112 protein-coding genes and 1 tRNA gene are annotated in these 112136 nt (G+C 53.3%); 74 read left to right on the top strand and 39 right to left on the bottom strand.

Annotated features, from left to right (window positions below; all coding sequences use genetic code 11):
• Window positions 1-114 precede the first annotated feature (114 nt).
• Together ACT3R7_RS07250 and ACT3R7_RS07245 are read left to right on the top strand one after the other, a co-directional pair.
• Window positions 115-576, top strand: a complete 462-nt coding sequence (locus ACT3R7_RS07250; protein WP_192538557.1) for a flavodoxin domain-containing protein — start codon at window positions 115-117, stop codon at window positions 574-576.
• Between the two features lie 2 nt (window positions 577-578).
• Window positions 579-956 carry a hypothetical protein gene (locus tag ACT3R7_RS07245; protein ID WP_226940207.1) on the top strand — a complete coding sequence of 126 codons (378 nt, stop codon included), beginning with the start codon at window positions 579-581 and terminating at the stop codon, window positions 954-956.
• A 116-nt stretch (window positions 957-1072) separates the two neighbouring features.
• Here the strand turns inward: ACT3R7_RS07245 and ACT3R7_RS07240 are convergent, their stop codons facing one another.
• Window positions 1073-3571, bottom strand: coding sequence for an EAL domain-containing protein (locus ACT3R7_RS07240; protein WP_441675344.1), 2499 nt, complete (start codon window positions 3569-3571; stop codon window positions 1073-1075).
• A gap of 241 nt (window positions 3572-3812) precedes the next feature.
• Here ACT3R7_RS07240 and tig point away from each other — a divergent pair, with 241 nt between their 5' ends.
• From tig to ACT3R7_RS07210, 6 genes are all read left to right on the top strand, one after another.
• Window positions 3813-5165: a trigger factor gene (gene tig, locus ACT3R7_RS07235; protein ID WP_496198955.1), complete on the top strand. Its 1353-nt coding sequence runs from the start codon at window positions 3813-3815 to the stop codon at window positions 5163-5165.
• Window positions 5166-5234: 69 nt separating this feature from the next.
• Entirely contained in the window at window positions 5235-5852 is a 618-nt protein-coding gene (gene clpP, locus ACT3R7_RS07230; protein WP_192538559.1) for an ATP-dependent Clp endopeptidase proteolytic subunit ClpP, read from the top strand.
• Window positions 5853-5926: 74 nt separating this feature from the next.
• Window positions 5927-7207, top strand: a complete 1281-nt coding sequence (clpX, locus tag ACT3R7_RS07225) for an ATP-dependent Clp protease ATP-binding subunit ClpX (RefSeq protein WP_193092217.1) — start codon at window positions 5927-5929, stop codon at window positions 7205-7207.
• A 190-nt stretch (window positions 7208-7397) separates the two neighbouring features.
• Window positions 7398-9800 (top strand): endopeptidase La, encoded by a 2403-nt coding sequence (lon, locus tag ACT3R7_RS07220; RefSeq protein ID WP_441675339.1) that lies wholly within the window; start codon window positions 7398-7400, stop codon window positions 9798-9800.
• Between the two features lie 191 nt (window positions 9801-9991).
• On the top strand, window positions 9992-10264 hold the full coding sequence (locus ACT3R7_RS07215; RefSeq protein ID WP_018916250.1) for an HU family DNA-binding protein: 273 nt from the start codon (window positions 9992-9994) through the stop codon (window positions 10262-10264).
• Window positions 10265-10412: 148 nt separating this feature from the next.
• The gene (locus ACT3R7_RS07210; RefSeq protein WP_193092215.1) at window positions 10413-12230 is read left to right on the top strand and encodes a SurA N-terminal domain-containing protein; all 1818 of its coding nucleotides are present in this window, start codon (window positions 10413-10415) and stop codon (window positions 12228-12230) included.
• 91 nt (window positions 12231-12321) lie between these two features.
• Here ACT3R7_RS07210 and ACT3R7_RS07205 read toward each other — a convergent pair whose 3' ends face one another.
• Complete coding sequence (locus ACT3R7_RS07205; protein ID WP_193092214.1) at window positions 12322-13095, bottom strand: UDP-2,3-diacylglucosamine diphosphatase; 774 nt, start codon at window positions 13093-13095, stop codon at window positions 12322-12324.
• A gap of 15 nt (window positions 13096-13110) precedes the next feature.
• Window positions 13111-13611, bottom strand: coding sequence for a peptidylprolyl isomerase (locus ACT3R7_RS07200; protein WP_018916247.1), 501 nt, complete (start codon window positions 13609-13611; stop codon window positions 13111-13113).
• 156 nt (window positions 13612-13767) lie between these two features.
• Here ACT3R7_RS07200 and ACT3R7_RS07195 point away from each other — a divergent pair, with 156 nt between their 5' ends.
• The 10 genes from ACT3R7_RS07195 (at window position 13768) to ACT3R7_RS07150 (ending at window position 26593) form a co-directional block, all read left to right on the top strand.
• Window positions 13768-15447: a glutamine--tRNA ligase/YqeY domain fusion protein gene (locus ACT3R7_RS07195; protein ID WP_193092213.1), complete on the top strand. Its 1680-nt coding sequence runs from the start codon at window positions 13768-13770 to the stop codon at window positions 15445-15447.
• A gap of 11 nt (window positions 15448-15458) precedes the next feature.
• Window positions 15459-16862 (top strand): cysteine--tRNA ligase, encoded by a 1404-nt coding sequence (cysS, locus tag ACT3R7_RS07190; RefSeq protein ID WP_496198954.1) that lies wholly within the window; start codon window positions 15459-15461, stop codon window positions 16860-16862.
• A gap of 261 nt (window positions 16863-17123) precedes the next feature.
• A complete protein-coding gene (gene osmF, locus ACT3R7_RS07185) occupies window positions 17124-18035 on the top strand; it encodes a glycine betaine ABC transporter substrate-binding protein OsmF (RefSeq protein WP_193092211.1) in 912 nt (303 codons plus the stop codon).
• 3 nt (window positions 18036-18038) lie between these two features.
• Window positions 18039-19235, top strand: a complete 1197-nt coding sequence (locus ACT3R7_RS07180) for an ABC transporter permease (protein ID WP_193092210.1) — start codon at window positions 18039-18041, stop codon at window positions 19233-19235.
• Window positions 19232-20197, top strand: a complete 966-nt coding sequence (locus tag ACT3R7_RS07175) for an ABC transporter ATP-binding protein (RefSeq protein ID WP_193092209.1) — start codon at window positions 19232-19234, stop codon at window positions 20195-20197. Before ACT3R7_RS07180 ends, ACT3R7_RS07175 begins: the two co-directional genes overlap by 4 nt.
• On the top strand, window positions 20187-21002 hold the full coding sequence (locus ACT3R7_RS07170; RefSeq protein WP_193092208.1) for an ABC transporter permease: 816 nt from the start codon (window positions 20187-20189) through the stop codon (window positions 21000-21002). The genes ACT3R7_RS07175 and ACT3R7_RS07170 overlap by 11 nt, the downstream gene beginning before the upstream one ends.
• A gap of 195 nt (window positions 21003-21197) precedes the next feature.
• Window positions 21198-22400, top strand: coding sequence for a thiamine pyrophosphate-dependent dehydrogenase E1 component subunit alpha (locus ACT3R7_RS07165; RefSeq protein WP_192538569.1), 1203 nt, complete (start codon window positions 21198-21200; stop codon window positions 22398-22400).
• A gap of 1 nt (window position 22401) precedes the next feature.
• On the top strand, window positions 22402-23379 hold the full coding sequence (locus ACT3R7_RS07160) for an alpha-ketoacid dehydrogenase subunit beta (RefSeq protein ID WP_193092207.1): 978 nt from the start codon (window positions 22402-22404) through the stop codon (window positions 23377-23379).
• A 38-nt stretch (window positions 23380-23417) separates the two neighbouring features.
• Window positions 23418-24725, top strand: a complete 1308-nt coding sequence (locus tag ACT3R7_RS07155) for a 2-oxo acid dehydrogenase subunit E2 (RefSeq protein WP_193092206.1) — start codon at window positions 23418-23420, stop codon at window positions 24723-24725.
• A 23-nt stretch (window positions 24726-24748) separates the two neighbouring features.
• Entirely contained in the window at window positions 24749-26593 is a 1845-nt protein-coding gene (locus tag ACT3R7_RS07150; protein WP_193092205.1) for a protein kinase domain-containing protein, read from the top strand.
• A 21-nt stretch (window positions 26594-26614) separates the two neighbouring features.
• Here the strand turns inward: ACT3R7_RS07150 and ACT3R7_RS07145 are convergent, their stop codons facing one another.
• From ACT3R7_RS07145 to ACT3R7_RS07115, 7 genes are all read right to left on the bottom strand, one after another.
• Entirely contained in the window at window positions 26615-27250 is a 636-nt protein-coding gene (locus ACT3R7_RS07145; RefSeq protein ID WP_192538573.1) for an ABC-type transport auxiliary lipoprotein family protein, read from the bottom strand.
• Window positions 27247-28188 carry an MlaD family protein gene (locus tag ACT3R7_RS07140; RefSeq protein ID WP_192538574.1) on the bottom strand — a complete coding sequence of 314 codons (942 nt, stop codon included), beginning with the start codon at window positions 28186-28188 and terminating at the stop codon, window positions 27247-27249. The genes ACT3R7_RS07145 and ACT3R7_RS07140 overlap by 4 nt, the downstream gene beginning before the upstream one ends.
• 7 nt (window positions 28189-28195) lie before the next feature.
• Window positions 28196-28972 carry an ABC transporter ATP-binding protein gene (locus ACT3R7_RS07135; protein WP_040460104.1) on the bottom strand — a complete coding sequence of 259 codons (777 nt, stop codon included), beginning with the start codon at window positions 28970-28972 and terminating at the stop codon, window positions 28196-28198.
• 83 nt (window positions 28973-29055) lie between these two features.
• On the bottom strand, window positions 29056-30171 hold the full coding sequence (locus tag ACT3R7_RS07130; protein ID WP_441675204.1) for an ABC transporter permease: 1116 nt from the start codon (window positions 30169-30171) through the stop codon (window positions 29056-29058).
• An 82-nt stretch (window positions 30172-30253) separates the two neighbouring features.
• A complete protein-coding gene (locus ACT3R7_RS07125) occupies window positions 30254-31075 on the bottom strand; it encodes an IclR family transcriptional regulator (RefSeq protein ID WP_193092203.1) in 822 nt (273 codons plus the stop codon).
• A 120-nt stretch (window positions 31076-31195) separates the two neighbouring features.
• The gene (locus tag ACT3R7_RS07120; RefSeq protein ID WP_193092202.1) at window positions 31196-32404 is read right to left on the bottom strand and encodes a 3-oxoadipyl-CoA thiolase; all 1209 of its coding nucleotides are present in this window, start codon (window positions 32402-32404) and stop codon (window positions 31196-31198) included.
• A 76-nt stretch (window positions 32405-32480) separates the two neighbouring features.
• Window positions 32481-34004 (bottom strand): 3-hydroxyacyl-CoA dehydrogenase, encoded by a 1524-nt coding sequence (locus ACT3R7_RS07115; protein ID WP_193092201.1) that lies wholly within the window; start codon window positions 34002-34004, stop codon window positions 32481-32483.
• 197 nt (window positions 34005-34201) lie between these two features.
• Between ACT3R7_RS07115 and ACT3R7_RS07110 the strand changes: the two genes are divergently transcribed.
• From ACT3R7_RS07110 to ACT3R7_RS07080, 7 genes are all read left to right on the top strand, one after another.
• On the top strand, window positions 34202-35353 hold the full coding sequence (locus ACT3R7_RS07110; protein WP_018916229.1) for an acyl-CoA dehydrogenase family protein: 1152 nt from the start codon (window positions 34202-34204) through the stop codon (window positions 35351-35353).
• Window positions 35353-36990 (top strand): class I adenylate-forming enzyme family protein, encoded by a 1638-nt coding sequence (locus tag ACT3R7_RS07105; RefSeq protein ID WP_193092200.1) that lies wholly within the window; start codon window positions 35353-35355, stop codon window positions 36988-36990. The genes ACT3R7_RS07110 and ACT3R7_RS07105 overlap by 1 nt, the downstream gene beginning before the upstream one ends.
• Complete coding sequence (locus ACT3R7_RS07100) at window positions 36987-37466, top strand: PaaI family thioesterase (protein ID WP_193092199.1); 480 nt, start codon at window positions 36987-36989, stop codon at window positions 37464-37466. The genes ACT3R7_RS07105 and ACT3R7_RS07100 overlap by 4 nt, the downstream gene beginning before the upstream one ends.
• On the top strand, window positions 37463-38851 hold the full coding sequence (locus ACT3R7_RS07095) for a hypothetical protein (protein ID WP_193092198.1): 1389 nt from the start codon (window positions 37463-37465) through the stop codon (window positions 38849-38851). Before ACT3R7_RS07100 ends, ACT3R7_RS07095 begins: the two co-directional genes overlap by 4 nt.
• A gap of 179 nt (window positions 38852-39030) precedes the next feature.
• Window positions 39031-39780, top strand: coding sequence for an electron transfer flavoprotein subunit beta/FixA family protein (locus ACT3R7_RS07090; RefSeq protein ID WP_018916225.1), 750 nt, complete (start codon window positions 39031-39033; stop codon window positions 39778-39780).
• Window positions 39781-39794: 14 nt separating this feature from the next.
• A complete protein-coding gene (locus ACT3R7_RS07085; RefSeq protein ID WP_441675209.1) occupies window positions 39795-40721 on the top strand; it encodes an electron transfer flavoprotein subunit alpha/FixB family protein in 927 nt (308 codons plus the stop codon).
• Between the two features lie 73 nt (window positions 40722-40794).
• Window positions 40795-41754, top strand: coding sequence for an NAD(P)H-dependent flavin oxidoreductase (locus ACT3R7_RS07080; protein WP_192539081.1), 960 nt, complete (start codon window positions 40795-40797; stop codon window positions 41752-41754).
• Here ACT3R7_RS07080 and ACT3R7_RS07075 read toward each other — a convergent pair.
• The 7 genes from ACT3R7_RS07075 to ACT3R7_RS07045 form a co-directional block, all read right to left on the bottom strand.
• Complete coding sequence (locus ACT3R7_RS07075; protein WP_193092380.1) at window positions 41736-42515, bottom strand: enoyl-CoA hydratase/isomerase family protein; 780 nt, start codon at window positions 42513-42515, stop codon at window positions 41736-41738. The genes ACT3R7_RS07080 and ACT3R7_RS07075 overlap by 19 nt on opposite strands.
• A gap of 10 nt (window positions 42516-42525) precedes the next feature.
• On the bottom strand, window positions 42526-43644 hold the full coding sequence (locus tag ACT3R7_RS07070; protein ID WP_193092379.1) for an acyl-CoA dehydrogenase family protein: 1119 nt from the start codon (window positions 43642-43644) through the stop codon (window positions 42526-42528).
• 10 nt (window positions 43645-43654) lie between these two features.
• The gene (locus ACT3R7_RS07065; RefSeq protein WP_441675212.1) at window positions 43655-44848 is read right to left on the bottom strand and encodes an acyl-CoA dehydrogenase family protein; all 1194 of its coding nucleotides are present in this window, start codon (window positions 44846-44848) and stop codon (window positions 43655-43657) included.
• A gap of 3 nt (window positions 44849-44851) precedes the next feature.
• On the bottom strand, window positions 44852-46267 hold the full coding sequence (locus ACT3R7_RS07060) for an enoyl-CoA hydratase/isomerase family protein (protein WP_496198953.1): 1416 nt from the start codon (window positions 46265-46267) through the stop codon (window positions 44852-44854).
• A gap of 95 nt (window positions 46268-46362) precedes the next feature.
• A complete protein-coding gene (locus ACT3R7_RS07055; protein WP_496198952.1) occupies window positions 46363-48378 on the bottom strand; it encodes a TRAP transporter permease in 2016 nt (671 codons plus the stop codon).
• 102 nt (window positions 48379-48480) lie between these two features.
• Window positions 48481-49641 (bottom strand): TAXI family TRAP transporter solute-binding subunit, encoded by a 1161-nt coding sequence (locus tag ACT3R7_RS07050; protein ID WP_496198951.1) that lies wholly within the window; start codon window positions 49639-49641, stop codon window positions 48481-48483.
• A 211-nt stretch (window positions 49642-49852) separates the two neighbouring features.
• Window positions 49853-51553, bottom strand: a complete 1701-nt coding sequence (locus tag ACT3R7_RS07045; RefSeq protein ID WP_496198950.1) for a SulP family inorganic anion transporter — start codon at window positions 51551-51553, stop codon at window positions 49853-49855.
• Between the two features lie 284 nt (window positions 51554-51837).
• Here ACT3R7_RS07045 and ACT3R7_RS07040 point away from each other — a divergent pair, with 284 nt between their 5' ends.
• A complete protein-coding gene (locus tag ACT3R7_RS07040; protein WP_496198949.1) occupies window positions 51838-53496 on the top strand; it encodes a methyl-accepting chemotaxis protein in 1659 nt (552 codons plus the stop codon).
• Here the strand turns inward: ACT3R7_RS07040 and rarD are convergent.
• The gene (rarD, locus tag ACT3R7_RS07035) at window positions 53467-54375 is read right to left on the bottom strand and encodes an EamA family transporter RarD (protein ID WP_444491713.1); all 909 of its coding nucleotides are present in this window, start codon (window positions 54373-54375) and stop codon (window positions 53467-53469) included. The two genes, ACT3R7_RS07040 and rarD, sit on opposite strands and share 30 nt — an antisense overlap.
• Before the next feature lie 73 nt (window positions 54376-54448).
• Here rarD and ACT3R7_RS07030 point away from each other — a divergent pair, with 73 nt between their 5' ends.
• Window positions 54449-55264 (top strand): amidohydrolase, encoded by an 816-nt coding sequence (locus tag ACT3R7_RS07030; protein WP_496198948.1) that lies wholly within the window; start codon window positions 54449-54451, stop codon window positions 55262-55264.
• Window positions 55264-55968 carry a pseudouridine synthase gene (locus ACT3R7_RS07025; RefSeq protein WP_192539073.1) on the top strand — a complete coding sequence of 235 codons (705 nt, stop codon included), beginning with the start codon at window positions 55264-55266 and terminating at the stop codon, window positions 55966-55968. The genes ACT3R7_RS07030 and ACT3R7_RS07025 overlap by 1 nt, the downstream gene beginning before the upstream one ends.
• 125 nt (window positions 55969-56093) lie before the next feature.
• Here ACT3R7_RS07025 and ACT3R7_RS07020 read toward each other — a convergent pair whose 3' ends face one another.
• From ACT3R7_RS07020 to gloB, 6 genes are all read right to left on the bottom strand, one after another.
• Entirely contained in the window at window positions 56094-57686 is a 1593-nt protein-coding gene (locus ACT3R7_RS07020) for an ABC transporter ATP-binding protein (RefSeq protein WP_496198947.1), read from the bottom strand.
• Window positions 57679-58749, bottom strand: coding sequence for an ABC transporter permease (locus ACT3R7_RS07015; RefSeq protein WP_496198946.1), 1071 nt, complete (start codon window positions 58747-58749; stop codon window positions 57679-57681). Before ACT3R7_RS07015 ends, ACT3R7_RS07020 begins: the two co-directional genes overlap by 8 nt.
• 2 nt (window positions 58750-58751) lie before the next feature.
• Window positions 58752-59825, bottom strand: coding sequence for a microcin C ABC transporter permease YejB (locus ACT3R7_RS07010; RefSeq protein WP_018916209.1), 1074 nt, complete (start codon window positions 59823-59825; stop codon window positions 58752-58754).
• Window positions 59826-59889: 64 nt separating this feature from the next.
• Complete coding sequence (locus tag ACT3R7_RS07005) at window positions 59890-61701, bottom strand: extracellular solute-binding protein (protein ID WP_496198956.1); 1812 nt, start codon at window positions 61699-61701, stop codon at window positions 59890-59892.
• A 142-nt stretch (window positions 61702-61843) separates the two neighbouring features.
• Window positions 61844-63055 carry a transglycosylase SLT domain-containing protein gene (locus ACT3R7_RS07000; protein ID WP_496198945.1) on the bottom strand — a complete coding sequence of 404 codons (1212 nt, stop codon included), beginning with the start codon at window positions 63053-63055 and terminating at the stop codon, window positions 61844-61846.
• 30 nt (window positions 63056-63085) lie between these two features.
• Window positions 63086-63853 carry a hydroxyacylglutathione hydrolase gene (gloB, locus tag ACT3R7_RS06995; protein WP_018916206.1) on the bottom strand — a complete coding sequence of 256 codons (768 nt, stop codon included), beginning with the start codon at window positions 63851-63853 and terminating at the stop codon, window positions 63086-63088.
• Between the two features lie 99 nt (window positions 63854-63952).
• On the opposite strand from gloB, the gene ACT3R7_RS06990 reads away from it, so the two are divergent.
• Genes ACT3R7_RS06990 through nudC form a run of 4 tightly spaced genes read left to right on the top strand, consistent with a single transcriptional unit; the run spans window position 63953 to window position 66737 of the window.
• On the top strand, window positions 63953-64756 hold the full coding sequence (locus tag ACT3R7_RS06990) for a class I SAM-dependent methyltransferase (protein WP_496198944.1): 804 nt from the start codon (window positions 63953-63955) through the stop codon (window positions 64754-64756).
• 1 nt (window position 64757) lies between these two features.
• Window positions 64758-65228, top strand: coding sequence for a ribonuclease HI (gene rnhA, locus ACT3R7_RS06985; RefSeq protein WP_018916204.1), 471 nt, complete (start codon window positions 64758-64760; stop codon window positions 65226-65228).
• Window positions 65228-65965, top strand: a complete 738-nt coding sequence (gene dnaQ, locus ACT3R7_RS06980) for a DNA polymerase III subunit epsilon (RefSeq protein ID WP_496198943.1) — start codon at window positions 65228-65230, stop codon at window positions 65963-65965. Before rnhA ends, dnaQ begins: the two co-directional genes overlap by 1 nt.
• Window positions 65958-66737, top strand: a complete 780-nt coding sequence (nudC, locus tag ACT3R7_RS06975; protein ID WP_444491706.1) for an NAD(+) diphosphatase — start codon at window positions 65958-65960, stop codon at window positions 66735-66737. Before dnaQ ends, nudC begins: the two co-directional genes overlap by 8 nt.
• Before the next feature lie 18 nt (window positions 66738-66755).
• Here nudC and ACT3R7_RS06970 read toward each other — a convergent pair whose 3' ends face one another.
• On the bottom strand, window positions 66756-67064 hold the full coding sequence (locus ACT3R7_RS06970) for an SCP2 sterol-binding domain-containing protein (protein ID WP_018916201.1): 309 nt from the start codon (window positions 67062-67064) through the stop codon (window positions 66756-66758).
• 148 nt (window positions 67065-67212) lie between these two features.
• Between ACT3R7_RS06970 and sohB the strand changes: the two genes are divergently transcribed.
• The gene (gene sohB / locus ACT3R7_RS06965; protein ID WP_496198942.1) at window positions 67213-68256 is read left to right on the top strand and encodes a protease SohB; all 1044 of its coding nucleotides are present in this window, start codon (window positions 67213-67215) and stop codon (window positions 68254-68256) included.
• A gap of 16 nt (window positions 68257-68272) precedes the next feature.
• Here sohB and ACT3R7_RS06960 read toward each other — a convergent pair whose 3' ends face one another.
• A complete protein-coding gene (locus ACT3R7_RS06960) occupies window positions 68273-68590 on the bottom strand; it encodes an ArsR/SmtB family transcription factor (protein WP_018916199.1) in 318 nt (105 codons plus the stop codon).
• A gap of 483 nt (window positions 68591-69073) precedes the next feature.
• Between ACT3R7_RS06960 and ACT3R7_RS06955 the strand changes: the two genes are divergently transcribed.
• The 3 genes from ACT3R7_RS06955 (at window position 69074) to ACT3R7_RS06945 (ending at window position 72679) form a co-directional block, all read left to right on the top strand.
• Entirely contained in the window at window positions 69074-70987 is a 1914-nt protein-coding gene (locus tag ACT3R7_RS06955; RefSeq protein WP_496198941.1) for a propionyl-CoA synthetase, read from the top strand.
• 139 nt (window positions 70988-71126) lie between these two features.
• Window positions 71127-71795, top strand: a complete 669-nt coding sequence (locus tag ACT3R7_RS06950; protein WP_193092362.1) for a 7-cyano-7-deazaguanine/7-aminomethyl-7-deazaguanine transporter — start codon at window positions 71127-71129, stop codon at window positions 71793-71795.
• Window positions 71796-71872: 77 nt separating this feature from the next.
• The gene (locus ACT3R7_RS06945; protein ID WP_496198940.1) at window positions 71873-72679 is read left to right on the top strand and encodes an alpha/beta fold hydrolase; all 807 of its coding nucleotides are present in this window, start codon (window positions 71873-71875) and stop codon (window positions 72677-72679) included.
• Window positions 72680-72720: 41 nt separating this feature from the next.
• Here ACT3R7_RS06945 and ACT3R7_RS06940 read toward each other — a convergent pair whose 3' ends face one another.
• Window positions 72721-74124 (bottom strand): exonuclease domain-containing protein, encoded by a 1404-nt coding sequence (locus tag ACT3R7_RS06940; protein ID WP_496198939.1) that lies wholly within the window; start codon window positions 74122-74124, stop codon window positions 72721-72723.
• Between the two features lie 12 nt (window positions 74125-74136).
• Window positions 74137-75267 (bottom strand): ABC transporter substrate-binding protein, encoded by a 1131-nt coding sequence (locus ACT3R7_RS06935; protein ID WP_496198938.1) that lies wholly within the window; start codon window positions 75265-75267, stop codon window positions 74137-74139.
• 151 nt (window positions 75268-75418) lie between these two features.
• On the opposite strand from ACT3R7_RS06935, the gene ACT3R7_RS06930 reads away from it, so the two are divergent.
• The 25 genes from ACT3R7_RS06930 to ACT3R7_RS06810 all read left to right on the top strand — a co-directional run bounded on the left by ACT3R7_RS06930 (window position 75419) and on the right by ACT3R7_RS06810 (window position 93941).
• A complete protein-coding gene (locus ACT3R7_RS06930) occupies window positions 75419-77125 on the top strand; it encodes a potassium/proton antiporter (protein WP_193092359.1) in 1707 nt (568 codons plus the stop codon).
• Window positions 77126-77183: 58 nt separating this feature from the next.
• Window positions 77184-77274 (top strand) — tRNA-Ser (locus ACT3R7_RS06925).
• Between the two features lie 162 nt (window positions 77275-77436).
• The gene (locus tag ACT3R7_RS06920) at window positions 77437-78663 is read left to right on the top strand and encodes a tyrosine-type recombinase/integrase (protein WP_496198937.1); all 1227 of its coding nucleotides are present in this window, start codon (window positions 77437-77439) and stop codon (window positions 78661-78663) included.
• A complete protein-coding gene (locus ACT3R7_RS06915; RefSeq protein ID WP_496198936.1) occupies window positions 78660-79313 on the top strand; it encodes a hypothetical protein in 654 nt (217 codons plus the stop codon). Before ACT3R7_RS06920 ends, ACT3R7_RS06915 begins: the two co-directional genes overlap by 4 nt.
• Before the next feature lie 95 nt (window positions 79314-79408).
• Window positions 79409-79624 carry a helix-turn-helix transcriptional regulator gene (locus tag ACT3R7_RS06910; RefSeq protein WP_496198935.1) on the top strand — a complete coding sequence of 72 codons (216 nt, stop codon included), beginning with the start codon at window positions 79409-79411 and terminating at the stop codon, window positions 79622-79624.
• A 272-nt stretch (window positions 79625-79896) separates the two neighbouring features.
• Window positions 79897-80106: a hypothetical protein gene (locus ACT3R7_RS06905; protein WP_496198934.1), complete on the top strand. Its 210-nt coding sequence runs from the start codon at window positions 79897-79899 to the stop codon at window positions 80104-80106.
• The gene (locus ACT3R7_RS06900) at window positions 80103-80339 is read left to right on the top strand and encodes a hypothetical protein (protein WP_496198933.1); all 237 of its coding nucleotides are present in this window, start codon (window positions 80103-80105) and stop codon (window positions 80337-80339) included. The genes ACT3R7_RS06905 and ACT3R7_RS06900 overlap by 4 nt, the downstream gene beginning before the upstream one ends.
• Complete coding sequence (locus ACT3R7_RS06895; protein WP_496198932.1) at window positions 80336-80641, top strand: hypothetical protein; 306 nt, start codon at window positions 80336-80338, stop codon at window positions 80639-80641. Before ACT3R7_RS06900 ends, ACT3R7_RS06895 begins: the two co-directional genes overlap by 4 nt.
• A complete protein-coding gene (locus ACT3R7_RS06890) occupies window positions 80631-81050 on the top strand; it encodes a hypothetical protein (protein WP_496198931.1) in 420 nt (139 codons plus the stop codon). Before ACT3R7_RS06895 ends, ACT3R7_RS06890 begins: the two co-directional genes overlap by 11 nt.
• Before the next feature lie 4 nt (window positions 81051-81054).
• Window positions 81055-81345: a helix-turn-helix domain-containing protein gene (locus ACT3R7_RS06885; protein WP_496198930.1), complete on the top strand. Its 291-nt coding sequence runs from the start codon at window positions 81055-81057 to the stop codon at window positions 81343-81345.
• Between the two features lie 44 nt (window positions 81346-81389).
• A complete protein-coding gene (locus tag ACT3R7_RS06880; RefSeq protein ID WP_496198929.1) occupies window positions 81390-81791 on the top strand; it encodes a hypothetical protein in 402 nt (133 codons plus the stop codon).
• A 402-nt stretch (window positions 81792-82193) separates the two neighbouring features.
• Window positions 82194-83411, top strand: a complete 1218-nt coding sequence (locus ACT3R7_RS06875; protein WP_496198928.1) for a phage major capsid protein — start codon at window positions 82194-82196, stop codon at window positions 83409-83411.
• 2 nt (window positions 83412-83413) lie between these two features.
• The gene (locus tag ACT3R7_RS06870) at window positions 83414-83935 is read left to right on the top strand and encodes an HK97 family phage prohead protease (RefSeq protein ID WP_496198927.1); all 522 of its coding nucleotides are present in this window, start codon (window positions 83414-83416) and stop codon (window positions 83933-83935) included.
• Entirely contained in the window at window positions 83932-85095 is a 1164-nt protein-coding gene (locus tag ACT3R7_RS06865; RefSeq protein WP_496198926.1) for a phage portal protein, read from the top strand. Before ACT3R7_RS06870 ends, ACT3R7_RS06865 begins: the two co-directional genes overlap by 4 nt.
• Window positions 85067-85378, top strand: a complete 312-nt coding sequence (locus ACT3R7_RS06860; RefSeq protein ID WP_496198925.1) for an HNH endonuclease — start codon at window positions 85067-85069, stop codon at window positions 85376-85378. Before ACT3R7_RS06865 ends, ACT3R7_RS06860 begins: the two co-directional genes overlap by 29 nt.
• A 63-nt stretch (window positions 85379-85441) precedes the next feature.
• The gene (locus ACT3R7_RS06855) at window positions 85442-85903 is read left to right on the top strand and encodes a hypothetical protein (RefSeq protein ID WP_496198924.1); all 462 of its coding nucleotides are present in this window, start codon (window positions 85442-85444) and stop codon (window positions 85901-85903) included.
• The gene (locus tag ACT3R7_RS06850; RefSeq protein WP_496198923.1) at window positions 85900-87396 is read left to right on the top strand and encodes a terminase large subunit; all 1497 of its coding nucleotides are present in this window, start codon (window positions 85900-85902) and stop codon (window positions 87394-87396) included. The genes ACT3R7_RS06855 and ACT3R7_RS06850 overlap by 4 nt, the downstream gene beginning before the upstream one ends.
• Entirely contained in the window at window positions 87393-87686 is a 294-nt protein-coding gene (locus ACT3R7_RS06845) for a head-tail connector protein (RefSeq protein ID WP_496198922.1), read from the top strand. The genes ACT3R7_RS06850 and ACT3R7_RS06845 overlap by 4 nt, the downstream gene beginning before the upstream one ends.
• Window positions 87686-87928: a hypothetical protein gene (locus tag ACT3R7_RS06840; RefSeq protein WP_496198921.1), complete on the top strand. Its 243-nt coding sequence runs from the start codon at window positions 87686-87688 to the stop codon at window positions 87926-87928. Before ACT3R7_RS06845 ends, ACT3R7_RS06840 begins: the two co-directional genes overlap by 1 nt.
• A 638-nt stretch (window positions 87929-88566) precedes the next feature.
• Complete coding sequence (locus ACT3R7_RS06835; protein WP_192539611.1) at window positions 88567-88908, top strand: type II toxin-antitoxin system RelE/ParE family toxin; 342 nt, start codon at window positions 88567-88569, stop codon at window positions 88906-88908.
• Complete coding sequence (locus ACT3R7_RS06830; RefSeq protein ID WP_018916179.1) at window positions 88895-89206, top strand: addiction module antidote protein; 312 nt, start codon at window positions 88895-88897, stop codon at window positions 89204-89206. Before ACT3R7_RS06835 ends, ACT3R7_RS06830 begins: the two co-directional genes overlap by 14 nt.
• Window positions 89207-89873: 667 nt before the next feature.
• On the top strand, window positions 89874-90920 hold the full coding sequence (locus ACT3R7_RS06825; protein ID WP_417419943.1) for a type III polyketide synthase: 1047 nt from the start codon (window positions 89874-89876) through the stop codon (window positions 90918-90920).
• Window positions 90921-90933: 13 nt separating this feature from the next.
• Window positions 90934-91653: a methyltransferase domain-containing protein gene (locus tag ACT3R7_RS06820; protein WP_192539613.1), complete on the top strand. Its 720-nt coding sequence runs from the start codon at window positions 90934-90936 to the stop codon at window positions 91651-91653.
• Window positions 91650-92795 carry an NAD(P)/FAD-dependent oxidoreductase gene (locus tag ACT3R7_RS06815; protein WP_192539614.1) on the top strand — a complete coding sequence of 382 codons (1146 nt, stop codon included), beginning with the start codon at window positions 91650-91652 and terminating at the stop codon, window positions 92793-92795. Before ACT3R7_RS06820 ends, ACT3R7_RS06815 begins: the two co-directional genes overlap by 4 nt.
• A gap of 24 nt (window positions 92796-92819) precedes the next feature.
• Window positions 92820-93941 carry a mechanosensitive ion channel family protein gene (locus ACT3R7_RS06810; RefSeq protein ID WP_192539615.1) on the top strand — a complete coding sequence of 374 codons (1122 nt, stop codon included), beginning with the start codon at window positions 92820-92822 and terminating at the stop codon, window positions 93939-93941.
• A 3-nt stretch (window positions 93942-93944) separates the two neighbouring features.
• Here the strand turns inward: ACT3R7_RS06810 and ACT3R7_RS06805 are convergent, their stop codons facing one another.
• Both ACT3R7_RS06805 and ACT3R7_RS06800 read right to left on the bottom strand, forming a co-directional pair.
• Window positions 93945-94127 (bottom strand): hypothetical protein, encoded by a 183-nt coding sequence (locus tag ACT3R7_RS06805; protein WP_192539616.1) that lies wholly within the window; start codon window positions 94125-94127, stop codon window positions 93945-93947.
• Between the two features lie 230 nt (window positions 94128-94357).
• A complete protein-coding gene (locus ACT3R7_RS06800) occupies window positions 94358-94567 on the bottom strand; it encodes a hypothetical protein (protein WP_192539617.1) in 210 nt (69 codons plus the stop codon).
• A 253-nt stretch (window positions 94568-94820) separates the two neighbouring features.
• Between ACT3R7_RS06800 and ACT3R7_RS06795 the strand changes: the two genes are divergently transcribed.
• Window positions 94821-95039 carry a hypothetical protein gene (locus ACT3R7_RS06795; RefSeq protein ID WP_192539949.1) on the top strand — a complete coding sequence of 73 codons (219 nt, stop codon included), beginning with the start codon at window positions 94821-94823 and terminating at the stop codon, window positions 95037-95039.
• Between the two features lie 375 nt (window positions 95040-95414).
• On the opposite strand, the gene ACT3R7_RS06790 is transcribed toward ACT3R7_RS06795, so the two are convergent.
• Window positions 95415-96152: a Crp/Fnr family transcriptional regulator gene (locus tag ACT3R7_RS06790; protein WP_193092441.1), complete on the bottom strand. Its 738-nt coding sequence runs from the start codon at window positions 96150-96152 to the stop codon at window positions 95415-95417.
• A 328-nt stretch (window positions 96153-96480) separates the two neighbouring features.
• Between ACT3R7_RS06790 and ACT3R7_RS06785 the strand changes: the two genes are divergently transcribed.
• From ACT3R7_RS06785 to ACT3R7_RS06775, 3 genes are all read left to right on the top strand, one after another.
• A complete protein-coding gene (locus ACT3R7_RS06785) occupies window positions 96481-98280 on the top strand; it encodes a thiamine pyrophosphate-requiring protein (protein ID WP_193092442.1) in 1800 nt (599 codons plus the stop codon).
• A 97-nt stretch (window positions 98281-98377) separates the two neighbouring features.
• Complete coding sequence (locus ACT3R7_RS06780; protein WP_193092443.1) at window positions 98378-98989, top strand: flavodoxin family protein; 612 nt, start codon at window positions 98378-98380, stop codon at window positions 98987-98989.
• A 244-nt stretch (window positions 98990-99233) separates the two neighbouring features.
• Window positions 99234-99440 (top strand): hypothetical protein, encoded by a 207-nt coding sequence (locus ACT3R7_RS06775; RefSeq protein ID WP_192539890.1) that lies wholly within the window; start codon window positions 99234-99236, stop codon window positions 99438-99440.
• Window positions 99441-99588: 148 nt separating this feature from the next.
• On the opposite strand, the gene ACT3R7_RS06770 is transcribed toward ACT3R7_RS06775, so the two are convergent.
• On the bottom strand, window positions 99589-99774 hold the full coding sequence (locus tag ACT3R7_RS06770) for a hypothetical protein (RefSeq protein ID WP_192539889.1): 186 nt from the start codon (window positions 99772-99774) through the stop codon (window positions 99589-99591).
• Between the two features lie 220 nt (window positions 99775-99994).
• Here ACT3R7_RS06770 and ACT3R7_RS06765 point away from each other — a divergent pair, with 220 nt between their 5' ends.
• From ACT3R7_RS06765 to ACT3R7_RS06755, 3 genes are all read left to right on the top strand, one after another.
• The gene (locus ACT3R7_RS06765) at window positions 99995-100576 is read left to right on the top strand and encodes a hemerythrin domain-containing protein (RefSeq protein WP_193092444.1); all 582 of its coding nucleotides are present in this window, start codon (window positions 99995-99997) and stop codon (window positions 100574-100576) included.
• A gap of 177 nt (window positions 100577-100753) precedes the next feature.
• Window positions 100754-101758: an aldo/keto reductase gene (locus ACT3R7_RS06760; protein ID WP_192539442.1), complete on the top strand. Its 1005-nt coding sequence runs from the start codon at window positions 100754-100756 to the stop codon at window positions 101756-101758.
• A 124-nt stretch (window positions 101759-101882) separates the two neighbouring features.
• A complete protein-coding gene (locus ACT3R7_RS06755; protein ID WP_192539441.1) occupies window positions 101883-102041 on the top strand; it encodes a hypothetical protein in 159 nt (52 codons plus the stop codon).
• A gap of 58 nt (window positions 102042-102099) precedes the next feature.
• Here ACT3R7_RS06755 and ACT3R7_RS06750 read toward each other — a convergent pair whose 3' ends face one another.
• On the bottom strand, window positions 102100-102894 hold the full coding sequence (locus tag ACT3R7_RS06750; protein WP_193092445.1) for a dienelactone hydrolase family protein: 795 nt from the start codon (window positions 102892-102894) through the stop codon (window positions 102100-102102).
• Window positions 102895-103021: 127 nt separating this feature from the next.
• Here ACT3R7_RS06750 and ACT3R7_RS06745 point away from each other — a divergent pair, with 127 nt between their 5' ends.
• The 5 genes from ACT3R7_RS06745 (at window position 103022) to ACT3R7_RS06725 (ending at window position 105201) form a co-directional block, all read left to right on the top strand.
• Window positions 103022-103702 carry a Bax inhibitor-1/YccA family protein gene (locus tag ACT3R7_RS06745; protein ID WP_192539439.1) on the top strand — a complete coding sequence of 227 codons (681 nt, stop codon included), beginning with the start codon at window positions 103022-103024 and terminating at the stop codon, window positions 103700-103702.
• A gap of 81 nt (window positions 103703-103783) precedes the next feature.
• Complete coding sequence (tusD, locus tag ACT3R7_RS06740; RefSeq protein ID WP_018916161.1) at window positions 103784-104173, top strand: sulfurtransferase complex subunit TusD; 390 nt, start codon at window positions 103784-103786, stop codon at window positions 104171-104173.
• 9 nt (window positions 104174-104182) lie between these two features.
• Window positions 104183-104548, top strand: a complete 366-nt coding sequence (gene tusC / locus ACT3R7_RS06735) for a sulfurtransferase complex subunit TusC (protein WP_193092446.1) — start codon at window positions 104183-104185, stop codon at window positions 104546-104548.
• Window positions 104549-104561: 13 nt separating this feature from the next.
• Complete coding sequence (gene tusB / locus ACT3R7_RS06730; protein WP_192539436.1) at window positions 104562-104849, top strand: sulfurtransferase complex subunit TusB; 288 nt, start codon at window positions 104562-104564, stop codon at window positions 104847-104849.
• A 1-nt stretch (window position 104850) separates the two neighbouring features.
• Window positions 104851-105201 carry a TusE/DsrC/DsvC family sulfur relay protein gene (locus tag ACT3R7_RS06725; RefSeq protein WP_193092447.1) on the top strand — a complete coding sequence of 117 codons (351 nt, stop codon included), beginning with the start codon at window positions 104851-104853 and terminating at the stop codon, window positions 105199-105201.
• Here the strand turns inward: ACT3R7_RS06725 and ACT3R7_RS06720 are convergent.
• Both ACT3R7_RS06720 and ACT3R7_RS06715 read right to left on the bottom strand, forming a co-directional pair.
• On the bottom strand, window positions 105198-105830 hold the full coding sequence (locus tag ACT3R7_RS06720) for a helix-turn-helix domain-containing protein (protein WP_192539434.1): 633 nt from the start codon (window positions 105828-105830) through the stop codon (window positions 105198-105200). The genes ACT3R7_RS06725 and ACT3R7_RS06720 overlap by 4 nt on opposite strands.
• 75 nt (window positions 105831-105905) lie before the next feature.
• Entirely contained in the window at window positions 105906-106847 is a 942-nt protein-coding gene (locus ACT3R7_RS06715; RefSeq protein WP_192539433.1) for a histone deacetylase family protein, read from the bottom strand.
• A 105-nt stretch (window positions 106848-106952) separates the two neighbouring features.
• Here ACT3R7_RS06715 and ACT3R7_RS06710 point away from each other — a divergent pair, with 105 nt between their 5' ends.
• On the top strand, window positions 106953-109700 hold the full coding sequence (locus ACT3R7_RS06710; protein ID WP_193092448.1) for a bifunctional acetate--CoA ligase family protein/GNAT family N-acetyltransferase: 2748 nt from the start codon (window positions 106953-106955) through the stop codon (window positions 109698-109700).
• 88 nt (window positions 109701-109788) lie between these two features.
• On the opposite strand, the gene pdxH is transcribed toward ACT3R7_RS06710, so the two are convergent.
• From pdxH to ACT3R7_RS06690, 4 genes are all read right to left on the bottom strand, one after another.
• Window positions 109789-110433 (bottom strand): pyridoxamine 5'-phosphate oxidase, encoded by a 645-nt coding sequence (pdxH, locus tag ACT3R7_RS06705; protein WP_192539431.1) that lies wholly within the window; start codon window positions 110431-110433, stop codon window positions 109789-109791.
• Between the two features lie 65 nt (window positions 110434-110498).
• Window positions 110499-110897 carry a DUF2069 domain-containing protein gene (locus ACT3R7_RS06700; protein WP_193092449.1) on the bottom strand — a complete coding sequence of 133 codons (399 nt, stop codon included), beginning with the start codon at window positions 110895-110897 and terminating at the stop codon, window positions 110499-110501.
• Window positions 110894-111517 carry an NAD(P)H:quinone oxidoreductase gene (gene wrbA / locus ACT3R7_RS06695; RefSeq protein ID WP_193092450.1) on the bottom strand — a complete coding sequence of 208 codons (624 nt, stop codon included), beginning with the start codon at window positions 111515-111517 and terminating at the stop codon, window positions 110894-110896. Before wrbA ends, ACT3R7_RS06700 begins: the two co-directional genes overlap by 4 nt.
• A gap of 52 nt (window positions 111518-111569) precedes the next feature.
• Complete coding sequence (locus ACT3R7_RS06690; protein ID WP_192539429.1) at window positions 111570-112040, bottom strand: gamma-glutamylcyclotransferase family protein; 471 nt, start codon at window positions 112038-112040, stop codon at window positions 111570-111572.
• Between the last annotated feature and the right edge of the window lie 96 nt (window positions 112041-112136).

The raw sequence follows: 112136 nt of genomic DNA, 5'->3' as shown, positions 1-112136 counted from the left end.
CCGCGCCATCAAAATGGGTCGTATAAGCAAGCTATGTTAATATCTTGTACAAATTCAGACGGCTATTTGCAAGGCAGCGGATTGGCGCCGTGAACATGAAAGGTGATAGCAATAATGCCTCAATTAAAGATATTGGTTGGTACGATGTACGGTGGCGCTTTAGATGTGGCTGAGCAGGTAAAGCCACTCTTTGAGCAAGCCGGATTCGGCGTTGACATTGTTGAGCAGCCCACGCTTGATGATTTGACAAGCGATGAGGATATTTCATTGTTTGTGATTTCAACAACCGGTAATGGTGATTTTCCCGGTAATTTCGTTCCTTTTGTGCGTGGCCTGAGTGATAAAAGCCCTGCACTTACGGGACTTCGCTATGGTCTGATTGCGTTAGGGGATAGCTCCTATGGCGATACTTTCTGCGGCGCTGGCAGAAAGCTGGATAGCCTGCTTGAAGATCACGGTGCGCGTCGGATGGGTGAGCGGTTGGAAGTAGATGCCATGGAAACCTTTATGGCCGATGACGCTGCGGTACCTTGGGTCGAGGAATGGATCGAAGAGCAGCAGATAAAGGTAGCCTAACGATGCAGCAAACAACGCCTTATTCAGCTGAGCGCGTCAGCGTTGCGCTGGGGCTATGTGTAGTGATGCTGGCATCTTTGCCACGCTTTATGGCGGGCGGACATAGCACCCGTCAAACACTGATTATAATGGCGGTAGTTTTCGTAGCTGCTGCCGCAATAGCGCAATGGCGCCTATTAACCAGCGATAGTCGACGGAAACTGCCTAGGCTGGGTATTCGGTTTGCGCTAATGCTTGTCATCGGCGCAGTGATTATGGGTATCTGGCACGCAATTTTTACCACCTGGATTAGCTGGCAAGTGTTTATATCTCATGCGGCTACCTGCGGCTTGTTAATTCATGCGGTAAGCCTATGGTGGGGACATGAACGCCGCAGGTAATCCATAGCTGGCTAAATAGGCAGATTATAAAGGCGCCTTTTTAAGCGCCTTTATACTGTGTTTGGTAGGCATGATGCTGTTTAGCAGGCATGAGTGGTTCATTGGTAGTGAAGCGTTCAGTTCGCTTCGAGTAATTCAGCAAAGTGGCTGGCCGGCTGGGGTTTGGCTATATAAAATCCTTGAATAAAGTCGATAGCGTATTCTCCCAGCAGATTCCATTGCTGCTCCGTTTCAACGCCTTCGGCGACTACTTTTAAACCCAGTTCACGGGCAAGGCTTGCAATCGCTGCAACAATGGTACGGCTGCTGTTTTCTTGTGGGTGCAAGGCCTCAATAAAACTGCGATCTATTTTAAGGCTATGGGCGGGAATGTTATGCAAATAGCTTAGTGAGGAATAGCCTGTGCCAAAATCATCCAGCGCAATACCACAACCCAATGCACGTAATTGTTTGAGCAGGGTCGCTCCCTCTGCTTCGCGGTTAAGCAGTATGCTTTCGGTTAGCTCAAAGGTGATCAAAGCGGGGGAAAGCTGGCTATCACGTAATTTCTGAGTAATATGATTAACGAAATTGGACTGCCAAAACTGAGCGGTGGAAAGATTAATGGCCACAGAGATTAGTTTTTTTCCTGTAGCCTTCCATGCCCGCATGTCAGCAAGTACCAGGTCGATTACCTTTTCGCCTAACGGCAAAATTAAGCCTGAGCGTTCTGCAAGAGGAATAAACTCACCCGGTGGTATCAGGCCGCGCTGTGGATGTCTCCAGCGAACGAGCGCCTCGGCAGAGGCGAGCCGGCGATTGTTGCGCTGAACTAGCGGCTGATAAGCCATGTATAAGCCTTCGCCGGTTTCAACCGCGTTACGCAAGGCCGTTTCCATGCTTAATTGGTCACGCGCCTGCTGATCGACAGCCGCCTGATATAGGCGATAGGTATTTCGCCCTTCACGTTTGGCACGATACATTGCTGCGTCGGCATGCTGGATTAATGCTTCAGAAGTGCTGCCGTCATCAGGGTAAAGGCTGATGCCCAAACTGGAGCCAATGCGAAAACTGTGGCCGTGTAACGAATAAGGTGCGCCGACGGCGTCAATTAATCGTTGGGCAACGGAAGAGGCTTCGGAAAAACCGTTAATATTAGGCAGTAATGCAATAAATTCGTCTCCGCCCAGTCGGGCGAGCGTATCATCTTCGCGTAGTTTAGCCGTCATACGCTCGGCAACACTTAACAGAAGGTCATCTCCTAGGGCGTGTCCCAGTGTGTCGTTTACCTGCTTGAAATGGTCCAAATCGATAAATATCACCGCCAGCTGTTCTGTGGCGCGATGGGCGTGGCGAATAGCCAGAGTGATGCGATCTTCAAGCAGGCGACGATTGGGTAGCCGGGTTAACACATCGTAGTAGGCCAAGTGGCGAATCTGCTCTTCGTTTTCACGCATGTGCGTGATATCTGAAAAGAGTCCGGCGTAGTGCTGTGTTATGCCCATGTCATCGCGAATAGCCGTGATGGTCAGTAGCTCAAGATATAGCTCACCCGATTTACGCCGATTCCATACCTCGCCTCGCCAATAGCCATCTGCTTTTAGGGTATTCCACATTTGCTCATAGAACGCTGCATCTTGCCGGCCTGAACCTAGCACGTTTGGCGTCTTGCCCAGTACATCATCCAGGCTATAGCCGGTTAGGTGGGTGAAGGCAGGATTCACAAATTCAATACATGCTGCAGCATCGGTAATGATAATTCCTTCCAACGATGAATCAATTACTCGCTCTGCCAACTGCAGGTTTTGATTCGAGCGCGCCAGCGCTTGATCGCGTTGCTTAAGGGCATCGCGTAAGTCGGCAAGATACAAGTATTCAGCGCCGTGAAGTATGTCGGAAAATCCAAGCAAGCCGATGATATCGCCATCGTTATTGTGAACAGCTAAGTGGCGTACACGGTGATCAATCAAAAGATCCCGTGCGTTGATTAATGGTGCGGTTGCCTCAATAGAGATCAATGGCTGACTAGCCAGATACTTCACCGGGGTATCATCGGACTGATTGGCGATAAACGATACGATGTCACGCTCAGTAATAATGCCGAGCTGATCATTGCATAGAATAATCGCAGCATCTTGATGGTGATTGCGCATTTGTAATGCAGCTTCCGCCAAATTTAGCGAGCCATCAATTATTAGTGGGTTGCATCGCATGGCAGCATGTACTTCGCGAAGGCGAAGGTAGGGCTCTAGTCCCTGATTAACGGCAATATCGGTTTGCGATAAAATCCCGATTGGCTGCTGTTCTTCATTAATGATCAGGAGATGGCGAAGCTTGTGGGTATTGAGAAGGAGAGTCGCTTCGCTTAGCAACATTTGATGCGTTGCGGTATATACCGGTGCAGACATAAAATCAGCGATAGGCCGCATGAGGGCAGAGGGCGTATCGAAATTAATTGTTAGGGCGTCATGCTCTGTCCAGATACCCACAGCTTTTTGATTTTCCATAATGACAATGGAGCTACAGTGACGCTCGGTCATGCGTTTTGCAGCCTGGTAAAGGGGAGTGTCGGCTGCGCAGTGCAAAATGCTGGTTTGCATGATGCGTGAAATGGGTAAATCTTGATGAATAGTCATGAGTATCGTTACGATAGCCAGTAAAGGTTGCTAAGTTGTAGGTAGCATACCGTATTGAGCAAATAATTCTTTGGCCAAGGTCTAAAAGTAATAAATTAGTCACTTATTCCCTTGTAATTAATCGCTGTGCCCCCATCTTGCGAGCATGGCGCTTGCCACCTTGCGCTAGGGTTCATAAAATTGCCCCTTAGAATTTATTTAAACACAGTTAACATAACGCCCAGCCGCTAGAGGACAATTCATGCAAGTTTCCGTCGAGACGACCTCCCAGATCGAACGCCGTATTACTATTCAAGTACCGGCTGCCGAAATCGACGAGGCTGTCAGTGCTCGCCTGATAGACACCGCGAAAAACGTGCGCCTGAATGGTTTTCGTCAAGGCCGGGTGCCGATGTCCGTCGTTCGTCAGCGCTACAGCGACAGCGTCCGCAGTGAAGTGGTGGGTGAGGTGATGCGCGAGCGCTATGTACGTGCGATCACCGAAGAAGGCCTTAATCCGGCTGGCTACCCCCAGATCGAGCCCCAGGTTAACCAGACTGGCAAAGATCTAGAATTTGTAGCGATCATGGAAATCTACCCCGAGGTTGAGCTGACATCGATTGAAGGTACCGATGTTGAGCGCCCGGTGGTTAGCGTAAGCGATGCTGACGTTGATGAAATGATTGAAACACTGCGCAAACAGAATGCTGATTGGCAGGAGACTGATGCGCCGGCAGCTGATGGCGATCAGGTGACTATCGATTTCCAGGGTTTCCTGGGCGATGAGCCGTTTGAAGGTGGTAGTGCAGAAGGCCACTCCTTGGTTATTGGCTCCAACAGCTTTATTCCAGGCTTTGAAGAGCAGCTGATCGGTGCTAAAGCCGGCGAAGATAAAACCATTAAAGTGACCTTCCCAGAAGATTACCAAGCCGAACACTTGGCTGGTAAGGAAGCAAGCTTTAACGTTACGGTTCATAAAGTCAGCACACAGAAACTACCTGAAATTGATGATGCCTTCATTGAACGCTTCGGCGTTGAAGATGGCGACCAGGAAAAATTCCGCGCTGAAATTAAGAAAAACATGACTCGTGAAGCGACGCAGGCCGTCGATAATCGTGTTAAGCAGCAAGTGCTGGACGCGCTGAAAAAAGCCAATGACATCATGGTGCCGAGCGCACTGGTTCAGCAAGAAACCGATGCCATGAAGCGTCAAGCGGCACAGCAGTTCGGTCTGGGAGAAGACTTCGATGTTAGTCAGCTGCCCAATGAGCTTTTCGAAGAGCAGGCTAAAGGCCGCGTTCAGGTAGGCCTTCTGCTGGCTGAAGTAATCAAAGCTAATGAGCTTGACGCTGACGATTCTGCTATAAAAGCGAAAGTAGAACAGCTTGCCGAGCAGTACCAGGATCCTTCCGAGGTTGTTGAGTACTACATGAGCAACGATCAGCTGAAAACTCAGGTAAAATCTGCCATTCTCGAAGAGAAAGCGGTAGACAAGCTGCTTGAGCAAACGAACGTTAAAGATGTTGAAATGTCTTATCAGGAAGCACTAGCTGCCGCTCAGCAACAGGCTGAGCAAGACGAGGGTGCTGAAGAAGGCGAGAAAGCGGACGCCTAAGTTACCCCATCAGCGCGGCGCACCGTTTGCGGTGCGCCTTTCCCTTACCGGACGCAAGGAATCACCTTAATGAGTGAATTTGATATTCAAAACGCCGGCGGTTTAGTGCCCATGGTGGTTGAGCAGAGCGCCAAAGGGGAAAGAGCCTATGATATTTACTCGCGTCTGCTGAAAGAACGCGTGATTTTCCTGGTTGGCCCTGTTGAAGACTACATGGCTAACCTGGTGGTCGCTCAGATGTTGTTCCTTGAATCGGAAAATCCCGATAAGGATATCCACCTTTACATCAACTCACCGGGCGGATCGGTAACTGCAGGTATGTCGATTTATGACACAATGCAGTTTGTTAAGCCCGATGTATCAACCGTGTGCATTGGTCAAGCGGCCAGCATGGGCGCACTGCTGTTAACAGCCGGTGCGGCAGGCAAGCGTTATTGCCTTCCCAACTCGCGCGTTATGATTCATCAGCCGCTGGGTGGCTATCAGGGGCAGGCTTCTGATATCGAAATCCACACCCGTGAGATTTTAGGTATCCGCGAGAAGCTCAATCAGATTTTGGCGCACCATACCGGCCAGGATTTAGAAACGGTTGCCCGTGATACTGATCGTGATAACTTTATGAGCGCCAATAAAGCTCAAGAGTATGGCTTGATTGACGCAGTGCTGGATAAGCGGCCTACATCCTGATAGCGTGATGAGGTTTTGCTTTTCTAACGAGCTTTTATGGCGGTGTAAGCCGCCGCAGTGACAGAGGTACGCGAATGGCCGACGGCAAAGGCAAGGACGAAGGTGGCAAACTGCTTTACTGCTCGTTTTGCGGAAAAAACCAAAACGAAGTGCGTAAGCTAATTGCTGGTCCGTCCGTATATATCTGCGATGAGTGTGTCGACTTATGTAATGACATCATTCGCGAGGAAGTTCTCGAAGCCGATGCCGAGAGCGATGAGGAGCGTTTACCTACGCCTCGCGAAATACGTCATACCCTGGACGACTACGTCATCGGACAAGACCGCGCCAAGATGGTGCTGTCTGTAGCGGTTTATAACCACTACAAGCGTCTTAAAACGGATGTGCGTGATGGCGATGTAGAACTAGGTAAATCCAATATTCTGCTCATCGGCCCGACAGGTAGCGGTAAAACGCTGCTGGCGGAAACCATGGCGCGTTTATTGAACGTACCTTTCACCATTGCGGATGCAACAACGCTGACCGAAGCAGGTTATGTGGGTGAAGATGTTGAAAACATCATCCAAAAACTGCTGCAAAAATGCGACTACGATGTAGAGAAAGCCGAGCGCGGCATTGTTTACATTGATGAAATCGACAAAATTTCACGCAAGTCAGATAACCCGTCCATTACACGTGATGTATCGGGCGAGGGCGTGCAGCAGGCGCTACTCAAACTGATTGAGGGCACCACGGCCTCTGTACCGCCTCAAGGCGGGCGTAAGCATCCACAGCAGGAATTTGTTCAGGTTAATACTGGCAATATTCTGTTCATTGTGGGCGGTGCTTTCGCTGGGCTGGATAAGGTTATCCGTGACCGTGCTGAAAAAGGCGGCATCGGGTTCAATGCCAGCGTAAAAAGCAAAGAGTCATCGCGCGGTGTGGGCGAGCTGTTAGCGGATGTCGAACCTGAGGATCTGGTGAAATTTGGTTTGATTCCAGAGTTCGTTGGTCGTCTTCCGGTGATCGCGACGCTAACCGAGCTTACCGAAGATGCGCTGGTGCAGATTTTGACAGAGCCTAAAAACTCTCTCATCAAGCAGTATGCGAAGCTCTTCGAAATGGAGGGCGTAACGCTTGAGTTCAGAGATGAAGCGTTGCGGGCGGTTGCTGGCAAGGCAATGGAGCGTAAAACAGGTGCACGTGGCCTACGCTCGATCCTTGAATCAGTATTGCTTGACACCATGTATGAAATTCCTTCATTGGAAAACGTCAGCAAGGTGGTTATCGATGATTCGGTAATTGCTGGTGAAAGCGAGCCGCTTTTAGTGTACTCAAAGCAGGAAGAAGCGAAGGTTGATGGCACTGATGGCTAGTAATGAATCAATAGCCGCGGCCTAGCTTTAAGCGCTTGCGCCATTTCGAGGGGTCGCCTAGGCGGCCCCTCGTTGTTCATAAGGTGTCACTGCGTAGCATGCTCTACACTGCGTAGTACTTTTCATACAGTGATGTACTTGGCTAAGCGTTTTATCGAGTACTCATCCGATTTGTTGAGGAACGTCTGCGATGCAGCAGAACGCCGAACAGACTCAATGTCTACCCCTATTACCATTGCGGGATGTCGTGGTTTACCCGCAGATGGTTATCCCGCTATTTGTGGGTCGTGAAAAGTCGATCCAAGCGCTTGAAGTGGCGATGGAAGCTGATAAGCGTGTATTGCTGGTGGCTCAACGCGAAGCTTCCCAGGACGAGCCGGATAATGCTGATCTTTACGCCATGGGAACCGTGGCGGATATTATGCAACTGCTGAAACTGCCTGACGGCACTGTAAAAGTGCTGATAGAGGGCAGCTTTCGCGCAGATGTACTTGAGATCGAAGAGAACGAAGCGGGCTACACCCAGGCGCACCTGTCTCCGCGTGAGAGCGAGCCACTAAGTAGTCGCGAGCAGGAAGCGCTTGTGCGTGTGCTGCTTAATCAGTTCGAGCAATACGTCAAACTGTCCAAAAAAGTGCCTAACGAGGTGCTTAACTCGCTATCAGGTATTGAGGACCCAAGCCGTTTGGTGGATACCATCTGCGCTCACTTATCGCTGAAAATTGGCGATAAGCAAGAGCTTTTAGAGATGGATCGAGTGCGTGATCGCATCGAACACCTCATGGCGTTGATCGAGTCCGAAATTGATCTGCTTCAGGTAGAAAAGCGCATCCGCTCGCGGGTTAAAGAGCAGATGGAGAAAACACAGCGCGAGTACTACCTCAACGAGCAGATGAAGGCCATCCAGAAAGAAATGGGTGAGCTCGACAACGTGCCTAACGAGGCGGAAAAGTACGAGAAGGCAATCAAAGAGTCAGGCATGCCTCAAGAGGCCGCCGCTAAAGCGACTCAAGAGCTTAACAAGCTCAAAATGATGGCCACTAACTCTGCCGAGTCGACCGTTGTACGCTCCTACCTTGACTGGTTGATAGCAGTACCTTGGAAAAAACGCACGCGCGTGAAGCACGATCTAGTCAAAGCGCAAGAGGTGCTTGATGAGGATCATTACGGCCTGGAAGAAGTCAAGGCGCGCATTCTTGAGTACCTGGCCGTACAAAAGCGCGTTCGCAAGATGAAAGGCCCGGTGCTGTGTCTGGTAGGCCCGCCAGGGGTGGGTAAGACCTCTCTGGGTCAGTCGATTGCGCGGGCGACGAACCGCAAGTACGTGCGCTTGGCACTGGGCGGTGTACGCGATGAATCTGAAATCCGGGGGCACCGACGCACCTATATCGGTTCGCTGCCGGGCAAGCTAATGCAGCGCATGAGTCGTGCAGGTGTTAAGAATCCGCTCTTTTTGCTGGATGAAGTCGATAAGCTAGGCATGGATCACCGCGGAGACCCCGCTTCGGCGCTGCTTGAAGTGTTGGATCCAGAGCAGAACAACAGTTTCAGCGATCACTACCTTGAACTCGATTATGATCTCTCGGAAACGCTGTTTATCTGTACTGCCAACTCCATGAATATTCCTGGTCCGCTTTTGGACCGTATGGAAATTATTCGTCTGCCTGGCTACACCGAAGATGAGAAGCTGGCGATCGCACGGCGTTACCTGCTGCCTAAGCAACTTGCAGCTAATGGCTTGAAAACCGACGAGCTGGCGCTTCAAGATGACGCGCTGTTAGAGCTTATTCGTTACTATACGCGTGAAGCCGGTGTCCGGGAGTTAGAGCGGCAAATTGCGAAGGTGTGTCGTAAGGTACTTCGTGAGCGTCTTGAGAGTAAGGGGCTTGAAGAGCAGCAGGTTCTATCTGCCGAGCAGATTGAGACCTATGCGGGCGTAAGGCGCTACAGCTATGGTTTGGCAGAGCAGGATGATCAGATCGGCCGTGTGACAGGCCTTGCCTGGACATCGGTGGGTGGCGAGCTTTTAAGCATCGAGTCGGTGGTTACGCCGGGTAAAGGACGCATCCATAAAACCGGCTCGCTGGGCGATGTCATGAAAGAGTCGGTTAGCGCGGCGCAAACGGTTGTCAAAGCGCGCGCCAAAGGCTTTGGTATCGACCCTGCGCGGTTTGAGGTTGAAGACCTGCATATCCATGTGCCTGAAGGCGCGACGCCTAAAGATGGCCCCAGCGCGGGCGTGGCAATGGTTACGGCAATGGTCTCGGCCTATACACAGCGTGCGGTACGTTGCGATGTCGCCATGACCGGTGAAGTGAACCTGCGTGGTGAAGTTCTGCCGATTGGCGGCTTGAAGGAGAAATTGCTGGCAGCCCGCCGCGGTGGTATAAAGACTGTCTTGATTCCTGAAGAAAACCGTCGTGATCTCAAGGAAGTACCGGAAAATATCAAAGGGGCACTTGATATTCGTCCGGTACGCTGGATAGATGATGTATTGGCAGTGGCGTTAGTTAGTAATGAAAACGATGGAGGTGCTCCGTTAAAGAGCACTGAGTCATCGTTTGACGCCTCCGCCGTCGCCAATACCCATTAATTTTAAAGCCATTGGTCTTTAATTTTACTTAATGAATTTGCCCAATGCCTTGTGCGGCGGGCATTTCACGGCGTGGTTGCTTGACAGGTGTTTCAAGGCATTGCTATAAAACGCAGCTATGCTTTGAGGTTGTACCTTCTGGTGGCCATGCCGTTCAGAGCCATTTTTTTGAAACAGTTAAGGGGTGAAGTGTGAATAAGTCCGAGCTGATTGAAGCCATTGCCGCGTCTGCCGATATTCCTAAAGCAGCGGCAACCCGCGCATTGGATGCCATGGTGGAGTCTGTCACCGAGAGCCTCAAAAAAGGTGAAGGCGTTTCACTGGTAGGTTTTGGTACCTTCGCAATTAAAGAACGTGCTGCACGTACTGGTCGTAACCCGCAGACTGGTCAGCCTATTGAGATCAAAGCTGCTAAAGTACCCAGCTTCAAAGCAGGCAAGGCGCTGAAAGACGCCGTCAATTAATTGATCTGTGTTTAAGTAATCTAATGGGCGCATCGCATCCGCGATGCGCCCATGTTATTTTCTGGCCTGGTATTTAAGGGGTTATCCGAAAACAATTTTCGGGCAACATTAAGGTTTATTTGTATGGCTGTGTTTATCTGAGGCTAGCATGCTGCAAAGTATTCGAAATGGCTCCAGAAGCTGGGGCGCCAAAATTATTATCGGTCTCATGGTAGCTGCCATGGCGCTGTTTGGGGTGGAATCCCTGTTTAGTGTCTTTGGTAGTGATCCCAATGAGGTCGCAAGCGTTAACGGTGAGCCCATCATGCGTCAGCAGGTGGAGCTTGAAGTGCAGCGGGCGCTGCGCTCTGGCCAAGTGCCGCCAGAGCAGGAACGCGCGTTACGCAATGACATGCTTGATCAGCTGATTACACAGCAACTGCTAACGCAGTACGCCGATGACGGCGGTTTTTTTGTTTCCGATGCACAGCTAGATCAGATCATTGTTGGACTGCCCGAGTTTCATGACCAGGAAGGCCGTTTCTCAGCTGAGATTTTCCGCAACCGTCTGGCAGGCGCAGGCTACACGCCTGTCTCATTTAGGCAAGACCTGCGCCTTGACATCAAACGTCAGCACTTGCAGCAAGGTCTGGCGTTTAGTGATTTTAGCCTGCCAAGCGAACAGAATCGTTTAGCGGAGCTGCAGCGTCAGCAGCGCAGTTTCCGTTACGTATTGTTGGATAACGATAACGCCAATATCGAGACCAATGTCACCGACGAGCAGGTGCAAGCCTACTATGATGCCAATCAGGAGCGCTTTGAGCGTCCTGAGCAAGTGCGCGTCGAATATGTGCTGATTGATCGTCAGGAGATGGCTTCTGAAAGCGATGTCGATGAACAAACTCTGCGCAATGCGTGGCGTGAACAGAATCAAAATGCCGATCGACGTATCTCGCATATCATGGTGGCATTTGGCGATGAGCGCACTCGTGATGAAGCGCGCGAGATTGCTGAAACCGCAAAAAGCGATCTAGAAAGCGGTGAAACCTTTGCTGACACCGCACTGCGTTACTCTGATGATACGGCCAGTGCCGAAGAGGGCGGAGATTTAGGTACGATTTCACGCGGCATTTTTGGCGAAGAGTTTGATAATGCCGCCTTTGCCCTCGAAGAAGGAGACACTTCTTCGGCGGTGGAGATTGACGGTGCATTCCATATCCTTCAAGTGACCGAAATCGATGCGCCTGCATTTGAAGAGCAGCGTGAGATGCTGCGCCAGAACGTTGCCCTGACTGAAGTCAACGACACGTTTAATACCAAAGTGCAGCAGCTGATTGATGAAAGTTTCGCCGCTGAAGATTTGCAAAGCGTTGCCGACCAGCTGGACCTAACCCTCAATCAGACCGACTGGCTTGCCCGTGGTGAAGGGGAAGGCGTCCTTTCTGAGCCAGGCGTGCTGGATGAAGCCTTTAGCGACGAAGTCTTGGGAGATGGCTATAACAGCGAAGTCATCGAATTGGATGATGACCGTCGCCTGGTGCTGCGTGTCGCAGAGCATCGCGATGCAACATTGATTGGCCTGGATGAAGTGCGCGATGAAGTAGAGCAATCCGTCGCGGCAGAACAGCGCCAGCAGGCCGTGCTGGAGCAGGCGCAAGCCATGACCGCTGAGCTTAATGCCGGTGAGTCAGTCGATGTCGATTGGCTGGAGGCCGCCAATGTGAGCCGCCAGTCGGAGAGCGCATTGCCTCAGGCATTAGTGCAGGAAGCCTTCCGCATGCCACATCCGGAAGATGGCGAGAGCCTTTATCGGGCAGTTGTGTTGCCGCAGGGCGTTGCCGTGGTGGCCTTGGATGAGGTCTCTGACGGTGAGGTTGACGAACAGATGTCAGGTTTTGTCGCGCAAATGTCAGAGCAGTTAAGGGCTCAGGCAGTGATTCAAGGCTTGATTGATAACCTGCATCAGGATGCCGATATTAAGCGCTAGTCTACTCACGTAAGGCGAGCGCCTAAGATAACAACTGAGATAAAAAGCCGATCAAATTGATCGGCTTTTTTATCGCTAGATTATGAACAGACTAAGCCGCTGGAGGCGTTGTCAGGTCAAACTGGCGCAAGTGTGGCATGGTATTATGATCTGATCGTTCAATGATCACATCCCAGCCGTGCTGATTATCCCAGTCGCCCAGCACAAAGCGCTTGGCAGGCACATCTTCCACCGTAAGGTCGTGCACCTTTGGCCGGTGGGTATGGCCATGAATCATGGTAGTAAGGCCGAAGCGCTCCATCAGTGCTACTACTTCGTCCTGGGTCACATCCATGATCGCCTCAGCCTTGTTGGCATTGGCATCACCCGACTGTAACCGCAAGCTTTTAGCCAGTTCCAGGCGCTGCTCAAACGGCAGGGCCAATATTTGAGCCTGCCATTCAGGATTGCGTGACTGCTGGCGAAAGGCCATGTAGGCCTCATCCTTGGTGCATAAGCTGTCGCCATGCAGCAGGGCAACCGCCAGGCCTTCCAGCTCCACTTCCTGTACATCCGAGAGAAGCGATGCCTGGCAGGCATTGATAAAGCGATCACCCAATAAGAAATCCCGGTTGCCATGCATTATGTAAATGGCTGTACCGTTATCGCTCAGCTGGCGTAAGCGTTGGATAACCTCATGAGCTACCGCACTCAGCGGGTGCTGAGTATCAAGCAGGTCATCGCCAATCCACGCATCAAAAAGATCGCCCAGTATATAAAGGGCATTGGCTCCTTGAGCAGTGTGTTCCAAATAGCGATAAAACCCCTGATTGATCTCAGGGGTGTCGCTGCTTAGGTGCATATCAGCTACAAGCAGTGTGCGCATAAAGCTCCCGAAGGGTTATTCCGCTTCTTTTACATAGGCACGCTCAATAATCACGTCTTCCGCTGGCACATCGGCGTGCATGCCGCGGCGAGTAGTGCTCACGCCCTTGATAGCGTTAACCACATCCATACCTTCAACTACTTCACCGAAAACCGCGTAACCCCAGCCTTGCAGGCTTTTGCCGCTATGGTCTAAAAAGCTGTTGTCGCCCACATTGATAAAAAACTGAGCGGTAGCCGAGTTCGGATCCTGGGTGCGGGCCATGGCCAGCGTGCCAACGGTGTTTTTCAAGCCGTTGTCCGCTTCATTTTCGATCGGGTCACGCGTAGGCTTCTGATTAAAGTCCTGGTCAAAACCACCGCCTTGGACCATGAATCCGTCGATGACCCGGTGAAACAGTGTGCCATCGTAGAAGCCGTCACGAACATACTGCTCAAAGTTAGCCGCTGTTACCGGCGCTTTTTCATGATTAAGCGCGATAGTGATGTCACCGTGGTTCGTCTGTAATACGATCATAGATAAATTCCTGTTCAATAAAGGCGTTCGCCTTGGCGCTGTGCATCGGCGTCACGCTATAATAGCGGTTTTGCCCTGCACCGCGAAGCGCTAACCCGATTAGCGTAGGTACTGGTTGCCTGGCACGCCATCCACCACGAGGTTTTCAACACCACCATGACCAACGAGACCACCCCAGCGCCGAACTTCATTCGCAACCAAGTACGCGACGAAATCGAGGGCGGCCAGGTCACAAAAATCGTGACACGTTTCCCCCCTGAGCCCAACGGCTTTCTGCACATCGGTCATGCAAAATCGATCTGCTTGAACTTCGGGTTGGCGGAGCAAATGGGTGGTGACTGTCATCTGCGTTTTGACGACACCAACCCCGCAAAAGAAGAGCAGGCGTATATCGATGCCATTAAAGAGGACGTCAGCTGGTTAGGCTTTAACTGGGCGGGCCCGGTTCGCTTTGCCTCAGACTACTTTGATCAGCTTTACGCCTGGGCGCAGCATCTGATTCGCGAAGACAAAGCCTACGTGGATGATCTTTCACCCGATGAGATTCGTGAGTATCGCGGCACGTTAACGGCACCTGGCAAGCCAAGCCCTTATCGCGAACGCAGCGTCGAAGAAAATCTGGATCTGTTGGAGCGTATGCGCGCCGGTGAATTTGGCGAAAGCGAGAAAGTCTTGCGCGCCAAAATCGATATGGCATCGCCCAACATCAACCTGCGCGATCCGATCCTGTATCGCATTCGTCATGCAAGCCACCACCAGACGGGCGATAAATGGAAGATCTATCCTTCCTATGATTTTACCCATGGCCAGTCGGATGCGATCGAAGGGATTACCCACTCGATTTGTACTCTTGAGTTTGAAGATCACCGTCCCCTGTATGAGTGGTTCCTTAACAATCTGCCGGTGCCTGCAAAGCCGCGTCAGATCGAGTTTGCACGCCTGAATCTTGATTACACGCTGACCTCCAAGCGCAAATTGAAGCTGTTGGTTGACGAGCAGATTGTGGACGGCTGGGATGACCCGCGGATGCCGACGATTTCCGGTATGCGCCGCCGTGGTTATACCGCTGCCTCTATTCGTAAATTCTGCGAAATGATCGGGGTAACCCGCGCTGATGGCGGCTTGGTGGATATTGCCATGCTAACTCACGCTATCCGCTCGGACCTTGAAGATAACGCACCGCGTGCCATGTGTGTGTTGAAGCCGCTTAAAGTAGTGCTAACCAATGTGCCAGAAGGCCATGAGGAAACGTACGAAGTGCCGGGCCACCCCGCGCGTGACGATATGCCGATGCGCAAGGTGCCGTTTAGTCGAGAGCTTTACATCGACCAGGATGACTTTATGGAAGACGCGCCCAAGAAGTTCTTCCGCTTAGCGCCGGGTAAGGAAGTACGTCTACGCAATAGCTACGTCATCCGTTGTGATGATGTGATTAAAAATGCCGCGGGCGAGGTCACTGAGCTGCACTGTTCGGTTGATTTCGATACGTTAGGTAAAAACCCGGAAGGGCGTAAGGTCAAAGGCGTCATCCACTGGGTCAGTGCGGCCCACGGCGTTCCCATGGACGTGCGCCTGTATGACAACCTGTTTATGGTAGAGCAGCCTGACCGCGATAAAGACGTCGATTTCCTGGAGCACCTGAATCCAGAATCGCTCACCGTATGTCAGGCGATTGGCGAACCGAGTCTTGCCGATGCGACGTCTGAAGCACGTTTTCAGTTTGAGCGGGTAGGGTACTTCTGTGCTGACCGCCATCTGTCCAAACCGGGTCAGCTGGTGTTTAACCGTACCGTAGGACTAAAAGATAGCTGGGCGAAAATCAAACAGAAAGGCTAAGGAATAGTCATATGCAAATTTATAATACGCTGACGCGTCGCAAAGAACCATTTACTCCGCTGGTCGCGGGTAAAGTGAGCATGTATGTCTGCGGCATGACGGTGTATGACTATTGTCACCTTGGCCATGCGCGCGTCATGGTCGCGTTTGATGTCATTACCCGCTATCTACGCCATCGGGACTACGATGTTACCTACGTGCGCAACATCACCGATATCGACGATAAGATCCTCAAGCGTGCCGAGGAAAACGGGGAAAGCATTACCGCGCTCACGGAACGCATGATTGACGCCATGCATGAAGATGAAGCGCGGCTGAATGTGCTGCCTCCCAGTCATGAGCCCCGGGCAACGGGGCATATTGGCGATATCGTTGCGATGATCGAAACGCTAATTGCTAAAGGTTTCGCCTACCCCGCTGACAACGGCGATGTGTACTACCGGGTGCGTAAATTTACCGATTACGGCAAGCTCAATAATCGCCAGCTCGATGATATGCGCTCAGGCGCACGGGTTGATGTGGATGTTCATAAAGAAGATCCGCTTGATTTTGTGCTCTGGAAAGCCGCAAAGCCGGGTGAAGCGCACTGGCCGTCCCCCTGGGGCAATGGCCGTCCTGGCTGGCATATTGAGTGCTCGGCCATGTCGACCTGCTGCCTGGGCGATACCTTCGATATTCATGGTGGGGGGCCTGATTTGACCTTCCCGCACCATGAAAACGAAATTGCCCAGTCGGAAGCCGCAACGGGTAAAACCTACGTTAATACCTGGATGCATGCGGGGGCCGTGCGCGTTAATCAGGAAAAAATGTCGAAATCCCTGGGCAACTTTTTCACTATTCGCGATGTGCTGGTTGACCACGATCCCGAAGTGGTGCGTTATCTGTTAGTGGCCAGCCACTACCGAAGCGCGATCAACTACTCGATCGATTCTCTACATGAAGCCAGAAAGTCGTTAACGCGCTTTTACACCGCGCTGGAAGGCGTGGAGAGCGATAGCCAGGATGCTCAGGCAGACGCTGTCGGCAACTATCGAGAGCGCTTCACGGCCGTGATGGATGACGACTTCAATACGCCTGAAGCGCTTGCCGTGCTCTTTGACTTGGCCCGGGACTTGAATCGCGCCAAGAGCGAAGCGCCTGAAAAAGCTCGTCCGCTGGCCGCTGAGCTTAAACAGCTCGCCGGCCTATTGGGCCTTCTTCATCAAGCACCCCAGGCGTTTTTAAAGGGCACGCAATCGCAAACCGCTGCGTTAAGCGAAACGGCAATTGAAGAAAAGATTGCTCAGCGGCAAGCGGCGAAAGCGGACAAGGATTTTGCCCAGGCGGATGCCATTCGTGACGAATTGGCCGCGTTAGGCATTATTTTAAAAGACTCCCGCGAAGGAACCACCTGGGTGGTTGAATCTCCGCAATAGGCATATGTAGTCCAGACGCCGCGATAGCGGCGTCTGGCATCCGCGCAAATGCCTCTTATACTGGAGTTTATAACCTCAGTATTTATAAATTCACGCTTCGCAAGGACAGGGTTTATAGATACGGGGCTTATAAACACAGCATTTATAAATGTAGAACCTGTAAATGCCAGGATGTGTAGGCAAGCTGGCATGAGCGTCAGTTTGCCTACAACGCTCAGCAACGAGCCCTTCAATAAAGACGTCTACTAAAGGATTGCCAAGATGCGCTTTACAATGAAACCTTTGCTATTGGTGACCAGCCTCTCGCTGGTAACACTCTCTCAAGCGAGCGCGAACGACCCCGTCGTAGTGTCTTCCAAGATCGATACGGAAGGCGCCGTGCTAGGTGAGCTGATCATTCAGACGCTGGAGCGCAACGGCATCTCCACTGAAAATCGTCTGCAGCTGGGTGCAACCAATGTTGTGCGTACCGCGCTGACAACCGGTGAGATAGATATTTATCCTGAATATACCGGTAACGGCGCGTTCTTTTTCGACATGGCTGAAAGCGACGTTTGGAAAGACCCTGAACAGGCCTACCAGACCGTACGCGAACAGGATGCTCAAAACGGACTGGTGTGGCTGACGCCGGCGAGTGCCAATAACACCTGGGCCATGAGTATTCGTGAAGATGTCGCTAGCGAACATAATTTAAAAACGCTGGATGATTTAGCCGCCTATATCGCTGATGGCGGAGATTTCAAATTCGCAGCCAGCGCTGAGTTCGTTGAGTCCGCCCAAGCGCTCCCTGCGTTTCAGGAGGCTTACGGGTTTGAACTGACGGCAGATCAGCTGCTGGTGCTTTCAGGTGGCAATACCGCCGCGACAATGCGCGCTGCGGCCCAACAGACCAGCGGTGTTAATGGTGCCATGACCTACGGGACCGACGGTGGATTAAACGCGCTGGGTCTGGTGGTGTTAGAGGATACGCGAGGCGTTCAGCCGGTGTATCAGCCGTCGCCTGTTGTGCGTGAAAGCGTTTTAGACGCCTATCCGGATATCGAGCCGCTGCTTGAAGAGGTTTTTTCAACTCTCGATGAAGTAACCCTGCAGGAACTTAATGCCAACGTAGCCGTTAATGGCCTATCGGCGGATCAAGTCGCCAACGACTATCTCGACAGTCTGGATAACTAATTAATGTCGCTTTTGGATGCGCTACCCACGCCCAGGCTAGGGCGTGGCAAGCACCCTAATGCTGTTTTAGTCAGTTTAAGCGTGACGATGCTTGCGGCGGTGTGGGGGTTGGACGCAGCAAGCGTTGCGGCGAATCGAATTGTCCAGGCGACAGGCGTTAGCGCAATGGATGCCATCGGCTGGCCCGGGGTGCTGCTGGCATCGCTATTAATTATCGCGGTGGGCGGGCTTGCCTATCAACCCAGCCGCACTAATTACTGGGCAGCCCTCGGGGTAGTGGTGTTAATTCTAGCGCTGATGCCGTTTGGATTAATGGTTGCTGGCCACTTTTTAATAGACCCGGAGCTTCCTCAAGCACGGTTAGGCATTGGGGCAGGCTACTGGGTTTTGTTGTTTATCCTGATGCTATGCCTGATTGAGCTGCGCTTAAAACTCGCCTTGAAGCGCTTTTGGCCGGTGGTGATACTCTCGAGCATAGGGCTGGTCTGGTGGCTATGCGCATCGCTATGGTTGAGCGATTTGGCGCTGGTTCAAGAATTTAAAGCTCGTGATCGACAGTTTATCCAGGCGGCTTTAGAGCATATTTTACTGGTAAGCGTGGCGGTCAGTATTAGCATCGTCTTGGGTACGTTCTTGGCGTTGTTGATGCGACGCTTTGTAAAACTGCAGAAAAGTGCTTTTGCGATACTCAACTTTCTCCAAACCATTCCGAGTCTGGCCCTGTTTGGCCTTTTGCTGGCGCCGCTTGCCTGGCTGGCCGCTAACGTACCTATCCTTGCCCAGTTAGGGGTCAGTGGGATTGGTAATACGCCGGCGTTAATTGCATTGGTGGCCTATAGCCTGTTGCCCATGGTGCGCAATACCTACATTGCGCTTGAAGAAGTCAGCCCTGATACGCTGGAAGCCGCCAGCGCCATGGGCATGCGCGCCAGCCAGCGGTTCTGGCAGGTGCGCTTACCCCTGGCCCTTCCGATTATGCTTGAGGGGGTGCGTATTACCACCGTACAAGCCATAGGACTGACAGCGGTTGCCGCGTTAATCGGCGCTGGCGGGTTAGGAACGTTTATATTTCAAGGGCTCGGCCAAGCTGCTATGGATATGGTGCTGCTTGGCGCACTGCCTATTTTGATACTGGCTTTGGTGGTGGATGCTGGGCTGGGTGCCTTGGCTGAAGTGCTGCGCCCCGGAGGTGTTCGATGATTGAGCTATCACAAGTCACCAAACGCTTTGGCGATGAAACGGCGGTCAATGCGATTGATTTGAAGATCGCCAAAGGCAAATTTTGTGCGCTGGTAGGCACGTCGGGCTGCGGTAAATCAACCACGCTGCGTATGATCAACCGCCTGATCGAGCGTAGCGATGGTGATATTATCCTGGATGGCCAAGCCATTGAGGCTTACGACCCGGTCAAGCTGCGTCGCCGGATTGGCTACGTGATACAAAGCACCGGCTTATTTCCGCATTGGACGGTCGCGCGCAATATCGGCCTGGTGCCTCGGCTACTCAAATGGTCGGCTGAGGATATTCAGGCGCGTGTAAAAGAGCTGATGGAGTTGCTCGGCCTGCCCGTTGAGGAGTTTGCCCACAAGTATCCGTATCAGCTTTCCGGCGGACAGGCGCAGCGCGTAGGTGTAGCACGGGCTCTGGCGGCGGATCCGGATATTCTATTGATGGATGAGCCCTTCGGTGCGCTGGACCCGATTACCCGCATCAAGCTTCAGGATGAGCTGGCAAGTCTTCAGGCTCGCCTGCATAAAACGGTGGTATTTGTTACCCACGATATGGATGAAGCATTAAAACTTGCCGATCATCTAGTGGTGATGCGTGACGGTTTGATTGTGCAGCAGGGCACACCGCTGGCGCTTTTGCAGCACCCGAAGGACTCCTTTGTCGAATCGCTTTTGGGTGGACTGGAGCGCGGTTTAAAGCAGGCGGCATTGACGCGCGTAAAAGATCATATGTCGTCTATGGGACCCACCTTGCCTTCACAGTATCGTATTCCCGCGGACTTCTCTCTGCGCCAGGCGCTATCGATGATGCTGCGGGATCATACCGACCGCCTTGCCGTTGTCGACCAGCACGATGTGCCCATTGGCGAACTGTCGCTGCGCAAAATCGTTAAAGAGGCCCAGCTGGAAAAAGGAAGTATGCGTGAAACCTAACGTAAAACAGCCTGCTCGCCCGTCAGCGCAATCCCCCAGCAATCGCTTATGGGGGCAGCCGCTACTTTGGGGCTTATTGCTGGCGATCTGTGTGCTGGGTATCCCGTATGCAGAAGGGCTCTTTCGGTGGTTTGAACCTAATGCCCGGCAGGTGATTTATCAGCGCGCGCATTTCTACGATCTGCTTGGGCGTCATCTGCTGGTGGTGGGAGTGGCGGCGATTGTCACTATTAGCCTTGGCGTTGGCGCGGGGATTGCGGTGACGCGCAAAAAAGGCCAAGACTTTTTACCCTTAGTATCGCAGCTTGCATCGCTTGGGCAAACGTTTCCACCGGTGGCGGTACTGGCGCTGGCGGTGCCGGTGCTGGGTTTTGGTACGCTGCCCATTATCATGGCGTTAATGCTGTATGGCCTGCTGCCGATTGTTCGCAATACGCTCACAGGTCTTCAAGATGTGGACGCCGATATGAAAACCGCTGCCCATGCCATGGGCATGACGCCGTTACAAACGCTTTATCAGGTAGAACTTCCGCTGGCCGCGCCGGTTATCCTGGCCGGAATTCGTACATCGGTGACGATTAATATTGCCACCGCTGCCTTGGGTGCAACCGTTGGGGCCAGCAATTTGGGCGACCCGATTATTGCCGGCATCATCAATGGCAATATGGCGTATGTTATCCAGGGCGCGCTACTGATTGCGCTGCTGGCACTGACGATCGATAGCCTATTTGATGCCTTACAAAGCAAGATACGCCTGCATTTGTCGTCCTCCCCAGGGGATTTGGCCCGTCATTCGACACGTTAAGCGGCGCCTTGCCTAAGTCGCCTCATCTCAAAGCGCGCTATCGCGTGTCTCTTCGTCTTAAGTTGAATCCCTTATTGTCTTGTGCTGCGTTACTGTCGCAGTAGTTGCGTTGACTTAAACCAGATAAATCCACTGGCATAAAAGGTCATCACCAACAACACTGCCTTCAAAAGGGGCAAAACAAGGACAATAATGATGACGCACTACGTACACCAGCCGACATTCATGACCGGTGATGAGCTGTCCATTGACACCTTCAGCGTGCTTGATCCTGAAGGCGAGCTGTATAGCGGCGCCGAAGAGCCGGCGCTTGAACGTGACCATGCTCGCAGGCTTTATCACGCCATGCTTTCCACCCGGATTCTTGACGAGCGCATGATGGCCGCTCAGCGCCAGGGGCGGCTTAGCTTCTATATGCAGTGTGTCGGTGAAGAAGCTGCCGTTATCGGCTCTACCGCTGCCCTGAGCGACACCGACATGATCATGGCCCAGTACCGTGAACAGGGTGCTCTGATGTATCGCGGCTTTTCCATTGATGAATTTATGAACCAGCTATTTGGTAATGAGCTGGATTATGGCAAAGGCCGCCAGATGCCGGTTCACTACGGCTCGCGCAAGCTCCATTACATGACAATTTCCTCACCGCTGGCGACGCAAATTCCTCAGGCGACAGGCTACGCATACGGCCAGAAGCTTGCCGGAGACGGTAACTGCACGCTGACCTTTTTTGGCGAAGGTGCCGCCTCAGAAGGCGATTTTCATGCGGCGCTGAATATGGCTTCGGTGCATAAAGTACCGGTCATTTTTTTCTGCCGTAATAACGGCTACGCCATTTCCACCCCGGCGGTTGAGCAGTTTGCCGCCGACGGCATCGCACCGCGTGCATTTGGCTACCATATGCATGTTATTCGCGTGGATGGTAACGACGTGCTGGCGGTTTTTGAGGCCACGCAACGGGCGCGAAAAATCGCCGTTGAGCAAAATCAGCCCGTGTTAATTGAGGCCATGACGTATCGCCTTGCGGCGCATTCATCATCTGATGACCCGTCGGGTTACCGGCTGAAAAGTGAAGAAGAAACGTGGCGGCTCAAAGACCCTGTGCTGCGTATGCAGAAGTGGATGCTTAAAAAGGGCTGGTGGAGTGAGGAGGAAGAGACCCACCTGCAGGAAACCCTGCGTCGTGAAGTGCTCGAAACCATGAAGCGCGCTGAGAAACGTCCGTCTCCGCCTCTGGATAGCCTGGTTAGCGATGTCTATGCCGACGTTACCCCAGCGCTGCAGCGCCAATTCGATCACCTGAAAAGCCATATTCGCCGTTATCCCGAGGCATACCCGCGCGGAATGCAATCGCTGGATCTAGACGTGGATACCGCCACCAGCCCGCAGGAGGACGCGTAATATGCCCACGATGAATATGCTACAGGCAATTAATAATGCGCTGGATATTGCCATGGCGGAGGATGAAAAAGTCATCTGCTTTGGTGAGGACGTGGGCATTTTTGGCGGTGTATTCCGAGCAACCAGCCATCTTCAGGAAAAATACGGCAAGGCACGCTGTTTCAATACGCCCTTGGTCGAGCAGGGGATTATTGGCTTTGCCAACGGTTTAGCCGCGCAAGGCTCCGTTCCGGTAGCAGAAATTCAGTTTGCTGATTATATCTTTCCCGCCTTTGATCAGATTGTTAATGAAACCGCCAAATATCGCTATCGTTCCGGCGATTTGTTTAACGTCGGCGGGCTTACCATTCGTACGCCTTATGGCGGCGGTATTGCCGGGGGCCTTTATCACTCTCAGTCCCCCGAAGCCTACTTTACGCATACGCCAGGTCTGAAAGTAGTGGTGCCGCGCAACCCTTACCAAGCCAAGGGATTGCTGCTGGCGGCAATACGCGATCCAGACCCGGTGCTGTTTATGGAGCCCAAACGTCTTTATCGCGCCTCAGTTGGTGAAGTGCCTGAAGAGGATTATCAGCTGCCCATTGGCGAGGCGGAAATCATCAAGGAGGGCAGCGATATTACCCTGGTGGGATGGGGCGCGCAGATGGAAGTGATTGGTAAAGCGGTAGAGCTTGCTGAAGAGCAGGGCATTGCCTGCGAAGTCATTGATCTTCGATCGTTGCTTCCCTGGGATGCCGATACCGTGGCCGAGTCAGTGCTAAAAACGGGCCGGTTAGTGGTCAGTCATGAAGCGCCGTTAACCGGCGGGTTTGCCGGTGAAATAGCGGCGACCATACAAGAGCGTTGTTTTCTCTACCTGGAATCGCCGATTAGACGGGTAACCGGGCTTGATACGCCTTTTCCGCTAGTACTGGAAAAAGAGTATTTCCCGGACCACCTGAAAATTTATGAAGCGATTCGCGAAAGCGTTAATTTTTAGCGGTTTAAAGCGCCTAAGAACGCATGGAGAGAAACACAATGAGCGATTTTAAGCTGCCCGATATCGGTGAAGGCATCGTCGAGTGTGAAGTGGTGGAATGGCGGGTCGCGGAAGGCGACCAGATCGAAGAAGACCAGCCCATTGTCGAAGTAATGACCGATAAAGCGCTGGTAGAAATCACTGCGCCGGAAGCTGGCGTAGTGACCAAGCTTTACGTGGCCCAGGGGCAGATTGCCAAAGTGCATGCTCCGTTATATGCCTATCAGGGCGAGAGCGAGGGAGAGTCCACCACCCAGCCTCAAGAGGCCCAAGAGGATGATCATTCGGCGACTCACCCGTCCCAGGCGCCGTCTCAAGCCTTTAATAACGCAGTAGAGGACGCCGCGGAGCTGCCCGGTGCTGCACCGCCCAAAGCGTCTGGCGAAGGTGTCTATAGCGATAAGGGCAAGGTGCCTGCCAGCCCCGCCGTGAGGCGGCTGGTGCGCGAACACGGCGTCAAGCTGACCGATATGGTAGGTAGCGGTAAAGATGGCCGGGTGCTTAAAGAAGATGTGCTGGCGTATCTTGATCAAGGCAAGACAGTAGAAGCGCCCGATAAGCCGGTATCCGATCAGTCTGAAGTCCGCGCCCAGGGCCAGGAGCCACCCAGAATCGAGCCTTTGCGGGGCGTGCGCGCTGTAATGGCCAAGCGCATGGTGGTTTCGGCCACAACGATTCCACATTTTCATTATGGCGAAGAGATCGATGTCACCGAGCTATTGGCCCTGCGCGAACGGTTAAAACCCCAGGTCGACGCTCAGGGGCAACGCCTCACCTTAATGCCCTTCTTTATGAAAGCAATGGCATTGGCCGTTGCCGAAACTCCGATACTCAATGCTCAGCTAAACGAGGCTGGCGACGCGTTGCATTACTATCCCCAGTGCAATATCGGCATGGCGGTAGACAGCAAGGCCGGTTTGCTAGTACCCAACGTCAAGGGCGTTGAGCGCTTAACGCTATTCGAGATTGCCCATGAAGTAGGCCGTTTGACCGCCTCGGCGCGTGAAGGGCGCGTTGACCAGGCCGACCTTAAAGGAGGCACGATTAGTATTTCCAATATTGGTGCCTTGGGGGGCACGTATGCCGCCCCCATCATCAACGCTCCGGAAGCGGCGATTGTGGCGATAGGCAAAACCCAGTGGCTACCGCGCTTTGATGAACAGGGCGTCGTTCAGCGCCGTGCCATCATGACGATTACCTGGGCGGGCGATCACCGGTTTATTGATGGCGGTACTATTGCTCGTTTCTGTAATACGTGGAAAGGCTTTCTGGAAGCGCCTGAAACGATGCTGCTTTATTTGGGCTAAAACGTCATCGCAGGGGCTAATGAATGCCGCAGGCGCCGTTACAGCAGTTCTATATACCCGAAGAGCAGTCGGTTTATCTGCTGAACCATCACGATGCCCAAAAGCTTAAAGACTGGGTAGCGCTGTGCCAGGCACAGCTTACCCAATTGGGTTATCGGGATATCGAGCTGATCGGTAAGGGCGCCTATGGCTTTGTCTTTGCGGGAAGCGTGCCCCAGGGAAACGACTCAGTTCACTATGTGTTCAAGTTTTCCCGTATTACGCTACCCACTCACCTGCAAGAACGTCTGGAAGAAGAGGCGTTCATGCTGGAGCAAGTCTCTCACCCCCGCATTCCTAAACTGATTACCTACCAGCGCGCCAGAGGCCAGTCGATCCTGGTGATGGAGCGCGCCCCAGGATGGAATCTAGAGCAAATATCCCTGAGAGAAGGGCGTTTGTCACCGCGTCTGATTATGCGTATCGCGCAGCAGCTGGCGGATATTTTAAAAGCGCTGCGCCGCGAAGCCGGGCCACAGTGTCGGCCTGTGGTGCATGGTGATATTAAACCTTCCAATATTGTGTTTGATCCAGTGGATGAGTCGATTGGGCTTATTGATTGGGGCTCTTCAGTATTTGCTCAGCTGGATAGCGAGCTGCAGTTCGTTGGCGCTAACGTGATGGAGCTGATGTCCGATAACCTGCAGCAGACCAATGCCCGCCTGGGGGATGTCTACTTTATCGGTGAGGAGCAGCTCAACGGCGCGCTGTCTTCGCCACGCTTTGATGAGCAGGGCGCCGCCGGAACGCTTTATGCGCTGGCATCAGCCCAGTCATGTCGATTTGGTCATCGGGCAATACCGGCAAGCTCGTTAGGTCTGCCCATGGAGTTTGCAAAAACTCTAGACGGCATGCTGGACCCCAACCCGCAGGTGCGTCGTAAAGCCGGTGACTATTTTTTAAGCGCGATGCCCAGGCTTTCCAAGATGGTCATGATTGACCTGCCGGTTAGTCTAAAAACGCCGCTGGTGCCGGTCTGGGCGCGCTCCTCCAAACAAGAAATCGACACCGTGGTTTATAGCTCTCGCAAGGCGTTTCTGCGCGAAGCCAACGTTCAGGAAACGCTAAACGACGTCAATGACGTACAGCTTGACCGCTACTACAAGCAGTTTATGCAGGGAATGGGGGAGACTGAAAAAGCCTTCCTGGCCGCCGTAAGTCGCTTGGGCAAATACCCGGTAGTGGGTGGCTTGGCTGTGCGCTGGGAACGCGATGGCGTGTATATCGATTCGTCGTTAAACCTTCACGACCCAGCTCTGAAGCCTGCGTTCATCGAGGCCGTCAATAACATGGTACACCTGGCTCGGGCGATTCATCGCCAGGGGGTGTTTAAAAGCTGCCTGTTTAACGCCCGACAAACGCTACACCTGGAGCGTTTGGCGCTCGATGAGCCCTTTTATCCTGAAGCGAAGATGGCGATTAACTACGAGTTAAGCGCGGTACCCGAGCTTGAGGATCGAACGCGCCAGCACAGTTATTTTGAGGATGGGCCGGACCCGGAGGAGCTGTTAGCGCTTCCCCAATCGATCATGGATATCCTGCAAAGGCTCAACGATATCCACCATACCGGCATGATCATCTTTGAAGCGCTACCCCAGCATCTAAAAATTCACAGCTACTACCGTTTGCTAGACCCGGCCAAGGAGGATGAGTTTCGCGCGCTGTTGGCGAGTATTCTCGCCTGTGTCGACCAGATTGAAGGCCTGGGGGTTTCAGGATTTATGAAGATGCCCTATAAAGACACGCGTTTTTTTACCCACTTGGAACGTCAACCAGAATACTATTACCCCCGCGATCCGCGGGGGTATATAAAGCAGCTAGCGCAGTGAGCTAAACAATAAACACGGCACTTACGGGCTGGCAGATTCAGTGATCGCGTGAGCATTATCTGAAAGCCATGTGGTGAGCTGTTCGGTAAGCGTATCGCTGGCGCGTCCAAAGGCGTTTACGACCGAGGGAATTTCAACGTCTGCGGCTTGGCTTGTGGCACTAAAGCTTTGCGAAGCAATGGGCGTTCGCGCACTGGCTTCGACAAGCTGCACATCCAGCTGAATAACCGCCTTGGGGCGGCCATTGTCATATTCGCTTTGAAAATGGCGCAGCTCACTGAGCAGCAGTAAATCAGACGGCATGTGATCGCTGCCTACGCTGGCAAACAGGCGGCTTTGCTGTAAGGCGTCTATTAACCTGGCCTGGACAAGCTCCGGCGTATCTTCGTGCCAGCGGGCGCCTTCGTAAACATTCACGACGTTGTGCTCGGGATACACCACGATGCGGTTGCTGCTTAACAGATACCCCGCCTCGGGTGCTGCAATGCCCAAGCGTTTCTGACCACTCATGGCCGTTGGCGCTACGCTACTGCGCGCTGGGTCAGAAGATGGCAGGCGGTAAAGCGTTGCAGGATCGCTTTCCGGCAATATAGAGCAGCCTGCGCTCAATAAAAGCACCGTCGCGGTTACGGCAATAGCCCAAGGGCGTAAGCTCATGGTCGAAACTCCTCTACCTGATCGCGGCCCAGTAAAAAGTCTCTCGGGCTCTCTTCTAACTGGCGGGTAATGCGGTCTAACGTATTGAGCGTGGAGCGCAGCGCGGAAAGGGCGGGCGCTATATCCCGCGTGCCTTGAAGGGTACTCTCTACGGCACCGGCGTTTTGATCGATAAGCTGCTCCAGGCGCTGCGCCGCGCGTGCCACATCGTTACTTGCATCGGCAGCGCTTTGTATGACCTGTTGCCCGTCTTGCCTGAGGAGCTGAGTGGCCTCTTGGCTAAGCGTGTTGATACTTTCAAGCGTGGTAGTCGCCTCGCGTGAAGCGTCCGCGAAAAGCGCCATGTTCTCATCCAGCGCATCTTGCTGAGAGGCTATCATCTGGGTGATCTGGGCAACATTGGTTAAAATATTGCCTGCCTGTTCCCGGTTATTATCGTCAAACAGCTCATTAACGTTCTGTAAAATAGCGTTGATGTTATCGATCATTTCCTCGCCTTCTTCAAACAGTGTGGCGATGGGAGAAGGATCGGAACGAATAAACGGCGCATCATCGTCGGTCTGGTCAATAAGGCGTGGGCTTTCCGGCGTGCCGCCATGAAGCTGTACCGACATGCTGCCGGTAATGCTGGCAAACGCGAGTTTGGCCCGGGTGTCGGTTTTGATTGGCGTATCTTCCTCAACGCGAATGCTGGCAACCACCTGGCGAGGATCAGTGGGGTCTAGCGTCAGCTCGGTCACATCCCCCACTTCGATGCCGTTATATTGCACGGTACTGCCCACGGATAAGCCGCTAACGTTTCGCTCAAACAGAATGCGATAAGGCTGATAGTCCTGCTGGCCAGCCACTTGGCTCATCCATAGTGCAAATAGCAGCGCCGCAGCCGCGGTGAGTAAGGTAAATAATCCAATTAAAACGTGATGAGCGCGCGTTTCCATGTGCTACTCACTCCTTAGGCTGAGCCGTTGAAGAGGATGATGACTGCTCTGCAGCCCGGCCGCGAGGTCCGTGGAAATAATTTTGAATCCACTCATCATCGGTTTCGGCAACGTTTTGCAGCGTGTCCACCACCAAAACCCGTTTTTGAGATAAAACCGCGACTCTGTCGCAGGCGGCGTAAAGCGTATCCAGGTCGTGGGTGACCAGAAAAACGCTAAAACCCAGCGCATCGCGCAACGTGACCAGTAGTTGATCAAACGCGGCAGCGCCAATGGGGTCGAGTCCTGCCGTTGGCTCATCAAGAAACAAAATATCCGGGTCCAGTGCCAATGCGCGGGCCAATGCGGCGCGTTTTATCATCCCGCCGGAGAGCGATTCGGGATATTGCAAAGCGGCTTCAGGCTCAAGCCCTACTAGAGAAAGCTTTACCCGGGCCAGGTGCTCCGCATCTTCTCTGGCCAGCTTGGCATGCTCAATCAGTGGAAGCGCTACGTTTTCCTGCAAATTAAGCGAGCTAAACAGTGCGCCTTGCTGAAACAGAACCCCGAAACGCCGCTCTATCTGGCTACGCTCTTTTTCACTAAGCTCATTAAGGTTAGTGCCTAATACGTCAATGGTTCCAGCATTAGGGCGTTTTAAACCTACGATGCTGCGTAACAAAACGGATTTTCCGGTACCTGAACCACCCACCACGCCGAGTATTTCACCGTCTAGAAGGTCAAGATCCAGCGACTCATGCACGACATGATCACCAAAGCGGTTTTCCAGGTCGCGGACTTTGATAACCGGCTCTTGGCTGGGTGCAGCATTTGATGCATCGCTGGATGATGCCTCCGCGGATACATCCTTGGATGAAGATTGCTCGCTCACCAGCCCATCTCCATAAAAAAGAGTGCCGCCAAGGCGTCAATCAGGATTACCATGAAAATGGATTGCACCACGCTGGACGTAGTGTGGGCGCCAACCGACTGGGCACTGCCGCTGACTTTAAAACCTTCCAGGCAGCCAATCACGGCAATAACAAAGGCAAAAACTGGCGCCTTGCTCAGCCCGACCAGAAAATGCACCACCGAGACATCTTTTTGTAGCGTGGTCATAAACTGGTGAAATGAAATATCCAGCGACAGAACTGCAACCAGCGCCCCGCCTAATAAGCCGCTAAGCATGCCTATAAAAGCGAGAAGGGGAAGGCTTACCAGCAGTGCCATGACGCGGGGTAAGACCAAAAGCTCTATCGGATCAAGCCCCTGAGCCTGCAGGGCATCAATCTCTTCATTGGATTTCATCGCCCCCAACTGGGCCGTAAAGGCGCTCGCCGTTCGGCCAGCTAATAGGATGGCAGCCAAAAGAACACCGAACTCGCGAAGAAACGAGAAGGCGACCAGGTCGATGGTATAAACGGTAGCGCCAAAATCGGCAAGAACGGTAGCCCCCAGAAAAGCGACCACCGCGCCCACCATGAAGGTGAGCAGGGCAACAATGGGGACGGCATTCAGGCCGGTTTGCTGAATATGCGCGATGGTCGCGGTAAAGCGCCAGTGGCGTGGCCGCAACAGCGTTTGGGCAAAGGTGGCCAGTACCAAACCTATAAACGCCAGCAGCTGGCGCTGCTGGGACCACAACCCCATCATTTGCTCGCCGACGCTGGCTAGCGCATCGGTAATACGATGGGTATTGTGACGAGATACATCGAGCGGTGCATCCATGGCCTCGGCGATGCGAACCAGCAGCGCCTGCTGTTCCTTGGGCAGATCTTCCGCCCAATCGGGCACCTGCTTGGCTCTTTCAACCCCGATAATGCCGATAACCAGCACAGCCCCAGCGGTATCCAGACGCTGTATATCGGTCAGCGATACCGTCTCGTCTGCTTGGGTCTCCGCATAAGACGTGGAGGCTTCCTTAAGCTCTGGGTAATGGTTAAGCGTCCATTCCCCTTGTAAAACTAACTTTCCATCCTGGCGCGTTATCCATTCACTTGGCATCCCTGCTCCTCTACACCCGCCTATCGTTAAGTTTCTATGATGCATTCAAACGAGCGTTAGGGAAAGGCCAAGAAGCATAAACTCAGCGCATCAGTTTATGCTTTGGAGCGAGTTCCTGCTTAATTTGAGCTGCCACTTCTTTAAGCCTCGGGCCAAGATTATTGACCAGACGATCATGATCCAAACGCAAGCTGGATCCCCCACAGTTGATCGCCAGCACTTCAGCGCCATCCTCTAGAATCAGCGGCATGGCAACGGCGCTAATATCGCGTTGCCAGTCCTGCTCGGATAAGCAAAAGCCGTAATGGGCATAATCTTCCATGCTTTGCTTAATGGATGCTTCCAGAGCAGGCCACTCTTTTCCATGGAATTCTGCTAATTCTTTAAGAATCTGTTGGCGACGGGTTTCAGGCAGGCCGCATAGCCAGGCTCGGCCTATTGCCGAGGTGGCTATTGGCAAGCGTGAACCAACGTCCAAGCGAATGATCAGAGGGCCGCTACCGTGACACGTCTCCAGATAAACCATATCGCTACGGTCAGCGCCGCCCAGGCTCACGTTACAATCCGTGGCATCGGCAAACTTTTGCAAATGCGGACGCGCGACTTCACGAATGCCCATATTGGCCAGAAACCGATACCCCAGCGCCAGTACGCCGGGGCCTAAGCGGTATTTCTCCAGATGGGTGTTGTGCTGTAAATAACCTAGCTGGGTTAAGGTATAGGTCAAGCGCGAAACCGTGGGACGTGGAATCCCGGTCCGGTTGGAAAGCTCCGCATTACCCAGGTATTCCTCTCCATTGCCGAAGGCACGCATCAGCTCTAATCCGCGTGCCAGTGCAGTAACGAAATTGCGATCTTTTTCCGGCAGCTGCGGATCATCAGCAGTATTGTCGATAGCGGTCATTAATAATTCCAGCAGAGAATGTCTTATAGCGGCAAGTATCGCATAAGTGCTTAATAACCATACAAAGCGCTATCAACGAAACGACCCAGGCGCTAGCGGTATTGGGTTCGCGAAGTTGGGTTAAGGGTTGAGCCGCTCGATAATCGTCGCAATACCCTGGCCAACTCCAATACACATGGTCACCAGGGCGTAACGTCCCCCCGTTGCCTCCAGCTGGCGCAATGCCGTCAGAGCCAGGCGCGCGCCCGAGGCACCTAACGGGTGGCCGATCGCGATGGCGCCTCCGTTAGCGTTTAGGCGCGGATCGTCGGCGGATAGCCCTAACTGCTGTACGCAGCCCAGCACTTGAACGGCGAACGCCTCATTAATTTCAATAACATCCATTTGCTCAAGGGTAAGCCCTGCTCGGCTTAAGGCTTTTTGTGAAGCAGGCACCGGACCCAAGCCCATTACGCGTGGCGCAACGCCAGCGACGGCACTCGCCAAAATACGCGCGCGCGGGCGCAACCCAACCCGTTCGCCGGCCCCCAATGTGCCAACAATTAACGCCGCAGCGCCATCGTTAAGCCCGGATGCATTCCCGGCCGTCACCACGCCGCCTTCAAACAGGGCATTTAGTTTGGCAAGCTTGTCTTCAGTGCTTTGCGGGCGCGGGTGTTCATCTCTATCAACTATTAGCGGCGGCTGTTTACGCCCTTGAGGGACCTCAACGCCAAACATCTCAGCATCGTAAAAACCGGCGGCCAGCGCTTGGGCGTAGCGCGCCTGGGAGCGGGCCGCAAAGGCGTCGCTTGCGTCACGGCTAATATTCAGATCATGGGCAATATTGTCCGCCGTTTCAGGCATGCTGTGGCTGCCGTACTCGTTGGCAATCCACGGGTTGGGAAAGCGTGAGCCAATCACCGTATCGTACATTGGCTGGTTACGGGCAAACGCGGCGTCTGCCTTGCCGAGCACATAGGGCGCACGGGACATGGATTCCACGCCACCGGCCAGAAATAGCTCGCCCTCGTTTAGCCGGGCTGCACGAGCAGCATCCATCATCGCCGCCAAACCACTGCCGCAAAGGCGATTGACCGTTTGCCCCGCCACTTCGATAGGCAGGCCCGCCAGCAGCGCACCATGACGAGCGACATTACGGGAATCCTCGCCTGCCTGGTTAGTGCAGCCTGCGAGTACCTCTTCATAGCTTTCAAGGGCGAAAGGATTACGGGCGACCAGGGCTTTCAGCGTCAACCCCAGCAGTTCATCCGGGCGAATAGCCGCTAGGCTACCGCCATGGCGCCCAAAAGGCGTACGTAAACCATCATAAATATAAGCGTCTTGCATAATGATTCTCCCGATTATTCTTATGGCCGATAGCTGTCATGAAAACGGTTGTTCTGAACGAGGGTGCTGGTACGCATTAGGCTTTGGTAAGCGACATCTGCAGGGCGGCGCGGCGGCGCAACCAAGGGCTAGGGCGGTAACGGGGGTCGCCGGTCGCATCCAGCAGGTTGGTGAGTATCGTCATAATGCGTGCTGGCCCGTAATGGTCGCCCATGCGTAGCGGGCCGAAGGGGTAGCCCAAGCCAAGCTCCACCGCACGGTCGATAGTGGCTGGGGCGGCAACGCCCTGCTGGGCAATGTCGGCACCTACATTGACGATACAGGCAATAATGCGCTGGAGCACAAAGCCATTGCTGTCCTGAAGCGTGCTCACCGGGGTGCCGTCATGGCTGAGTAGGCTGGCCGCTGCTTGAGCGAAGTTAGTATCGGTCAGCGGTGTCGTCATCAAGCTGCGGCGCTTTTCAAGGCCTGCCAGCATATCTATCGCAACGCACTGTTTGGCATCTAGACCTTGGCGAAGCGCGCAGCTGGTGGCATCTTCGCCCAGTGGGGTCAGCAGGCAGAGCGCTTTTTCGGTGGGCTGTGTAGCGGTTTCTAAAGGCCAGCCAGCCGCTTCCACCAGTTCTCTAAGCGCGGCAGCATGATCGGGGGCGTCTTGGCTGATCCATACCGGGCAAGGGGATATTGAGGCTATGGCCGGCTCATCCGACATCTGCTGCTGGCCTTCAACATAGCGGTAAAAGCCTTCGCCGGTTTTACGGCCCAATAGACCCGCGCTCAGGCGTTGACGCGTTAACGGTGAAGGGCGAAAACGCGCTTCTTCATAATATTGGTGATAGATCGATTCCATCACCGCATGAGAAACATCCAGACCCGTTAAATCAAGCAGTGTGAAAGGCCCCATCCGAAAACCGCCCTGGTCGACCATGATACGGTCGATCGTCGCCGCCTCGGTGACGCGTTCACCCAGAATTTTAAGCGCTTCAGTGCCGAAGGCGCGTCCGGCATGGTTGACCAGAAATCCAGGCGTATCGGTTGTCTGGGCAGTAAAGTGGCCCATGGCGTCGCCCAGCGCGTTTACTCGCTGGGTAACATCACTGGCCGTGCGCAGGCCAGGAATAACCTCAACGATTTTCATCAGCGGAACAGGGTTAAAGAAGTGAAAGCCGATGACCCGTTCTGGGTACTGACACGCCGCTGCAATAGCTGTTACTGATAGCGATGAAGTGTTTGTTGCCAGCACCGCCTGCTGGCTAACAATTTCTTCTAGATCGCTAAACAGCCCCTGCTTGGCCTCCAGCTTCTCAACGATCGCTTCGACCACAATATCGCAGGGGGCGAGGGCGGCCAGCTCGGTTGCCTCGCGCAGGCGCTGGCTATATTGCTGTGCTTGCTCGGCAGTAATGCGCTGCTTGTCAGCGCTTCTCTGCCACAGGCCATTAATGAAGGTTTGCGCTTCTTGTACGGCACCTTCTTTGAGGTCAAAAAGCATGACGTCAAGGCCTGCCTGAGCGGCTAATTGGGCAATGCCGCGCCCCATGGCGCCAGTGCCAACAATGCCAAGCGTGGTGAAGGGGAGCGATGTTGAGTCGTTAGCCATGTATTAAATCCTTGCTTTGAATTTATTTTGTTCTGCATTGCAGAATGGCGTTTCGTTTATTGACTGCCATCCTAGGCTATGCAAAAGTGCCTGACAAGAAAAGTGAACGTTAATTCCGCTAGGCAGAATCTAGTGGGTTGATTCACTTTATCTCACTCTAAAAAGATTAAAACCGATTATTCACGCCAGGAGCCATCATGATTCGTGATACTGAATTGCTCAATCAACTCGTTGATACCATTTCTCGTTTTGTTCGCGAACGGTTAATTCCTAATGAAACGCGCTTAGCTGAAGAGGATGCGGTGCCTGCTGAGCTTCTGGCGGAAATGAAAGAAATGGGTCTGTTTGGCTTATCCATTCCTGAAGAGTACGGCGGCCTGGGGCTTACCATGGAAGAAGAGGCGTTGGTGGCCATGGAAATTGGTAAAACCTCGCCTGCTTTCCGCTCGGTATTCGGGACCAATAACGGCATTGGTGCCCAGGGCATTTTGATAGATGGCACTGAGGAGCAAAAAGCCAAATATGTACCGCGCTTGGCTACCGGTGAAATCTTGAGTTCGTTTTGTCTTACCGAACCCGATTCCGGCTCCGATGCGGCCAGCCTGCGCACCACGGCGGTACGCGATGGCGACCACTACATTTTAAATGGCACCAAGCGCTATATCACCAATGGCCCTGAAGCCGACCTGTTTACCGTGATGGCGCGTACAGACCCCGCTAATAAAGGAGCCGGGGGTATTTCTGCGTTCATCGTTGAAGGTGACACGCCTGGTTTAATCCGCGGCCCGGCTGATAACAAGATGGGCCAAAAGGGCGCGCATACCTGCGATATCATTTTTGATAATTGCCGAGTGCCCGCCGAGAACATTATCGGCGGCAAAGAAGGCCAAGGGTTTAAAACCGCCATGAAAGTGCTGGATAGAGGGCGGCTACATATTTCAGCGGTATGTGTTGGCGTGGCAGAGCGCCTAGTGGAAGAATCGTTACGCTATACGATGGAGCGCAAGCAGTTTGGCGCCGCGCTTGCCGAGCACCAGCTGATTCAGGCGATGCTGGCCGATAGTAAGACCGAAGCCTACGCGGGAAGAACCATGGTGATGGACGCCGCACGCCGCAAGGACGATGGTGAAAACGTCTCCACGCTTGCCTCATGCTGCAAGCTGTTCTGCGCTGAAATGGTTGGCCGGGTAGCTGATCGCGCGGTGCAGGTTCATGGCGGTGCAGGCTACATGTCGGAGTATGCGGTAGAGCGCTTTTATCGTGACGTGCGGCTGTTTCGTATCTACGAAGGAACTACGCAGATTCAGCAAATCGTCATTGCGCGCAATATGGTGCGGGAGGCGTCCTAATGACTTTGTCGGTTGCCTACCAAGCCCAGGATGAGGAGATTTTTGGACGCTGGGCAAGCGAGCTGGTGGCTGAACTTCCTGAACGGCTCAGTACGCGCGTGCTTGAAAACGCGCAGCGTCTTGGCGGCCAGCCAGCCATTGTGGATGGCCAGGTGCGCTGGAGTTACGCCGAGCTGGGTCAGGAAATACATGCCGCCTGCCACTGGCTAAAAACGCTGGGCATTCGTCCTGGCGACCGTATCATGACGGTGAGTGAGAACTGTCGTGCCCTGGTGGTATTGCTTCTCGCGGCCAGCGAAATGGATGTGTGGTTAGCCATCGTCAATTCACGCCTTTCTGCTCAAGAGGTTGACCTGATTCAGGCTAACTGCCTACCTCGGCGAGTGTTTTATACCTGTGAAGCGTCTCCTGAGGCCGCTCAGCATGCAGAGCGCCACATGGCTGAGCGCTATCAGCATCCGCAATGGGGCGAATTGGCTATCTCGCCCTTGTACGAGAGCGACCCCGAGCCGGTAAGCGCCAGTGGGGCTGACCAAGTCGCGGCGATGATCTATACCTCCGGAACAACGGGCACGCCCAAGGGCGTCATGCTGACCCACCGGGGTATTCTGTATATCGCCTCGATTTCAGGCGGCATGCGCCATTTAAGTCAAGGCCAGCGTGTGTATGGCGTGTTGCCCATGTCGCATGTATTTGGGCTTTCATCGGTATGCATGGGCTCTCTTTATAACGGGGCCTGTCTTTATACCGTGCCCCGGTTTGACGCCGCCCAACTGCTGGCTGCGTTAAAGCAGGAGCGGATTACCGTTCTTCAGGGCGTACCCGCTATGTACGCCCGTGCACTGGAGTTTTTAAAGCGCGAACAGCGCTCCCTAGAAGCCCCTGAGCTAATCTATATCTCTGCTGGCGGGTCGCCGCTGGATAGCGACACCAAAGTGCGTGTAGAAGCAGCTTTTGGTCTGACGCTGCATAACGGTTACGGCTTGACCGAAGCCAGCCCCACCATCAGCCAAACGCGCATCGATGACCGCTATGCCAGCAGTACGGTCGGCCGGGTATTGCCGCTTCTGGAATATCGTCTGGAGCCTTTAAGTGACAGCGGCAACGACGAGCCGTCTGGCGATGAGGTCGGCGAGCTTTGGGTACGCGGCCCCAATATCATGAAAGGCTATTTTCGTCAGCCGGAAGCTACCCGCGCGACGTTAAATGAAGACGGCTGGCTTAATACGGGAGACATTGCCCGGCTTGGCGCCGAGAACCAGCTGTATATTGTGGGGCGCAGTAAAGAGCTGATCATTCGCTCTGGGTTTAATATTTACCCTCCAGATGTCGAAGCAGTCATCAACGAGCACCCGGCAGTCACGCTAACCGCTGTGGTGGGACGCCAAATCGCGGGTAATGAAGAAGTCGTGGCGTTTGTGCAGTGCGAGGCGGGCATTGAGGTCGATATGGCTGAACTCAAGGCATTTATTGCCGAGCGGCTGGCGCCCTACAAGAGACCGACTCAAATTGTACTAATGGATGCGCTGCCTTCTACGGCAAGCGGCAAAATTCTTAAAGGGCGGCTGCGTGATTTAGCCCAACAACGCGATTTAGACCAACAACGTGATTTAGCCCAGCAGGAGAGTCGCTCATGAGTCAGTCATCAAGCGCTGAGTCGTCAACCGATAACGCGCCGCAGCAGGCGCTTATGGGGTATCACGAACTGCTGGGAATGCAGGTAGTGGAGTGGCAGGAAGGGCGCGCCGTGGTCGAGCTTGCCATCAAGCCCCAGCACCTTAATCGCAGCGGCAATGTTCACGGTGGCGTATTGGCCTCGATGTTGGATAGCGCCTTGAGCCTTGCGGGCCTGCACTGCAGCATACCCGGCAATATTCGCCGCGGCATGACGCTCTCGCTAACCACCAGCTTTGTAGGGCCTGCCCGCGAAGGAGTGATCCAAGCGATAGGCACGGTACGCGGCGGCGGGCAAAAGACGTATATGTCGAGCGGTGAAATCAAGGATTCCCAGGGAAACCTGGTGGCCATCGGGGAGGGCGCATTTCGTCGGCGCAACGGTAGCGAGTCGCCTGAGGGGATGCCAGACCCGCTGGCTGGGGAGGGCCACGAGTGAACCCAGCCCGCCTGCGGGTATCTTTTCTGCTAGTCGTAACCTCAGCAACGCTTATCCATCTGGTACTGGGTAGTCGTCTGTTCGAAGCATTGGGAATTGGCGCGCTACTGCTATATCTACTGACCCTTGGCGGTCAGCTTACAACGATGGCCAAAGGGTTGCTCTGGGTAGCCGGAGGGGTAAGCTTATTGGCGCTTTGGCGCTCGCCTGCTCCCGCTCAGCTGCTTTTTGACGCCGGAGGACGCTTTGCGTTTTTTGCGACCTTTGTGGTGGCGCTAAGTATGCTCAGGCTACCAGCTTACCGTTCACGTTTAGTGCGCCGTTGTGGGCAGAGTATGCTGCTGCAGCTACCCAGTCGGCGTTACCCCATCCTATCGCTAGGTTCGGCACTCTTCGGCATTATTCTGAATATTGGCGTGCTGAATCTGTTTGCATCGATGATTGAAAAGAGTAACACCTTAGAAGCGGCGCAAGGGCGCGTATGGGTGCAGCAGGCACGCCAGCGGCGCATGATGCTTGGGTTGTTGCGTGGATTTGCTTTGGCGCCGCTGATTTCGCCAATGGGCATTGGCGTTGCCGTTGTGCTCTCAAGTCTGCCGCAAATTACCTGGCTTGAGCTTGCGCCGTATATTTTGGGGGCCGCCGCGCTGATATTTTTTGTCGGCTGGGCCGTCGATTTTTTGACCGGCCCCCATCCACCTGCCAATAACTCTAGAGCTGTATCACCATCGTTGCGGCCAATGGTCCAGTTCAGTTGGCTATTGATGGCCATTGTAACGCTGGTCTTCTCAATTGCCTGGCTGGGTGAATTGCGTTTACCCATTGCGGCGCTACTAGGCGCACCGCTAGCGGCGGTTATCTGGCTTGCATGGCAGCGTCGTCGGCTTGGTTATGCGGGAGTACCTGGTGCGTTGAGTACGCTGCATCGACAGCTCCCTTGGTTACTTTCGCCCAGTGCTAATGAAATTGTGGTATTGGGTGCGGCAGGCTACTTAGGGCATTTGTGCGTCGGCCTAGTCGATGTTCAGCAACTTACCCCTCTATTGGGCGTACTCGACCAGTGGGGAGCATTTAACGCCGTCTTAGCCATGCTCATGGTCGTCGGGTTAGCCCAGATCGGTGTCAATCCCATCGTAACGGTTACACTATTGCTGGGCCTGCTGCCGCCGTTAATGATTGAAGGTCTTTCGCCTATCCTGATCGGTGCCTCATTAATGGTGGGCTGGGCACTGGCACTGATGTCTTCACCAATGACCGCTTCCATGCTGATTTTATCAAGATTTACCGGCGTGCCCGCCACGCTCATCGGCTATCGTTGGAATGGAAAGTTTCTGGCAGCGTGTATCCCTCTGTTGGCGGCCTGGTTTTTATGGTCGCCGTTTTAATCAGATACTAAAGGTCGCAACGCTTGATTTATCGCGAGCGTTTTTTTAAGGTGTTTTATTAAAGTGAAATAAAGTTTTGCTGTGCAAAATCTGCTCTGCAAAATAACCTCATCCGCGCTTTAAACGTTGAACAAGCCCCTGGCTCAACGTACCAGGGCTGATCAAAGAGAGCATGTCATATGAAAATTCTCGTCGCGGTTAAACGCGTCATCGATTACAACGTCAAGATCCGCGTTAAAGCGGATCACTCCGACGTGGATCTTACCAACGTCAAAATGGCCATGAACCCCTTCTGCGAAATCGCCGTGGAAGAAGCCGTGCGCCTAAAAGAGAAGGGCGTGGCCACGGAAGTCGTTGCCGTTAGCATTGGCCCCAAAGCCGCTCAGGAGCAGCTGCGTACCGCGCTGGCGCTGGGCGCCGACCGTGCGCTGCATATCGAAACCGACGAACGGGCCGAGTCGCTGGCGGTTGCCAAACTGCTGGCCAAAGTCGTCGATGCAGAGCAGCCCGGTTTGGTGATTCTGGGGAAACAGGCGATCGATACCGACAACAACCAGACCGGCCAGATGCTCGCCGCGCTGACCAACCTGCCGCAAGGCACGTTTGCCTCGGAAGTGGCAGTCGACGGCGACAAGGTCAACGTTACGCGTGAAATCGACGGCGGTCTGCAGACGATTGCGCTGACGCTCCCGGCGATCGTGACTACTGACCTGCGCCTGAACGAGCCGCGCTACGCCAAGCTTCCGGACATCATGAAGGCTAAGAAAAAGCCCATGGACGTCAAAACCCCAGCCGATTATGGCGTCGAGGTGGCGTCCAAGGTCAGCCTGCTCAAGGTGGAATCTCCGGCCGAGCGCAAAGGTGGTATCAAAGTCGCCTCGGTGGACGAACTGATCGATAAACTTAAAAACGAAGCCAAGGTGCTTTAAGAGGAGTCGAACGCATGAGCATTCTGGTACTTGCCGACCTTCATGAAGGCCAGTTGGCGGGCGCAACCGCCCACGTTGTGGCCGCGGCACACGCGATCGGTGGCGATATTGACGTACTGATCGCGGGGGAAGGCGTTCAAGCCGCCGCCGACGCGGCCGTCAAGCTGGACGGCGTCAACAAAGTGCGCGTGGCGGATAATGTCGTCTACGCCCACCAGCTCGCCGAGCCCATGGGCGCCTTGCTGGTCGAGCTGGCCGGCGACTACACCCACGTATTGGCCAGCGCCTCTACCACGGGCAAAAACGTCCTGCCGCGCTTGGCCGCGTTGAAAGATGTTAGCCAGCTGTCTGACGTGATTGCGGTGGAAAGCGCGGATACCTTCAAGCGCTCGATCTACGCGGGCAACGCCATCGCCACGGTGAAAAGCGACGATGCGCTTAAAGTGATGACCGTACGCACCACCGCGTTTGACGCCGTCAGTGACAGCGGTAGCGCCACGGTGGAAGCGGTAGACGTGGTCGTCGAGAACACCCAGTCAAGCTTTGTGAAACAGGAACTGGCGCAGTCCGACCGCCCCGAACTCGGTGGTGCCAAGGTCGTCATCTCTGGTGGCCGCGGCATGGGCAACGGCGACAACTTCAAGCTGCTCAACGGGATTGCCGACAAGTTGGGTGCGGCGGTAGGTGCCTCGCGCGCCGCGGTGGACGCCGGTTTTGTACCCAACGATATGCAGGTCGGCCAGACGGGCAAGATCGTCGCTCCAGATCTGTATATCGCGGTGGGAATCTCCGGCGCCATTCAGCACCTGGCGGGCATGAAAGACTCCAAGGTGATCGTTGCGATCAACAAGGACGACGAAGCGCCGATCTTTCAGGTGGCCGACTACGGCCTGGTGGGCGACCTGTTCGAGATCCTGCCCGAGCTTGAAAGCAAGCTGTAAGTCATAAGGCGCAAAAAGGCCCCGGGGGCCTTTTTGCGCTAACAGCCTCGTAAAAATAACTAGCGAGATGCCCATGCTAACGCGCTTAACCGCTTCGTTAACTCTGCCGGTGATCGGCTCTCCAATGTTTATTGTCTCTGGGCCAGAGCTGGTCATTGCCCAGTGTCAGGCTGGCATTATCGGGGCTTTTCCGGCCCTAAACGCCCGGCCCGCTGAAACGCTCAGGGAATGGCTAGAACAGATCACTCAAGCCCTGGCTGACTATGATAAACGCCATCCCGAATGCCCCTCTGCACCTTTTGCGGTTAATCAGATCGTACACCCCACGAATGATCGTCTGGAGCATGACGTGGCGCTGTGCGCCGAGTTCAAGGTGCCGCTGGTGATTACCAGCTTGCATGCTCCTAATCGGGTGGTAGAGCAGGTGCATGCCTATGGCGGGCTGGTATTTCATGATGTGACCACGCTGCGACACGCCAAAAAAGCGATTGATGCCGGCGTCGATGGTCTGATTTTAGTCTGCCATGGAGCAGGCGGGCATGCCGGCGGGCTCAATCCGTTTGCCTTTGTGGCCGAGGTGCGCCGCTTTTACGACGGCCCGCTGGTGCTGGCAGGCGCCATTACTCAAGGTGAACAGATTGCCGCTGCCCAGGCGCTAGGCGTGGACTTGGTATACATGGGCACGCGCTTTATCGCCACCCAGGAGGCAAATGCTTCATCGGCTTATAAGCAGATGGTGCTGGATTCGGCGGCGGTGGATATTGTGTATACCAACTTGTTTACGGGCGTTCACGGTAACTATCTGCGCGCCAGTATTGAGCAAGCGGGGCTAGACCCCGAAGCGTTGCCGCAAGGTGACAAAGCCTCGATGCGCTATGGTTCAGGCGGCAGCAGTAAATCCAAAGCGTGGCGTGATATTTGGGGCGCGGGGCAGGGCGTGGGCAGTATTACTACGCTTAATAGCGTCGCCGAAGAAGTGGCCACGCTACATAACGATTATCAGCAGGCGCTGACTCATTTGCGGCGGCTTTGACGAAAGGCCGCCACACGCGTTTGAAAATCATCGGATGCTTTGCACTGATCCTGCAGTTCCCCTTCCTGCTTCATGGTATCGCCAAGCGAAAGTTGCGCTGCTTCTCGCAATGCATGCTTGGTTGCGCTCAACGCTTGGGGTGATTGACCTACCAATGCCTGCGCCAGCGTGCGGGCTTGCACCAGCACCTGGTCATCTTCCACAACGCGATTGGCCAGACCAAGTGCCATGCAGCGTTCAGCAGTAATCGGGGTTGCCAGCGCGGCCATTTCAAAAGCCTGGGCATGACCAAGCTGGCGCACCAAGTGCCAGCAGGCGCCGCCATCGGGAATCAAGCCAATATTGATAAAGGCAAGCTTAAGGTAAGCCGAGCGTCCCATCACCACCATATCGCTGGCGAGGACATAGGAAACACCAATGCCTGCTGCCGCACCACTGACCGCCGCAATCACCGGTTTTTCCATCGTCATTAATGTGCGCAAAGCGGGTAAAAAGAGTGTCTCAAGCCGCTCACTAGCCGGTTCAGAGGCCGCCTTTTCAAACTCGGCAAGGTCGGCGCCAGCGCAGAATGCACTACCTGAACCGTAAACAATCACGCAGCGCACCCGGTCATCCTGTGCCACGTTTGCGAGTGCTTCGTTAAGCGCCAGAGCGGTAGGCTCATTTAGCGCATTGCGGACTTCAGGCCGGTTGATGGCAACTTCGACGATACCGTTTTCAATCGCACTGAGACTAATCAGCTCACTAGCGTTATCCGGCATACAAAGCTCCTTAAGCAACGCTTAGCTGGTCACTGACCGTCTCAAGGTGATAGTCGCTATCGCCAAGATAGTGATCAAACATGACCAGATGCTTGGCATAGTGAGCCACATGGCACTCTTCTGTCATGCCCATGCCGCCGTGGAGCTGAATCGCCTGCTCGGCAATAAAGCGTGCTGACTCACCACAATACGCTTTGGCCGCGGCAATTTTATAGTCCCGCTCATCAGCGGGCAGTGACAGGCTGGTGCAAGCTAAAATCGCCATGGAACGCGATTGCTCAAGGTGTAGGTGCATATCGACCATGCGGTGCTGAAGCGCTTGGAACGTCGCGAGCGGCAGCCCAAATTGCTTACGATCCTTTAAATAGGCCAGGGTTTGATCGCAGGCCTCTTCCATCGCCCCAATGGCGTCGGCACATAGCGCCGCGCGGCCCAGGGCAAGCACGTCGGCCAGCGCCTCACTGACATCTTCACTCAGGCAGTTCTCATCTGGCAGCGTAACGTCATCAAGGGTTAGGTCGCCGGCGGCCTGGTCATCCATTGTGTGGTAGAGGTGCAGCGATAGGCCGGGCGTGCCCGCAGGCAGGATAAATAGGCCTAGCTTACCGCTCTCCAGCCGAGCGGTGACCAGATAGGCGGAGGCGGCTTCCAGGTTCAGCACGACATCTTTTTTGCCGGTTAACCGCCATTGAGCGTTGTGCTTTATAGCTTGGGTAGATACGTCAAAGGCATCGTAGCGGGCACCATGCTCTTGCCAGGCGAGCGCCAATTGATGCTCACCCTCAAGAAGCGGGGCCAGCCAGCGGGTTTGCTGCGCGCTGTTGGCGGTCAAGGCGAGGAGCTGGCCCGGCAGCACCAGGCCTGCCAGATAGGCTTCGGGTACCAGCCCACGGCCCAGCGCCTGCATGATAATCATAAGATCCGTACCATCACCGCCTAAACCGCCCACCGCTTCGCTAAAGGGCATATGCAGCAAGCCAAGCTCGGCAAAGGTACGCCAAAGCGTAGAGGGCTCTTGGCGGGGTGCATCCAGCATGGCGCGACGCTGGGTGGGGGAAACCTGATCAGCCACCAAGCGGGTGAGCGTCTCTTCGAGCATGCGCTGCTCGTCGGTCAAAGCAAAATCCATGGTGGCGTCCTTACATTTCGAGAATGGTTTTGGCGACGATACTTTTTTGTATTTCATTGGCGCCGCCATAAATCGATAGCTTGCGGCGATTAAAATACTGCGCGCTGGCGGACGCGCTTTGCGCGTTGGCGTCATCCAACGATGCATCGCCGTGCAGAAAATCAGGAAAGAAGGGCAGCGCCGCCGGGCCAAGCGCACGCCGAGTCAGCTCGCTTAGCTCCTGGCGAAGCTCAGACCCGCGTACCTTGAGTAGCGAGCTTTCCGCGCCGGGGGCGCCGCCATCCCGGGTGGCCGCAATCACGCGCAGGTTGGTGACTTCAAGAGCCATGAGTTCAAGCTCCGCCTTTACCACCCGTAAACGAAAGCTGGGTAGCGCCAGCAAAGGCTTGCCACGATGCTCAATACGGCTGGCCAGCGATTTCAAATGACGCAGTGCCTGCTTGGCGTGGCCCAGACCGGCAATACCGGTACGTTCATGGGTAAGTAGAAACTTGGCGCAGGTCCATCCCTGGCCCTCTTCACCCACGCGATTTTCAACCGGTACCCGGACGTTGTCTAAAAACACTTCATTTACCTCGTGGGCACCATCGAGGGTAATGATCGGGCGCACCGTAATGCCTGGGCTCTGCATATCAATCAGTAAAAAACTGATGCCTGCCTGTTTCTTGGCATCCGGGTTGGTGCGCACCAGACAAAACAGCATGTTGGCGTGCTGGCCCAGCGTGGTCCAGGTCTTCTGGCCGTTAACGATGTAGTGATCGCCTTTGCGTACGGCGCGAGTATTCAGCCCCGCCAGGTCAGAGCCTGCGCCTGGCTCTGAGTAGCCCTGGCACCACCAATCCTGGTTGCTCAAAATGCGCGGCAGATAGTGCTGTTGCTGCTCAGGACTGCCGAATTTCATGATAACCGGGGCCACCATGTTAACCCCGAAGGGTACGACCGTCGGCGCGTGAGCTGCGGCACACTCCTCATCGAATATATGCCGCTCGACAGGCCCCCAGCCGGGGCCGCCGTGCTCCGTTGGCCAATTAGCGGCTAGCCAGCCCTGCGCGCTAAGAATGTTCTGCCAGCGCAGATGATCATCGGCTCGCAGATGACGCCCCAGGCGCACGCGCTCACGGATATCACCGGGCAACGCATCGGCTAGAAAGCGGCGAACCTGGGCGCGAAATGCCTGCTCTTCGGGGCTAAAGGTAAGATTCATTGGTTATACGTCCTTAGCCGTTGAGAGCGCTGCCTGGCGGTGCGGCCCACCTAGGTGGCTCGGGTAGCCCAGCGCCTCTACCGCGAGTAAGTCGATATCGCTTTCGCGGTAGCAAAAGCCCTGCTGTGCAATGCCGATGCTTGCCTGTTCAAGGGCTGAGCGCTTCTCGCAGGCTGGGGCCTGCTGAGTCGCTTCGTACAGTGTATTGAGCAAGCTACGCTTCTGGCTGACCACTACGTTTGCCCCAAGGGCTTTTAACGTAAGCGCGGCGCGTTGCTGAGTAAGCGGCTCAGCGCCTAGATTGACCAGCTCAATCAAATCATCACTTTGGGGAATGACCAGGCTTAACGCGGTGTTGATGTCACCTTGGTTGCCAATTTCGGTCAGGGTGATGGTAGTAATAGGGAGTGGTTGCTCCGCATGGCTTGTCGACGCTATAAGGCACAGCTCGGTGTTTTCGTTAGCAGTATCGGTTAACTGAATGCCGGCCCGCTGGGCGGCTTTTTGTAAGCGTTCAAATAGCGGATGCTCGCCGATTAATGCCACTTGGCTAAAGGCGCTGGCGTTCTCTACCCCAGGCACAATGTGCGGGCTGCGCGCAGCGAAAAACAGATGAATAAGCCCCGCACGCTGAGGCGAATCCATACAGGCGACAAAAAGCTCCCGCTCGCGGCGCAGCCCGTCTTGAAGCGAGTCAGACGTTACGCTTGCTTCGATTGCTTCAACAATGCGAAACGGTGAAAAAAGTTCCGGCGTTTCCCGAGTAAGGTGCTCACGCGTATCGGCAATCGCTTGCGAGTCGCTTTCAGGCGCAGGCAGGGTGCCGGTAATACGCGAGGTTTGTTGGCCGGATAACACCGCGTGTGCCGCTGATAAGCCCGCTTCAAGCGGTGTCTTGGCGGTGCTAACGTCATCAATGATCCCCGCCTCAAGCGCTTCTGTAGCCTCAATGAAGCGCCCGCTAGTAATCATTTCGAGCGCACGCTCAACGCCGACCAGGCGTGGCAGCCGTTGGGTGCCTCCCGCGCCGGGCAGTAGGCCCAGCTTTACTTCTGGCAGCCCTACGCGGGTGCCTTCCAGTGCGGTGCGGTAGTGGCAGCCCAGCGCTACCTCCAAGCCGCCGCCGAGCGCCGTACCGTGTAGCGCCGCAATTAAAGGTTTCGGGCAGGCTTCGAGTTGAGCAATCACATCCGGTAAAAGCGGCGCTTGGGGCGGCTTGCCAAACTCACGAATATCCGCGCCGGCGATAAAGGTTCGCCCATCTGCTAATAGCACCAGCGCTTTAGCGTCAGAGTCGGCAATGCCTTCTTCAAGCGCATTGATCAAGCCACTGCGCACTGCCTGACCCAGGGCGTTAACCGGTGGGTTGGCAATTTGGATAACGCCTATATCGCCGTGGCGCTGATAATGAACGGACATGGCCTGCTCCCGTGCTGTGTTTAGTGGCATTGGTAATATCTAGGTAAATTGTTTGTTGACTATATAAATCATTAGTTAACGTGTCGTAGGCTGCATCAAGGTTCTATGGCCGCTGGAGCATGAGAGCGCTGATGATAGCGTTGGCTTAAGCGTGCCAACAAAATGCCGGGCACTAGTGCGGCAAGTGCCAGGCCGATTAGCTCCCATTGGCTCAGCGGCACCATTCCCCCACCCGGTAATGCCAGCAACAGCCCCGCGATAAGAATCAAGCTGCGAATGATGATCTCCTGCAGGGCGCCATAACCCAGGCGGCCAACGCCCATCAGATAACCCTGCATGGCTGAGGCAAACAAGATGATGCCGATAACCGCCTGGATAAACACGGCAACGATCATAAGCGGCGTGCCCTGCATAATTAGCGCGGGGTTAAGTACGAACAAAAACGGAATAAAGTAAATGACGCTACCCAGGCGCATCGCCTGTAGGCCTGTTTCCATCGGCCGGGCACCGGCAACGGTAGCGGCAGCAAACGCCCCCAGCGCTACTGGCGGTGTGATAAAACTCAGCATGCCCCAGTAGAGGATGAACATGTGTACTGCCATGGGGTCCAGGCCGCCGCCCTGAATCAAGGCTGGTGCCAGAGCCACTGCCAGGAAGATATAAGCCGCAGTGACGGTCATGCCAATGCCAAGCACGAAGCTGGTAACGGCGCCCATAATCAGCAGCAAGGGTACGCTGCCCCCGGCGATATTAATGAAATCATTCGCGATGGTACCGGAAAGGCCGGTCATCGAAAGTGCGCCGACCAGCATGCCGACGCCTGCCAGAATGGCAATCAGCTCGGCAAACAGCTTAGCCGCCGATGACAGCGTATCGGCTACGTCCTTCCAGCCCCAGCGGTTGTGCTTGGAGAACTGATTGAGCACCAACAGAAGGGCGGTGGCGTAAAACGGCGCCACGGCTTCGCGCTGCATGATCAGCAGCATCCAGACGAGTAAGGCGAAAACGAAAATAAAGTACCAGCCCTCTTTGAGTGTCTGCTTCAGCGAAGGCAGCTCAATGGCCGGCAGGCCTTTTATATCGTGACGCGCGGCGTAGGCGTCTATCTGAATAAAAAGGCCTAAAAAATACAGGATAGAGGGAATAACGGCGGCAAGCGCCACGGCCGAATAGGGAATGTCCAGAAACATCGCCATGACAAACGCTGTGGCACCCATCACCGGGGGCATTAACACGCCGCCTGTTGAGGCACAGGCTTCAACGCCGCCCGCAAAAGAGCGGCTCATGCCGATACGCCGCATGGCCGGAATTGATAATACGCCGGTAGTGAGCACGTTACTGATGACGCTACCGCTCATGGAGCCCATCAGGCCACTCGAGAAAATCGAAACTTTGGCCGGGCCGCCGCGCACATGGCCTAGCAACGCAAACGCCAGATTGATGAAAAACTTGCCGCCACCGCTTTTTTGCAGCACAACGCCAAATACCAAAAAGCCGATTACCAGGCCCGCGAATGCCTGTAACGGTACCCCCATGATGCTTTCGGTACTCATGGTGTGGTACATGGCGGTTTGTTCAAGGGTGGATGGGAACGCCTGGATTGGCCCAGGGACAATGTCAGCCACCAGCGGATAAAGCGAGAACACACCTGCAATAATCGCAATGGGCAAGCCGCCAGCTCGCCGGGCCGCCTCAACGATTAATAACCAGTAGGCGTAGCTTGCATAGATCGCAAGCTGCGGAGCGTCGAACGCCCAGCCGCGCTCCAGAATGGGCACCGCGTTAACAACAAAGTAGCCACCCACGATGAGCGTTGTGGCACTTAGCAGATAGTCGTACCACGGGATAGGCTGCTCCTGCTGGCTGCTACGCATGGGCCAAAGCAGAAAAACCAAGGGAAGCAGAAGCGCGACCACAGCGTAATAAAATTGTGTTTCCAGGCCCGTGACAAAGGTAAGCAACCCCAGGTTGAAAAGAAAATCCAGCGTCATCAGCATCAAAATGACGGTCACTGCGGCGGGGACCCAGCGCAGCGCCGGGGGCAGCTCACGGATCTGGCTGATCTTTTCTTTAACCTGCTGATTATTGGCAGGAGCAGTATCTGTAGTCATGGCGAGGTATCTTTGGTTATGGCGACTATGATATGGAAAGATCGTCAATCAGCAGAGGGCGGCGAATGCCGCCCTTTGACGTATTGCCCGTAGACTTGAGTATTACTCGAAGATCGGTTCGAAGCCGGCATCACTCAATGCGCTGGCGCGGGCTTCCATCCATGCGGTAGTAAAGGCCTCGTCATCACTGGGTGCGTCCTGCATAAAGCTTTCCCAGGCGCTTAACAGCACGTTCTGGCGTTCAATCAGTTTATCCTGGTGCGCCTGCATTTCATCGGTCCATACATCGATCTCTTTGTAGTACTCCACCACGGCGTCGTGGAACGGCACTACCCATTGAAGGTCCTGCTGATCCAAGGCGTAACCAAGCGCACCGGGAGCATTATCCTTGTAGTCGTCAAAATTCTCCTGCATGGCTTTGATCAGGCCGTAAGCGACGTTGTCTTCCAGGTCTTGATTGGCCACCACGATAGGATACGGATAGCTGGCACTGGGCACCGGATTGTCCGCGCTGATGCCGCCTGCGCCTGATGTGGCTTCATGAGGGCGAAAATAAGGCGCCACCGCGGCCATGCGCTCCCAGCCTGCTTCATCGTTAGGGTCGAGCACCGGCCAGCTGATACCGCGCGGGCTGCTGGCAAGCTGCTGGGCCGGAGGAGTGACAGTGGTCGTAAATGAGGCGTCTACATCACCGGCGATAATGCCATCAAACGAACGGCCGTAGCCTGGGTAATCGACCCGTTCAACGTCATCCCAGGTAAGCCCGCCAAACGCCAGGTACGCTTCGGTGCCTTTATTGAGCGCATCATCGCCGCGTATATAGGCAATGCGCTTGCCCGCTAGATCTGCGGGTGTTTCAACATCCAGATCGCCCGCCACCGCCAGAGAGAGGCCAAAAGAGGCAGTCGATGTGGTAATCACGCGCAGCGGCTGAGGGCCCCAGTCGCGATCGGCAAACATCATCACGCCTTCAGCGCCGTAGTAGCTGGCGATACCGCACGCACAAAGGTCAACACGCCCTTGCTTTAGCGGTGTCATGCGCGAGACGTCGTTGTCTCCTGGCAGAATGCGCACCGATGAGTCGTATTTGTTTTGCAGCATATTGCCGATGGCCACGGCTTGAGCGTAACCGCTCGAGTTAGTGCCGTAGGCAGTCCATGCCATGGTGGAGGGCAATTCAACCTCGTTGGCATAGGTAACAGCGGCACTTAACAACGAAAGTGGTAAGGCGGCGATGAAAAGGCGATGGGCGAAAGGGCGCATTGGCAGGCTCCATTATTATGTTTGTCGTTACATTTAGTTACTTAGTGTTTTGCTATGCGGTATTTGGTTTTGCTTAGTGGTCGAATGATAGTAGGTAAGCCAATGGGGAAATGTCAATGCTGTTGTCAATCCAGACCAAAAACACCCTCATCTGAAATGCAAAAAGCCAGGTAAAAACCTGGCTTTTCAAAAAATTGAATGAGCAAGTAAATTACGAGAATTCGCGCCAGGCCGCGTAAGTACTCAAAAAAACCCGGCCTGTCAGAGCGTCCAAAAAATCACTCTTTTTCAGCTTGTCCATGACGGGGCCTTTCACCTCAGATAGATGCAGCTTCACGTTGGAGTCTTTCAGCCGGGCATTGATTGCATCCAGGCTTTCCAAGGCGGAAGCATCAATCAGGTTAACCGCGGAGCAAATCAGCACAACGTGCTCAAGCTCAGGGTGGCTTGCAACCAGGTTGTAGACGGTATCTTCCAAATAGCGGGCGTTAGCGAAATAGAGGCTTTCATCAATACGCAGTAACGCCACGTTGCTGACGGTTTCCACATCATGGCGGGCGGTATTACGAAAATGTTCGGTATCGGGCACCCGACCCACAATAGCGCTATGCGGGCGGCTGGTACGGTAAAGAAATAGCGCAATAGACAGAGTGACGCCGCCGATAATGCCTGCTTCAATACCTTCTACCAAGGTTAGCAGGATGGTCACTGCCATTGCGGCAAAATCACTGCGCGAATAGCGCCACGTTTGGCGCAGCATGGGGATATCCACCAGAGTGAGTATGGATACCGAAATAGTCGCAGCCAGTGTGGCAATGGGCAGGTAGTAAAGCCAACCGGTAAACGACATGGTGACCAGCGCAATACCCAAGGCTGCAAAGGCGCCAGCAGCGGGCGTTTGTGCCCCAGCATCGTAGTTGACAACGGTGCGCGATAAGCCGCCAGTGACTGGCATACCGCTAGTGATACCGGCGGCAAGATTGGCTGCTCCCAAACCAATCAACTCCTGATTGGGGGAAATACGCTGGCGCCGTTTGGCAGCGAGCATTTGTCCCATGGAAACCGACTCAACAAAACCTACCAAGCTGATCAGCAGCGCCGGGATTAATAACGCCCGCCATAGTGAAGCGTCTGCCCAGGGAAAGCTGAGGGCGGGCAAGCCGCTGGGGATGGCGCCGACCACCGCGACACCTGACGCTGCCAGCTGCCAATGCCAGGTGATCAGTGAGGTAGCGACTACCGCAAACACTGGACCTGCCTTGGTGAGCAAATCAGCAAGGGAAGGGGGGATGCCAAGCCGGGTGAGGGTCTGCTTACCATAACGGCGCATGGCGATTAAAAACGTCAGCGTACCGGCGCCTATCCCAAGCGTGTAGGGGTTAAAGGCGGGTAAATTGGGGATTAGCGTGATGGCTCGTTCAATCAGGGTAAAACCACTGCTGGACACACCCAGCAAGCTACCTAGCTGGCTTGCCGCAATTAATATGCCCGAGGCGGTTAAAAAACCTGAAATAACGGGGTGGCTTAAAAAATTGCTAAAAAAGCCCATGCGAAGTGCGCCCATGGTCACCAATATCAGGCCTGAAAGTAGCGAAAGGACTAACGCGGCCTGCAGATACGCCTCTGTGCCAGGCTGGGCAATAGATGAGAGTGCCGCGCCGGTCATTAGCGCAATAATGGCCACTGGCCCTACGGCAAGCGTGCGGCTCGTTCCCATCAGGGTATAAAACAGTTGCGGCAGGATGCTGGCGTACAGACCAACAACGGCAGGCAGCCCCGCCAGCAATGCATAAGCCAGCGACTGTGGAATCACCATGGCGGTAACAATGACACCCGCCAACATATCAGCGCCCAGCAAGCGCTTATGATAGTGAGGCAGCCACGTAAAAATAGGCAAGTAACGCTTCAGCATGAACTTATGGACCGTTTGGAAGCTGTATTTTTTAAAAACCGAGGTTTTAAAGACTAGGTTTTAAAGACTAGTTTTAAGAACCGATAGTTCTTTCTTTATATGACTATATTAACGCGTTAAAGCCATCATTGCGGCGTTGCTTGATAAATTACCTATCTCTTCCCCCAAAGTGCTACTTCTTTCATAAGCGCAACCCGTTAAGCTCATTAAAAAATGATTAGATAAGCCTAATCGCCATATCGGTAATGCTGCTCAATAACGTCAATTACAAAAGAGTACTCCACATGCGGCTACTTCGTTTGCTGGCGCCTTTGGCGCTGCTGGGACTATCGGTCTGGTTAGTAGCTCAGGCCAGTCTATTAACCTATCTTGCGCTTGTGTGTGCCGGGTTAGCTGGCGCTGGAATGGTCGCCAATACTCAACTAAGCGTGTATTTAGCCAGTCAACAGCGCCTGGCCCAGCCTATGCGTGGATTCAAACCGCTTAAGGATTATGGATCGCTACGGGCCATGGCGTATCGGCTGATGCAGCGAGCCAGCAGTACGGCCATCGCATCGGCTGAGGTTTCACACTATGCCGATCTGATGGATCAGCGCCTTGGCAAGCAGGAAACAATGGCCCGGGAGGCGTCCTCCAGCATGGCGGCGATCAATGCCGCTATCTTGCAGGTGAGTACCAGTGCTAGCCAAGTGGCTGCGCTTGCCGAAAAAGCCCGTCAATCCAGCCACCATAATCACGCTGAGCTTGCCGATATCGTCAGTGATATGAATGATGTGGCTGAACGCTCGGACCAGGCGCTTGAAATGTTAACGCTACTCAACGATAAGATTGAGCGAGTGCGCCATGTCACCTCAATGATAGAGGGTATCGCTGAGCAAACGCATCTGCTGTCACTTAACGCATCCATTGAGGCCGCCCGAGCCGGAGAGCATGGGCGGGGCTTTGCGGTAGTTGCAGGCGAAGTACGCAGCTTGGCACTAAAGACCTCAACCGCAACCCAAAGTGTCGAGACGCTGGTTAAAGATATGCACGAAAGCGGCCAGGATGTTGCCACTACGCTGGGCGCACTAATGATGCGTATCCGCGAGCGCTCCCAAGGTATGCGCCAAGTAGGCGAGGGGCTGGGTACTATTACCCACGAGTTCGATCATGTTCAGCGTGAAATCACCAGCGTCGCTGACGCCATGGAAACGACCAAAGCCCATAGTCAAACCGTGGCCGACAGCCTACGTCAGTTGGAAAGCGATGTAGATGAAGGTAATCGCAATATGCATGACCTGGCGGCGCAGGCGCGGGCTTTGATGGAGGCAGCCGAAGGGGTGGACGGAGAGCTGGCCCAGCAGCGCTTACAGGGGCGCCATCAGCAGGTATTCAGTGTGGCACGCCAAGCCGCTGATCACATTGGCAGGCTATTTGAGAAAGCTCTCAAAAGCGGTGCGCTTTCAGAGTCAGCGCTATTTCAGCCGGACTACCAAAAAATACCGGGTACTCAGCCGCCGTTGTATCGTACGGCGTTTGATGATTTTACCGATCAAGTGCTACCTGACCTTCAGGAGCCGCTGCTTACAGGGTATGAACTTAGCTACGCGATTGCTTGTGATCGCAACGGCTACGTGCCTACCCATAATGCTGCGGTAAGCCGCGCACCAACGGGGGATAGTGCGCATGACTTAAAATACTGCCGGAGTAAGCGCATTTTTGATGATCCTACCGGCAGTCGGTGCGGCACCCATACCCAGCCCTTACTGCTACAAACCTATAAACGCGATACGGGTGAGGTGATGCATGACCTTTCCGTACCGATTTTTATTAACGGTAAGCATTGGGGCGGTTTTCGCGTGGGCTATCAGCCGGAGCGTGTTTCTGACAGAGACGAGGTTTCTCTGGCGGTATCACATTCAGGCCAGAATCAGCTAGCTCACAACGGCTTGGCGCGGGCGTGATTGCCAGGATGACCATGAGTAAAGCGCAAGCCCCAGCCAGATCATGATAAAGGTGGCGAGCTGAATCATACCCAGCGGCTCGCCAAAAATGGTTAGCGCGATCAAAAACTGAATGCTGGGGTTGATGTACATCAAAAAGCCCAACGTCGAGAGCCTCAAGCGTCGGGCAGCACCCGCGAACGCCATTAACGGCAGTGCGGTTAATACGCCACTGATAATGAGCAGCCCACTCATGGGCATATCATAAAGAAAGTGCGAATCGCCCTGCCAACTAAGCCAGCTAATCGCTATAAGAGCGAGGGGGAAGAGCAGCAGGGTTTCCACAAATAGCCCCGACAAGCCATCAAGCGGCACCTGCTTGCGAAACAGCCCATAGCTACCAAAACTGAGCGCGAGCATCAGGCTGATCCAGGGCAGCTCACCCAACATCGCAAACTGAATGGCGATGGCAAGGCTTGCTAGCCCCAGAGCGACTAGTTGTAGGCGAGCCATCACTTCACGCAGCACCAGCATGCCTAGGGCGACATTGACCAAAGGTGTCAAGAAATAGCCTAAGCTTGCCTGGAGCACCTGCTTGCTTTCGACGGCATAAATGTAAAGGCCCCAGTTAAAGGCAATTAGCAATGCACAGATCAGGACGCGGCCCAGGCGCTTGGGCTGGCTTAATGCTTGGGCCACGGGTGCCCAACGCTTTAAAAAAGTAATCAAGCCGACCAGAAAAAGGCACGACCATAAAATTCTATGAATAAGAATTTCAAAGGCTGGAATGCCGTCAAACAGCGCGAAAAATAGCGGAAAACATCCCCACATAATGTAGGCAGTTAAGCCAAACGTGACGCCTTTGACTGCCTGGGGATCGCGAGTTGACGTGGAAAGCATAGCAGCCTCATTAACTAAAAATGCTAATCTAGCACATAATTTGAAAAACACACTGGCCGAAAGGAGAAGTGGCATGAGTCAGCTTAAAACGAGCCTTGTTCAGTGCGACCTGCGCTGGGAAGATCCGCAGGCAAACCATGCACATCTAGCTCAGCTGCTAGGCGATTTGGACAGCCGCGACACCGACCTTATTGTCTTGCCTGAAATGTTTGCCACGGGATTTACCATGAATTCCCGTGAAATGGCCCAGCCTATGGCGGAAAGCCAAAGCGTTAACTGGTTGCTGGACCAGGCGAAGGCACGTAACTGCGTGATGACCGGCAGTGTCGCAATTGTCGATGACGGGCAGTATTACAACCGGATGGTATGGGCCACCCCAGAAGGCGAGGTTAGCTACTACGATAAGCGGCATCTGTTTCGCATGGCGGGTGAGCACGAACGTTATGGCATGGGTAAAACTCGCCAGATAGTCGAGCTTAAAGGGTTCAAATTACTCTTAAGTGTGTGCTACGACCTGCGTTTCCCCGTTTGGTCGCGCCAACAGCCAGCAGACAATGAGCACTTCGAGTATGATGCGCTACTTTGTGTTGCCAACTGGCCAGCGCCGCGCCGCCAACCCTGGCGAACGCTGCTTCAAGCCCGAGCGGTTGAAAACCTTGCCTATGTCGTCGGGGTCAACCGGGTGGGGGAAGATGCCAAAGGGCTGGCTTACAGTGGTGACTCCATGCTGGTCGATTTTAAGGGCGAACCGCTCATTGACCACCCTGCAAATACACCGTTTATTGAAACGGGAACGCTAGATAAAATGGAATTAGATGCTTTTCGTGAAAAATTTCCTGCCTGGCAAGATGCCGACCGCTTTTCGCTACTGCCAGGAGTGGGTCAATAATGCGCCTTGACCGCTTTCTGAGTGAAACAACCCCGCTAACGCGTAGCTTGGCCAAACGGGCGCTTAAAGATGGTGACGTTACCTTAAATGGCAAACCTATCAAGCAAGCGGCCACCCAGATTGATACCGAGCAAGATGAGGTAACGTTTAATGGCGAAAAGCTCGAACTGGTCGGGCTTCGCTACCTTATGATGCATAAACCCACGGATGTGGAGTGCACCGCCAGGCGGGGTCTTTATCCGCGCGTTATCGACTTGATTGACCTGCCTAAAGTGGAGCGCCTGCAACCAGTAGGGCGGTTGGACGCCGATACCACGGGGCTTTTGTTGCTCACCGACGACGGCCAGTGGTCACACCGGGTTACCTCGCCACGCCATCGCTGCGCGAAGGTGTATATTGCCGAACTTGCTGAACCGGTAGAAGGTAGCGCCGCTGAATGGGCCATTAACCAGGTAGCCGAAGGCATTATGCTTGAAGGTGAGGAGACGCCAACTCAGCCCGCATTGCTACGCTTTCTAACGCCGACCCAAGCCGAGCTGACCATTACCGAAGGGCGCTATCACCAAGTGAAACGCATGTTTGTCGCCCTGGGGAATCATGTGAATGCGCTGCACCGCCAATCGATAGGCGATATAACGTTACCCAATGATTTGGCACCAGGGGAATGGCGTGAGCTAACCGCAGAAGAAATAGCCAGCTTCTAAAGCACGTCATGCGTTCTCGGCGCTATTGCACCAAGCAATAGCGCCGGAACAAACCCCTATAATTTATACCGTTATCTTTGTTTGTTGCCTTGAAATAACACATTCTCCCTCAAACGCTTAAATCGTTAAGCAGGTAGTTGGCGCAAATGGGCGGCCGCAATTAATGCTTGGGTGTACGGGTGCTGGGGCGAGGCGAGAACGTCAAGGCAGGACCCTTGTTCAACCACTTCACCATCTTTTAACACCATAATACGGTGCGCCATGGCGCGTATGACGGCCAGGTCGTGGCTAATAAACAGATAGCTCAGCTGGCGGCGTTCCTGTAGCTGGCGCAGCAGGGTAACTAGCTGCTTTTGCACGGTGCGGTCCAGCGCCGAGGTCGGCTCATCCAGTACTAATAGCTCAGGCTCCAGAATAATCGCCCTGGCCACGGCAATACGCTGGCGCTGCCCGCCGGAAAATTCGTGCGGGTAACGCGCCGCACAGCTTTCCGGTAAGCCCACTTCATGCAGAGTTTGATGCACGCGTTGGGTTACTTCGCTGAGGGGCAAATCAGGGTAATGAAAGCGCAGCCCTTCGCTGACGATATCAAATACCGGCATACGCGGCGAAAGCGCGCCATAAGGGTCCTGGAAGACCATCTGCAAACGATGGCGCTGGCGGCGTAATGCATTGCCCGTCAACTGGCTTAACGGAACATCGCCCAGGTTGATTTCTCCCCGGCTCTGCACAAGGCGCATGATCGCGGAGGCGAGCGTGGTTTTGCCCGAGCCTGATTCACCGACGATGCCCAGCGTTTCACCTGGGGCAATCGTCAAATCCGTTGCCTTGACGGCTTCGAAAGGGGGCGGCTGACGCTTGAATAATCCCGTTTTGGGGCGCTCAAAACTGACTTTTAGCTGGCGCGCGGTGAGTAGTGGCTTGGTGGCGGCAAGTGCCGCAGGCCTGCCTTCAGGTTCTGCCGCTAAAAGCGCTTTGGTGTAGTCGCTTTGCGGGTTGTTAAACACCTCTTCAACCGGCCCTATTTCCTGAATTTTACCGCGATACATGACGCAAACCCGTTCGGCATAACGGCGTACCAGGTTAAGATCGTGGCTAATAAACAGCATACCCATGCCGTGCTGATCACGAAGCTCTTTTAAAAGGGCGAGTATGTCTTGCTGAACGGTAACATCCAGCGCTGTCGTGGGCTCATCGGCGATCAGCAGCGCCGGGTTGTTGGCGATGGCCATGGCAATCATCACCCGCTGGCGCTGGCCGCCGGAAAGCTGGTGTGGCCATGCCTCAAGCAACTCATCAGTGCGGGGCAGTTTGACCTGCTCTAGAAGTTCTTTCGACCGGGTACGTGCTGCCTGCCCGCGAAGCCCCTGATGCAGGCGTAGCGCTTCGCCAATCTGCTTGCCTATACGATGCAGCGGGTTAAGCGAGGTCATGGGCTCTTGAAAGACAAATCCAACACGATTACCGCGTACCGCATTCCAATCTCGGCGGGTAAGCTTATTAAGGTCTGTCTCCTTAAGCCAGCGCCCACCGCTTACTTCGGCATTACTGGGCAATAAATTGATGGCGCCTAATGCTGAGACTGACTTGCCAGACCCGGATTCACCCACGATAGCCAGGGTTTCACCGGCATTGACGGTAAGCGTTAGGGCATCCACTACCACTGCGCCATCAAAAGCAATGGTCAGGTTGTCGAGGCGAAGCAGTGGTTTAAGCATGGTTAGCTTCCTGCGCGGGTTTAAGACGCGGTTTTACGTGGCGTGGATCAAAGGCATCACGCAGGCCCTCGCCAATAAACACGAGTAGCGAGAGCATAATGGCCAGCGTCATGAACGCCGTAATCCCAAGCCACGGCGCATGAAGGTTGTTTTTACCTTGGGCGGCAAGCTCACCCAGCGAGGGAGAGCCGGGTGGCAAACCAAAGCCCAGGAAATCCAGCGCAGTCAGCGTACCGATCGCCCCGGTAAACAGAAAAGGAATAAACGTAAGCGTGGCGACCATGGCATTCGGCAGGACATGGCGCCACATTATCAGGCGTGAAGGCAGCCCCATGGCTTTTGCAGCGCGGACATATTCCAGATTGCGGGCGCGTAAAAATTCCGCGCGGACAATATCGACCAGGCCCAGCCAGGAAAACAGCAGCATAATGCCCAGCAGCCACCAAAAATCCGGCTGCACAAAGCTTGCCAGAATTATCAGCAGAAACAGGACGGGAAGACCCGACCATATTTCGGTTATCCGCTGGCCAATAAGATCCACCTTGCCACCAAAATAACCCTGCACACCGCCTGCCAGTACACCCATTACCAATGAACCTGCCGTTAACACCAGGGCAAAGGCGACCGAGAGCCGAAAGCCATAAATGACGCGGGCCAGTACATCACGGCCTTGATCATCGGTACCCAGCCAGTGGCGGGTATCGGGCGGCGCGGGGGAAGGCTCTGTCATCTGCATATCCAGCGTTTGATAGGAGAACGGGATAAGCGGCCATAGCGCCCAGCCATTCTCGTTAATCTGCTGCTGAATAAAAGGGTCTAGATAATCTGTTCGAGTGGGTAAAAAACCGCCGAACTCGGTTTCTGGATAGTCAACCAGCAGCGGTGCGTACCACTGGCCGTCGTAATGCAGAATGAGCGGCTTGTCGTTGGCGATGAGTTCAGCAAATAAGCTTAAAATAAACAGTACGCCAAATAACCAAAGCGAAATGCGCGCCCGGCGATTGGCCTTGAAAGCCGCAAGCCGACGCAGCGTAATTGGTGAAAGCCGTGAACTGATAGACATCTTCACGACTCCCTTGAAGCGAAGTCGATACGCGGATCTACCCACATATAGGTCAGGTCGGAAATCAGTTTAAGCAGCAATCCAATCACCGTGTATAAAAAAAGCGTGCCAAAAATTACCGGATAATCCCGCTGCATAACGGCCTCAAACCCCAGCAGTCCCAAACCATCGAGTGAGAAAATGACTTCAATCAGCAGCGCGCCGGTAAAGAAAATACCGATCATGGCAGCCGGTAAACCCGCAATGATGATCAGCATGGCATTGCGAAACACATGGCCATACAGAATGCGCTGCTCGGTGGCTCCTTTGGAGCGCGCCGTCAGTACGTACTGTTTATGAATCTCGTCTAAAAAGCTGTTTTTAGTCAGCATGGTTAGCGTTGCAAAGCTGCCAATGGCCGCCGCCGTCACCGGCAGCGTGATATGCCAGAAGTAGTCTTTTATCTTGCCCCAGGTGGACAGGTCGGCAAAATCCGGTGAGGTTAATCCGCGCAGCGGGAACCAGTCTAAATAGGTGCCGCCTGCGAAAAGCACAATCAGCAGGATCGCAAAAAGAAACCCGGGTATGGCGTAGCCGACGATCACTAGTCCTGAGGTCCACACATCAAACCGTGAGCCGTGTCGTAACGCCTTGCGGATGCCTAGGGGAATGGAAATCAAGTAGACCAGCAGGGTGGTCCATAGCCCTAATGAAACCGATACCGGCAGGCGTTCAATCATCAGGTCGATAACCGGGCGATCACGAAAAAAGCTCGTTCCGAAGTCGAAGGTAAGATAATCCGCCATCATGCCAATAAAACGCTCGTGGGCAGGCTTGTCGAACCCAAACTGCTGTTCTAGCTGCTCGATAAACCGAGGGTCAATACCGCGTGCGCCACGCGAGTCATCGCTTACCTGTACATCGGCACCGCCCATGTCCAGGCGCGTGCTGGCCATGGCATTGGCGCCTTCAAAGCGCGCCAACATCTGATCAATCGGCCCACCGGGGGCTGCCTGAACAATCATAAAGTTGAGCAGCATGATCCCCACCAGCGTGGGGATCATTAACAGCAGTCGGCGTAGTGTATAGCGTGCCACAGTGCACTCCGTGAGTCGTGTGACTTGGATATTGTGATTAGTATTTTTTGTGGCCTGGCCAGACTCAACGACGACGCTGCAAGGCAGCTTCGCGGTCGGTGTCGACCCACCAGGCATCTAAATCCATCGCGTACTCTGGGAAAGGCTCTTGGTAGCCGAACTTATCCCATACCGCAATACGCGTTTCGCCGGAGTGATAGTGAGGAATCGTGTAAAATCCCCAGCGCAGCACGCGGTCAAGCGCACGCGTCGCAGTATCCAGTTCTTCCCGGTTCTCCGCGCTAATAATCTCCTCAACTAATGCATCCACTGCCGGGTGAGCAAGCGCCATTCGGTTACGGCTTTGCGGCGCCTCAGCAGCAGCACTGCTCCAGAAGTCACGCTGTTCGTTACCGGGGTTGTTGGATTGGGGGAAATGGCTGATCACGATATCGTAATCGTAATTACGCTGACGATTGAGGTATTGGTTGATATCCACAATTCGCATGGAGGTTTGTACCCCAAGGCGCGCCATGTTTCTAAGCATTGGTTGCACTACACGCTCAAGGCTTGCGTCGTAAAGCATGACCTCTAGGCGTAGAGGCTCTCCTGTCTGCTCATTAACCAATACGCCGTCTTCAACTTGGTAGCCCGCTTCATGAAGTAGTTCAAGTGCCCGGCGCAGCCGTTCACGAATCTCGGCCGGTTGATCAATAGGCAGTGAGTCGGTAAATAGCCTGTCTGAGTGATGAGATGCTAAAAGCTCTTCGCGGAAAGGTTCCAGCAGGGCAAGCTCCGCTTCTGACGGAGGGCCAGCGGCTTCCATTTCTGAGTTCTGAAAATAGCTCTCGGTGCGCTGGTAGGCATGGTAAAAAATATTGGTATTCAGCCAGGGAAAATCGAAGGTCAGGCTAAGCGCTTCGCGAACTCGCGGGTCTTGAAACTTTTCTTTGCGTAGGTTGAAAACAAACGCCTGCATCAATGAAGGGTTTACATCAGGTACCGTAATGCGTTTAACCAGCCCTTCGCGATACGCCGGAAAATCGTAGCCAATCGCCCAGGTGGCCGCTCGCGCATCAATTCTAAAATCCGTCAGGCCCGCCTTGAAGGCTTCCCAGGCGATATCCCTGTCACGATAGTAATCGTAAATCACCCGATCAATATTGTAGCGGCCAACGTTAACCGGCAGATCCTTGCCCCAATAGTCTTCATCACGCTGATAAACGATGCGCCGCCCAGGGTCTACCTCGCTAATACGATAGGGGCCGGAGCCTGGATGTGCAGTAAGCGTGGGCGCGGTGAAATCGTGCGATTCCCAATAGTGGCGGGGCAGGATGGGAAGTTGGGTAACGATTAACGGTAATTCACGAGACTCTGTGCTCGAAAACTCAAAACGAACCTGATGCTCGTTTAGCGCAACGACTTGCTCAACGTCGGCATAATAACTGGCGTAAAACGGATTGCCTTTCTCACGCAGCAGGTTAAAGCTAAATACGACATCATAAGCTGTGACGGGCTCGCCATCCTGAAAGCGTGCTTCTGGTCGCAGATCAAATTCCATCCATTCACGGTTCGGGTCCAGGCGCACGCCTTCGGCTAGCAAGCCATAGAGGCTGAATGGCTCGCCCGGATTACTCACCATCAGGGTATCGTAGATCTGCGATATGCCGGTGGCGGGCGTACCGCGAATAATGAACGGATTGGTAGAGTCAAAGCTGCTGCCCACTGCGGTGTGGGTGATGGTGCCGCCTTTAGGCGCCTGTGGATTGACGTGGGGAAAGTAGGCAAAATCTGCCGGAAGCTCAGGGCTATCATAAAGCGATAAGCCATGCATGGTTTCAATGGGCGCGGTGTTTGACGGCAATACATCTGCGGCCGTTACTCCGTCTGCTGTCATGGCCTCCCATTGGGAGTCAGCCTCTGTATCGAGAGCAGAGGCTGACAGGCTCAACAGCAAACAGTTGACGATTAAAAACGTCTTTACAAACAGAACACCACGCGGCATTGGTTACGTCCCATGTGATCAGCGTTTTTTTAACTCAACGTCCTGAAAGGGTCAGGAGCTGGCCTGGTCGTATGGCCTCGGGGCGGTCGAGGGCATTCCAGCGTATTAAGTCATTCTGATTTACATTGTAGCGGCTGGCAATGGCTGACAGATTGTCCCCACTTTCAACGCGGTGAATATCCGGCGTTTGGGTAGAGGCAAGCTCTGTAGACGTAGTGGGCGAAAGCTGAGCTAATACCTGAGTATCGACTTCTTCAGGAACCAGCAGCGTTTGTACGTTGCGTGGGTCGATACTGCCGTTTAGCAGACCAGGGTTTAGCTCGGCTAGCGCCGTCTGGCTGACATCTAAAAGCTGTGATGCCTGAGCAATGCTTAGCGGTTGTTCCAGCTGAACTTTGGCGAACGCGGGATCCAGATTAATGTCTGGCAAGGCCACGTTGAATTGCTCGGGGTTGTTGATGATAGTGGCGATGGCTTTGAGCTTGGGGATGTACTGCATTGTTTCATGCGGCAGTGAAAGATCCCAGTAATCGCCTGTCGATCCCTGGCTTTGTGCATTACGTTGTGCGCGATTCACAGTGCCAGCACCGGCGTTATAAGCGGCTAATGAAAGCATAATGTCGCCGTGATACCACTCATCGGCCTGCATTTCCAGGTAGTCCAACGCGGCCGCGGTGGACGTGATAACGTCTAATCGTCCATCGTAGTTACCGTTACGCACTAGTCCTAACGCATCGCCCGTACCCGGCATAAACTGCCACAGCCCGGCGGCACCGCGGTGGCTTTTGGCGCTGGGATCAAAAGAGCTTTCCACGAAAGGAATTAACGCTATTTCACCAGGCAGACCGCGTTCACTTACCTGCTGAGTGATCCAGGCAAGCCAGGGGGTGGCGCGTTCGGTAATGGTGGCAATATTTTGCGGGCTTGAACGGTAGTACTCGATCCATTCGTCAACCCGGGCCTGGGCGTCGGTGGGCAGGGTCAAGTCCTGCCATTGAAAGCTTTCGCGTAATTTTGTCCAGGCATCCTGCGGTTCCAGCGTTAAGGCTTCCCAAAAATGGCTGTGAAACGAGGTGGGCTGCACTGTTACGGGGGTGCCGACGTCGTCAGATGTCGTGGGCGTATAGGAAGTATTATACGCGGGGGTTGATGCTTGTGAGTTTGCTGCAGCGGCCAGTAATAGGCCCATAACTAGCGTACTGCCAGCGCTTAGCATTAAGCGCTGGCGAATCGTTCGATAGGTCATAGTGTCATTCGTTTGGTTTCGATAGCATTCTTAAAATCGGTTCTTCCACTCACGCAGAGTGGTGAACGTCGCGAGGTCGTTATCATTAGCACCCTGTTCACCTGCCGCATTGCGCACGCTGGGTGTGCTTACACGCAGGTAGGGATTAATTTTCAGCTCGCGTCCTATCGTGCTGGGTAAGGTGGGGCGGTCTAGCGCCCTGGCCTTTTCGCATTCCTTTAAGGCGTATGTCACGTTGTCATTCTCTGGATCAGCTGCTTGGGCAAAGACAAGATTTGCCTGCGTATATTCATGAGCAGCAAAGACCAGCGTATCTTCAGGTAGTTCCGCTAATTTGTTCAACGAGGTCTGCATTTGTTCAGGCGAGCCCTCAAACAAGCGGCCACAGCCCGCGCAAAACAGGGTGTCGCCGCAAAACAGCAGCGCCGGTATGCCCGGCGTATAGAAACTTATGTGGTCAAGCGTATGGCCCGGCGTCGCCATGACTTCAAACAGGCGGCCCATAATGCGTATTTGGTCGCCCTCACCCACGGTTTGGCTAATGCCCTTGATCGTTGGATTCTCGGGGCCAATCACGTGAGGAGAGTAACGCTTGATTAACTTGGCCAGTCCACCGGTATGATCGTGGTGGTGATGGGTAATAAGGATGGTATCCAGCGTCAGTGATTCGCGCTCTAAGAGTTCAATGACAGGATCAGCGTCACCTGGATCCACCACGCAAACACTTTGACTGGTATCTTGTCTTAATAGCCAAATATAGTTGTCGCTAAGGGCGGGAATCGGTGTCACGCTCATCATGGGCGAGATCCTTTTAGGGTTGCAAACCTGCTGTTAAGTACGTTGAAAAGACGCAGAGATGTGGTTAAAAAGCCGTTACTTTGGAGGGAAGCGCTGTTCATGTCAAATTCGACAAGGGCCACTACAATCGCCAAGCGCTTGATAAGTAGCCAGCCTTACTGGCAAACCGATGCCGGCCGCTCGCTTTGGGACATGCAGCGGGCCTGCCTGGGCCCGGTGGTTGAAAGCCGGGCTGGGCGGCATAGTTTAGAGATGAGTATGGGGCCTGACCTAATGACCATGTCAGCGATCCCGCATGCCATTCGTTGGGCGCCAACCTATGAACTGGCAACCAGCCCGTCGACGCTAGTTTGCCCCTCTGATCATCTAGCGCTGCCTGATCGCTGCATGGATGTAGTGATCATTCATCATTGGCTAGAGCATCTGGACGATGCCCACCACACGTTACAGGAGGCGGCGCGGGTAACCGCCGACAACGGCATACTGGTGCTGTTTGGCTTCAACCCAATGGGGATCAACGGCTTGACGCGCCGATGGCGCAAGCGTCGCCCGGCATTCCCCTGGAACGGTGAGCGGCATAAGCCTGGCCGACTACGCGACTGGTTGGCGTTTGTCGATTTTGAGGTCGAGCGCGTAGACTATTGCTGTTTTAGAGGCTTGATGAAGTCGTCTTGTCGTGAAGGGTGGGAGGCAATGGGGCGTCGGCACAACCTGCCGTGGGGGGAGAGCTATATGATTAAGGCGCAGCGACGTCAGCAATCGGCTCACGTTAAGCGGGTAAAATTTACCCTGCCAAGCTCGGTTTCCTCCTCATCGCTGGGTGCTACACGTAGCGGCAAACCGTCGCACTGCCAGTCTCATCAAGACGTATTGAGCCAACGCCAGCCAATAAAGGATAGATAGAGTGAGTAATCAAGCGGCCGAGCGCCTACCACAGGTCACGGTATATACCGATGGTGCGTGCCGAGGTAATCCAGGTCCGGGTGGATGGGGCGTCATTCTTTTTAGTGGCGAGCATGAGAAAACCCTAAAGGGCTATGAAGCTGACACCACTAATAACCGCATGGAATTAATGGCCGCGATCATGGCGTTACGTACGCTTAACCAACCGTGTGAAGTAGCCTTATGGACGGATTCCCAATATGTCCGTCAGGGAATTACCCAGTGGATACATAACTGGGTAAAGCGGGGTTGGAAAACGGCTGCCAAGCAGCCCGTTAAAAACGCCGAGCTGTGGAAAGAACTGCATGAAGAGACCCATCGCCACACGATTGAGTGGCACTGGGTAAAAGGTCACAGTGGCCATCCAGGTAATGAGCGTGCCGATGAGCTCGCTAATGAAGCAATCGATGAGCAACATCAGAGGAGAGCGTGATGCGCCAAATAATCATGGATACCGAGACCACTGGTATCGATCCTAAAGATGGCCATCGCATTGTCGAGATTGGCGCCGTAGAAATGATCAACCGGCGTTTTACCGGGCGTACCTACCATCAATATATTAATCCTGAACGCCACATTGACGCCGAAGTCGTCGCGATTCACGGGATCGATGATGCAAAGGTCGCCAACGAGCCGGTGTTTGCCCAGATTGCCGACGAGTTCTGGGCCTTTATCGAAGGGGCGGAACTGGTAATTCATAACGCGCCGTTCGATGTGGGCTTTATGGATCACGAGTTTGGCAGGCTTAACCAGCAGCGCGGCGGCACGCCGTTAGGGCCCGTTCGTCAGTATTGCCGCGTGCTGGATACGCTCACCATGGCGCGGGAGCTTCACCCCGGCCAGCGTAATAGCCTGGATGCGCTATGTAAGCGCTACGATATCGATAACGGCCACCGCGTACTTCACGGGGCTTTGCTTGACTCCGAGATTCTAGCCGACGTTTATCTGGCCATGACCGGTGGTCAAACGGCATTAACACTGGACTCGGAAGCTTCTTCGAATGAACAGCAGGCTAACCCGTCAAGCGAGGGTCTTTCGGTTCAACGCTTGAGCCTTAGCCCAGGGCAGCTGCGCGTGGTGCGGCCTACCGCTGAAGAGCACGCGGCCCACCAGGCTAAATGTCAGGCTCATAAGCTCAATTGGTTTGAGGAAAGTGGTCACAATGCTTAGGCGTGAAATTCCACATGATGCACGCGAAGGGCGGGTCGTTTACGTTTCGCGAAGCCATTTGGCGCCCGCTCCATTAGCGGGTGATCAGATGCTGACCCCGCTACAGCCCTTTCAGCCGTGGACGGAGCAGATGCAACCACTGTGCTACTGGGATGATGAACCGGTGGCGCTGTTGATTGAAAAAGAGCCCGGCGCTGACTGGATTGATGGGCGTCAATGGATGGCAGAGCTACCTGCTTCCTGGTTTAGTCTGCTTTCTACGGCTTTGCAGGTGGGCGCCTGGTTTGAAAACCATCGCTTCTGTGGGCGCTGCGGCGCACAGGCTACCAAGCTTGCCGCTGAGTTTGCCATGCACTGCCATGCTTGCGGACATCGCAACTATCCGCGCATCTCGCCGTGCATTATTACTCTGGTAACCAGCGGTGAAGCGATGTTATTGGCCCGCAGCCCGCGCTTTGCTCCCGGGCGCTATTCGACACTGGCGGGGTTTATTGAACCGGGTGAATCAGCCGAGGAGGCCGTTCATCGTGAAGTGTTTGAAGAGGTGGGCGTGCACGTTGATCAGCTACGCTACTATCAAAGCCAGGCATGGCCGTTTCCGCACTCACTGATGTTTGGTTTTTTTGCGGAGGCGACTACCCGGCGTATTCAGATCGATGGCGTTGAGATTAGCGATGCGGCCTGGTTTTCACCGCGGCAGCTACCGTCACTGCCGCCGCCGTATTCAATTTCGCGTGAATTAATTGAAACGCATTTAGCGCGCTGGCGCTAATCGCCACGCTATGAGGAATTAGTTAGGAAATAGGCTGGTTAGCTTGGTGGCCAACATAACGTTACCGGTGGCTTTAAGCTTGCCAGTCATAAATGCCGTCATACCGTTGATGTCACCGCTCATAATGCCTTTAAGGGTGTCGGTGCTCATGCTCAGGCTGACCGACGGATCATCGTGTTCGCCTTCTTGAACATCCAGAGTACGATCCTTGATGACTAAATAGTGGTCGCCAGCATCCGAAAAGTGGAACTGGAATACTTCATCCATGCCTTCGGCAGCTTCAGGATTAAAGCGGGCTTGTAACTTTTCAAGCGTGTTAACTGACATAACAATATCTCCATTATTTCAAAAATACGTGTAAACGGATGCGTAATGACCCAAAGAATGTGAATGAGAGTATTTTAAACAACTGTGTTGATCAAGCTGCGTGAGTTGATATCAATCGCCAGTTTAACCTCGTCATAGGAGAGTGTACGTGAGTGAATGGATGGCAGAAATGGGCACTTTCGTCGTGCAAACCACGATTGTGGTGGTGCTGCTAGGTCTTGGAGCCCTACTTATCCTACGCAGCAAAGGTTCTCGTGAAAGTGACCTCAAGCTACATATTGAACCGCTAAATGACCAGCGCCGGTCGCGTAAGCGGCGCCTTCGCGTTGCGGCAACGGAGCAGGGTGCCCGTAAAAAGCTGATCAAGGCGTTTCGTCAGGAAGATAAAAACCGTCATAAAGTAGCGAAGGGCAAAGACGCCGCTCAGCCAAGATCCAGAGTGTGGGTGCTGGATTTCCACGGCGATATAAAGGCCTCTCAAGCTGAGCAGTTTGCCCAGGAAGTGTCGGCAATCATTGATGTTGCCGAATCCAGTGACGAAGTCGTGGTGCGTTTGGAGTCAGCAGGCGGGCTTGTCCACGCCTACGGACTGGCAGCAGCTCAGTTGGATCGGTTACAAAGCGCGGGGCTTGCGACTACCGTTTGCATCGACAAGGTGGCGGCGAGCGGGGGCTATATGATGGCCTGTACGGCTCAGCATATTAAGGCTGCACCCTTTGCGGTGATCGGCTCGATTGGCGTCGTGGCGCAGGTACCTAACGTGCACCGCCTGCTTAAGCGTCATGATATTGATGTTGAACTACTCACCGCGGGTAAATATAAGCGCACGCTAACAGTGATCGGGGAAAATACCCAAGAGGGCCGCGAGAAATTTTTAGAAGATCTGGAAAATACTCATCGTTTGTTCAAGGATTACGTCAGCGAACATCGGCCCGATATGGATATCGAGACGCTGGCAACAGGCGAGATATGGTACGGCAGTGAAGCGCTCTCGAACCGGTTGATTGATAGCGTGGGCACCAGCGAAGCCTATTTGGTCGAGCGCATGGCAGAAGCGAACGTTTACCGGGTTAGGCTTGAGCCGCCGAAAACCCTCAGCCGGAAATTTGGTCTGGCGGTATCGGCGGGTATCGAAAGTGCCATGCTAAAAGCGCTAAGCATGCTGGAAGCATCGGGCTGGCAGCGCCGCTAAGCCAGACGCTGGGCTTTCATGCCGTATAGTGAAGCGCCAAAGTGTTTAAAATCGCTTTGGCGCTATCGCTGCTCAAAGAGTAGTAGATAGTTTGTGACTCCCGCCTGGTATTTACTAGTTCATCGCGCCGTAAAATCGCTAGATGCTGGGAAAGTGCCGATTGGCTAAGTGAAAGCTGTTGGTTGATTTGCGTGACGGAAAGCTCTTTCTCTGCCAGCAGACATAGAATTTGCAGCCTTTTTTCATTTGCCAAGGCTTTTAAAAGGTTAGTGCCTGCCTCAAGGGCCTGGCAGTTATTTTCAAGCAGACGTGCAGCGCTTGAGGACGCAGACATGATGATCTCCTTGCCTACACTGAATGGGTAGTAGTCATTGCAGCGTTTTAGAAATGGCATTTTTATAAATTATTATGGCATCGTCGCGGCGCGAAGATTGTTAATTTAATCATCGGTAATTTAGCGAGTTTTGTCCAAGCCTTTGTTTAACGATTAATCAATGGTAAGTCTTGGCTGATTTGTCAACAATCAACACGATCGTCGAGCCAGCTTTTAACAAAACGATTCTGAAAAAGTACTTAAAGCAGTACCTAGAACAGTACTTAAAAACGGTTTTTAAAAACAGCCCTTGAAAACTGTTCTTGAAAACAGCATTGAAAAACAATTCCAAGAAACAGTCTTTAAAATAATTCTACATCTTTAGTCGCTTTTAACCTCCCTGGATGAGCTTCTAGCCCATAGTATGAAGGTAGAGACGGAATTTACTTTATACAGTATCAGCCATGTGCCTCGCTTCGTTACTACAATAAAGATAGGGTCGTTATGAGCCGCTACCAAGAAGCTTTCCTGCAAGCGAACGAACAGCCCGAGCAGTTCTGGGCCGAGCAAGCCCAACGTCTGCCATGGTTTACCCCACCAACCCAGATTCTTACGTACGACGATCAGCAGCACGCACGCTGGTTCAGCGATGGCGAAATAAACCTTTGCTATGCCGCGCTTGATTACCACGTTGAAAATGGCCGAGCTGACCAACCAGCGATTTATTGGGACTCCCCAGTCACCCAGTCCAAGCGAACCCTCACCTATCAGCAGCTGCGTGATCAGGTGGCTTATTTCGCCGGGGCGCTTTCCGCGCTGGGCGTTGAAAAGGGCGATCGTGTGGTGATCTATATGCCCATGATTCCCGAAGCGCTGGTTGCCATGTATGCCTGTGCACGCTTAGGTGCGGTGCATTCAGTAGTGTTTGGCGGCTTCGCCCCGCATGAGCTGGCAGTCAGAATAGAAGATGCCGAGCCGAAAGTGGTGGTTGCCGCTTCATGTGGTATTGAGGTGGATAAGGTAATCCCCTACAAGCCAATTATTGATCAGGCGCTTGGCTTAAGTGCCCATCAGCCAGATGCCTGCGTGGTCTATCAGCGTGACATATGCCCGGCAACGCTGACGGCACTTGATCACTGCTGGGACGCGATAGTTGCCAAGGCCGCTTTTGCTGAATGTGTTCCGGTACTCAGCACGGATCCTCTTTACATTCTGTATACCTCAGGCACGACTGGTAAGCCCAAAGGGGTGGTGCGTGACACGGGGGGGTACGCCGTGGCGCTTGAGTACTCAATGCAGGCAATTTATGCCCTGAACCCCGGCGACGTTTTTTTTACCGCGTCTGATGTGGGGTGGGTGGTTGGCCACTCCTATATTGTGTATGCACCGCTACTGCGTGGCTGCACCAGCGTTGTTTATGAAGGCAAGCCGGTAAATACGCCCGATGCGGGTAGCTTCTGGCGGGTCATCGAGGAGTACAAGGTTAAAAGCTTCTTTACCGCGCCTACGGCTTTCCGGGCGATCAAGAAAGCTGACCCAGATGCCCAACTGCTTGCCCGGTACGACATCAGTAGCTTGAAGCACCTGTTTGTCGCAGGCGAGCGGCTTGACCCTCCTACCTTTCATTGGTTGGATGATCTGCTGGATGTGCCGGTAATTGACCACTGGTGGCAGACCGAAACCGGCTGGCCGATTGCCGCCAATCAGCCGGGGCTTGATTCAATGCCTATCAAACCTGGATCTGCGACCTTCCCTGTGCCGGGTTTTAATGTCGCAGTACTAGGGCGTGATGGCGAACCGGCAGCCCCGATGGAGCAGGGCAGTGTGGTCATCAAGCAGCCCATGCCGCCTGGGTGCTTAAGCGGTATTTGGCGGGATCCTCAGCGTTTTCATAGCGCCTACATGGCAGCTTTCCCGGGTTATTACCTGACCGGCGACGGTGGTTACTTCGATAAAGACGGCTACCTGTTTATCATGGGGCGTACCGATGACGTTATTAACGTTGCCGGGCATCGGCTATCGACCGGCGAGTTGGAAGAGGTCGTAGGCGCGCATCCCGCTGTGGCTGAATGCGCGGTTATCGGCATTCATGATGTGCTCAAAGGGCAAATTCCGATTGGTCTGGTGATTCCGAAAGATGGCTTTAATGGCGACGAAGCAACGCTTGAAGCCGAACTTATTGCCCGCGTGCGCGACTACATCGGCCCTATTGCCTGTTTTAAGCAGGTTCTGGTAGTTAACCGACTGCCTAAAACCCGTTCGGGCAAAATATTACGCAAGCTGTTGCGCAATATCGCGGACGGTAAGGCTTTTGGGGTTCCGTCGACCATTGATGATCCTTCAAGCCTTGATGAGGTACATACCGCCATGTGCGAGCGTGCTATCGGTACCGCTGACAAGGCAACGCCTCTCGATTGAGCTAAGGTGAGCTGCTTTAAGCAGGGCAGCTGGCTTTTATTGCGGTTAAGAAAGCGTATAATGCGCGCCCAGCAGCGCTATGCGCTTTCTTATGAGGGTTCCCTAACCCCTCTTGGCTTGTAAAAAAAGGTCATCTTGCATGTTTGCATTAAGTGATACGCAGTACCGCCGTTGCCTTTTCGTAATGGTTGCCTTCCATATCGGTATTATTGCTGCCAGTAATTACCTTGTTCAGCTTCCGTTTACCCTGTTTGGTTTTCATACCACATGGGGAGCGTTTAGCTTTCCGTTTATCTTTCTAGCCACTGATTTAACGGTTCGACTCTTCGGTAAAAGTGCCGCCAGGGCGATTATTTTAAGGGTGATGCTGCCTGCTCTGGTGGTTTCTTATGTGGTTTCCGTGGTGTTCCCACGCGGAAGCTTTGCCGGGATTGAAGCGCTGGGTGAATGGAATCTGTTTGTTGCCCGGATTGCGCTGGCAAGCTTTCTTGCCTATGTGATCGGTCAGCTGTTGGATGTGCAGGTGTTTGATCGGTTGCGGCAGCTGGCCTGGTGGATAGCCCCTGTTTGCTCAACGGTGCTGGGAAATCTTGCAGACACCTACGCTTTCTTCTCGACGGCGTTTTATAACAGCCCCGACGCGTTTATGGCGGCTAATTGGATTGAAATTGCTGCCGTTGATTACGTGATAAAACTCGCTATCAGCCTGCTGTTCTTTCTACCTCTATACGGTCTGCTGCTGGCCTGGCTTTCACGCCGTCTGGTGGTCTGGACCGGGCAAACCGATCTCTCCCCCCGTATGGCGTAGTAGAGTGGCTTAGCGCTTATAGGTAATGAGATAATGGCCTGCGGGTTTGTTGTTTAATCAATATTTAGGGAGTTTATATGACTGACGCTGCCACGGTTGATCTTCATTATCTGGAAATGGACAGTGAAGGCGCTCCCGATTCCACGCCTCTGGTGGTGATTCATGGCTTAATGGGGAGCGCTGATAACTGGCGTTCCCATTTGAAAGCCTGGCAGCGTTCGCGGCGTGTCATTGCGGTAGATTTACGTAATCACGGCCGCTCACCGCATAGCGACGATATGCGCTATGCCACCATGAGCCAGGATGTACTGGCCCTGCTCGATAAGCTTTCTATTACCCAAGCGCATGTGCTGGGCCATTCAATGGGCGGGAAAGTCGCTATTAGTTTGGCTAGGCTGGCGCCAGAGCGCGTGGTAACGCTGACGGTCGGCGACATTGCGCCGGTGGTCTATGAACATGGCCATGATGATGTTTTTGCAGCGCTTAAACGCGTTAGAGAAGGGCAGCCTAAAAATCGCCGTGAAGCGGACGACCTGTTGGCGGAACATGTGGACTCGCGCTCCACGCGGCTTTTTTTAGCTACTAATTTAGCCCGGAACGACGAAGGCATTTTAGGGCTGCGTATCGGGCTTGATGAAATCCAGCGTGGCTATGGCAATATAATTGGCCTACCCGCCGGCGACGGCCCCTTTGAAGGACCCACGCTGGTGCTGCGTGGCGCCGAATCACACTACGTTACCGACGATTTGCTGCCCGCTTTGCGTGAAGTGCTGCCGGGGGCACGCGTTGTGACGCTGAAAAATGCTGGCCATTGGCTGCATGCAGAACAGCCGGAAGCATTCCAGCAGGCGGTTGAAGCTTTTATTGAGCATCACGAACACTAAGGCCCAGTGGGCTTGCCGTTAAACGCTCTTACCCATAGCGGTTAGTAACAGGTTTTAACGGTCAGCCCGTGCTGTTCCGGGGCACGTAAAAAACGGTTTAAAATACGATAGCTGTCAATATCAAAAGCCGGGGTGGCGCCGGTTAGACGTTGAGCTTTTTTAAACGTATCGGCACTGCCCAGGTAGCACCAGTGATCAACAACATGCCAGGCGCTTTTCCCACCCGTCTCGGGTTTTTCTTGAATTATGATTCGTCCTTCCCAGGGCCACGCCTTAATCTGCAGCTGCGCCAATGCGTGCTGGGCTCGCTGGGTATGCGCCTGCAACGTCTCCACGCCTTCACAGGCGCCGTTACATTTACCTAACTGGCGGGCAAAACAGCGCCCTTTGCCTTTGGTAATGCCCAGCACCTGAAGGCAAAGCTTATGCTCTTCAGCTGTTGCACGCAGCGTATCCTTGGCGTCTCTGGCACTGCGAAAAAGACCGAAGAGCGCCCCGTCGGTGGGTTGGCTCAGCACGTCGCCGTTAACCAGGGTGGGGTAGTTTTCCCCTGACGGCCAGTGCCAGGTGGTTAGCTTGCGCTGTTTGCGTAGCTGGCGATTCATGCTCGGCATCATCGACTTAACCAGCTGGGCTTCACGTAGTTGCGCGCCTAGATCGCCCGCGGTTTCTTCCCACTCAATATGATGAATTTGCTGTGCGAGGCGCATCGCTTTGTTGTCTTGATGGTCACGCTGAAAATGACTCAATACCCGGCGGCGCAAATTGACACTTTTGCCCACGTACAGAGGGAGCCGGTTATGCCCATAAAAGAAATATACCCCAGGCGATTCGGGTAACCCTTCCAGCTGACGGCTATCCAAATGGGCAGGCAACGTGCGGTGTCGTTGTTCCTCAGTCAGTACGGTTTGCCATGTGTCGTCTGCATAGTGCGTTTGCCAAGCCTGCCAAAGTGACCATAGCGCGTTCACATCACTACTTGCCCGATGCGCGCGCGAGTTAATAATGTCATAGCGTTCAAGCAGGGCTTTTAAATTATGCTGTTGCTCCAGCGGAGCCAGTCGGCGAGATAGGCGCAGCGTGCAGACAATCGGCGTTCGATATTCGATGCCTACGCGCTTAAAGGCGTTACGCAGAAAGCTATAGTCAAAGCGTGCATTGTGGGCAACCAAGCGGTGGTCATCACCCAGCCAAACGCGCAGCGACTCGGCAATGTCTTCAAAGCAGGGGGCATCGACGAGCATGTCATCGTCGATGCCGGTTAGCTGGCTGATATTTGGCGGCACTCTAATACCAGGATTGATCAAGCTAGACCAGCTATCTACCTGATGTCCATTAATGATTTTAAGAGCGGCAATTTCAGTAATTCGGTCCCGCGTTGCGCTAGTTCCGGTGGTTTCCAGGTCAATAAAGATTAGCGGTGTTTCTGTCAGCGCACTGGCCATAGCGCTCCTGTATTAAAGGGTATGAGGGTCAACGGCTAAACGAGAGATGGGCAGTTCAGCGTCGATTAGGCCTTCTTTTAGAAGATAAGTTTCAAACGCTGCATAGCGGCGGGTATCCAGTGCCGCAGGACTTAACGCGATTCTGCGTAAAATATCCTGCCAGGCGTCGGCATTGATGGGGTTATCAAGTATTGGGTGAGCATCCGTTAATAGCTGCCAGGCCTGACTTGGATTTTCCACGATCCAATCGCTTGCCTCATCCAGGGCAATTAAAAAGCGTGACCATGTATTGGCTTGTTTCGCCAACGAATCACTGTTGGCGATGATAATTAGGCCGTCATGACGAGGGATGCCTAAGTCATGATAGCGCACGGTGTGCGTGGTAATACCGTTAGCGGCTAGCTGTTGAGGTAAAAAATGAAAAAAGCCATCGGCAATAGCGTCGATGTTTCCTTCATCGAATGCGCTGACGGGATTAAAATATACGCTTTGCGGAGATAAGAAAGCGTCGGTCTGACGTACCGAGCGCGGTACAAGCTCGGGTAGCATAATATCGATACCTTCCCGGGTGGAGTACCCATAATGCAGCCCTGAAAGATGCGTTATATTTTCAGGCTGAGCCTCGCCTTTTACAATCACGGCGTTTAAAGGCGTCTCAATCAGTGTGGCAATACGCGTGATGGGCATAGCCTCATGGGCAAGCAAATGTAGAAGCGGCTGGCGCGTGAGGGCTAAATCAACTTCTCCTGCGGCCAGCAGCTTGATAGCGATAGTGGGGTCGGCGGGCGTTTGTAGTTCCACATCAAAACCCTGCGCAGTAAATAAGCCGCGCTCTTGGGCGACCACCAAGGCGGCATGTTGTGGGCTTAAATACCAGTCGAGCATTACCGAGATGCTTTTAAGCGGCGGTGGCTCAAGTGGCGGTGGCAATGAGATAACGGCCGCGGGCACTTCATCGCTTACTTCGCTGTCAGTAAGTGGCGAAAGTGTATCAAGGAACTGAATATCACTTTCCAAAGAGAGCACTGGCTGTTCATCTTGGGTATTGGCTTCCTCTGCGTAAGCCGATGAAAATAAGAACAATAAACAAAACGTCACCATGAATAAACGTGAATGCCCATAACGAGAAAGGCAGTGCAACATAATCGGTCACTCCTGATATCTAGACGGCGGAGTTTAGCCCTGTCAATCCGTGGATGACCAGCCCCTTATCGCGTTAGCGTGCTGAGTTGACGCAGTAAAATTAACGGTGGCGTGTAATAATAGCGCGGCATTGATGTAGAGATGGAGAGACATGGACGCGATCTATACGTTCTTTTTAGTAGGCGGTTCTTTAATGGCGCTCAGCATATTAGCGAGTCGCCTATCATCAATGGTCGGTGTACCGTTGCTGCTTATCTTCCTGGGCCTGGGCATGCTGGCGGGCGAAGAGGGGGTGCTGGGGGTCGTCTTCGATGATTACGCGATGGCTTTCACTATCGGACACCTGGCGCTGGCCATGATCCTGCTTGATGGTGGCTTGCGCACGCGGCTTAAAACATTCCGGGTGGGTTTTAAACCAGCGCTTTCGCTTGCCACCTTCGGGGTGTTCATAACCAGTGCGATCGTGGGCTTGATCGCGATGTGGGTGTTCGATTTAAGCCTGGTGCAAGGGCTATTGGTAGGCGCGATTGTGGGCTCAACCGATGCCGCCGCCGTTTTCTCAATGTTAAGTGGGCGCGGCGTGAATCTCAATGAGCGGGTAGGGGCCACGCTTGAGATTGAGTCCGGTACCAACGACCCGATGGCCATCTTCCTTACCTTGATGCTGGTTGAGCTATTAGTCGGCGACATGGGTGGGCCTGTTGAAACCCTCATCTTCTTTATTTCACAGTTTGGTATCGGTTTGATTGTCGGACTGGGTGGCGGCTGGTTAAGCGCAAAACTGCTGCGCTGGCTGGATTTGGCGCCGGGCCTTTATGCCATGCTGGCGCTGGCCTTGGGCTTTAGCGTGTTCGGGTTAACCAGCGTGCTGGGTGGCAGCGGGTTTTTAGCGATCTATCTAGCGGGCCTCATGATTGGAAATCAGCCTGGCCGCCACCTTAACTTTATTCTCCCCGTGCACGATGGCTTGGCCTGGTTAAGCCAAATCGGTCTGTTTCTGGTATTGGGGCTTTTAGTGACGCCTAGCCAACTGTGGGATGTGGCGTTGCCTGCTGGCTTAGTGGCGCTGGCGCTTATTTTTATCGCGCGCCCACTTGCGGTACTCATCGCGATCAAGCCGTTCTTCAAATTCCGCTGGCGGGAAACCTTCTTTATTGCCTGGGTGGGGTTAAGAGGGGCAGTACCTATTGTATTGGCCATCTTTCCGGTTATCGGTGGGGTAGAGAATGCCTCGCTTTATTTTAATGTCGCCTTTGCCGTTGTATTGATGTCGCTCTTGATACAGGGCGGCTCGCTGACGCTTATGGCGCGCTGGCTAAAAGTGGAAGTGCCGGCGGGCACGACTCCCAACCGCCGAGGGCCATTGGGTATCTTGCCAGATAACGATTTTGAAATGTTTGTCTATATGGTCGAGAATCGGGATCTTGAAGATGTCCCCATCCGACTGCTGCGCTTTCCTTCGGGCGCGCTGATTTCAGCGCTGTTTCGTAATCACGCCATGCTCCACCCCAAAGGCAGCACCCGGTTAAAAATGGGAGATGTCATTTGTGTCATTGGGCGCACGGAAGATCTTCACGCGCTAAACCGCTTGTTTAATGGTGATGCCAAGCTCAAGCAGGAGCGCGCCTTCTTCGGCACGTTTACGCTCGAAGGTAGCGCACAGATGCTGGATGTCGCTCAAGCCTATGGCTTAACGTTAAGCCCCGGCGAGCATGACATGACCTTGGCCGAATTCGTGGCCCTGCGCGTAGGCGGGCACCCGGTCATCGGTGATGATGTCGACTGGCACGGCATTCACTGGGTCGTCAGCGATATGGAGAAGGGTACGATTACCCGTGTGGGCCTTCGATTGTATTGATTTCGCTAGAAGGTGTTGACTTCCAAGGGAATACTGTTAATATACGCACCCATAAGCCGGAGGGATGGCAGAGCGGTTGAATGCACCGGTCTTGAAAACCGGCGTAGGTGAATAACCTACCCAGGGTTCGAATCCCTGTCCCTCCGCCACAATATAGTTTCAGGTGTTCTCAGAGATACCAGAAACACAGCAACGAAGCGCCTTAGGGCGCTTTTTTGCGTTCTATACGTTCTGTTTGTTCCTTGACATCTTACCTTTTGAGGGGGCATAAGTGGGGGCATAAGCCAAAATCACGTTTTTAGGTGCCCCCAATGACCCGAGCCACCAACAAGCTGACCGCTACTGCTGTGCGCAATGCCAAGCCGAAGGAAAAAGCTTATAAGCTAGCCGATGGAGGCGGCATGTATTTGGAGATAACCCCAAGCGGTGGCACGTATTGGCGTTTGAAATATCGTTTCAATGGAAAAGAGAATCGGCTGGCGCTTGGTATCTACCCAGAGACTACTTTGGCCCAGGCGCGAGAAAGGCGAGAGGACGCCCGACGACAGCTTGCCCAGGGGATTGACCCTAGTGCAGAGCGAAAAGCTGAACGCCGTGCTAGCAAGGTGGCTGCCGCCAATACATTTAACGCGTTAGCGGCTGAGTGGTTAGAGATCCACAATGACAAGGTGGTGCCCGATCACTACCGGCATGATAAGCGCCGTTTAGAGCTCCACTTGCTGCCGATATTGGGCAACCGCCCGCTTGCTGAGATCACCGCCTCTGAATTACTTGATTGCCTGCGCAAGATCGAAAAGCAGGGGAAGCTCGAAACCGCCAAGCGTGTGCGTACCCTGGCCAGTATGATTTTCCGTTATGCCATTGCGACAGAGCGCGCCGATCGTGACCCCGCGGCCGACCTAAAAGGCGCGTTGAAATCGCCGCAGATAAAGCACCATCCCGCTATTACTGAACCCGACGAAATTGCCAAGCTGATGCGCGCCATTTATGCCTATACCGGCGAGCCGGTAACACTGGCCGCGCTCAAGTTGTCCGCGTTGGTATTCGTGCGCCCTGGTGAGCTTCGCCGCGCTGAGTGGGGCGCGATCAACCTGGAAGAAGCAACGTGGAAATTCACCCCGAGCAAAAACGGGGCGCCCCTAATTGTGCCGTTGGCTACTCAAGCCGTGGAAGTGTTGACCGAGTTAAGCGATCTTACCGGGCGTGGCCGCTATGTGTTCCCAGGTGCCCGAAGCCGCGAACGACCAATGAGCGAAAACGCCATTACCGCCGCCATGGCAGGTATGGGGTACAAGGGCAGGATGACGGCACACGGATTTAGAGCCATGGCACGCACGGTGCTTGAAGAGCGGCTGAACTATCCGCCCGCTCATATTGAACAACAGCTCGCGCACTCAGTGAAAGATGCGAATGGCCGCGCCTATAACCGTACAGCGTTTTTAGAGCAACGCCGCGCTATGTTGCAGGCGTGGGCCGACTACCTGGATGCGCTACGCGAAGGCACGCAAAATGTGGTGCCGATCAGGGGGATTGTGTGACTAGCTATTATTTTGATAATTGGAGCTTGCCAGATGGAGTGCTGAAAAAAATAAAAAGTTTAGCAACAGACCAGCGCTGCAAAGGTTTATCTATCCGGCTTGACGAAAGTACCTTAGGGTTAATCTCGGATGAATTTAGTAGGGCGATTGAGCGTGATGCTTGGGATCAAAAAACGCAAGCAGCTCGAGACGCTTGGTTTTTGAAGTTTGAAAAGACTTTAAACCAGCTCATTGACCTTGCCGACGAGGGGCCGCGCTCAATGGACGAATGGGGTTTTCCTATTAGAGACCACGTTTTGATGGGGGCTTTTAATGCAATCGCTAATAAATTTGAAATTGATGCGCCACAAAGCTCGGACACAATAGAATATTTTAAAAAAATGAATCTTGCGCAGAGCGCCACGGATGAGCTTGGCTGGAGTCTTTCGGATACGCTAAAACATTACCTAGATCAGGTTAAATGTGATTGTACTGAACCCCAGATATTGAAAAAACCAGCAGATGAAAAGTCTGCTAGGGCTTGGTTCATTATTTATATGAACGAGCACGGCATGTTTACTAAGGTCGATATTGCTGTGATTAGCTCAGTTCTGTTCGATGATGAGGGAATTGACGATAGGCTGGTTAGGAGACTTACAAGCGGGCGGTAACATTTTACGATTTTCCAAAAAATGTGCCCGTGTTTAGAACTCGCCGTTACTACATCCTGTTCCTGTTCGTACCACAACAGCCAGGGTGACCCTATATGAGCCAAGCCAACCGAAAGACCTTAATCAAGCGTCGTGAAGTGCTGGCGCGCACTGCGTTAGCAAACTCTACCCTATACCGCCTTATGAAAGACGGCACTTTTCCCCAGTCTGTCCAGATTGGCCCGCGCTCAGTGGCATGGGTCGAGGATGAGATAGACCAGTGGATCCAGCAGCGCATCGAGTGCGCCCACCAGCAGAAGGGGGCCGCTTGATGTTGACTTTATCCCGTACGTTCCCCTATGCTCTGTTTGCTGGCGCAAAATCGTCAGCAACTACAGACCTTGGCCGGTCTCAATCACAAAGGCGCACCAGCGCCCCAAATGACGGCGCTTTTTTTATGCCCGTCAGTTATGGCGGCTGTGCGTGGGACACTTTCGGGTGTGCCGGTTTCCTTTGTGACCGGTCGGCCAACCTGCGTACAGTCGCCCCCATCCGTTGCTTGGCCGCAGCCGGGGACGACTCCGATCACAAAGGAGTCTCACCAATGACGGCATCATTCCGCCTATCAAGTCTTGTTACCCGCAGCCTATCAGGCCGCGCCGCTGCCCACCGTGCAATGGCCAAAAGCGCCTTGTTTGCTGATAGCAGCGCCAGCACTCGCCTAAAGCGTTATAACCACCACATTGAAAAAGCCGAGCTGCTAGAAGCCCGCGCCCTGGCAACTGTTAAGCGCAGCGCAGGGGGTGTGGCATGAGCCGCGTTAAGCCCCACCTCGACAAATTAGAAGACCTGCTGGGCAATATTAGCGGCCTTACTGCCATTATCCAGCAAGACTTATGCCGCAAAGGTAGCGAGGGCGAAACAGTTACTCTTGGCGATAATCATATTGGCCACCTTCTATCCGCTATTGAGGAGCTCACCAACCGCGGTTACTACGCCCTGGATGCTGCTGATCGAGCCTTGCAAGATCAGGGGGTGGCGTCATGAACCACGTCCAAACACACGCCGAAGATCTCCAAGACATGACGGCGGCCATTAGCGGCTTGGCAGGCATGTTAGAGCAAGATGGCAGCAAGGAAGGTAGCGAAGACGAAGCGCAAATGATGGGCCGCTTTAACCGTGGCTGTATGGTTACGGCCATTAAGCACCTATCAAACCATGCCTGCACCCGTGCTGAAATCATCCTCGAGCTACAGTCCCGCATGGAAGCCAGTCATAACGCAGTGCGGCAGGCGAACGCCAACGTTGCTGATGGTGGAAACTGTGACGGAGGTAGCCATGCAAATTAATTGGCTATTCCTAACCGGTATCCTCCGGACAATGCGGGAAGAAGCCGCAACCGCCGAGGGCCGCGAAGAGAATATTAACCCCGCTGCGCTAGCTCAGTTTGCCCTGATGATTGAAGACGCTTTGCAAAAAGGTGGTGCCACCATGCCCCGTACAACCCAAACCGTGATTGACGACTACAGCCAGCAGTTAGAGCAAATGACGCTTGCCGGCGAAGACTTGTTAAAGCTGGAAGCAATTTTTAAAGCCATTGAGGTAATGATTGAGAAAGATCCGTTCGACACGGTAGCGAAGCGCTTGGCTTGCGTGGGCCATGAACTGGCTAAAGATAGGGCTGAATACTTCATCGACTCAGCGGACGATCTTGAGGAGACGATTGAGCAGCTAGAAGCCGAAAAAGGGGAGGTATAGACCCATGGACGAGCTAATTAAAAAGCGCGGCCCTGAGGGGAGCCGCGCCGATCATCCAAAGCCGTTTTGCGTCATAAAGCCTAACACTCAGCAAAGTATGGTGCTAGAGGTTTTGCGCCAGCACCCTGCAAGCGCCTTTGAGCTTCAACACTTGTTGCCACTGGCCGATGCGCGCGCCGTGGTGCGCGATCTGAAAAAGAAAGGCTTTCCGATCGACACGGTAGAAGCGCCCAACCCAAACCAGAACGCTCGCTGTAAGACGATTAAGCGGTATCGCCTAATTCAAGCGCAGTGATTAATCAGCGGGCCTCAGTGTGAGGCCCGCTTCTGGAGGACGCTATGCCCAGGAAGAAGCGCGACAGCGTGGCGACACCTGGCGGCTTTCTCGCATTGCCCAAACTGCTTATGGAACAGCGAGACTTTCGAGAGCTGTCACCGTCAGCATTGAAGGTGCTGATGGTGCTGGGAAGCCAGTACAACGGGCGCAATAATGGTGACCTGTCCGCCACGCATTCAATGATGGAGGACTGGGGCGGCATGGCCAAGGCAACGCTAGCTAAGTCACTGCGTGAGCTACAAGAACGCCAGTTGATCGTTAAGACGCGGGAGAACCGTCACGGCAGAGAAGGGGCGCGCTGTGCTTTATTCGCTCTAACGTGGCAGACCATAGACGATTGCCCAGGTAAAGACCTAGAAATGCCGCCTACCATCATTCCCAGACGCAAGTTATCGAGAGGCTAAGAAGTCCCACCAATCGGTGGGATTTTTTTGTATCTAGGTTTTTTTATTGAACAGCCATTCGATTTTAACCGGGTTCAAAAATTGAACCCTATAGGTCTAAAAATTGAACCCTTATCTATATAGCTGGCATTTTGCTCTAAATAAGGGGCTAAAAATTGAACCCTTACCCCGTAATTTCGATTTTTACCGGGTTCAATAATTGAACACCCTTCTAGAGTTACCACGTTAGGGGGCTTTTGGCAGGGAACACAGCATAGAGAGCAGCACAAGGCGTGAGCAATAAGCGTACCCCTTGTAAGCAAGTACAGTGATGGTTATATAAACAGTTATGTTATAACATTGCATTTACGGGCTGAGTGTTATAGCGACACCACCAGACGACCAACCGACAAGGTAACGAAAATGAAAGTATCAGCACTACGTGAGCAGCGAAGCGCCAAGGTCGCGCAAATGAAAGGCATGATCGACAAAGCCGCCGATGAAGGCCGCGATCTGTCAGCCGATGAAGCTAAGCAGTTTGAGACGCTGAAAGCAGAGGAGCGCGCCCTGGCTAGTCAGGTAGAACGGGCAGAGTACCTAGCCGAAGCCGAACGCCGTAGCGTAGCCGCACCGGTTAACGGTGATGCTGGCGCAGACTTTAACAAGATGGCGCGTCAGGTCAGCGTGATGAAGGTTATGCGTGCCCAGATGGAAGGCCGAAGCCTGGACGGTGTAGAAGCTGAATACGCCCAAGAAGCCGAACGCCGCAGTGGTCGCAAGGCTCAAGGCGCATTCGTGCCGATGGCCGCACTAGAAACACGCGCCAACACGACCGGCACCGCTGGCGAGATCACCCCGACCGTTCACCGCCAAGACCAATACATTGACGCGCTACGCAATCGCTTGCTTGCCCGCCGTCTTGGTATCCGCATTCTGTCGGGGCTTTCTGGCGATGTGAGCATTCCGAAGTACGGCAGCGGCTTAGCTACTGGATGGGTAACGGAAGGCGGGGCGGTACCCGAAGGCGAAATGAGCTTTGGTGAAGTGAAGCTGTCGCCTAAGCACGTTGGCGGTAAAACTGAAATGAGCCGCCAGCTTATCCAGCAATCCAGCCCCGATATTGAACAGCTAGTGCGCGGCGATCTTTCCGCCTTGATTGCCCAGCAGATTGATAACGCGATTCTGAACGGTACCGGCGCTGCAGGTGAGCCGCAAGGTATTATTGGCGCGGCGGGCATTCAGACGGCGGACATTCCCACCACGTGGGCTGGTGTGCTTGGCCTGTCTGAAATGCTGGAGCTTGAGAACCTGGAAGGGGCGGCATGGCTATCAGCCCCAGGCGTAAAAACCACGTTGGGCAGCACTGAAAAGGTGGTTGGTTCTGGCTCAGGCTTCCTGCTGCAAAACGGCATGATGGATGATAAGCCTTACTGGTCTACCAACCAGATGCCCGCTAGTACGCTGCTTTTTGGCGACTTCTCGCAAGTGCTGCTAGGTATCTGGTCAGAGATTGACATTCTGGTGAACCCCTACGCTGAACCGGCTTATAGCCGTGGTGGTGTTCAGGTTCGCGCTATGGCTACCTGTGATGTGGCTCTACGCCACCCGCAAGGCTTCATTGTCGCCACCCCAGGCGCATAACCATGGAACGCCGTGCTAGCAGTGAATTGAGGCCCAAAGGCCGCAAGCTGACCGGCTACGTTGCCCGCTTCGATGAATCCACCGATCTGGGGGAGTTTGTCGAGGTGGTACGCGCTGGCGCCTTCACCCGCACGCTTGCCAGTGCTGGCGCCCAAAACATACGTGCCATTTATGAGCATGATGGGCGCGCACTGCTGGGACGGTTAGGCGCGGGCACTTTGCGGCTGTCTGAGGATGCTATAGGGCTATCTTTCGAGATCGACCTACCCGACACCACCTTGGGCCGTGACTTGGCCCACCTGGTGGAGCGTGGCGACGTTGCTGGCTGTTCGTTTGGCTTCCTACCGGTGAGCGATGCGTGGTCAGAGCGTGAAGGCCGCGCCATGCGTGAGCTGACGGACGTGGACTTGATCGAGGTAACCATCACCGCGTCACCGGCCTATGACACCACCAGCGTGCAAGTGCGCGCCAGCCAGCCCTTAGGGATCCGGCTTGCTCGCCTATACGTGGAGGCTTGCCAGTGAAGTTATTTAAGCGCCTGTTCGAGAAGCGGGCCGAGCCCGACGCCTACGACACCTATTGGAACCGCTTCGCCGCCGCGCAAGACGTGGCGGGCGTGGCCGTGAACCCGAAAAGCGCCGAAGGTATCAGCGCTGTCTATGCTGCTGTGTCGGCTATTTCTGAGAGTGTGGCCAGCCTTCCCTTAGACATCTATCGACGCACCGACGATGGGCGTGAGAAGGCGCGAACGCATCCGCTGTTCAAGCTACTGCACTCAGAACCAAACCCACACCAGACCGCGCTAGAGTTTCGGGAAATGCTTCAACGGCATGTTCTGTTACGTGGCAATGCCTATGCAGAAATCAAGTGGAATGCCGCCGGGCGCATCGACAGCTTGAAGGCACTACATCCCGACAGCGTGAACGTGCTTATCACTCAAGATGATAAGTTGGTTTATGAGGTGACAGACCGCCACGGCAAGCGCCGCCGCCTATTGGCGTCTGAGGTGCTTCACCTGCGTTACCACAGTGATGATGGACTGATGGGCCGAACGCCTATTGAGGTGTGCCGGGACACGGTAGGGCTAGCACTGGCAGAGCGTACCCACGGTGAGCGTATGTTTGCCCAGGGTACCAAGCTGTCAGGCATCATTCAGACGCAGCCAGCGACCACCACACAGCAGGCGAGAGACATAAAATCTAGTTGGGACGCTGGTCATTCAGGCGTGGCCAACCACGGCAAGACAGCCGTGCTACCTGGTGGGGCAGAGTTTAAGACCGTGAGCATGACGCTTGAGGATGCTGAGTGGATAGAGGCACGCCGTATGAGCGTGGAAGAAGTAGCCCGCCTGTTCCGTGTCCCGCCGGTGCTTATTGGCGATCTGAGAGAGGCTAACTACTCCAACGCCGTAGAGCTTGGGCGCTACTTTGTGACCCATACGTTACGCCGTCACTTGGTGATGTGGGAGCAGGCGATTAACCGCGCCCTAATCAATGACCCGGTGACGTTCTACGCAGAGCACAACGTTGAAGGGCTATTGCGTGGCGATAGCCTCAAGCGCTCACAGTTCTACGAGCGTGGCATATCCGATGGGTGGATGCTGCGCAGTGAGGTACGCCGCCTGGAGAACCTGCCCACCATTGACGGTATCGACGATGAAGAAGCTCAGGCACCTACCGCTTAATAGCGCCGCGTGGGCGCGCCTGCGTGCCCAGGTGCTAGCAGAAGAGCCATTGTGTAGGCACTGCGCAGCGCTTGGGCTGGTGGAGCCTGCCACCGATGTTGACCACATTATCAACGGTGAAGGCGATTACTCAGACGACAACCGCCGAGAGAACTTGCAGCCATTGTGCCACCCGTGCCACAGCCAAAAGACCCGCGCCGAGATGAGTGGCGGGGAGTTGGTGCTGGCGGGATGCGACACCAGTGGCCGACCCATTGACCCCAATCACCATTGGAATCGCTAAAAAATCACGAGGAACCGTGGCGGCAGACACCGCCCCCTCACCTCGTTTTTATTGCTAACTGCCATGAAAACAACAGCCCGACGCCACCGATCTGACAGCGCCAAGGCGGCCATAACCGCCGCCCAGGCCGCCACCATGGAGCCTTTAGCACCTCCGGCTTGTGTTCGCCTGCGTGATAGTGACCGACCGGTGTGGGCCGCCATTGTGACCGCTAGAGCGCGTGATACCTGGACGGATGCCGACTTGATATTGGCGGGCCAACTTGCCCGGGCCTATGGCGACATTGCCGCGCTAGAAGAGTTGATCGATAGCCAAGGCATGATCTTAGGTGACCAGATACATCCCGCTTGCACGCTGCTGGATAAGACGAGCCGTCGCGCCCTGGCCATGGCTCGCCAACTGAAAATCGACACGATCAGCGTGGTCGGCAAGTCCCAGGATATTAACAAGAGCGCCGCCCTAGAACGCGATGCGCGCCAAGGCGTTGACGATGACGACGGCTTGATACCGAGAACACTGCAATGACACGCGCCGAGCGCATTATTAAGTTTATCGAGCGGTATTGTGTAACGCCTGAGGGCGCTGGCGTGGGTAAGCCGATGGTGCTGGCTAAGTTTCAGAAACAATTCATCATCGACGTTTACGACAATCCCGCCGGCACCCGCCGCGCCATCCTGTCAGTGGGCCGCAAGAACGGCAAGACCGGCCTTATCGCCGCGCTACTACTGGCGCATTTGGTGGGTCCAGAAGTCAAACAAAACAGCCAGCTTGTTAGCGGTGCGATGAGCCGCGATCAAGCCGCGTTGGTGTTTAACTTGGCATCAAAGATGGTGCAGATGTCGCCCGAGCTTTCCAAGATCGTTCGCGTTGTGCCTAGTGGTAAGCGGCTTATTGGCCTGACAATGAACACTGAGTTTAAGGCACTGGCAGCCGATGGAAAAACCGCCCACGGCCTTAGCCCCGTGTTGGCCATTCTGGATGAAGTGGGGCAGGTACGCGGGCCACAATCTGACTTTGTGGACGCGATCACCACCAGCCAAGGTGCGCACGAAAACCCGCTGATAATCACGATCAGCACCCAGGCGGCCAACGATGCCGATTTGCTCAGTGAATGGATAGACGACGCGCTACGCTCCAAGGATCCGCGCACGGTCTGCCACTTGTACACCGCGCCCGATGGTTGCGATCTAATGGATGTTGAGGCATGGCGCGCCGCTAATCCCGCGCTAGGGCTATTCCGCAGTGAAGACGATATGCGGGAGCTAATGACTCAGGCCGAGCGAATGCCGAGCATGTCCAATAGCGCCCGCAACCTGTTGCTAAACCAGCGTGTCAGCCTTGATAGCCCGTTCATTAGTCCGGACGTGTGGGCAGACTGCGCCGCCGAGCCGGTGCCGTTCGATGGGCCGGTGTTTGGTGGGCTGGATCTATCCGCCCGTACCGACTTAACCGCCCTGGTACTGGTGGGCAAGGTGGAAGGCGTCTGGCAGGTGCAGCCGTACTTCTGGACGCCAGAGCAAGGCATTTTCGATCGTGCCAAGACAGACCGGGCGCCCTATGACGTGTGGGCGCGTTCTGGCTTCCTACGCACCACCCCAGGGGCCACGGTGGACTATGAGGCGGTGGCCACCGACCTGGCAGAGATACTTCAAGATGTGGATCTTCACGCCCTGGCGTTTGACCGCTGGCGCATCGACATTTTTAGAAAGGAGCTTGAGCGGCTTGGGGTAGAGCTTCCCTTGATGCCCCACGGGCAAGGCTTCCGCGATATGGCCCCAGCACTGGACGCGCTCGAAGCAGAAATGCTGAACGGTCGCATAGCCCACGGCAATCACCCCGTTCTAACGATGTGTGCCGCCAACGCTGTCACCGTCACCGACCCGGCTGGCGCTCGCAAGCTGGACAAGTCACGACGTACCGGACGCATTGACGGCATTCAAGCCTTAGCGATGGCGATGGGCGCCGCCCAATCAGCCGAAGAACCGACCACCATAGAGACCGAGGTGCTATTCGTATGAGCGTTTCACTTGAAGAAGCTAAAGCCCACCTTCGCCTAATGGATGAAGACGACGCTGAAAACGGCTTGATTACCGGAATAATTGAGGCCGCTGAGGGCTACATAGCCGAATACCTAGGCGAAGCCCTTCCTGAACAGATGCCCGCGCCGGTACGCGCTGCCGTTTTGCTGCTAGTGGGCGATCTATTCGAGCATAGAGAGCGCCAAGCCATTACAGGAGCAGGCGGCTTTCAGCAGAACCCGACCTTCCAGCTATTGCTAAACCCGTATCGGTCAAGTGAGGTGTTCTGATGGGCAACCTTAAAAACGAGTTTGCGTGGAGCGAACGTCCCGCCGACGAATATCGCACCGACCGGCTAGAGCAGGAGCGCGAACGTCTAAACCGTCGCTTAGTTTGGGCAATGCGTCGTCAGGATGTCCAAGCAATTGAGCGCTTGCACCAACGGCTAGATGCGCTAGAGGATGCGATCGATACCGACTTGGCCCCAGGCTGTCCGCCGAATAAATTTGAGCTTTACCGTGGTGCTTGGTGACACCATTATTTAGGGGGGCATATATGGGGGCACAAGGGATAAATATAATTTTTAAATCCCGCTGTATAGCTGCTAGTAGGGTGCTTTGTGAGAGACTGTCCCTCCGCCACCTATTACGAATAAGCCGCTGATTACAGCGGCTTTTTTGTGCCTGTAATTTGACTAGCTCATATTTTGGTTTTGGCTCTCATTGAGCAGAACTGAGCCTTTCTGGACGCTGCCTCTCTTTTTAGATTTCTTTTTACTCACCTTCAGATTAAATTCCGATAAATTCTTCATGCATGCACGCCCATGAGAGGGGTGATAGCCGCTTTTCATTCAGATGCTGCCTGTAGTGGTTTTGTAGTGGTTCAATAAAACCGGATACCACACCCTCAAACCTTTTTTTATGCGGGAGAAATAAGGAACCTTTTTCCGGAAATTTTGGCAGGCTGCATCATGGATGGTAGGAGGAGTCGATTCCACCAGGGAGCGGTCGATCGGACACCGTTCCCACCGCTTTATTTTCATACCCGCGAAATTGAAAAATCAGCGACTAAGGATTCGTTAATAAAAAGGCAATTGTCGTTTGAGTTTTTTCAATCGCTTAAAGTCACGCAATCTCTTCCAGATTGTAGCTTTTAAGCTACAATGGCCATATGACTGAACTTACCCACTACCTTACCGCTGATGGCTATGACCCTTTTCAAGCCTGGCTGGATGCTACGAAGGTTAAAGATCGTCAAGCCACTATGCGGGTACTAACACGCCTTAACCGGCTGGCAGCGGGTAATGCAGGCGACACCAAGACAGTAGGTGATGGAGTATGGGAGCTACGCATTACCTATGGTCCTGGCTACCGCGTTTACTACGCCAAGGTAGGGGCGCGCTTGGTAATGTTATTAATAGGTGGTACCAAACAGCGCCAGCAGTCTGACATCGAACAGGCAAAAGCGTTTTTGGCCGACCACAAAAGGAGAACACGTCATGAAAAGTCATGATGAAGCCGTTATTGAGATGCTGCGCACTGACCCCGGTATGGCTCTGGACTACCTGCGAACAGCGTTTGATGAGCTGGACGAAGAGGGGGGAGAGTCAGCCTTCCTAATGGCGCTACGTCATGTCGTTGAAGCTCAAGGGGGCATGGCGCTGGTAGCAGAACGTGCCAAAGTATCACGCGAAAGCCTTTACCGCGCCTTATCCCCCAAGGGCAACCCAACACTACGAACTATGACCGCGGTGATTAAAGCCACAGGCGTTAACTTTCACGATCTTACTCATCAAGCGCCAGCAAGTTAACGCCACCAAAAAGACGAGCATAGCGTCGCATCGAAGCGCACACAAGCACCTGTATTTATGCTGGGTGGGATGTTGGGTGAAAATATAACTACATTATAAGTTGTTGAATTTAAAACACCGTTGGCGGACTGCTCATCAGCCTCTTATCTCGAAAAGCCCCTGATTTATCAGGGGGCTTTTTTCGTTTCTAGGCCCTGCGCTTCTTTCCCAATATCTCCTCTATAGAATGCACCGGTCGTTCACTGTGTCCAGAATGTGTCTGAGAATGCTCGATTATCTTCTGGCGCAGTGAGAAGCGCCAGTAAATAGCTACTTGATTAATAGGAGCATGCATAGAATCACTCCTTTCATTCATTCTTTATTGCTCAGTATCAAGCATCAAGAGCAGTCTTGTATGCAAGCGCTGACTTATCACGACGTATTAATAGATCACTTTTATTAATTAAGCAGCCTGGAGAGCTGTATAACGCCACTGAGTGTTTCAATACCTGTCATCTTTAACTAGGTTTTCTAAAAGCTCTATTTTTAGCTAAATGCACGGTTTCCTCGTGGAGCCGAGCATAGCTTTTGAGCTTTTTTCTAAATTTAGTTAAAAAATAATCGCGGTGATCAATAGAGCTTATTTACCTAAAATCAAGCAGTACTAGGTAGTGAGGAGCTAGGAAAAATGAATCCGACCTATATTAATAGCATTGCCTGTGCTGTCCCAGACTTTGATATACATAGCAAGTTTGTCGATTACGCCCCACGGCTTTTGCCGGATATGCGTTCAGTTAAAGTGTTCCAGCGGATGGCTGAGCGCTCACAGATAGAGCATAGGTATTCGTTTCTTCAGCCTCATGTAGATGATGATAAGCTGGATGCGGCAGATTTTTATCAAAATGAGGCTTTTCCCAGCACTCAGGCACGCATGAAATTTTATGAACGCTTCGCTTTCATTTTGGCAAAGCGAACCCTAGACCAGCTTGATCTAACCGGCACCACTCATTTAATTACCACAACCTGCACTGGTTTCTATGCGCCGGGGTTGGATTTTCAATTGATCAAACATTACGGATTGCCTGCGGGTATTGAACGCACCACCGTTGGCTTTATGGGCTGTTACGCCGCGATCAACGCGCTCAAGCTGGCTCGGCATATTGTTCGCTCGGAGCCACACGCTAAGGTGCTGTTGCTCAACCTTGAACTCTGCACGTTGCATCTCAAGCCTGCGGGAACGCTCGAAGAGATTTTATCGTTCGCTATTTTTTCTGACGGCTGTGCGGCAAGTATCGTGTCGGCAAATCCAGTTGGCCTTGAAATACAGAGTTTTAACTCGGATGTGCTGCCAGAAACCGAAGCGTTAATTACCTGGTATATCGGCGACCAAGGTTTTGATATGCACTTATCCGGCAAGGTGCCGGGTGCCATCGCCAACAATCTTCCGCTTGTAATGAATACGCTGTTGGACGGCGCTACGCACAGTGATATTGCGCTCTGGGCCATTCACCCCGGTGGGCGTACGGTGCTGGATGCCGTAAGGGCAGGCGCAGAGCTTGAAGAGCGAGCACTTATAGAGTCGCGAGAGGTGCTTAGGAAGTTCGGCAATATGTCCTCGGCCACCATCATGTTCGTGCTTCAGGAGATGTTGAATAACCCAAAAAAAACAGGCCCCGGCTTGGCAATGGCGTTTGGTCCTGGGCTCACGGTTGAAAGTATGCGATTCGTTCTTTAGGGATAAAGAAGCTATGCCGGATTTCAGTCAACGCAGCGATGAGAAGGAACTCATGGATGATGCCGATATCTCGTTTGAAGAATTTCATGATTGTCTTGAAGGCCTTGAGCGTATCAATCATCTCACGTTGGCCTATCGTCCCACCCTACAATGGCTTCGCCCTTGGATAGAAAACCATAAACGTCTTTTTGTGCTAGATGTGGCCAGTGGCGGTGGGGACATGCTGCGCCAGATCGCCAAAAAATGGCCTGCTCGTGTTACGCCGAATTCCGGTTACCGTATGGTCGGTGTTGACCTGAATCCATGGTCAAAAAAGTCCGCGGAATCCTGGCCGCAGCCTTCAGCTATACGTTATGAAACTGCAAATGTGTTTGCTTTCGAACCCGATGAGCCCATCGACCTCGTTATCTCGTCATTATTCACCCATCACCTTGCCGATAGCCAGATCGTGGATTTTCTGCGCTGGCTGGACGGCCACGCGAGTAAGGGGTGGTTTATTAACGACCTGCATCGGCATCCCATTCCCTATTATTTTATCAAAGCGGCCACCGCACTCTTCAGCCGTAATCGATTAATCCGTAATGACGCCGCTGTATCAGTGGCACGTGCGTTAACGGTGGCCGATTGGCGGCGCCTAATTGATGAAGCGGGGCTTGATGGGGATGTGCGAGTTCAGTGGTTTTTTCCTTTCCGCTTGTGCGTCTCCTGTAACAAGGAAGCACCGATCCAATGAGCGATGAAACGGTAATCATAGGTGGCGGGCCAGCGGGGTCGGCAGCGGCGATTAAATTAGCCAGGCAAGGCATACCGGTGCGCCTTCTGGAGCGCAAACCGGGCCCGCATCATAAAGTTTGCGGCGAATTTATCAGCTATGAAGCCGCCCAACATCTAGAAGAGCTTGGGTTGAATTTTGCGGCGTTAGGAGCTGAGCCTATTCGTCATGTGCGATTTTATAATGGCGAAAGCGAGCTCATCTTCGACTTGCCGTTAACTGCATGGAGCCTTTCACGGCGCCTGCTGGATTCGGCCTTATTAGAGCAGGCGGAACGTGCGGGTGCAAACGTTGCGCTAGGTACGGTGGTTAGGCAGTTATCTCGCACTGATGATGGCTGGAGATTGGTTGCCAGTAGCCAGTCGAGTGTAAGGCCAGCCAGCATGGAGTTTTCAGCAAAAACGGTGTTTCTGGCCAGTGGAAAGCATGAACTGCGCCATTGGAAACGTAATGTAAAAGAGTCCCATCGCCAAAACATGATTGGCCTTAAGATGCACTTTAGCCCCAGCGTATTGCATCAGGATCAATGGAGGAACACCGTTGAAATTCATTTGTTCAATGGCGGTTACGCCGGCCTGGAGCCGATAGAGAATGGGAATATTAATCTCTGCTTTTTGATCAGCCAGGACATATATAAAGCCTGCGGCGGTAGTTGGTCGGGAATACTCGAGCGGCTTAGCCGTACTTCATCCCATATGAAGCAGCGCCTCGCCACGTTAACGCCCTGCTGGTGTGAACCTTTGGCTGTCTCCGGGATTCCTTATGGGTATATCCATTCACCCGATGACGCGGTGCCCAACCTGTTCTCGCTGGGGGACCAGGCCGCGGTGATCCCATCGTTTGCAGGCGATGGAATTGCCATTGCCTTGCACACCGCTTTACTTGCCGCCCACATTCACGCTTCTGGTGGCGATTCCAGAACGTATCAACGCCTAGCCTTTAACGATTTAACCCAACCAGTACGGGATGCCGAACGGCTTGCCGGTGTGCTGTCCCATCGCTTGGGACGCAAGACGGCCTTCGCTTGCGCACGGCTATGGCCGGGGCTAACGCGTGAAATGATACATCGGACGCGGGTTGGCCAATCCAATCGTATGCAATAAGAGCCTCAGACAAAGGAGTGATACATGTTTGATTGGGATTTGTGGCGCTCATGGGAAGAGTGGGTATCTCAACCTATCTTTTTGAACTTCGTCTTAGTCATCGGCATCGCTATTGTCAGCTACTTTGCGCTGCGAATACTGATGAGCTCAATTATTGCTCGCCTTACCCGCTGGTTAACACACAGGAAAGGGCGCCTGAGCCATTATGGTATCGAAGTGTTCAGGCATACCAGTCGTCTGCTTATTGCCGCGATGGCCTTACAAATTGGCTTGGCCGTCGTTGATTTGGGGCCGGAATGGGAAGATCGAGTCAGCCATTTATGGTTTTTGGTGCTGGCGCTGCAGTTCGGTTTATGGGTTGGCGCTGCTATTACGTTATGGAAAGAAGAAACCATCCGTGACAAGGCTGGCCAGGATAATCAGCTCACTGTGACTATGGTCGCGCTGACGTTTCGCATCATCCTTTGGGCCGTTGTGCTGTTGTCGATTCTAGCCAACCTGGGCATCAACATTACCGCATTTGTAGCAAGCTTGGGGATTGGGGGCATAGCGATTGCTCTTGCCGTGCAGGCACTGCTGAGTGATTTGTTCGCTTCTGCTTCAATTGGGGTTGATAAGCCGTTTACCACGGGCAACTTTATTGTCTTCGATGATATTGCCGGAACGATTGAATATATTGGCCTGAAAACCACGCGTATCCGTAGCTTGAGTGGCGAGCAGATCATTTGTTCGAATACCAAGCTGCTCCAGCAAACCCTACATAATTACAGCAGGATGAATGAGCGGCGGGTGGTGTTCAGTATGGCTATCTCGTTTCGAACGCCGATTGATAAAGTGCGTGAGATCCCACTGTTGGTCAGACAAGTAATCGAGTCAATACATCAGACCCGCTTTGATCGTGCGCATTTAAGCGCGTTTGCTGATTACGCGTTGAAATTCGAGGTCGTCTATTATGTGTTGAGCGCGGACTACAACGTTTATATGGACATCCAGCAAGCGATTAACTTCTCTCTACTGGAAGCGTTGGATAAAAGGGAAATCAAGTTTGCCATGCCGGTACGTGCGCTTGAGTTTCTCGATGAGGTTCCTTTGCCTGATGGAAGCTGGCCGGGTAAAGACCCCGCCATTTCGCAGGCGGGGCATTAATGTTTAGTGATCAAACGTGTTGTCGGAGCGATGCATTGGTGAATTGCGTGGCGTGGGGCGCGGCCGGTTCGATGAACGTCTTTGTGTGCTATTTCCCCGGTACTTGTTCCAAGCGTCCTTGGCTTTCTGACGGTTGGCTGGCTTGCGTAGCCAGTTGATGAGCGCCAACATGATCCATTTCCTCATACGAACCTCCTAGTTCTTGATGATGAGATGTGCACGCGTGTTTACCTTGAAACTATAGCTTAGCTACTCAAGATGGGTTAAATACTCTACTCGTTTTTTTGACGCTCGGTCTTTCCCCCCAGTTCCTGTGGAGCTAGCCGGGATAGAAAGGCAAAATTTTTGCCTTGCCGAGCAGGGACTGCCCTTAGCGTTGAGCTAAAGGCTGCTGGCGTATTATTTGAAGAGAGAGGCTATACGATTTTTAAGTTGGTTAGCTGATTCGCTTGGTAGGCGACCTCAATTTTTAACCTAGCGTTTTCAGCGGCGAGCAATTGATTTGCAGACGCAAGCTCGTATTTCTCAGCTTCTAAAAGCTCAAGCCGCCTAATTAATTGATTAATAACCAGTCGGCGATAAATGGCTGAGAATTCCACTCCGGTACCTTGGTGAACAGCAATCATGGCTTCTCTCCGTCATGCTGAGGGGGCTCAGCGTGTAATATCCCGCTACTATAGGCTCTAGAGAAGTATTTTTTGTATGAATATTCTTAACCTTAAGGCATGATTTGACTAGTATTTAAATTTGTTAATAAGCTTAGGAAGCTAGTCGCTAATAAAAAAAGTTAAAAATCGCGGCTTTTATTTGTTTAATATTATCTTTGAACTTATCTGTTTATACGATACCTAATAGACATGTTGAGTAAGGAGGACTGCTATGAAACATCCTGTAACATGCCAAAAATGCGGTCATGAGTATGTGCCTGAAGCTGAGGCCGAAGTTCCCCATGACCATCCGTGCAGCTCATGCGGTGCCGAACTTTATGGAGGGGAGCCTCGATCCGCTGAGGATGATTCCAGTGAAGATGAGCATCCCATTGAAAAGGGGCTTCGGAAATTTACTGATGGAATAACCGGTGATAAGCATGATGTGTGATTGATCCTCCTGTGAACCTACCTATTCTCGTTGCCAGCCCTTTAAGGCTGGCATTTTTTTATCTAAATGTCGGCTTAGTAGAGTAATTAGTGATATCGCTCTATCACTTATACTATGTTACTTACAAATCAACGGTAAGCTGGCAATCTTTACTCACTGGGCAAGGACGTTCAGCAAGGAATAGCGAGTTAGGATGACTCCCTAAGGATGGGCAGGCAGGAAGCCTGCGTAGTGTACAAGGATGCAACCTTAAAGCCCGGCCTCTGGTCGGGCTTCTTGCTATGAGTTAATAAAACATGTTTTATATAAGTTAAAATATGAATGGTGTTAAATGTAATGCTTATGTTTTTTATTATTTTAATGGTGTTGTAGTGCTTAAACCTCATTGGCCAAACTTGGATCTGCCTTGTCCAAGTGTAAATAATTGGCATCGAAATCACTAAACTTTTTCATCTTTTCCCAATCATTTATTTTTAGAAATTTATTTTCCCACGAAATCAATCCTTCTTGGCGTAGCTTGCTAATCACTCTGTTGGTATGAACGGGCGTAATACCCATAGCTTCGCCAACTTGTTGCTGGGTAAGGGGCATAACAAAGCCATGATCAGTGGTTAGACCTGCTGCACGAGAGCGAATAAGCAGCTCGCAAAATAAATGCCCCATACGTTGATCAGCTTGCCGGCTTGCGATATTGACTATCCATTCACGTAAGGTTGATTCATCTACCAGCATGGACCAGAAAAAGGCGCGTGCAAGCCTGGGCTGCAATGCATACATTTCTTCAATTTTATGCTGAGGAATCGAGGTGAATTTTGAGGGGATAACAGCACATATGGAATGATCCATGCGGTCTATGAGCGTAATATGCACATCACAGGCATCGCCGGGAATTAAAAAGCTTAGCGCCTGATACTTACCCGCATCGGTGATTTTATACCGGCTGGCCCAGCCCTCGAGCAAAATATTAACTTCATAAGGTTTATCTGATTCTTGTATAAGGTCTTCTGATTTTTTAAGGATACGGACAGGCGTGATGTAACTTTCTAAAGCTTTGACCTCTTCAGAAGTGCAGAGTTGAAAATTTTCTAATTTTTTTATGAGATTTGTGAGCAAGGAAATCTCCCAGTAAATAAATTTTATATTTATTGTAGTTTTATTACGATAAGATAGATATTTATTAATGGTTTTAATCTATTATTTTAATTGATATTGACTATTAGCTTGCTTACGTTTGTGGCCATGACTTTTATTATTAATCTCTTGGGTGGAAAAATTTCTAGCTTTGTTATCTAACATGATAAAAATAAAATCAGAGCATAATAATAGTTAACAAGTCGCGTTACTCAGTTGACCTTTACGGAGATCAATATCTATACCTATATGCCTAGTAAAATTTATAGGCAGTGATGAGCTAAAGCGAAGCTTTGCCATGGAGGCTTGAATGAGTAAGCAGCTGGTAGGTGATTTTTTAGTCCAACGATTAGGTGAGTGGGGCGTAAAACGCATATTTGGTTATTCGGGAGATGGCAGCAACGGCATCATGGGGGCGCTGAACCGAGCAGGTGACCAGTTTGAGTTCGTGCAGGCCCGCCATGAGGAAATGGCCGCTTTTATGGCGTGCGCCCATGCCAAGTTTACCGGAGAGGTCGGCGTCTGTACCGCGACATCAGGACCGGGAGCCATTCACCTGCTCAATGGTCTTTATGACGCCAAGAAAGATCATCAGCCCGTTGTCGCTATCGTTGGGCAGCAGGCGCGTGCTGCCTTGGGGGGTGAATACCAGCAGGAAGTCGACCTGGTGTCACTATTTAAGGACGTCGCACATGAATACGTCCACATGGCGACAAGCCCAGCTCAGATCCGCCACCTTGTTGACCGCGCCATACGTATTGCCTTAGCCGAGCGTACCGTAACGGTTATCATTATTCCCAATGATCTTCAGTCTCAGCCAGCAGTTGAAAAGCCCGCTCATGCTCACGGCACGATACATTCGGGCGTCGGCTACTCTAGGCCGCGTACGGTTCCGTACGACGATGACCTTCGCCAGGCAGCTCAGGTACTTAACGAGGGGGAGAGAGTAGCGATTCTGGTGGGCGCCGGGGCGCTGAATGCGACCGATGAGGTTATTCAGGTCGCTGAAAGGCTGGGAGCCGGTGTCGCTAAAGCGTTGCTGGGCCTTGCCGTGCTTCCCGATGATTTACCTTTCGTTACCGGCTCCATTGGGTTATTGGGTACCAATCCAAGCTGGGAGTTGATGGCCAACTGCGACACGCTATTGATGATTGGCTCAAGCTTTCCGTATTCGGAATTCTTGCCTGGAGAAGGCCAGGCACGAGGTGTGCAAATCGACATTGATGGTCGCCAGGTAAGCATGCGCTATCCCATGGAAGTAAATCTTGTAGGGGATAGCGCGGCTACTCTGCAGGCGCTGTTACCCTATTTGGAGCAGAAAACTGATCGTGGCTGGCGTGAAGATATTGAAAAGAGCGTGGGCCAATGGCAGGAGGTGCTTGAGGAGCGCGCCATGGCGGCGGCTGAGCCGGTCAATCCGCAGCGAGTCTTCTGGGAGCTGTCGCCACGCCTGCCGGATAATTGCATTCTTACCAGTGATTCCGGTTCTGCTGCCAACTGGTACGCACGCGATCTCAAACTGCGTCGTGGCATGATGGCATCGCTTTCGGGTGGGCTTGCCACCATGGGGAATGGCGTCCCCTACGCGATAGCCGCCAAGTTCGCCTACCCCGAGAGGGTGGCTATTGCCCTGGTGGGAGATGGTGCCATGCAGATGAACGGTAATTCGGAGCTAATTACCGTTGCCAAGTATTGGCAGCAGTGGGCTGACCCACGCTTGATCGTCATGGTGCTCAATAACCGGGACCTTAATCAGGTTACGTGGGAAATGCGTGTGATGGAAGGTGATCCGAAATATGAAGCCTCACAGGATCTTCCCAACTTTCCCTATGCTGAGTATGCCGAGCTCATCGGGCTTAAAGGCATTAAGGTCAGCGACCCTGAGACGCTGGGTAATGCCTGGGATTTGGCTTTGAGCGCCGACCGCCCGGTAGTGCTTGAGGTGCTCACTGACCCTGATGTTCCGCCAATTCCGCCGCATATCAAACCCGAACAGGCAAAGGCCTATATGTCGGCGCTACTGCATGGCGATCCGGATGCTGTGGGTATGATAAAAGCATCATTTCGACAGTTCGCCCGACAGATAACCCCCAAACTGCGCAAGCATTAACACCTGTCGGCGAAGCCGCCTTTATCTACAAGGCGGCATCTACAAGTCGGCATAGCCCAATAGCATGAACGCCCTTAACGTGTAGAAGGAGAACCCTATGCCTTTAAAAGCGCTGGCTATCAATTGTACGCTTAAAGCATCACCTGCTGAGTCTTCCTGTGATCGGCTTATATCCGAGATATTGGCAGAGTTTGCGCGCCATGGTGTTGTTGGTGAGCAGATTCGGGCCGCGGACTTCAATATCAAGCCTGGTGTGACATCTGATGAAGGTGAGGGCGACGATTGGCCTAAAATACGCAAGCAGATTCTGGATGCCGATATATTCATTTTGGGTAGCCCCATCTGGTTAGGGCATCACTCGAGCATCTGCCAGCGTGTACTTGAACGGCTTGATGCTTTTCTTGAGGAAACGGATGATCAGGGACGAATGGTCTCTTATGGCCGTGTCGCGGGTGTGGCGGTAGTAGGTAATGAGGATGGTGCCCATCACATCGTCGCCGAACTCTTCCAGGGCTTGAACGACGTTGGTTTTACCATACCTGCGAATGCCTGTACCTATTGGGTGGGTGAAGCCATGCAGGGGGACGACTACAAAGATTTAGACCAAGCACCAGAAACCACGCAGAGCGCGACGAAAGCGCTAGCACTTAACTGCACCCACTTGGCCACGTTATTAAAGCAAAGCCAGTATCCTGAGCAAGAGAGCTAGTCCTTCAAAGAACTGTTGATGTTTCATTCACTGATCTGTTTGTACGAACCTGTTTATACGAACCACTTTGTAAGAATCTGTTTGTACGGACCTAGTTCCACGGGCTGAGCCGTAAAGGAGGCTTGGATGGGTAATTTTATAGCTGAGTATGCAGCAAGCTGACTATACGCAGTTATTTTTGTTATCAGCTAAGCTATAGGTATGCATGGCATGATGCTTTGCATACAACAAGGAGAAATTTTAAATGGCATTTCCGAAACGATGTGCCCAGTGCGGCAGCGAAGATTTCCGTTTTCCTGGTAACACCGATGAAGATGAAACTATTTACTGCAATTCCTGTAATGCTGTGGTGGGCGATAAGAAAGAACTAGCAAAAGAGGAGGTCGATGATGAAGGTGAGGGCGACCATCAAGTGGAGTCGCTGCTTAGATCGTTAAGTGGTAAGAAATAGTCGCATCGTTCTGTTTCTGCATTATTACCGTCCACCAGTCCGTGTTGCGCTAAGACTGGTGGATGTTCCTTCGGTGATAGACACCAAATTCATTCTGGCGTCTTTATGGAGCTTGCTTCGTTACTTAGCGGGCAGGCTGCTTAGCTACTCAACCAGCATATTGTTCGTTAAGTTCATTCACCATTTCATCTGCTTCAGGCTTGGTCGTGCAGCGTTTACGTACTAGCTCACCATCTCGTTGATCAGCGTCACGCATATCCACTACCCACCACTCTGGCTGTGCGTCAATTTCTATGCCTTCCTGAACTGCTCTGTAAACTATAAACGTCGCCATTATCCTCTCCTTGGTTTGTCAATCCGGTTGATTAATCCTTTTATAACGTAGCTTATGAAGCACGGGTTGAGTACCAAGCCTGCAGCTAACCAGTCGATTTTAAAAAACTTCTTAACATGTATTAGGCGTCTGACTGCGAGCTTGGAAATAACTACCCGGCGGTGCTAGCTTAAAATGGAGCTGGCGGCTCATGGTCTATTAATGAGAGGGAGAGAAAGGTATGGATAACCACACGCAAGGCCTTACAGGCAACGGATTGGACGTTATCAACATTTTAACGACCGATCATCAAGAGATGTTGGAGTTATTAACCCAGGTAGAAAACACTAACGACCCCAAGCAGCGCCGGGATTTAATAGATACCGCGATTGCTGAAGTGATGCGTCATGCGGTAGCCGAGGAAATGTATGTGTACCCCGCCATGGAGAAACATATACCTAATGGCCATGATGAAGTTGGACATGACAAGAAAGAGCATGATGAGTTGGTCAAGGTCATGAAAAAGCTAGAGGACGTTGATGCCTCTGATCCTTCTTTTATGACGCTTACTAAAGAGATGGAAAAACAGCTCCGCCATCACATCGATGATGAAGAATCCGACCAGTTTCCCAAGCTACGCACCCATATTCCTGGCAATGAGCTTATCAACCTGGGTGAAAAAGTCGACAATGCCAAGAAGCTGGCGCCGACACGCCCACATCCTAGCGCGCCTCATTCAGAGCTATTCCATAAGAGCGTTGGGCCTGGGGTAGGAATGATTGATAGGCTCCTGGATAAGCTTCAAGGGCGTCATACCGGTTAATACTTCCTAAGAGAGCGCTTCTATAGCCCCATGGATCATTCCCTGGGGCTTTTATGTGTCTATCGTCTTAATGGCAATGCCTCAGGGAGAGTGACGTGCTTTCCACTTGTCGCATTGAATTGTTAACCGTTATACGGCATAACAAGGCGGCAGAAATTTCCTTTTCAGAGATTGACTATGTCGATGTTTTTTAAGCGTCTTAACGAAGTGTCTTCGCCTACTATTGGGCTTGGCTGTATGAACCTGTCTCATGGTTATGGCCAGCATGTGCCGGAGATAGATGCCCTGCGTGCATTGCATGAAGCGTTTGAAATGGGATATCGACATTTTGATACCGCAACGCTGTATGGCGCCACGGCTAATGAACGCCTGCTCGGCAATGCCTTAAAAAATAAACGCCAAGAGCTGTTATTGGCTAGTAAGTGCGGTTTGGCCATTGAGGCTGATAGTGGAAAGCGGGTTATTAATGGGCGCCCGGAAATATTGCGCCAACAGTGTGAGGAAAGCCTTGCGCGTTTAAAGACCGATCATATCGATATCTATTACCTGCACCGGCTAGACCGCGAAGTGCCTGTTGAAGAGAGCGTCGGCGCGTTGGGTAAGCTGGTCGACGAAGGTAAGATTGGCGGCGTGGGGCTGTCTGAGGTGTCAGCACAGACTCTTCATCAAGCGCATAAAGAGTATTCGATAGCAGCAGTGCAGTCGGAGTACTCGCTCTGGACACGTAACCCGGAAATTGCGCTGATTGATGCCTGCCAAGAGCTTGATGTGGCTTTGGTGGCATTTAGCCCGCTTGGGCGTGGCTTTTTGACGGGTGCTATTCAGGCCGATACGGTGTTTGGCGAAGGTGATATGCGGGCTAATATGCCACGCTTTAATGCTGACAATCTGGCTAAGAACTTAGCGGTATTCTCACGCTTTCAGTCGCTCGCCCAATCGCTTGAAGTTACTCCCGCTCAATTGGCACTGGCCTGGGTAAAAGCCCAAGGTAGTCATATCGTTCCTATCCCCGGGACTTGCTCAGTCGCCCATATGCGTGAAAATCTGGCAGCTGATAGTCTGACACTAGACAGTAACCTCCTCCGTGAGCTCAATTCGATGATGACGCCTGATCAAATAGCGGGGGAGCGGTACAGTGCGGCGCAGCAAGTGGATATCGATACTGAGGAATTTAATCAGTAAGCAAAGCGCTGGGAATGCCTTTTTAATTGCATGGTTTGGCTAGTGCAGCTATTGCTTTCAGCAACCTTTGAGCTAGCATTCAGCAAAAGGTTGGCTATCGCCAGCCTGGTTCAGGAAAGCCGACATGATCAAAGGTTTTATCATCTGTTTTGCAGTGCTTTTTGTGCAACTCGCAGTACTGCATGTCGTTGATGCCAGGTTATACACTGCGCAGGATATTCGGCACACCGCGAGTACAGTGGTTACTCCGGCGAAAAATGATGACGAAGAAATAGAAAGCTAAAAGACGCCACTGGCGATAAGAACCATCGCCAGTGGCGGTTTACGTTACTGCAACACCATTATTCCAATACGCTGTTTAGCCATTGAGTAAACGAGGCCCAGGAACGCTCGTCCGCTCGCGCCTGGTAGCGGTCGCTGCCGAATACGCTGAATGCATGGGGGGCGCCTGAATAAATATTTACTTCATACGCTATCTCAGCTGCTTCTAACGTGTCCATGAGCGTAGTAACTTCTCCAAGACTGACGCTTTCATCAGCACCCCCATGCGCAATAAAGATCGGCGGCGTGGCTTGCGGGTAGTCTTGCCCTTCAGGCGTGGCTAGCCCGCCATGAAAGCTTGAGTAGGCTATAACATCATCCGCCTCGCCAGAGCGGGCTATTTCAAGCGCAGCGGCACCTCCAAAGCAGTAGCCGAGCAATACGGTTGATTCGGCAGCGCCTTGCTCCCGGGCCTGGCTTAAGCCTGCCAGGGTTAATTCACGCATTCGCGCTCTATCTTCATAAAGCTGGCTGGTAGCCGCTTGTTTGTCTTCGACTGCCTGGGGGCGATTTCCGGCACCGAAAAGGTCAATAGCAAACGCGTCATAACCTTCATTGGCCAGCATATCGGCTCGCTGGCGCTCATAATCATCCACGCCATCCCAGTCATGAATAATAAGTACCGTGCCTTTTGATTCGTTAACGGCTGAAACGTAATAGCCTTCAAACGCTTCATCGTTAACTGTATAAGCAATATCTTCACCCATAGGCGAGAAGGCAAACGCATTTGCGGCGTAACAAGTCAGTACCAACGATGAGAGAGAAAGTGTTTTAATCATTGTCAAAGTATCTCGGTCAGTCGAAAAAATAAGCATAGCTGACTATCCTTTCGTTAGAAAAAGGTTGGGTACTTTAGTTTCGGTACGATAAGGGCTTGCGTCTGGAACTTGGTGACGGCATGCTGGTCTATTGTAAGCAACATTATATGGGGAGCATTAAGAGATGGCTTATAACGACCTGAACACGGCACATACGCGATCAAGCGGTGTTGCCAACAGCGTAAGCACCAACAAAGTGCTACGTAACACTTACGCATTACTCGCAATGACACTGCTCTTCTCCGCAGTGATGGCAGGCGCATCCGTTGCAATGGGCGTCCAACAAATGAACATATTTGTGTTCTTTATTGGTGCTTATGGCTTGATGTTCCTGGTGCATAAAACGGCTAACTCAGCGGCTGGCTTACTGGCCACGTTTGCCTTTACCGGTTTTATGGGGTTCACGTTAGGTCCGATTATTTCAGCCTATTTGACGCTGCCCAATGGCGGCGCGCTGATCATGAATGCATTGGCGATGACAGGCATTACGTTCTTCGGCCTTTCAGCAGTGGCGTTAACCACGAAAAAAGATTTCAGCTTCCTGGGTAACTTCCTGATGGCTGGCGCGATCGTTTTGATCCTGGCCATGGTCGCTGGTTTAATCTTCAACATCCCGGCACTTTCATTGATGGTATCGGCTGGTTTTGTGCTGTTCGCATCAGCTGCGATTCTTTATCAGACCAGTGAGATCATTCACCGCGCCGGTGAAACGAACTACATTTTGGCTACTGTGACGCTGTATGTCTCTATCTATAACTTGTTTGTAAGCCTGCTGTCTATCCTGGGTATTATGAGCAACGACTAATTGCGATTAGCGGTTAGTAAACGGGCAGACCCTACTTGTAGGGTCTGTCTTTTTTTGGCTACCGGATTCGGATTTAACGCAATGGAGTATGGTTTGTTGGTGATGGGTGCGCCGTATACCAGTCAAGCGCCTCACTCTGCTTTGCGCTTTGCTCAAGCAGTCATCGCTCAAGGGCACCGTTTGGCGGGGGTGTTCTTTTATCACGAAGGCGTCCATAACGCCTCATCTCTTATGACCCCCCCACAGGATGAACTTAACCTGCGTGATGCGTGGGTTGAGCTTCATCACTTACACAATGTTGCGCTGGATGTATGCATTGCCGCAGCCCTCAGGCGTGGGCTTCTCAGCGAAGCAGAAGCGCAGCGCCACGGCAAAACATCGTTTAATCTGGAAGCGCCATTTGAATTAACGGGGCTTGGCCAACTACTCACCTTGCAGAAGCGCTGTGATCGGCTCATCACGTTTGCTTAAGAGGGCATAATGACTGATTCAGAAAATTTGCTGGTGATAATTCGGCATGCGCCGTATGGCTCTAATTTGCTCCGCGAGGGGCTAGATGCGGCGCTGGTCGCCGCCGCCTTTGGCCAACCTGTCGATTTGCTGTTTCTGGGGCAGGGTATAATGGCGCTGGTAAAAGAGCAGGGCAGCGGAGCCCCAGGGCAGAAAGCCAGCTTACCTACCATGGATATGCTGGAAATGTACGATATTGAGAACCTATGGACCTCTGAGGCCTCTTTGGCGGCCATTGGCGTACCTTTAGCTGCACTGCGTGATAACGTGCGCCTGTTGAAGCCTGAGGCTATGCCTGCGTTCATGCAGCAATATTCGCATGTACTTAATTTTTAGCGGAATACCTACCATGTTGCATATTTTAACTAAGGCGCCGGGTAGCGATGCAGCGCAACAGATGCAGCAAGCCGTTGGCTGCGAAGATGCAGTGCTGTTGATCGAAGAAGGCGTACAGGCGGTACTAAAACCACATTGGGAAGGCTGGCAGGACTATCACTCACGTATCTATTTACTGGCGGAAGACGTGTCATCCTGGGGGCTTGGCGAGCAGTTAGAAGCGCATGTATTTCCCACAGTAGATATGAACGGCTTTGTCTCCTTAACGGAGCACCACCTTCAGACCGTGACATGGTATTAATATGTCAGATGTGAAAATATACCGTTATCTTGATTCATCCAAAAAAATTGGCCTTGATCCCGAGGGATATCTAGTTGAACAGTCAGCGTGGTCGAAATCGGTCGCTGAAATGCTCGCGTCAGATGAAGGGCTAGTACTGACTGACGAGCATTGGGAATTAATCGACGTTGTGCGGGATTTCTACCAGCGCTATGAAATGGCGCCGGCCATGCGGCCACTGGTTAAAGCTACCAAGAATGCATTGGGTGAAGAGAAGGGCAAATCGATATACCTTATGACGCTGTTTCCCGGCAGCCCACCTAAGCGCATTGCACGCCTTGCCGGGCTGCCCAAGCCAACTAACTGCCTTTAAGCCGCCTCGCCTCGAGTACATACCGAGAGTACGACGGCGTCATCCGCACTGGTGGACACCAGTGCGTGGCCCATATCGCTATCAAAATAAATGCTGTCGCCTTCGGTAAGTATCAAAGGGGCATAAAACTCGCTGTAAAGCATGATATCGCCGTGAAGTACCATCAAAAACTCTTCGCCATCGTGGCGTACCCACTGGTGGTACTCGTCGAAGCTGCGCGCTCGTACAATGGTTTTAAACGGAATCATGCGCTTTTGCGCCAACTGATGGCCAAGCAGCTCATGTTCGTAGGTAGGGGTTGGGTGCAATTGCCCTTTGCCTTGGCGGGTAAGATCACGTCGGCCCATGGTATAGCGTTCACGCTTGGGTGGCGTAAATAGCTGGGGCAGGTCGATATTAAGCCCTGTGGTAAGTTTTTGAACCACGCTAAACGTAGGCGAGACCTGATCATTTTCAATTTTTGAAAGCGTTGAACGCGCTAGCCCCGTGCGCTGGCTTACATCTTCTAGCGTCCATTGGTTAGCAAGACGAATCTGTTTAAGACGCCCGCCCAGGCGCAGGGGTTCGACAAACGGCTTGCTGCCGGAAGCAATACGCAGCGCAGCATGTTCTTCAGAAGTGGCGGTCATAGGGATCACGTTGAAAACAGCAGTAATCGCCATAGTACCATAGCGCCAAGGCGTTCCAGGGCATTAGCTGATGCATTAATCGCCTTCTTTGAAAGGCAGCCCCAGCAGGGCTTTTAAATGGGCTTCGGCGCCGCTGCCTAGCGATTTGGGGTTGTAGCCACCTTCCAGTACGGAAACAACCCGGTTATCGGCGTACAACGTAGCAATTTCCATTGCCAGATGGGTCACCCAATAGAAGTCTTCATCATCCAGGCAAATATCACCCATGGGGTCATCGCGATGAGCATCGAACCCGGCGGATATCATCACCAGATCCGGTTTGAACGCGTGCAGGGCGGGTAGCCATTGGCTTTCGATAAGACGACGAAATTCGGGTCCCTCGGTACCGGCTTCCAGAGGTGTATTGACGACATTTTTCCATTCGCTGCGTAGATATCGCCATGGGTAGAACGGGTATTGAAAACTCGTGCAGATCAGCACATCAGGCTGGTCTTTAAAAATATCGATCGTTCCATTGCACTGATGAACATCGAAATCGAGTATGGCAATACGCTTGGCGCCGTAAGTTTCGCGGGCATGCGCAGCACCTACGGCGATATTATTGTAAAAACAAAACCCCATGGCATCCGTTGCTTCAGCGTGGTGGCCTGGGGGTCTTACCGCGCAAAAAACGTTATCTGCCTGACGTTTAAATACCTGGTCAACGCCTTTAACGACGGCACCTGCAGCTACCCGCGCAGCCTTTAAGCTATCCGGGTTCATCAGGGTTTCGCTATCCAGCGCTGCAATCCCTTCACTCGGCAAACACTTATCTAGAGCATCCAGGTGCCTGATTGGGTGTACTCTGATCAAGGCGTCACGGCTAGCTTCTTTGGCATCGGCTTGCATGGTCTGCTGTAATAAACCCGCAAGCGAAAGACGCGCGCGGATAGCTTCCAAACGCTGCGGGCTTTCAGGATGCTCAGGCCCCATATGGTGCAATGAGCAGTCGGGGTGGGTAAGGTAGGCAGTAATCATTCAAGCGCTCCATTGTATTGAGGCCACCTTAATCGCCTCCGGGGCTTGCGCGACAGTGTCAATAAGTCGTACACCGTCGCTATCTATTTCAGAGGAGGCTCACATTTGAGTACGCGCTTTTTGCATCATTTCTTTGAACCTCGCACGTTGGCGGTGTTCGGTGCCTCTGAAAAACCAGCCTCGCTGGGTGGACTAGTGCTCGGCAACCTGCAAGAAGGCGGCTTTAAAGGCACGCTGTGGGCGGTAAACCCCAAAGGGTACAACGCGGTATTGGACGTACCCTGTTTCAGCAGTGTAGCGGATTTACCCGAAGTGCCCGACTTGGCCGTAGTCTGCTCTCCGATTGCAGGCGTGCCTAGGTTAATAAAGCGCCTGGGGCAGTTTGGCGTTAAAGCCGCGCTTGTGCTTTCTGGCGGCGCCTATCTGGACCGCGATAGCGACAACAAGGGCTCTATCCGTGAGCGAATGCTGAAAGCGGCGCTAGCTTCGGGTATCCGCGTGCTAGGCCCGGAATGCATGGGATTGATCGTGCCGGGCAAGCACCTGAATGCTTCCTACGCCAGCCAGCCGGTTAAAGCAGGTCGCGTGGCGTACTTAGGGCAATCAGGCATGCTTGCCAACGGCATGATTGATTGGGCAGCGGGGCGTGATGTCGGGTTTTCGCATTTAATCACCGTTGGCGATAGTGTGGATGTCCTGTTACCGGATCTGATCGATTACGTCAATCAGTTTTCCCCCGCCCAGGCAATCTTGTTGCACCTGGAGCGCATCACCGATGCCCAGCACTTTATGACCTCCGTGCGGGATGCTTCGCGTAACCGCTTGGTACTGGCGATAAAAAGCGGCCGGACACCGCAATCGGATATTTCCGGCATGGCGCCTACGCCCGGCATAGCCAATCGCGATGTGGTGTTTGATGCGGCATTCGCGCGCGCCGGGGTAGTGCGGGTCGATGATTCCGATGAGCTGCTGGATGCGCTGGAAACGCTTTCGCGCATGAAACCGCTGCGTGGCGATCGGCTTGCCATCGTTTCCAACGGCTTAGGCCCGGCAATGCTGGCGATTGATAAGTTGATTAGCGCTGGCGGTAAGCTTGCAGAATTTAGCCCGGAAACCCAGGCCGCGCTGCATAAAAGCCAGGTCGATATGAGCAAACCGGGCGAAAATCCAGTAGACCTTGGCGGTAACGCAACGCCCGAACGGTTTGTTGAAGCGCTGGAGATTGTCGCAGCCGATAGCAACGTTGATGCCGTGCTAGTGGTTCACGCCCCGACACGCCTGGCCCCTTCGGCGATCACTGCTCAGGCATTGATAGATAACCGTAAGCAATTTCGGCGAAACTTGCTCACAAGCTGGATGGGCCTGAAAGAAGCGCTCAACGCGCGCCACCTGTGTAATGGGGCAGGCATTCCTACCTATATTTCCCCTGAGAAAGCCGTTAAAGCGTTTATGCATATGGTGGATTACCAGCGTGTTCAAGCTTTGCTGCACGAAATTCCCCCAAGCTTGCCGTTTTCAACCAGCCCAGAAATACGCGCTCAGTGTCGGGCGCTGATTGCTCAGGCAAAAGAGCAGGGCCGGCAAACGCTTACCCACTCAGAAACGGCTCAGGTGTTGGAGGCGTACGGGATTCCAACGGCGCCAAGCGTCTATTTGACCAATCCAGATGAAGCCGAAACTGCGGCGCAACAAATTCAGGGCCCCATGGCCCTCAAAGTCATACACGAAGGTAATTGCCGGCCTTACCGATACCGTAAGCATCCCCACAAAATTTCCGCAGGCTTGCTGCAAGACCTGGAAACGTCCAGCCAGGTTGCCCAGGGCATGCGCCAGTTGGGTGACAAAGTGCAGGAGAAGTTTCCGCAGTACGCCATTCGCGAGTATTGCCTTCAGCCCATGCAACGTGGCAAGCACTCCATGCAGATTTGTGCGGGTATTACCCGTGATCCGGTTTTCGGCCCGTTAATCGTGTTTGGTATTGGTGGCTACAAAGTTAATATTTTGGCCGATCGACAAGTGGCACTGCCGCCGTTGAATATGAGCCTGGCCGCCGACATGGTGGGTAGAACTCACGCGGCATCGTTGATTATCGAGCACTCAGCAGAGCCTGAACGTGATATCGAGCGGTTATGTCAGCTGCTGGTCAAACTCTCTCAGATGGCCTCGGACTTAGTCGATCTGCGTGGCCTTGAGATTAATCCGTTACTGCTAAACCGTGACGGCGTGCTTGCCGTGGATTTTGCGCTGGACTTAGGCGCCCCGGCGCGTTTTGCCATCATGCCTTACCCGGAGGAACTGCGCGAATGGGTGACGCTTAAAAACGGTTGGCAGGTAGAGGCACGACCTATTCGGGCCGAAGATGCGCCGTTGATTACCACGTTTCATCGCCAGCTCTCTGAAGAAAGCATTCGCTTTCGCTACTTTCACAATAAATCCAATCTGACCCAGCGCGATTTATCGATACTTTCGCATATCAATTATGATCGACAAATGGCGTTTATCGCTGAACATCAGCACGCCGATGGCAGTAAACAAATGCTGGGCGTCGTGCGGGTATGGAACGACCCTGACAATATACGCACCGAGTTTTCAGTAATTATCCGCGATGATCTGCAGGGGCTGGGGATTGGCAGTTTGCTAATGAAGAAGATGATCGACTACTGCACCCATATTGGCACGCTCGAAATGATCGGCAAAATCATGGTGGACAACCACCCCATGCGCGCGCTGATGAAGCACTTGGGATTCAAATGCCGTTACAACATGGAAGAGCAGGTGATAGATGCCGTGCTGCGCTTGAACGAACCCGAAAGCGAGTGGCAGCGCCACCGCCTGGAAAGCTTGCCCGACTAACCAATTCAGCAATCATCGCCAGAATGAATCAGGCCTGCATGAATCAGGCCTGCATAGTTAGCAGGCCTGATCTTATTTGGCTTCAGCTTTACGGGGCCAGGCGGAATTGCCCCCACTCACCGCCATCACGGCGCTCAAAGCGGATACGGTCGTGCAGCCGACTAGGCTGCCCCTGCCAAAACTCAATCATCTCGGGAGAGAGACGGTAGCCGCCCCAATGAATAGGCCGGGGTATTTCTTGACCCTCATAGGCTTGCTCAAAGCGTTTTTGACGCTCTTCGATCCAGTGTCGGTCAGGAATCACAACGCTTTGCGTGGCAATCCACGCGCCCAGCTGGCTGCCGCGCGGGCGGCTGGCAAAGTACTCATCCGACTCTTCAAGGGCAATCTGTTCAACCGGGCCTTCGATACGCACCTGGCGCGCAAGCGAGGGCCACCAAAACGTCATGGCGGCAAACGGAACGTTACTCAGCTCGCTGCCTTTGTGGCTATGGTAATTGGTAAAAAACACCATGCCACGCTCGTCAAAGCCCTTGAGTAACACTACGCGTGCGTGAGGGCGCCCTTGGCTGTCAGCCGTTGCTAGCGTCATGGCATTAGCGTCTTTAGGCTCCTGTTCCATGGCAAGGCTGAACCATTCATCAAACAGAGCGAAGGGCCCTTGGGCTGTGTGCGCCTCATCAAGCCGCCCACCTTCGTAGTCACGCCGGATGTCGGCAATATTACGGGTCATTAGCAGATCTCCCCTTAAATTTTATTTATGTTGGCTACTCTTCATATAAAGCTCAAGCGCAGATACTACCGTTTGGCTTGGCGCTGTTGCCGACTACGAAAGCGCGCATAACCCATACAGCCTATAAACAGGGCCAACGATACCAAGGCCTCTATACCACCGCGCACCGTTTGCCCAGGCACGGCGGCCAGCATAACGCCTTGAGTAAAGTACAGAAGGCTCACAAAGGCGAGCCAGGCATGGCCACGGGCACGTTGGCCAATAATAGAAGGTAAGAAAAGTACCAACGGTAGTACAAAGGCCACCACAGGGCGCCAATCAACCGCATCGCCCTGAATTAAAAAACCTCGGACAATCACCAGCAACAACAGTATGGCAAAGCTTAGAAGCACGCACTGCCGAAAGCGAAGTGCCAGCGTATCCAGTCCGTAACGTTGCTCAAGCCCTTCCAGCCACTCTCTCATGACGCCTCCTGACGCATCGCGTTCAGGGCCCGGGCAAGCTTGGCTATACGCTTGCCCTGGGCCACGCACAGCTCGCGCTCCTGATGATCGACAGAGCGGTCGCTGCGTGTACCCGCTAGGTGGCTTGCACCGTAAGGGGTACCGCCCCCCTGAGTGCTTAACAGAGCTGTTTCGCTATAAGGAATACCCGCATACACCATGCCGTGATGCAGTAAGGGCACCAGCATGGTGAGAAGGGTGCTTTCCTGGCCGCCATGCAGGCTTGACGTAGAAGTGAACGCGCAGGCGGGCTTATCCACCAGGGCGCCGTTCATCCACAGGCTGCTGGTGGTATCCAAAAAGTATTTTAACGGGGCAGCCATATTGCCAAATCGTGTGGGGCTACCCAGGGCCAGTGCGCTGCAATTGCGCAGATCATCGAGCTCCACATACACCGCCCCCTCGTCAGGAATTTCCGGGTCAACCGCCTCACAGGTGGGTGATACGGGCGGCACGGTACGCAGGCGTGCCTGTATACCCGAAATACTTTCAATACCCGCCGCCATTTGCCGAGCCATTTCAGCCGTGGCCCCTGAGCGAGAGTAATAAAGCACCAATACGTAGGGGGTGGTGTCACTCATAATATTTCCTTGGTCCTGAAAGAGGGCTCAATAAATGCTATCGCTTAGGTGCTTATGGTATCAGAGCTACCTGCCTGGTGAGAGGTGGCATAAGCAGATGACTGAATTCAGATAATCTGACATACACCCACGCGCTACTGCCATCCGCCAGCTGCTTTTCGATCCGCTCATAGCGAATCCCCAGGCGTTCATAGCGGTCGAGCCGAGCCAGCTCCTGGTGCGTTACGGTTAACTTTAAACCCTCGACATGGCTCTCAGCTTGTCGCGTTAGGTTCAATCCATCACGCTCGTAACCTTCCAGTACGGCGGCTTCGGGGTTGCCGGACCCACCAAAAACGAGCCAGCGGATAGCTGCATAACGTAGCGTTCCATACACAAACAGCTGATGCGTGCGTTGCTCTACCGTCTGTCCGTCATCGGGGGGCGAATATAACCAGGGGCTTAACATCGTAAGCCACAGCCATGTGGCAGCTGCCAACACTAATAAACCCGCTATGCTGATCACTTTTTTGACCCAGGCCATTGGTTAACCTTTAATAACGTTGGATGTATAGCTTGGCGTGCGGTTTTAATCGAGGCAAGCCTTGAGCAATCTACTTAAGCAATGCGCCAGGGTTTG

Origin of the sequence: Halomonas sp. AOP43-A1-21, assembly GCF_052376775.1 — a bacterium.
Taxonomy (GTDB): Bacteria; Pseudomonadota; Gammaproteobacteria; order Pseudomonadales; family Halomonadaceae; genus Vreelandella; species Vreelandella colorata.
This window is presented reverse-complemented; position numbering and strand designations above follow the sequence as displayed.

Bases quoted from the DNA above. Each gene is read 5' to 3' on its own strand.
- ACT3R7_RS07250 (WP_192538557.1), top strand. From the start codon at position 115: ATGCCTCAATTAAAGATATTGGTTGGTACGATGTACGGTGGCGCTTTA.
- ACT3R7_RS07245 (WP_226940207.1), top strand. From the start codon at position 579: ATGCAGCAAACAACGCCTTATTCAGCTGAGCGCGTCAGCGTTGCGCTG.
- ACT3R7_RS07240 (WP_441675344.1), bottom strand. From the start codon at position 3,571: ATGACTATTCATCAAGATTTACCCATTTCACGCATCATGCAAACCAGC.
- tig (WP_496198955.1), top strand. From the start codon at position 3,813: ATGCAAGTTTCCGTCGAGACGACCTCCCAGATCGAACGCCGTATTACT.
- clpP (WP_192538559.1), top strand. From the start codon at position 5,235: ATGAGTGAATTTGATATTCAAAACGCCGGCGGTTTAGTGCCCATGGTG.
- clpX (WP_193092217.1), top strand. From the start codon at position 5,927: ATGGCCGACGGCAAAGGCAAGGACGAAGGTGGCAAACTGCTTTACTGC.
- lon (WP_441675339.1), top strand. From the start codon at position 7,398: ATGCAGCAGAACGCCGAACAGACTCAATGTCTACCCCTATTACCATTG.
- ACT3R7_RS07210 (WP_193092215.1), top strand. From the start codon at position 10,413: ATGCTGCAAAGTATTCGAAATGGCTCCAGAAGCTGGGGCGCCAAAATT.
- ACT3R7_RS07205 (WP_193092214.1), bottom strand. From the start codon at position 13,095: ATGCGCACACTGCTTGTAGCTGATATGCACCTAAGCAGCGACACCCCT.
- ACT3R7_RS07200 (WP_018916247.1), bottom strand. From the start codon at position 13,611: ATGATCGTATTACAGACGAACCACGGTGACATCACTATCGCGCTTAAT.
- ACT3R7_RS07195 (WP_193092213.1), top strand. From the start codon at position 13,768: ATGACCAACGAGACCACCCCAGCGCCGAACTTCATTCGCAACCAAGTA.
- cysS (WP_496198954.1), top strand. From the start codon at position 15,459: ATGCAAATTTATAATACGCTGACGCGTCGCAAAGAACCATTTACTCCG.
- osmF (WP_193092211.1), top strand. From the start codon at position 17,124: ATGCGCTTTACAATGAAACCTTTGCTATTGGTGACCAGCCTCTCGCTG.
- ACT3R7_RS07180 (WP_193092210.1), top strand. From the start codon at position 18,039: ATGTCGCTTTTGGATGCGCTACCCACGCCCAGGCTAGGGCGTGGCAAG.
- ACT3R7_RS07175 (WP_193092209.1), top strand. From the start codon at position 19,232: ATGATTGAGCTATCACAAGTCACCAAACGCTTTGGCGATGAAACGGCG.
- ACT3R7_RS07165 (WP_192538569.1), top strand. From the start codon at position 21,198: ATGACGCACTACGTACACCAGCCGACATTCATGACCGGTGATGAGCTG.
- ACT3R7_RS07160 (WP_193092207.1), top strand. From the start codon at position 22,402: ATGCCCACGATGAATATGCTACAGGCAATTAATAATGCGCTGGATATT.
- ACT3R7_RS07155 (WP_193092206.1), top strand. From the start codon at position 23,418: ATGAGCGATTTTAAGCTGCCCGATATCGGTGAAGGCATCGTCGAGTGT.
- ACT3R7_RS07150 (WP_193092205.1), top strand. From the start codon at position 24,749: ATGCCGCAGGCGCCGTTACAGCAGTTCTATATACCCGAAGAGCAGTCG.
- ACT3R7_RS07145 (WP_192538573.1), bottom strand. From the start codon at position 27,250: ATGAGCTTACGCCCTTGGGCTATTGCCGTAACCGCGACGGTGCTTTTA.
- ACT3R7_RS07140 (WP_192538574.1), bottom strand. From the start codon at position 28,188: ATGGAAACGCGCGCTCATCACGTTTTAATTGGATTATTTACCTTACTC.
- ACT3R7_RS07130 (WP_441675204.1), bottom strand. From the start codon at position 30,171: ATGCCAAGTGAATGGATAACGCGCCAGGATGGAAAGTTAGTTTTACAA.
- ACT3R7_RS07125 (WP_193092203.1), bottom strand. From the start codon at position 31,075: ATGACCGCTATCGACAATACTGCTGATGATCCGCAGCTGCCGGAAAAA.
- ACT3R7_RS07120 (WP_193092202.1), bottom strand. From the start codon at position 32,404: ATGCAAGACGCTTATATTTATGATGGTTTACGTACGCCTTTTGGGCGC.
- ACT3R7_RS07115 (WP_193092201.1), bottom strand. From the start codon at position 34,004: ATGGCTAACGACTCAACATCGCTCCCCTTCACCACGCTTGGCATTGTT.
- ACT3R7_RS07110 (WP_018916229.1), top strand. From the start codon at position 34,202: ATGATTCGTGATACTGAATTGCTCAATCAACTCGTTGATACCATTTCT.
- ACT3R7_RS07105 (WP_193092200.1), top strand. From the start codon at position 35,353: ATGACTTTGTCGGTTGCCTACCAAGCCCAGGATGAGGAGATTTTTGGA.
- ACT3R7_RS07100 (WP_193092199.1), top strand. From the start codon at position 36,987: ATGAGTCAGTCATCAAGCGCTGAGTCGTCAACCGATAACGCGCCGCAG.
- ACT3R7_RS07090 (WP_018916225.1), top strand. From the start codon at position 39,031: ATGAAAATTCTCGTCGCGGTTAAACGCGTCATCGATTACAACGTCAAG.
- ACT3R7_RS07085 (WP_441675209.1), top strand. From the start codon at position 39,795: ATGAGCATTCTGGTACTTGCCGACCTTCATGAAGGCCAGTTGGCGGGC.
- ACT3R7_RS07080 (WP_192539081.1), top strand. From the start codon at position 40,795: ATGCTAACGCGCTTAACCGCTTCGTTAACTCTGCCGGTGATCGGCTCT.
- ACT3R7_RS07075 (WP_193092380.1), bottom strand. From the start codon at position 42,515: ATGCCGGATAACGCTAGTGAGCTGATTAGTCTCAGTGCGATTGAAAAC.
- ACT3R7_RS07070 (WP_193092379.1), bottom strand. From the start codon at position 43,644: ATGGATTTTGCTTTGACCGACGAGCAGCGCATGCTCGAAGAGACGCTC.
- ACT3R7_RS07065 (WP_441675212.1), bottom strand. From the start codon at position 44,848: ATGAATCTTACCTTTAGCCCCGAAGAGCAGGCATTTCGCGCCCAGGTT.
- ACT3R7_RS07060 (WP_496198953.1), bottom strand. From the start codon at position 46,267: ATGTCCGTTCATTATCAGCGCCACGGCGATATAGGCGTTATCCAAATT.
- ACT3R7_RS07055 (WP_496198952.1), bottom strand. From the start codon at position 48,378: ATGACTACAGATACTGCTCCTGCCAATAATCAGCAGGTTAAAGAAAAG.
- ACT3R7_RS07050 (WP_496198951.1), bottom strand. From the start codon at position 49,641: ATGCGCCCTTTCGCCCATCGCCTTTTCATCGCCGCCTTACCACTTTCG.
- ACT3R7_RS07045 (WP_496198950.1), bottom strand. From the start codon at position 51,553: ATGCTGAAGCGTTACTTGCCTATTTTTACGTGGCTGCCTCACTATCAT.
- ACT3R7_RS07040 (WP_496198949.1), top strand. From the start codon at position 51,838: ATGCGGCTACTTCGTTTGCTGGCGCCTTTGGCGCTGCTGGGACTATCG.
- rarD (WP_444491713.1), bottom strand. From the start codon at position 54,375: ATGCTTTCCACGTCAACTCGCGATCCCCAGGCAGTCAAAGGCGTCACG.
- ACT3R7_RS07030 (WP_496198948.1), top strand. From the start codon at position 54,449: ATGAGTCAGCTTAAAACGAGCCTTGTTCAGTGCGACCTGCGCTGGGAA.
- ACT3R7_RS07025 (WP_192539073.1), top strand. From the start codon at position 55,264: ATGCGCCTTGACCGCTTTCTGAGTGAAACAACCCCGCTAACGCGTAGC.
- ACT3R7_RS07020 (WP_496198947.1), bottom strand. From the start codon at position 57,686: ATGCTTAAACCACTGCTTCGCCTCGACAACCTGACCATTGCTTTTGAT.
- ACT3R7_RS07015 (WP_496198946.1), bottom strand. From the start codon at position 58,749: ATGTCTATCAGTTCACGGCTTTCACCAATTACGCTGCGTCGGCTTGCG.
- ACT3R7_RS07005 (WP_496198956.1), bottom strand. From the start codon at position 61,701: ATGACAGCAGACGGAGTAACGGCCGCAGATGTATTGCCGTCAAACACC.
- ACT3R7_RS07000 (WP_496198945.1), bottom strand. From the start codon at position 63,055: ATGACCTATCGAACGATTCGCCAGCGCTTAATGCTAAGCGCTGGCAGT.
- gloB (WP_018916206.1), bottom strand. From the start codon at position 63,853: ATGATGAGCGTGACACCGATTCCCGCCCTTAGCGACAACTATATTTGG.
- ACT3R7_RS06990 (WP_496198944.1), top strand. From the start codon at position 63,953: ATGTCAAATTCGACAAGGGCCACTACAATCGCCAAGCGCTTGATAAGT.
- dnaQ (WP_496198943.1), top strand. From the start codon at position 65,228: ATGCGCCAAATAATCATGGATACCGAGACCACTGGTATCGATCCTAAA.
- nudC (WP_444491706.1), top strand. From the start codon at position 65,958: ATGCTTAGGCGTGAAATTCCACATGATGCACGCGAAGGGCGGGTCGTT.
- ACT3R7_RS06970 (WP_018916201.1), bottom strand. From the start codon at position 67,064: ATGTCAGTTAACACGCTTGAAAAGTTACAAGCCCGCTTTAATCCTGAA.
- ACT3R7_RS06960 (WP_018916199.1), bottom strand. From the start codon at position 68,590: ATGTCTGCGTCCTCAAGCGCTGCACGTCTGCTTGAAAATAACTGCCAG.
- ACT3R7_RS06955 (WP_496198941.1), top strand. From the start codon at position 69,074: ATGAGCCGCTACCAAGAAGCTTTCCTGCAAGCGAACGAACAGCCCGAG.
- ACT3R7_RS06950 (WP_193092362.1), top strand. From the start codon at position 71,127: ATGTTTGCATTAAGTGATACGCAGTACCGCCGTTGCCTTTTCGTAATG.
- ACT3R7_RS06945 (WP_496198940.1), top strand. From the start codon at position 71,873: ATGACTGACGCTGCCACGGTTGATCTTCATTATCTGGAAATGGACAGT.
- ACT3R7_RS06940 (WP_496198939.1), bottom strand. From the start codon at position 74,124: ATGGCCAGTGCGCTGACAGAAACACCGCTAATCTTTATTGACCTGGAA.
- ACT3R7_RS06935 (WP_496198938.1), bottom strand. From the start codon at position 75,267: ATGTTGCACTGCCTTTCTCGTTATGGGCATTCACGTTTATTCATGGTG.
- ACT3R7_RS06930 (WP_193092359.1), top strand. From the start codon at position 75,419: ATGGACGCGATCTATACGTTCTTTTTAGTAGGCGGTTCTTTAATGGCG.
- ACT3R7_RS06920 (WP_496198937.1), top strand. From the start codon at position 77,437: ATGACCCGAGCCACCAACAAGCTGACCGCTACTGCTGTGCGCAATGCC.
- ACT3R7_RS06910 (WP_496198935.1), top strand. From the start codon at position 79,409: ATGAGCCAAGCCAACCGAAAGACCTTAATCAAGCGTCGTGAAGTGCTG.
- ACT3R7_RS06905 (WP_496198934.1), top strand. From the start codon at position 79,897: ATGACGGCATCATTCCGCCTATCAAGTCTTGTTACCCGCAGCCTATCA.
- ACT3R7_RS06900 (WP_496198933.1), top strand. From the start codon at position 80,103: ATGAGCCGCGTTAAGCCCCACCTCGACAAATTAGAAGACCTGCTGGGC.
- ACT3R7_RS06895 (WP_496198932.1), top strand. From the start codon at position 80,336: ATGAACCACGTCCAAACACACGCCGAAGATCTCCAAGACATGACGGCG.
- ACT3R7_RS06890 (WP_496198931.1), top strand. From the start codon at position 80,631: ATGCAAATTAATTGGCTATTCCTAACCGGTATCCTCCGGACAATGCGG.
- ACT3R7_RS06885 (WP_496198930.1), top strand. From the start codon at position 81,055: ATGGACGAGCTAATTAAAAAGCGCGGCCCTGAGGGGAGCCGCGCCGAT.
- ACT3R7_RS06880 (WP_496198929.1), top strand. From the start codon at position 81,390: ATGCCCAGGAAGAAGCGCGACAGCGTGGCGACACCTGGCGGCTTTCTC.
- ACT3R7_RS06875 (WP_496198928.1), top strand. From the start codon at position 82,194: ATGAAAGTATCAGCACTACGTGAGCAGCGAAGCGCCAAGGTCGCGCAA.
- ACT3R7_RS06870 (WP_496198927.1), top strand. From the start codon at position 83,414: ATGGAACGCCGTGCTAGCAGTGAATTGAGGCCCAAAGGCCGCAAGCTG.
- ACT3R7_RS06860 (WP_496198925.1), top strand. From the start codon at position 85,067: ATGAAGAAGCTCAGGCACCTACCGCTTAATAGCGCCGCGTGGGCGCGC.
- ACT3R7_RS06855 (WP_496198924.1), top strand. From the start codon at position 85,442: ATGAAAACAACAGCCCGACGCCACCGATCTGACAGCGCCAAGGCGGCC.
- ACT3R7_RS06850 (WP_496198923.1), top strand. From the start codon at position 85,900: ATGACACGCGCCGAGCGCATTATTAAGTTTATCGAGCGGTATTGTGTA.
- ACT3R7_RS06845 (WP_496198922.1), top strand. From the start codon at position 87,393: ATGAGCGTTTCACTTGAAGAAGCTAAAGCCCACCTTCGCCTAATGGAT.
- ACT3R7_RS06840 (WP_496198921.1), top strand. From the start codon at position 87,686: ATGGGCAACCTTAAAAACGAGTTTGCGTGGAGCGAACGTCCCGCCGAC.
- ACT3R7_RS06835 (WP_192539611.1), top strand. From the start codon at position 88,567: ATGACTGAACTTACCCACTACCTTACCGCTGATGGCTATGACCCTTTT.
- ACT3R7_RS06830 (WP_018916179.1), top strand. From the start codon at position 88,895: ATGAAAAGTCATGATGAAGCCGTTATTGAGATGCTGCGCACTGACCCC.
- ACT3R7_RS06825 (WP_417419943.1), top strand. From the start codon at position 89,874: ATGAATCCGACCTATATTAATAGCATTGCCTGTGCTGTCCCAGACTTT.
- ACT3R7_RS06820 (WP_192539613.1), top strand. From the start codon at position 90,934: ATGCCGGATTTCAGTCAACGCAGCGATGAGAAGGAACTCATGGATGAT.
- ACT3R7_RS06815 (WP_192539614.1), top strand. From the start codon at position 91,650: ATGAGCGATGAAACGGTAATCATAGGTGGCGGGCCAGCGGGGTCGGCA.
- ACT3R7_RS06810 (WP_192539615.1), top strand. From the start codon at position 92,820: ATGTTTGATTGGGATTTGTGGCGCTCATGGGAAGAGTGGGTATCTCAA.
- ACT3R7_RS06805 (WP_192539616.1), bottom strand. From the start codon at position 94,127: ATGAGGAAATGGATCATGTTGGCGCTCATCAACTGGCTACGCAAGCCA.
- ACT3R7_RS06800 (WP_192539617.1), bottom strand. From the start codon at position 94,567: ATGATTGCTGTTCACCAAGGTACCGGAGTGGAATTCTCAGCCATTTAT.
- ACT3R7_RS06795 (WP_192539949.1), top strand. From the start codon at position 94,821: ATGAAACATCCTGTAACATGCCAAAAATGCGGTCATGAGTATGTGCCT.
- ACT3R7_RS06785 (WP_193092442.1), top strand. From the start codon at position 96,481: ATGAGTAAGCAGCTGGTAGGTGATTTTTTAGTCCAACGATTAGGTGAG.
- ACT3R7_RS06780 (WP_193092443.1), top strand. From the start codon at position 98,378: ATGCCTTTAAAAGCGCTGGCTATCAATTGTACGCTTAAAGCATCACCT.
- ACT3R7_RS06775 (WP_192539890.1), top strand. From the start codon at position 99,234: ATGGCATTTCCGAAACGATGTGCCCAGTGCGGCAGCGAAGATTTCCGT.
- ACT3R7_RS06770 (WP_192539889.1), bottom strand. From the start codon at position 99,774: ATGGCGACGTTTATAGTTTACAGAGCAGTTCAGGAAGGCATAGAAATT.
- ACT3R7_RS06765 (WP_193092444.1), top strand. From the start codon at position 99,995: ATGGATAACCACACGCAAGGCCTTACAGGCAACGGATTGGACGTTATC.
- ACT3R7_RS06760 (WP_192539442.1), top strand. From the start codon at position 100,754: ATGTCGATGTTTTTTAAGCGTCTTAACGAAGTGTCTTCGCCTACTATT.
- ACT3R7_RS06755 (WP_192539441.1), top strand. From the start codon at position 101,883: ATGATCAAAGGTTTTATCATCTGTTTTGCAGTGCTTTTTGTGCAACTC.
- ACT3R7_RS06750 (WP_193092445.1), bottom strand. From the start codon at position 102,894: ATGCTTATTTTTTCGACTGACCGAGATACTTTGACAATGATTAAAACA.
- ACT3R7_RS06745 (WP_192539439.1), top strand. From the start codon at position 103,022: ATGGCTTATAACGACCTGAACACGGCACATACGCGATCAAGCGGTGTT.
- tusD (WP_018916161.1), top strand. From the start codon at position 103,784: ATGGAGTATGGTTTGTTGGTGATGGGTGCGCCGTATACCAGTCAAGCG.
- tusC (WP_193092446.1), top strand. From the start codon at position 104,183: ATGACTGATTCAGAAAATTTGCTGGTGATAATTCGGCATGCGCCGTAT.
- tusB (WP_192539436.1), top strand. From the start codon at position 104,562: ATGTTGCATATTTTAACTAAGGCGCCGGGTAGCGATGCAGCGCAACAG.
- ACT3R7_RS06725 (WP_193092447.1), top strand. From the start codon at position 104,851: ATGTCAGATGTGAAAATATACCGTTATCTTGATTCATCCAAAAAAATT.
- ACT3R7_RS06720 (WP_192539434.1), bottom strand. From the start codon at position 105,830: ATGACCGCCACTTCTGAAGAACATGCTGCGCTGCGTATTGCTTCCGGC.
- ACT3R7_RS06715 (WP_192539433.1), bottom strand. From the start codon at position 106,847: ATGATTACTGCCTACCTTACCCACCCCGACTGCTCATTGCACCATATG.
- pdxH (WP_192539431.1), bottom strand. From the start codon at position 110,433: ATGACCCGTAATATTGCCGACATCCGGCGTGACTACGAAGGTGGGCGG.
- ACT3R7_RS06700 (WP_193092449.1), bottom strand. From the start codon at position 110,897: ATGAGAGAGTGGCTGGAAGGGCTTGAGCAACGTTACGGACTGGATACG.
- wrbA (WP_193092450.1), bottom strand. From the start codon at position 111,517: ATGAGTGACACCACCCCCTACGTATTGGTGCTTTATTACTCTCGCTCA.
- ACT3R7_RS06690 (WP_192539429.1), bottom strand. From the start codon at position 112,040: ATGGCCTGGGTCAAAAAAGTGATCAGCATAGCGGGTTTATTAGTGTTG.